At 52.4% G+C, this 112,086-nt stretch carries 125 protein-coding genes, 4 pseudogenes and 3 riboswitches (2 of these 132 running past the window's edge); of the genes and pseudogenes, 58 read left to right on the top strand and 71 right to left on the bottom strand.

Annotated features, from left to right (window positions below):
- From FMM72_RS08605 to FMM72_RS08580, 6 genes are all read left to right on the top strand, one after another.
- Positions 1–582, top strand: the 3' portion of a protein-coding gene (locus FMM72_RS08605; RefSeq protein ID WP_160209289.1) for a M23 family metallopeptidase. Its footprint begins 369 nt before the window's first position; 582 of the gene's 951 nt are visible here — the last part of the coding sequence; its start codon lies off the left edge, out of view; it ends in the stop codon at positions 580–582.
- Positions 583–971: 389 nt separating this feature from the next.
- Entirely contained in the window at positions 972–3,590 is a 2,619-nt protein-coding gene (locus tag FMM72_RS08600) for a valine--tRNA ligase (protein WP_162221191.1), read from the top strand.
- Positions 3,591–3,741: 151 nt separating this feature from the next.
- Positions 3,742–5,016: a glutamate ligase domain-containing protein gene (locus FMM72_RS08595; protein ID WP_160209287.1), complete on the top strand. Its 1,275-nt coding sequence runs from the start codon at positions 3,742–3,744 to the stop codon at positions 5,014–5,016.
- Between the two features lie 160 nt (positions 5,017–5,176).
- Entirely contained in the window at positions 5,177–5,557 is a 381-nt protein-coding gene (locus FMM72_RS08590; RefSeq protein WP_243157760.1) for an STAS domain-containing protein, read from the top strand.
- Positions 5,544–5,981: an anti-sigma F factor gene (spoIIAB, locus tag FMM72_RS08585; RefSeq protein ID WP_160209285.1), complete on the top strand. Its 438-nt coding sequence runs from the start codon at positions 5,544–5,546 to the stop codon at positions 5,979–5,981. The genes FMM72_RS08590 and spoIIAB overlap by 14 nt, the downstream gene beginning before the upstream one ends.
- The gene (locus tag FMM72_RS08580) at positions 5,978–6,655 is read left to right on the top strand and encodes a sigma-70 family RNA polymerase sigma factor (RefSeq protein WP_160209284.1); all 678 of its coding nucleotides are present in this window, start codon (positions 5,978–5,980) and stop codon (positions 6,653–6,655) included. The genes spoIIAB and FMM72_RS08580 overlap by 4 nt, the downstream gene beginning before the upstream one ends.
- 481 nt (positions 6,656–7,136) lie before the next feature.
- Here the strand turns inward: FMM72_RS08580 and FMM72_RS08575 are convergent, their stop codons facing one another.
- The 3 genes from FMM72_RS08575 to FMM72_RS08565 all read right to left on the bottom strand — a co-directional run bounded on the left by FMM72_RS08575 (position 7,137) and on the right by FMM72_RS08565 (position 9,515).
- A complete protein-coding gene (locus FMM72_RS08575) occupies positions 7,137–8,147 on the bottom strand; it encodes a carboxypeptidase-like regulatory domain-containing protein (protein WP_162221190.1) in 1,011 nt (336 codons plus the stop codon).
- A 72-nt stretch (positions 8,148–8,219) separates the two neighbouring features.
- The gene (locus FMM72_RS08570) at positions 8,220–9,215 is read right to left on the bottom strand and encodes a trypsin-like serine peptidase (RefSeq protein ID WP_162221189.1); all 996 of its coding nucleotides are present in this window, start codon (positions 9,213–9,215) and stop codon (positions 8,220–8,222) included.
- A gap of 108 nt (positions 9,216–9,323) precedes the next feature.
- On the bottom strand, positions 9,324–9,515 hold the full coding sequence (locus FMM72_RS08565) for a hypothetical protein (protein WP_162221188.1): 192 nt from the start codon (positions 9,513–9,515) through the stop codon (positions 9,324–9,326).
- A gap of 641 nt (positions 9,516–10,156) precedes the next feature.
- Here FMM72_RS08565 and FMM72_RS08560 point away from each other — a divergent pair.
- The 8 genes from FMM72_RS08560 to FMM72_RS08525 all read left to right on the top strand — a co-directional run bounded on the left by FMM72_RS08560 (position 10,157) and on the right by FMM72_RS08525 (position 16,266).
- Positions 10,157–10,489: a hypothetical protein gene (locus tag FMM72_RS08560; protein WP_162221187.1), complete on the top strand. Its 333-nt coding sequence runs from the start codon at positions 10,157–10,159 to the stop codon at positions 10,487–10,489.
- A 28-nt stretch (positions 10,490–10,517) separates the two neighbouring features.
- Complete coding sequence (locus FMM72_RS08555; RefSeq protein WP_160209282.1) at positions 10,518–11,000, top strand: RNA polymerase sigma factor; 483 nt, start codon at positions 10,518–10,520, stop codon at positions 10,998–11,000.
- Between the two features lie 148 nt (positions 11,001–11,148).
- Entirely contained in the window at positions 11,149–11,772 is a 624-nt protein-coding gene (locus tag FMM72_RS08550) for an anti-sigma-I factor RsgI family protein (RefSeq protein WP_160209281.1), read from the top strand.
- Positions 11,773–11,782: 10 nt separating this feature from the next.
- A riboswitch (cobalamin riboswitch) is annotated at positions 11,783–11,965 on the top strand.
- A gap of 128 nt (positions 11,966–12,093) precedes the next feature.
- The gene (locus tag FMM72_RS08545) at positions 12,094–12,840 is read left to right on the top strand and encodes an energy-coupling factor ABC transporter permease (protein WP_160209280.1); all 747 of its coding nucleotides are present in this window, start codon (positions 12,094–12,096) and stop codon (positions 12,838–12,840) included.
- A gap of 1 nt (position 12,841) precedes the next feature.
- Positions 12,842–13,168, top strand: coding sequence for an energy-coupling factor ABC transporter substrate-binding protein (locus FMM72_RS08540; protein ID WP_160209279.1), 327 nt, complete (start codon positions 12,842–12,844; stop codon positions 13,166–13,168).
- A 2-nt stretch (positions 13,169–13,170) separates the two neighbouring features.
- Complete coding sequence (cbiQ, locus tag FMM72_RS08535; RefSeq protein ID WP_207710330.1) at positions 13,171–13,938, top strand: cobalt ECF transporter T component CbiQ; 768 nt, start codon at positions 13,171–13,173, stop codon at positions 13,936–13,938.
- A 134-nt stretch (positions 13,939–14,072) separates the two neighbouring features.
- The gene (locus FMM72_RS08530) at positions 14,073–14,918 is read left to right on the top strand and encodes an energy-coupling factor ABC transporter ATP-binding protein (protein ID WP_160209278.1); all 846 of its coding nucleotides are present in this window, start codon (positions 14,073–14,075) and stop codon (positions 14,916–14,918) included.
- 271 nt (positions 14,919–15,189) lie between these two features.
- Entirely contained in the window at positions 15,190–16,266 is a 1,077-nt protein-coding gene (locus FMM72_RS08525) for an MATE family efflux transporter (protein ID WP_162221186.1), read from the top strand.
- Here FMM72_RS08525 and FMM72_RS17600 read toward each other — a convergent pair.
- From FMM72_RS17600 to FMM72_RS08450, 15 genes and pseudogenes are all read right to left on the bottom strand, one after another.
- Positions 16,263–16,550, bottom strand: coding sequence for a prealbumin-like fold domain-containing protein (locus FMM72_RS17600; protein WP_431603337.1), 288 nt, complete (start codon positions 16,548–16,550; stop codon positions 16,263–16,265). The genes FMM72_RS08525 and FMM72_RS17600 overlap by 4 nt on opposite strands.
- A gap of 329 nt (positions 16,551–16,879) precedes the next feature.
- Entirely contained in the window at positions 16,880–17,041 is a 162-nt protein-coding gene (locus tag FMM72_RS08515; RefSeq protein WP_162221185.1) for a hypothetical protein, read from the bottom strand.
- Entirely contained in the window at positions 17,004–18,206 is a 1,203-nt protein-coding gene (dltD, locus tag FMM72_RS08510; protein ID WP_162221184.1) for a D-alanyl-lipoteichoic acid biosynthesis protein DltD, read from the bottom strand. Before dltD ends, FMM72_RS08515 begins: the two co-directional genes overlap by 38 nt.
- Before the next feature lie 5 nt (positions 18,207–18,211).
- Positions 18,212–18,445 carry a D-alanine--poly(phosphoribitol) ligase subunit 2 gene (gene dltC, locus FMM72_RS08505; RefSeq protein ID WP_162221183.1) on the bottom strand — a complete coding sequence of 78 codons (234 nt, stop codon included), beginning with the start codon at positions 18,443–18,445 and terminating at the stop codon, positions 18,212–18,214.
- 15 nt (positions 18,446–18,460) lie between these two features.
- Positions 18,461–19,588, bottom strand: coding sequence for a D-alanyl-lipoteichoic acid biosynthesis protein DltB (gene dltB / locus FMM72_RS08500; protein WP_162221182.1), 1,128 nt, complete (start codon positions 19,586–19,588; stop codon positions 18,461–18,463).
- Entirely contained in the window at positions 19,585–21,093 is a 1,509-nt protein-coding gene (locus FMM72_RS08495; RefSeq protein WP_162221181.1) for an amino acid adenylation domain-containing protein, read from the bottom strand. The genes dltB and FMM72_RS08495 overlap by 4 nt, the downstream gene beginning before the upstream one ends.
- Positions 21,094–21,109: 16 nt before the next feature.
- On the bottom strand, positions 21,110–21,613 hold the full coding sequence (locus FMM72_RS08490; protein ID WP_162221180.1) for a hypothetical protein: 504 nt from the start codon (positions 21,611–21,613) through the stop codon (positions 21,110–21,112).
- Between the two features lie 11 nt (positions 21,614–21,624).
- On the bottom strand, positions 21,625–22,761 hold the full coding sequence (locus FMM72_RS08485) for a serine hydrolase (protein ID WP_162221179.1): 1,137 nt from the start codon (positions 22,759–22,761) through the stop codon (positions 21,625–21,627).
- Between the two features lie 19 nt (positions 22,762–22,780).
- A complete protein-coding gene (locus FMM72_RS08480) occupies positions 22,781–23,653 on the bottom strand; it encodes a transglutaminase domain-containing protein (protein WP_257431089.1) in 873 nt (290 codons plus the stop codon).
- A 68-nt stretch (positions 23,654–23,721) separates the two neighbouring features.
- Positions 23,722–24,726, bottom strand: a complete 1,005-nt coding sequence (locus FMM72_RS08475; protein ID WP_162221177.1) for a DUF362 domain-containing protein — start codon at positions 24,724–24,726, stop codon at positions 23,722–23,724.
- Positions 24,727–24,743: 17 nt separating this feature from the next.
- Positions 24,744–25,562 carry a flavodoxin gene (locus tag FMM72_RS08470; protein WP_162221176.1) on the bottom strand — a complete coding sequence of 273 codons (819 nt, stop codon included), beginning with the start codon at positions 25,560–25,562 and terminating at the stop codon, positions 24,744–24,746.
- Between the two features lie 28 nt (positions 25,563–25,590).
- Positions 25,591–26,142, bottom strand: a complete 552-nt coding sequence (locus FMM72_RS08465) for a flavodoxin family protein (protein WP_162221175.1) — start codon at positions 26,140–26,142, stop codon at positions 25,591–25,593.
- A 70-nt stretch (positions 26,143–26,212) separates the two neighbouring features.
- Positions 26,213–26,572 (bottom strand): annotated as a pseudogene (locus FMM72_RS08460) (sugar O-acetyltransferase); the annotation flags it as partial.
- A gap of 180 nt (positions 26,573–26,752) precedes the next feature.
- The gene (locus FMM72_RS08455; protein WP_162221174.1) at positions 26,753–26,923 is read right to left on the bottom strand and encodes a hypothetical protein; all 171 of its coding nucleotides are present in this window, start codon (positions 26,921–26,923) and stop codon (positions 26,753–26,755) included.
- A 73-nt stretch (positions 26,924–26,996) separates the two neighbouring features.
- The gene (locus FMM72_RS08450) at positions 26,997–27,335 is read right to left on the bottom strand and encodes a hypothetical protein (RefSeq protein WP_162221173.1); all 339 of its coding nucleotides are present in this window, start codon (positions 27,333–27,335) and stop codon (positions 26,997–26,999) included.
- Positions 27,336–28,385: 1,050 nt separating this feature from the next.
- On the opposite strand from FMM72_RS08450, the gene FMM72_RS08445 reads away from it, so the two are divergent.
- From FMM72_RS08445 to FMM72_RS08435, 3 genes are read left to right on the top strand one after another with little or no spacing between them, the layout of a single operon-like run.
- Complete coding sequence (locus tag FMM72_RS08445) at positions 28,386–28,907, top strand: flavodoxin family protein (protein ID WP_162221172.1); 522 nt, start codon at positions 28,386–28,388, stop codon at positions 28,905–28,907.
- Complete coding sequence (locus FMM72_RS08440; RefSeq protein WP_347561270.1) at positions 28,904–30,016, top strand: aldo/keto reductase; 1,113 nt, start codon at positions 28,904–28,906, stop codon at positions 30,014–30,016. The genes FMM72_RS08445 and FMM72_RS08440 overlap by 4 nt, the downstream gene beginning before the upstream one ends.
- A 21-nt stretch (positions 30,017–30,037) precedes the next feature.
- The gene (locus FMM72_RS08435; RefSeq protein WP_162221170.1) at positions 30,038–31,165 is read left to right on the top strand and encodes an aldo/keto reductase; all 1,128 of its coding nucleotides are present in this window, start codon (positions 30,038–30,040) and stop codon (positions 31,163–31,165) included.
- A 56-nt stretch (positions 31,166–31,221) separates the two neighbouring features.
- Here the strand turns inward: FMM72_RS08435 and FMM72_RS08430 are convergent, their stop codons facing one another.
- A complete protein-coding gene (locus FMM72_RS08430) occupies positions 31,222–32,103 on the bottom strand; it encodes a LysR family transcriptional regulator (protein ID WP_162221169.1) in 882 nt (293 codons plus the stop codon).
- A gap of 144 nt (positions 32,104–32,247) precedes the next feature.
- On the opposite strand from FMM72_RS08430, the gene FMM72_RS08425 reads away from it, so the two are divergent.
- From FMM72_RS08425 to FMM72_RS08355, 15 genes are all read left to right on the top strand, one after another.
- The gene (locus FMM72_RS08425) at positions 32,248–33,444 is read left to right on the top strand and encodes a carcinine hydrolase/isopenicillin-N N-acyltransferase family protein (protein ID WP_243157758.1); all 1,197 of its coding nucleotides are present in this window, start codon (positions 32,248–32,250) and stop codon (positions 33,442–33,444) included.
- Between the two features lie 13 nt (positions 33,445–33,457).
- Positions 33,458–34,825, top strand: a complete 1,368-nt coding sequence (locus FMM72_RS08420; protein ID WP_162221167.1) for a phenylacetate--CoA ligase family protein — start codon at positions 33,458–33,460, stop codon at positions 34,823–34,825.
- Complete coding sequence (locus FMM72_RS08415; protein ID WP_162221166.1) at positions 34,822–35,571, top strand: ABC transporter ATP-binding protein; 750 nt, start codon at positions 34,822–34,824, stop codon at positions 35,569–35,571. Before FMM72_RS08420 ends, FMM72_RS08415 begins: the two co-directional genes overlap by 4 nt.
- Positions 35,572–35,582: 11 nt before the next feature.
- Complete coding sequence (locus tag FMM72_RS08410) at positions 35,583–37,925, top strand: ABC transporter permease (protein ID WP_162221165.1); 2,343 nt, start codon at positions 35,583–35,585, stop codon at positions 37,923–37,925.
- 115 nt (positions 37,926–38,040) lie between these two features.
- A complete protein-coding gene (locus FMM72_RS08405; protein WP_243157757.1) occupies positions 38,041–38,733 on the top strand; it encodes a cyclophilin-like fold protein in 693 nt (230 codons plus the stop codon).
- Positions 38,734–38,760: 27 nt separating this feature from the next.
- Complete coding sequence (locus tag FMM72_RS08400) at positions 38,761–39,438, top strand: amino acid ABC transporter permease (protein WP_162221164.1); 678 nt, start codon at positions 38,761–38,763, stop codon at positions 39,436–39,438.
- A 4-nt stretch (positions 39,439–39,442) separates the two neighbouring features.
- Positions 39,443–40,195 (top strand): amino acid ABC transporter ATP-binding protein, encoded by a 753-nt coding sequence (locus FMM72_RS08395; RefSeq protein WP_162221163.1) that lies wholly within the window; start codon positions 39,443–39,445, stop codon positions 40,193–40,195.
- Positions 40,196–40,221: 26 nt separating this feature from the next.
- Positions 40,222–41,076, top strand: coding sequence for a transporter substrate-binding domain-containing protein (locus tag FMM72_RS08390; protein WP_162221162.1), 855 nt, complete (start codon positions 40,222–40,224; stop codon positions 41,074–41,076).
- A gap of 28 nt (positions 41,077–41,104) precedes the next feature.
- The gene (locus FMM72_RS08385; RefSeq protein ID WP_162221161.1) at positions 41,105–41,344 is read left to right on the top strand and encodes a hypothetical protein; all 240 of its coding nucleotides are present in this window, start codon (positions 41,105–41,107) and stop codon (positions 41,342–41,344) included.
- A 15-nt stretch (positions 41,345–41,359) separates the two neighbouring features.
- On the top strand, positions 41,360–41,971 hold the full coding sequence (locus FMM72_RS08380; RefSeq protein ID WP_162221160.1) for a LysE family translocator: 612 nt from the start codon (positions 41,360–41,362) through the stop codon (positions 41,969–41,971).
- A gap of 13 nt (positions 41,972–41,984) precedes the next feature.
- Positions 41,985–43,163 carry a MalY/PatB family protein gene (locus FMM72_RS08375; protein ID WP_162221159.1) on the top strand — a complete coding sequence of 393 codons (1,179 nt, stop codon included), beginning with the start codon at positions 41,985–41,987 and terminating at the stop codon, positions 43,161–43,163.
- An 11-nt stretch (positions 43,164–43,174) separates the two neighbouring features.
- Positions 43,175–44,260 (top strand): cyclophilin-like fold protein, encoded by a 1,086-nt coding sequence (locus FMM72_RS17170; protein WP_162221158.1) that lies wholly within the window; start codon positions 43,175–43,177, stop codon positions 44,258–44,260.
- A 27-nt stretch (positions 44,261–44,287) separates the two neighbouring features.
- Positions 44,288–45,415 carry a DUF362 domain-containing protein gene (locus FMM72_RS08365; protein WP_162221157.1) on the top strand — a complete coding sequence of 376 codons (1,128 nt, stop codon included), beginning with the start codon at positions 44,288–44,290 and terminating at the stop codon, positions 45,413–45,415.
- Positions 45,408–46,310 carry a permease gene (locus tag FMM72_RS08360; protein WP_162221156.1) on the top strand — a complete coding sequence of 301 codons (903 nt, stop codon included), beginning with the start codon at positions 45,408–45,410 and terminating at the stop codon, positions 46,308–46,310. Before FMM72_RS08365 ends, FMM72_RS08360 begins: the two co-directional genes overlap by 8 nt.
- Positions 46,311–46,361: 51 nt before the next feature.
- The gene (locus tag FMM72_RS08355) at positions 46,362–46,742 is read left to right on the top strand and encodes a helix-turn-helix domain-containing protein (protein ID WP_162221155.1); all 381 of its coding nucleotides are present in this window, start codon (positions 46,362–46,364) and stop codon (positions 46,740–46,742) included.
- A 110-nt stretch (positions 46,743–46,852) separates the two neighbouring features.
- On the opposite strand, the gene FMM72_RS08350 is transcribed toward FMM72_RS08355, so the two are convergent.
- From FMM72_RS08350 to FMM72_RS08305, 10 genes and pseudogenes are all read right to left on the bottom strand, one after another.
- Positions 46,853–47,368, bottom strand: a complete 516-nt coding sequence (locus FMM72_RS08350) for a transcriptional regulator (RefSeq protein ID WP_162221154.1) — start codon at positions 47,366–47,368, stop codon at positions 46,853–46,855.
- A gap of 11 nt (positions 47,369–47,379) precedes the next feature.
- Positions 47,380–47,538: pseudogene (locus FMM72_RS08345) on the bottom strand (cytidylate kinase family protein); the annotation flags it as partial.
- Positions 47,539–47,630: 92 nt separating this feature from the next.
- Complete coding sequence (locus FMM72_RS08340) at positions 47,631–48,998, bottom strand: MATE family efflux transporter (RefSeq protein ID WP_162221153.1); 1,368 nt, start codon at positions 48,996–48,998, stop codon at positions 47,631–47,633.
- Between the two features lie 85 nt (positions 48,999–49,083).
- Positions 49,084–49,476, bottom strand: coding sequence for a MarR family winged helix-turn-helix transcriptional regulator (locus FMM72_RS08335; protein WP_257431090.1), 393 nt, complete (start codon positions 49,474–49,476; stop codon positions 49,084–49,086).
- On the bottom strand, positions 49,473–50,168 hold the full coding sequence (locus FMM72_RS08330; protein ID WP_243157756.1) for a site-specific integrase: 696 nt from the start codon (positions 50,166–50,168) through the stop codon (positions 49,473–49,475). The genes FMM72_RS08335 and FMM72_RS08330 overlap by 4 nt, the downstream gene beginning before the upstream one ends.
- 106 nt (positions 50,169–50,274) lie before the next feature.
- Entirely contained in the window at positions 50,275–50,589 is a 315-nt protein-coding gene (locus FMM72_RS08325; RefSeq protein ID WP_162221150.1) for a type II toxin-antitoxin system RelE/ParE family toxin, read from the bottom strand.
- Positions 50,576–50,842, bottom strand: a complete 267-nt coding sequence (locus FMM72_RS08320) for a type II toxin-antitoxin system Phd/YefM family antitoxin (RefSeq protein ID WP_162221149.1) — start codon at positions 50,840–50,842, stop codon at positions 50,576–50,578. Before FMM72_RS08320 ends, FMM72_RS08325 begins: the two co-directional genes overlap by 14 nt.
- Positions 50,843–50,937: 95 nt before the next feature.
- Positions 50,938–51,357, bottom strand: a complete 420-nt coding sequence (locus FMM72_RS08315) for a hypothetical protein (protein WP_162221148.1) — start codon at positions 51,355–51,357, stop codon at positions 50,938–50,940.
- Positions 51,358–52,210: 853 nt separating this feature from the next.
- A complete protein-coding gene (locus tag FMM72_RS08310; protein WP_162221147.1) occupies positions 52,211–52,414 on the bottom strand; it encodes a hypothetical protein in 204 nt (67 codons plus the stop codon).
- A gap of 294 nt (positions 52,415–52,708) precedes the next feature.
- Entirely contained in the window at positions 52,709–53,368 is a 660-nt protein-coding gene (locus tag FMM72_RS08305; protein WP_162221146.1) for a sigma factor-like helix-turn-helix DNA-binding protein, read from the bottom strand.
- Positions 53,369–53,870: 502 nt separating this feature from the next.
- Here FMM72_RS08305 and FMM72_RS08300 point away from each other — a divergent pair.
- Positions 53,871–54,185 carry a helix-turn-helix transcriptional regulator gene (locus FMM72_RS08300; protein WP_257431092.1) on the top strand — a complete coding sequence of 105 codons (315 nt, stop codon included), beginning with the start codon at positions 53,871–53,873 and terminating at the stop codon, positions 54,183–54,185.
- Between the two features lie 373 nt (positions 54,186–54,558).
- On the opposite strand, the gene FMM72_RS08295 is transcribed toward FMM72_RS08300, so the two are convergent.
- The 12 genes from FMM72_RS08295 to FMM72_RS08240 all read right to left on the bottom strand — a co-directional run bounded on the left by FMM72_RS08295 (position 54,559) and on the right by FMM72_RS08240 (position 64,285).
- Positions 54,559–55,629: a DUF262 domain-containing protein gene (locus FMM72_RS08295; RefSeq protein WP_162221144.1), complete on the bottom strand. Its 1,071-nt coding sequence runs from the start codon at positions 55,627–55,629 to the stop codon at positions 54,559–54,561.
- Complete coding sequence (locus tag FMM72_RS08290; protein ID WP_162221143.1) at positions 55,629–56,705, bottom strand: hypothetical protein; 1,077 nt, start codon at positions 56,703–56,705, stop codon at positions 55,629–55,631. The genes FMM72_RS08295 and FMM72_RS08290 overlap by 1 nt, the downstream gene beginning before the upstream one ends.
- A 31-nt stretch (positions 56,706–56,736) precedes the next feature.
- A complete protein-coding gene (locus FMM72_RS08285; protein WP_162221142.1) occupies positions 56,737–57,153 on the bottom strand; it encodes a very short patch repair endonuclease in 417 nt (138 codons plus the stop codon).
- On the bottom strand, positions 57,153–58,991 hold the full coding sequence (locus tag FMM72_RS08280; protein ID WP_162221141.1) for an NgoMIV family type II restriction endonuclease: 1,839 nt from the start codon (positions 58,989–58,991) through the stop codon (positions 57,153–57,155). Before FMM72_RS08280 ends, FMM72_RS08285 begins: the two co-directional genes overlap by 1 nt.
- A 143-nt stretch (positions 58,992–59,134) precedes the next feature.
- On the bottom strand, positions 59,135–59,419 hold the full coding sequence (locus FMM72_RS08275; RefSeq protein WP_162221140.1) for a DUF6809 family protein: 285 nt from the start codon (positions 59,417–59,419) through the stop codon (positions 59,135–59,137).
- On the bottom strand, positions 59,420–59,719 hold the full coding sequence (locus tag FMM72_RS08270; protein WP_162221139.1) for a DUF6809 family protein: 300 nt from the start codon (positions 59,717–59,719) through the stop codon (positions 59,420–59,422).
- 409 nt (positions 59,720–60,128) lie between these two features.
- On the bottom strand, positions 60,129–60,332 hold the full coding sequence (locus tag FMM72_RS08265; RefSeq protein WP_162221138.1) for a hypothetical protein: 204 nt from the start codon (positions 60,330–60,332) through the stop codon (positions 60,129–60,131).
- 5 nt (positions 60,333–60,337) lie between these two features.
- The gene (locus FMM72_RS08260; RefSeq protein WP_180322903.1) at positions 60,338–61,234 is read right to left on the bottom strand and encodes a plasmid recombination protein; all 897 of its coding nucleotides are present in this window, start codon (positions 61,232–61,234) and stop codon (positions 60,338–60,340) included.
- A gap of 292 nt (positions 61,235–61,526) precedes the next feature.
- Positions 61,527–62,681 (bottom strand): helicase RepA family protein, encoded by a 1,155-nt coding sequence (locus FMM72_RS08255; RefSeq protein ID WP_162221137.1) that lies wholly within the window; start codon positions 62,679–62,681, stop codon positions 61,527–61,529.
- Complete coding sequence (locus tag FMM72_RS08250) at positions 62,678–63,004, bottom strand: plasmid mobilization protein (protein WP_162221136.1); 327 nt, start codon at positions 63,002–63,004, stop codon at positions 62,678–62,680. The genes FMM72_RS08255 and FMM72_RS08250 overlap by 4 nt, the downstream gene beginning before the upstream one ends.
- 2 nt (positions 63,005–63,006) lie before the next feature.
- Complete coding sequence (locus FMM72_RS08245) at positions 63,007–64,083, bottom strand: site-specific integrase (protein WP_162221135.1); 1,077 nt, start codon at positions 64,081–64,083, stop codon at positions 63,007–63,009.
- A gap of 1 nt (position 64,084) precedes the next feature.
- Positions 64,085–64,285, bottom strand: coding sequence for a helix-turn-helix domain-containing protein (locus FMM72_RS08240; protein WP_040196204.1), 201 nt, complete (start codon positions 64,283–64,285; stop codon positions 64,085–64,087).
- Positions 64,286–64,641: 356 nt separating this feature from the next.
- On the opposite strand from FMM72_RS08240, the gene FMM72_RS08235 reads away from it, so the two are divergent.
- On the top strand, positions 64,642–65,157 hold the full coding sequence (locus FMM72_RS08235) for a helix-turn-helix domain-containing protein (RefSeq protein WP_162221134.1): 516 nt from the start codon (positions 64,642–64,644) through the stop codon (positions 65,155–65,157).
- A gap of 385 nt (positions 65,158–65,542) precedes the next feature.
- Here the strand turns inward: FMM72_RS08235 and FMM72_RS08230 are convergent, their stop codons facing one another.
- From FMM72_RS08230 to FMM72_RS08175, 12 genes and pseudogenes are all read right to left on the bottom strand, one after another.
- Complete coding sequence (locus FMM72_RS08230) at positions 65,543–66,715, bottom strand: site-specific DNA-methyltransferase (RefSeq protein ID WP_162221133.1); 1,173 nt, start codon at positions 66,713–66,715, stop codon at positions 65,543–65,545.
- Between the two features lie 5 nt (positions 66,716–66,720).
- Entirely contained in the window at positions 66,721–68,079 is a 1,359-nt protein-coding gene (locus tag FMM72_RS08225; RefSeq protein ID WP_162221132.1) for a DNA adenine methylase, read from the bottom strand.
- Between the two features lie 2 nt (positions 68,080–68,081).
- Positions 68,082–69,257 carry a phospholipase D family protein gene (locus FMM72_RS08220; RefSeq protein ID WP_162221131.1) on the bottom strand — a complete coding sequence of 392 codons (1,176 nt, stop codon included), beginning with the start codon at positions 69,255–69,257 and terminating at the stop codon, positions 68,082–68,084.
- A gap of 30 nt (positions 69,258–69,287) precedes the next feature.
- Positions 69,288–69,473 carry a DNA-binding protein gene (locus tag FMM72_RS08215; RefSeq protein WP_162221130.1) on the bottom strand — a complete coding sequence of 62 codons (186 nt, stop codon included), beginning with the start codon at positions 69,471–69,473 and terminating at the stop codon, positions 69,288–69,290.
- Between the two features lie 126 nt (positions 69,474–69,599).
- Positions 69,600–69,866: a TnpV protein gene (locus tag FMM72_RS08210; protein ID WP_347561266.1), complete on the bottom strand. Its 267-nt coding sequence runs from the start codon at positions 69,864–69,866 to the stop codon at positions 69,600–69,602.
- Between the two features lie 191 nt (positions 69,867–70,057).
- Positions 70,058–70,348, bottom strand: a complete 291-nt coding sequence (locus tag FMM72_RS08205; RefSeq protein ID WP_162221128.1) for a hypothetical protein — start codon at positions 70,346–70,348, stop codon at positions 70,058–70,060.
- Between the two features lie 145 nt (positions 70,349–70,493).
- Complete coding sequence (locus tag FMM72_RS08200) at positions 70,494–70,751, bottom strand: hypothetical protein (RefSeq protein WP_162221127.1); 258 nt, start codon at positions 70,749–70,751, stop codon at positions 70,494–70,496.
- Between the two features lie 31 nt (positions 70,752–70,782).
- Positions 70,783–71,340 (bottom strand): annotated as a pseudogene (locus tag FMM72_RS08195) (plasmid recombination protein); the annotation flags it as partial.
- A 294-nt stretch (positions 71,341–71,634) separates the two neighbouring features.
- Positions 71,635–72,656: pseudogene (locus FMM72_RS08190) on the bottom strand (helicase RepA family protein).
- Positions 72,657–72,792: 136 nt separating this feature from the next.
- Positions 72,793–73,113 carry a plasmid mobilization protein gene (locus FMM72_RS08185; protein WP_162221125.1) on the bottom strand — a complete coding sequence of 107 codons (321 nt, stop codon included), beginning with the start codon at positions 73,111–73,113 and terminating at the stop codon, positions 72,793–72,795.
- Positions 73,114–73,115: 2 nt separating this feature from the next.
- Entirely contained in the window at positions 73,116–74,189 is a 1,074-nt protein-coding gene (locus tag FMM72_RS08180) for a site-specific integrase (protein ID WP_162221124.1), read from the bottom strand.
- Positions 74,189–74,386 (bottom strand): DNA-binding protein, encoded by a 198-nt coding sequence (locus tag FMM72_RS08175; RefSeq protein WP_162221123.1) that lies wholly within the window; start codon positions 74,384–74,386, stop codon positions 74,189–74,191. Before FMM72_RS08175 ends, FMM72_RS08180 begins: the two co-directional genes overlap by 1 nt.
- Before the next feature lie 187 nt (positions 74,387–74,573).
- Here FMM72_RS08175 and FMM72_RS08170 point away from each other — a divergent pair, with 187 nt between their 5' ends.
- The gene (locus FMM72_RS08170) at positions 74,574–75,101 is read left to right on the top strand and encodes a helix-turn-helix domain-containing protein (protein ID WP_162221122.1); all 528 of its coding nucleotides are present in this window, start codon (positions 74,574–74,576) and stop codon (positions 75,099–75,101) included.
- A 141-nt stretch (positions 75,102–75,242) separates the two neighbouring features.
- On the opposite strand, the gene guaA is transcribed toward FMM72_RS08170, so the two are convergent.
- Complete coding sequence (gene guaA / locus FMM72_RS08165; protein ID WP_162221121.1) at positions 75,243–76,775, bottom strand: glutamine-hydrolyzing GMP synthase; 1,533 nt, start codon at positions 76,773–76,775, stop codon at positions 75,243–75,245.
- 372 nt (positions 76,776–77,147) lie between these two features.
- Between guaA and FMM72_RS08160 the strand changes: the two genes are divergently transcribed.
- The 4 genes from FMM72_RS08160 to FMM72_RS08145 all read left to right on the top strand — a co-directional run bounded on the left by FMM72_RS08160 (position 77,148) and on the right by FMM72_RS08145 (position 78,874).
- Positions 77,148–77,549: a hypothetical protein gene (locus FMM72_RS08160; RefSeq protein ID WP_162221120.1), complete on the top strand. Its 402-nt coding sequence runs from the start codon at positions 77,148–77,150 to the stop codon at positions 77,547–77,549.
- Positions 77,550–77,618: 69 nt separating this feature from the next.
- Positions 77,619–77,822, top strand: coding sequence for a DUF378 domain-containing protein (locus tag FMM72_RS08155; RefSeq protein WP_160208116.1), 204 nt, complete (start codon positions 77,619–77,621; stop codon positions 77,820–77,822).
- A gap of 213 nt (positions 77,823–78,035) precedes the next feature.
- On the top strand, positions 78,036–78,653 hold the full coding sequence (locus tag FMM72_RS08150; protein ID WP_160208117.1) for an AAA family ATPase: 618 nt from the start codon (positions 78,036–78,038) through the stop codon (positions 78,651–78,653).
- A gap of 5 nt (positions 78,654–78,658) precedes the next feature.
- Positions 78,659–78,874: a DUF3006 domain-containing protein gene (locus FMM72_RS08145; protein WP_160208118.1), complete on the top strand. Its 216-nt coding sequence runs from the start codon at positions 78,659–78,661 to the stop codon at positions 78,872–78,874.
- A gap of 68 nt (positions 78,875–78,942) precedes the next feature.
- Here FMM72_RS08145 and FMM72_RS08140 read toward each other — a convergent pair whose 3' ends face one another.
- From FMM72_RS08140 to thiW, 11 genes are all read right to left on the bottom strand, one after another.
- Entirely contained in the window at positions 78,943–82,113 is a 3,171-nt protein-coding gene (locus FMM72_RS08140) for a hypothetical protein (protein ID WP_162221119.1), read from the bottom strand.
- Positions 82,110–84,227, bottom strand: a complete 2,118-nt coding sequence (locus FMM72_RS08135) for an efflux RND transporter permease subunit (RefSeq protein WP_207710329.1) — start codon at positions 84,225–84,227, stop codon at positions 82,110–82,112. Before FMM72_RS08135 ends, FMM72_RS08140 begins: the two co-directional genes overlap by 4 nt.
- 273 nt (positions 84,228–84,500) lie before the next feature.
- The gene (gene dhaS, locus FMM72_RS08130; RefSeq protein ID WP_162221118.1) at positions 84,501–85,055 is read right to left on the bottom strand and encodes a dihydroxyacetone kinase transcriptional activator DhaS; all 555 of its coding nucleotides are present in this window, start codon (positions 85,053–85,055) and stop codon (positions 84,501–84,503) included.
- A gap of 130 nt (positions 85,056–85,185) precedes the next feature.
- Entirely contained in the window at positions 85,186–85,347 is a 162-nt protein-coding gene (locus FMM72_RS08125; RefSeq protein WP_160208129.1) for a hypothetical protein, read from the bottom strand.
- A 23-nt stretch (positions 85,348–85,370) separates the two neighbouring features.
- A complete protein-coding gene (locus FMM72_RS08120) occupies positions 85,371–86,537 on the bottom strand; it encodes a cation diffusion facilitator family transporter (RefSeq protein ID WP_160208130.1) in 1,167 nt (388 codons plus the stop codon).
- Between the two features lie 293 nt (positions 86,538–86,830).
- Positions 86,831–87,397 carry a 6-pyruvoyl trahydropterin synthase family protein gene (locus FMM72_RS08115; RefSeq protein WP_160208131.1) on the bottom strand — a complete coding sequence of 189 codons (567 nt, stop codon included), beginning with the start codon at positions 87,395–87,397 and terminating at the stop codon, positions 86,831–86,833.
- Between the two features lie 253 nt (positions 87,398–87,650).
- Positions 87,651–88,460, bottom strand: coding sequence for a bifunctional hydroxymethylpyrimidine kinase/phosphomethylpyrimidine kinase (gene thiD, locus FMM72_RS08110; protein ID WP_162221117.1), 810 nt, complete (start codon positions 88,458–88,460; stop codon positions 87,651–87,653).
- The gene (locus FMM72_RS08105) at positions 88,457–89,104 is read right to left on the bottom strand and encodes an HAD family hydrolase (RefSeq protein WP_162221116.1); all 648 of its coding nucleotides are present in this window, start codon (positions 89,102–89,104) and stop codon (positions 88,457–88,459) included. Before FMM72_RS08105 ends, thiD begins: the two co-directional genes overlap by 4 nt.
- Positions 89,101–89,742 (bottom strand): thiamine phosphate synthase, encoded by a 642-nt coding sequence (thiE, locus tag FMM72_RS08100; protein ID WP_160208134.1) that lies wholly within the window; start codon positions 89,740–89,742, stop codon positions 89,101–89,103. Before thiE ends, FMM72_RS08105 begins: the two co-directional genes overlap by 4 nt.
- Positions 89,729–90,553 (bottom strand): hydroxyethylthiazole kinase, encoded by an 825-nt coding sequence (gene thiM / locus FMM72_RS08095; protein ID WP_162221115.1) that lies wholly within the window; start codon positions 90,551–90,553, stop codon positions 89,729–89,731. The genes thiE and thiM overlap by 14 nt, the downstream gene beginning before the upstream one ends.
- A 19-nt stretch (positions 90,554–90,572) precedes the next feature.
- A complete protein-coding gene (gene thiW, locus FMM72_RS08090) occupies positions 90,573–91,082 on the bottom strand; it encodes an energy coupling factor transporter S component ThiW (protein WP_180322902.1) in 510 nt (169 codons plus the stop codon).
- A 79-nt stretch (positions 91,083–91,161) separates the two neighbouring features.
- Positions 91,162–91,267, bottom strand: a riboswitch (TPP riboswitch).
- A gap of 253 nt (positions 91,268–91,520) precedes the next feature.
- Between thiW and FMM72_RS08085 the strand changes: the two genes are divergently transcribed.
- Positions 91,521–93,029 carry a 4Fe-4S dicluster domain-containing protein gene (locus tag FMM72_RS08085; RefSeq protein WP_162221114.1) on the top strand — a complete coding sequence of 503 codons (1,509 nt, stop codon included), beginning with the start codon at positions 91,521–91,523 and terminating at the stop codon, positions 93,027–93,029.
- A gap of 91 nt (positions 93,030–93,120) precedes the next feature.
- Here FMM72_RS08085 and FMM72_RS08080 read toward each other — a convergent pair whose 3' ends face one another.
- The 3 genes from FMM72_RS08080 to FMM72_RS08070 all read right to left on the bottom strand — a co-directional run bounded on the left by FMM72_RS08080 (position 93,121) and on the right by FMM72_RS08070 (position 94,693).
- Complete coding sequence (locus FMM72_RS08080) at positions 93,121–93,708, bottom strand: class I SAM-dependent methyltransferase (protein WP_162221113.1); 588 nt, start codon at positions 93,706–93,708, stop codon at positions 93,121–93,123.
- A gap of 24 nt (positions 93,709–93,732) precedes the next feature.
- On the bottom strand, positions 93,733–94,239 hold the full coding sequence (locus FMM72_RS08075; protein WP_162221309.1) for an ECF transporter S component: 507 nt from the start codon (positions 94,237–94,239) through the stop codon (positions 93,733–93,735).
- Positions 94,240–94,444: 205 nt separating this feature from the next.
- Complete coding sequence (locus FMM72_RS08070; RefSeq protein WP_162221112.1) at positions 94,445–94,693, bottom strand: hypothetical protein; 249 nt, start codon at positions 94,691–94,693, stop codon at positions 94,445–94,447.
- A gap of 89 nt (positions 94,694–94,782) precedes the next feature.
- On the opposite strand from FMM72_RS08070, the gene FMM72_RS08065 reads away from it, so the two are divergent.
- From FMM72_RS08065 to FMM72_RS08045, 5 genes are all read left to right on the top strand, one after another.
- Positions 94,783–94,995, top strand: coding sequence for a helix-turn-helix domain-containing protein (locus FMM72_RS08065; protein WP_160208139.1), 213 nt, complete (start codon positions 94,783–94,785; stop codon positions 94,993–94,995).
- A 153-nt stretch (positions 94,996–95,148) separates the two neighbouring features.
- Positions 95,149–95,460: a YbjQ family protein gene (locus tag FMM72_RS08060; protein ID WP_160208140.1), complete on the top strand. Its 312-nt coding sequence runs from the start codon at positions 95,149–95,151 to the stop codon at positions 95,458–95,460.
- Between the two features lie 29 nt (positions 95,461–95,489).
- Entirely contained in the window at positions 95,490–96,002 is a 513-nt protein-coding gene (locus tag FMM72_RS08055; protein WP_160208141.1) for a ferritin, read from the top strand.
- A gap of 237 nt (positions 96,003–96,239) precedes the next feature.
- Complete coding sequence (locus tag FMM72_RS08050) at positions 96,240–96,926, top strand: DUF554 domain-containing protein (RefSeq protein ID WP_160208142.1); 687 nt, start codon at positions 96,240–96,242, stop codon at positions 96,924–96,926.
- Between the two features lie 19 nt (positions 96,927–96,945).
- Positions 96,946–97,155 carry a hypothetical protein gene (locus FMM72_RS08045; protein ID WP_162221111.1) on the top strand — a complete coding sequence of 70 codons (210 nt, stop codon included), beginning with the start codon at positions 96,946–96,948 and terminating at the stop codon, positions 97,153–97,155.
- A 102-nt stretch (positions 97,156–97,257) separates the two neighbouring features.
- Here the strand turns inward: FMM72_RS08045 and FMM72_RS08040 are convergent, their stop codons facing one another.
- Entirely contained in the window at positions 97,258–98,037 is a 780-nt protein-coding gene (locus FMM72_RS08040; protein WP_160208144.1) for a DeoR/GlpR family DNA-binding transcription regulator, read from the bottom strand.
- A gap of 277 nt (positions 98,038–98,314) precedes the next feature.
- Here FMM72_RS08040 and FMM72_RS08035 point away from each other — a divergent pair, with 277 nt between their 5' ends.
- From FMM72_RS08035 to FMM72_RS08000, 8 genes are all read left to right on the top strand, one after another.
- Positions 98,315–98,635 carry a DUF6616 family protein gene (locus FMM72_RS08035; protein WP_160208145.1) on the top strand — a complete coding sequence of 107 codons (321 nt, stop codon included), beginning with the start codon at positions 98,315–98,317 and terminating at the stop codon, positions 98,633–98,635.
- Positions 98,636–98,659: 24 nt separating this feature from the next.
- A complete protein-coding gene (locus FMM72_RS08030) occupies positions 98,660–99,160 on the top strand; it encodes an ureidoglycolate lyase (protein WP_160208146.1) in 501 nt (166 codons plus the stop codon).
- A 31-nt stretch (positions 99,161–99,191) separates the two neighbouring features.
- Complete coding sequence (locus tag FMM72_RS08025; RefSeq protein ID WP_162221110.1) at positions 99,192–100,685, top strand: sugar ABC transporter ATP-binding protein; 1,494 nt, start codon at positions 99,192–99,194, stop codon at positions 100,683–100,685.
- 40 nt (positions 100,686–100,725) lie between these two features.
- Complete coding sequence (locus FMM72_RS08020) at positions 100,726–101,694, top strand: ABC transporter permease (RefSeq protein WP_160208148.1); 969 nt, start codon at positions 100,726–100,728, stop codon at positions 101,692–101,694.
- A 40-nt stretch (positions 101,695–101,734) separates the two neighbouring features.
- Positions 101,735–102,751 (top strand): ABC transporter substrate-binding protein, encoded by a 1,017-nt coding sequence (locus FMM72_RS08015; protein ID WP_160208149.1) that lies wholly within the window; start codon positions 101,735–101,737, stop codon positions 102,749–102,751.
- Positions 102,752–102,826: 75 nt separating this feature from the next.
- Positions 102,827–103,750 (top strand): carbohydrate kinase family protein, encoded by a 924-nt coding sequence (locus FMM72_RS08010; RefSeq protein ID WP_162221109.1) that lies wholly within the window; start codon positions 102,827–102,829, stop codon positions 103,748–103,750.
- Positions 103,751–103,845: 95 nt separating this feature from the next.
- A complete protein-coding gene (locus FMM72_RS08005) occupies positions 103,846–104,829 on the top strand; it encodes a translation initiation factor eIF-2B (protein ID WP_162221108.1) in 984 nt (327 codons plus the stop codon).
- Positions 104,829–105,626 (top strand): BtpA/SgcQ family protein, encoded by a 798-nt coding sequence (locus FMM72_RS08000; protein ID WP_162221107.1) that lies wholly within the window; start codon positions 104,829–104,831, stop codon positions 105,624–105,626. The genes FMM72_RS08005 and FMM72_RS08000 overlap by 1 nt, the downstream gene beginning before the upstream one ends.
- 40 nt (positions 105,627–105,666) lie before the next feature.
- On the opposite strand, the gene FMM72_RS07995 is transcribed toward FMM72_RS08000, so the two are convergent.
- Positions 105,667–106,380, bottom strand: coding sequence for an ATP-binding protein (locus FMM72_RS07995; RefSeq protein WP_162221106.1), 714 nt, complete (start codon positions 106,378–106,380; stop codon positions 105,667–105,669).
- A 108-nt stretch (positions 106,381–106,488) separates the two neighbouring features.
- On the opposite strand from FMM72_RS07995, the gene FMM72_RS07990 reads away from it, so the two are divergent.
- From FMM72_RS07990 to FMM72_RS07980, 3 genes are all read left to right on the top strand, one after another.
- On the top strand, positions 106,489–107,196 hold the full coding sequence (locus FMM72_RS07990; RefSeq protein WP_162221105.1) for a Crp/Fnr family transcriptional regulator: 708 nt from the start codon (positions 106,489–106,491) through the stop codon (positions 107,194–107,196).
- Between the two features lie 30 nt (positions 107,197–107,226).
- Positions 107,227–108,006 (top strand): formate/nitrite transporter family protein, encoded by a 780-nt coding sequence (locus FMM72_RS07985; RefSeq protein WP_162221104.1) that lies wholly within the window; start codon positions 107,227–107,229, stop codon positions 108,004–108,006.
- 114 nt (positions 108,007–108,120) lie between these two features.
- A riboswitch (THF riboswitch) is annotated at positions 108,121–108,218 on the top strand.
- Between the two features lie 67 nt (positions 108,219–108,285).
- Positions 108,286–108,900, top strand: a complete 615-nt coding sequence (locus tag FMM72_RS07980; protein ID WP_207709057.1) for a folate family ECF transporter S component — start codon at positions 108,286–108,288, stop codon at positions 108,898–108,900.
- A gap of 176 nt (positions 108,901–109,076) precedes the next feature.
- On the opposite strand, the gene FMM72_RS07975 is transcribed toward FMM72_RS07980, so the two are convergent.
- Positions 109,077–110,027, bottom strand: a complete 951-nt coding sequence (locus tag FMM72_RS07975; RefSeq protein WP_160208156.1) for an NAD(P)-dependent oxidoreductase — start codon at positions 110,025–110,027, stop codon at positions 109,077–109,079.
- Between the two features lie 247 nt (positions 110,028–110,274).
- Here FMM72_RS07975 and FMM72_RS07970 point away from each other — a divergent pair, with 247 nt between their 5' ends.
- Both FMM72_RS07970 and groL read left to right on the top strand, forming a co-directional pair.
- A complete protein-coding gene (locus FMM72_RS07970) occupies positions 110,275–110,559 on the top strand; it encodes a co-chaperone GroES (protein WP_024730112.1) in 285 nt (94 codons plus the stop codon).
- Between the two features lie 38 nt (positions 110,560–110,597).
- Positions 110,598–112,086 carry the 5' portion of a chaperonin GroEL gene (gene groL, locus FMM72_RS07965; protein ID WP_160208157.1) on the top strand. Its footprint extends 140 nt past the window's final position, so only the first 1,489 of its 1,629 coding nucleotides appear in the window; it begins with the start codon at positions 110,598–110,600; the stop codon falls past the right edge of the window.

Genomic DNA, 112,086 nt, shown 5'->3' with positions numbered 1-112,086 from the left:
ATAGACCTGCCGGGTATTTACCGGGGCTATGAGGAGCCGGTGCGCAGCGGTACGCCCGGAGAACAGAAGATAGAAGCTCAGGTGATTTTTGAAGGCGACCGTGCCGTCAAGGTGGTTTCAATTAAAGCGGAACAGACGGCGCAGCCCGTAAATGCGGTCGTGAAGCGTGGGACGAAGATCCTCTACAGCGAGACTGCCGATGGAAGCGCCTGGAAAACATCATTTGTACGTCCGCTCAAGGGCGGATGGCTGTCGGCGGATTTTTATGATTACCCGCATCACAATGGTATCGATTTGGCCGCGCCGTATGGTACGCCTGTTTATGCGGCGGCCGAGGGCGTTGTCGAACAGGCGGGCTGGTACGGCGAGTATGGCATTTGTGTGATCCTGCGTCACGCGGACGGTTCACGCACGCTGTATGGACACAACAGCTCGGTATCCGTATCGGTTGGCCAGACTGTGAAGCAGGGCGAAAAGATCGCAAATGTCGGTTCCACCGGCAATTCCACCGGCAACCACCTGCACTTCGAGATTCGTGTAGACGGCCGCATGATCGACCCGCTGGTCTACATTGATCAATAGGACGCCCGCTTTTTTGAAAAAAGCTTGGCAAAAAACTTCATACCTTTTTTGAAAAAAGGTATGCCAAAAAACTTCATACCTTTTTTGAAAAAAAGGTATGCCAAAAAACTTTAGTCGGCTGCGCCGCAAACAGCGGGGCAGGTGCTGCGCTTTTACAGGCTGCGCCGCGAACAGTGGGACAGGCGCTGCGTTTATGCAGTTTGCGCTGGTTGGTCTGAAAGCTGAATATAAAAAGCAAGCCTGCGCTGGGCGCAGGCTTGCTTTTTATATTTAGGTTGCCGTATTTTTTTATGCCGGCCGGCGCTGGCGGTTGTATTTCCGGGAAAAATCCACTATAATATAAAATTATGAAGCAAGACTGTGTATAAACGGACACTGGAGGAACAGATATGCCGAAACAGTTGGACAAGGTCTACGACCCCAAGCAGGTCGAGGACAAAACGTACCGGTTCTGGCAGGATGGCGGATATTTTCACGCCGAGCCGAATCCGGACAAAAAGCCGTATACAATTGTGATTCCGCCGCCGAATATCACTGGGCGGCTGCATATGGGGCATGCCCTTGACGAGACGTTTCAGGATATCCTGATCCGTTGGCGCAGGATGCAGGGCTATGAGGCGCTCTGGCTGCCAGGGACCGACCATGCGTCGATTGCGACGGAGGCCAAGATTGTTGAAGCGATGCGTCAGGAGGGCGTGACAAAGGAGCAGCTCGGCCGCGAAGGTTTTTTGGAGCGTGCCTGGGCTTGGAAAAAGGAATATGGCGGCCATATCCTTGACCAGCTTAAAAAGCTTGGCTCCTCCTGTGATTGGCAGCGTGAGCGGTTTACGCTTGACGAGGGATGCAGCCGCGCCGTGCGCGAGGTGTTTGTGCGTTTCTTTGAGCAGGGCTTGATCTATCGCGGCGAGCGTATTGTCAATTGGTGCCCGCACTGCCTCTCCACAATCTCGGATATCGAGGTGGAGTATGAGGAGAAGGACGGCTTTTTCTGGCACATCAATTATCCGATCATCGGTACAGACGATGTGCTTGAAATTGCGACGACGCGGCCGGAAACACTGCTTGGCGATACAGCCGTCGCGGTGCACCCGGACGACGAACGATATAGGCATCTGATTGGAAAGATGGTGCTGCTGCCGATTGTCAACAAACAAATTCCCATTGTCGCCGACGAATATGTCGAGATGGACTTTGGAACAGGCGTTGTGAAGATTACGCCCGCGCACGACCCGAATGACTTTGAGGTTGGTATGCGCCACAACCTGCCTGTCGTGAACGTTATGAACGACGACGCGACCATCAATGAAAACGGCGGGAAATATCAGGGCCTGACACGGGAGGAATGCCGCCGGCAGATTGTAAAGGATTTGGAGGAGGGCGGCTTCCTCAAATCCGTGGAGCCGTATAAGCACAATGTCGGGTCCTGTTACCGCTGCGGCAGCATCATTGAACCGCGCGTTTCAAAGCAGTGGTTTGTCAAGATGGAGCCGCTGGCAAAACCAGCGATCGAAGCTGTGCGCAGCGGGCAGACGCGCTTTATTCCGGAGCGGTTTGATAAGATTTACTTTAACTGGATGGAAAACATCAAGGACTGGTGCATTTCGCGCCAGCTTTGGTGGGGCCACCGCATCCCCGCATGGTATTGCCCCGACTGCGGCGAAATGGTCGTAAGCCGCGAAACGCCTCAGGCCTGCCCAAAGTGCGGCTCGCATCAGCTGGAGCAGGACCCCGACACGCTCGACACATGGTTCTCGTCCGCGCTGTGGCCGTTCTCCACACTCGGATGGCCGGATAATACGCCGGAACTGCGTTATTTCTATCCGACGGATACGCTTGTCACCGGATATGACATCATCTTTTTCTGGGTGGCGCGCATGATCTTTTCGGGCCTGGCGCATATGGACGAGGTGCCGTTTAAAACGGTGCTGATCCATGGGCTTGTGCGCGATGCGCAGGGCCGCAAGATGTCAAAAAGCCTGGGCAACGGGATCGACCCGCTGGAGATCATCGATCGCTACGGCGCGGACGCGCTGCGCTTTACGCTGGCGACGGGCAATTCGCCGGGCAATGATATGCGTTTTTCGGATGAAAAGGTAAATGCGTCGCGCAACTTTGCAAATAAGATCTGGAACGCATCGCGCTTTATCCTGATGAATCTGTCGGACGATGTGAAACCGGGGCTGCCGGAGACGCTCAATATCGAGGATAAGTGGGTTCTTTCGAAATACGGAACGCTTGTGCGCGAGGTTACGGACAACCTTGAAAAATTCGAACTTGGCCTGGCCGTGCAGAAGCTGTACGATTTTATTTGGGATATTCTGTGCGACTGGTATATCGAGCTGTGCAAATCGCGTTTGCAGACAGGCGGTGAAACATCCGAAGCGGCGCAGCGCGTGCTGGTGTATGTCATGACCGGTACGCTCAAGCTGCTGCATCCCTTTATGCCGTTTATTACCGAGGAAATCTGGCAGGCGCTGCCGCACGATGGGCAAAGCATCATGGTCGCGCCGTGGCCGCAGGCCGGCGCTGCGCTCGACTTCTCCGCCGACGAGTCCGATTTTGAGATGATTATGCAGGTTATCCGCGCCATCCGCGCCCGTCGCGGAGAGATGAACGTACCACCGTCGAAAAAGACGCGTCTGTTTATCATGACGGCGCATAAGGCTGTATTTGAACAGGGGCGCCCATTTTTTGCGCGCCTTGCGTTCGCATCCGATGTGGAGCTTGGCGACAGCTTTGATGCAGACGGTTCCGTTCAGGTTGTGACCGATGCCGCGCGCGTTTTTATCCCGATGGACGAGCTTGTAGACCGGGAGAAAGAGCTTGCGCGCCTTGGACGTGAGAAGGCCGCCTGTGAAAAGGATATCGCGGCGCTGTCGTCCAAGCTGGACAACCCCGGCTTTATCGCCAAGGCGCCGGCGCAGGTGGTTGACGGCGAACGTGCCAAGCTTGCAAAAGCGCGTGAGCGGCTTGCGAAGGTCGAGGAGAGCATCGCCGCATTTTTGTAAAATGGAGGGCTGCGGCCGGTGAAGCCCTGCGAAAAGTAGAGGCGGCCCTGCTGGCAGCCGCAATCTGAGCCGGGACGAAGTTTCGTCCCGGCTTTCTGGTCTTGGGCGTGTGTGGAAAGCGCCTTTTGCAGTCTTACAGGGGGTATGATTTGTGACTTATCAGGAAGCTGTTTCCTATATCCACGCGCGCAAGCGTTTTAACGGCCCGCCGACGTTGGACCGGATGCGCCGGCTGATGGTGCTTCTGGGCGATCCGCAGGAGCGCCTGCGCATTGTGCATATCGCAGGGACAAACGGCAAAGGTTCCACCGCGGTGATGACAGCGGCCATCCTGCGTGCGGCGGGCCTGCGCACAGGGCTGACCGTGTCGCCGTTTATTACCGATTTCTGTGAGCGCATCCAGATTGATGGCGTACCGATCGCACGCGAGGCGCTCGCGCGCGAGATGACGCGCATTGCGCCGCTCGCCGAACAGGTGGGAGGCATGACAGAGTTTGAGCTGATCACTGCGGCGGCCTATTCCTATTTTGCAGACAGCGGATGCAGCGCAGTCGTAGCGGAAGTCGGACTCGGCGGCCGATTCGACGCCACCAATGTGATCAGCCGCCCGCTTGTCTCTGTGATTACGCGCATCGGACTGGATCACACGGCTGTGCTCGGCGGTACGCTTGGCGAGATTGCCTTTGAAAAATGCGGCATTATCAAACCGGGCATCCCGGTCGTGACCTGCGGCGAACAGGACCTGGATGCGCTGGCCGTGATTATGGAGCAGTGTGCAAAGCAGGGATGCGTGCTCTCCTTTGGCAATCCGGGTGCAGTCAGCGATGCAAAGATGACGCTGGACGGTACGGACTTTGCATATCAGGGAATGCGCCTGCATCTGCCGCTCCTGGGGCGGCACCAGATTACAAACGCTGTTACGGCGATTACAGCGGCTGAACAGGCGCTCCCTTCGCTCATCGGACATCTGCCGGACGAGCGGATGATCGCGGATGCGCTTGCCGGGGTGCGTATGCCGGCACGCTTTGAAATCGTGCGGCGCGACCCGCTCGTGATCATCGACGGCGCGCACAACCCGCAGGCCGCAGGTGCGCTCGCGGAAGCGTTGACGCTGCTTGGAGACCGGCCTGTGACCGGCGTAGTCGGCGTGTTGGCCGATAAGGACAGCGCCGGCTTGCTCGGGGCGCTCGCGCCGCGTTTGGCGCGCGTGCTGTGCGTGACTCCGGAAAGCCCGCGCGCTCTCGGCGCGCACGAGCTGGCGGTACGCGCTGACGCAGTGGGGCTGCGCGCTTCGGCAGCGCATGGCATTGACGAGGCGCTAAATCTTGCGCAGGCAGTCGCGTCGGCGCAGGCAGGCGCAGTCGTCGTCTGTGGGTCGCTGCTGTTCGCTTCTCAGGTACGCGCCAGGTTTGTGGATGTTGGATGAAATATGTTTGCACGTCATGCTTCGACATCCTTTTTGCCCCAAAAGCTCTATCCTATGGATAGGGCTTTTTTGCCGGTGTGCGGGCCGTGGCTGGCGGTGCGCGCAGCCTGGGCTTTTGCCGAACCACGCGCGCCATGCCCGGCGCGCGATGAAAGGACGTATGAAAACGATGTCTGTTCAAATCGATCTGACGGACGAGCTGGTGACGGCGCATATCATTGGTGATATTGACCACCACAACGCGCGGGAAATGCGCGAGACGATTGACGGCGCAGTGCTCAAAGCGCAGGCGCGCGCGCTGGAGCTTGATTTTCGCGATGTAACGTTTATGGATTCTTCCGGGATAGGGCTTGTTATGGGGCGCTATAAGCTGATGCAGGAGGTAGGCGGTTCGCTGCGGGTCGTCAACATTGCGGGGCATCTGAAAAAGGTGATGATGCTCGCCGGGCTGGATCGGCTGTCGGTGATGGACAAGCCCGAACGGCGTGTGACGGCCGGACATATAGAAAAGACCGGAGGGGACGAAAATGAAAGCATGTAACTCCATGAAGCTCCAGTTTGAAGGCAGGTCTGTCAACGAGGCCTTTTCCCGCACAGCGGTTGCGGCGTTTATCGCGCAGCTTGATCCAACGATTGAGGAGCTTTCCGACATCAAGACAGCCGTCAGTGAGGCGGTGACAAACTGCATCGTCCATGCTTACCGGGACACGCTTGGGATCGTATACATAACAGCGAATATTTTTCCGGACAGCCGTGTTTCCATTAAAATTCGTGATAAGGGCTGCGGCATTCCCGATGTGAAAAAGGCGATGGAGCCAATGTATACGACCGCTCCCGAGGAAGAGCGCGCGGGACTTGGCTTTGCGGTGATGCAAAGCCTCATGGACCGTGTCAAAGTGACATCAAAGGAGGGAAAGGGGACGACGGTGATTCTGGAAAGAGACATTCGCAGCAAGGAGGCATGAACCCCGTGATCGAATGTGTCGATACCAGACGTGAACAGACGATATCTGAAAATATTGGGCTTGTACATTCCTGTGCGCACCGTTTTAAAGGGCGCGGGATCGAATATGATGATTTGTTCCAGGCAGGCTGTATGGGGCTTTGCAAGGCGGTCGACGCGTTTGATCCACAGCGTGGTGTCAAGTTGTCGACCTATGCCGTGCCGGTGATTCTTGGTGAGATGCGGCGGCTGTTCCGCGATGGCGGCGCAGTCAAGGTGTCCCGTACACTCAAGGAGCTGTCGCTGCGGATTGGACGCATGCGCGAACAGCTCGCGCTTGCGCTTGGACGCGAGCCGAGCGTCAGCGAGCTGGCGCAGGCGATGGAACTGCCGGAGGAACAGGTTGTCGAGGCGCTTTGCGCCGCCGCGCCGCCGCTGTCCCTCACAGAGAGCGACGAGGATGGTGGCGGACAGATTGATTTGCCGGCTGATTCACCAGAGGATCAGCTTGCCGATGTGATCTCTCTGAATCAGGTGGTTGAAAAACTGGAAGATAAGGATCGCGCCCTGATCGAGCTGCGTTATTATTCCGGGATGACGCAGGTACAGACGGCGGCGCGCCTTGGAATGACCCAGGTGCAGGTGTCGCGCCGGGAAAAGAAGATTCTCAGTATTCTGAGGCAGCAATTGATTTAGAGATTAAAGGCCGGGGTGGTTGGAATGAATACAGATGTCTGTTACAGATAAGATGCCCCATACCTGAAAATTAGGAGAACAAAGTCCAGGACGGGTGCGTTATACGCGCCCGTCCCGGACTTTGTTTCATCTGAAGCAGTTTATGTGAAGCAGCAGGATACCTGAAAAACAGGCAGCGGCCGATGTACGTAGGAGTCCGGCCGAATTGGAGGACTTTTCCGCCGGAGAGCTGCTGCCCTCCGGCGGAGGGGTCTATATAAAGCAGCAGGTCGTCATACGCAGGCTGTTTTGCAGGCTGTCGCCACCCTTATACTGCCGCCGCTGAGTGTTGCTCACATTTGTATACTATGCGCCGCGGCAAAAGTGGCGACTGGTACGGCTTGACCCATGCGGCGCGGTTTTGACGGCTTTTTGCGCGGACAATAAAGAAGCGCGCCCTTCCAACCAAAAGGCGCGCCATAAAGCCTGCGAAAAAATTTTTTCAATCGATTGTATAACCGGATAGAACGAATGTGTATTCATAAGAATGGTCAAAATCGGGAACTTCATAATAAAATTCTCCGATTTTCGTCCCTAAATCAGGGATTTCATATCCGAATTTACCCATTTTAAACTTTTCCATGGATGAAATATCAACAGGTTCTACCCCTTTATATACTTCGCATGTGGATTTAAGTGGAATGGTATTGGTATTCCACACATCTGCGTTCCACCGGATAAGGGTGCCGTTTTGATCTGTAAATCCCCAGTAGTTATAAGCAGGGCCTCCAATAGAGGGGATGGATCCGTCTTCCAGAATAACAGGCTCGTCGGTGACAAACAGCCACAGATCAGGGATCGGATTACCCGCTTCGTCCTTCACAACCAGATTTACATGCGTCGGACGCTCCTCCTCGGGAGGGCTTTCAATCCTGCTTTTTAAGTACAGGTTGAAAACTCCCATGTCATCTCCCGGCAGAAGGATATCAAACTCTTCAGCAATCGCTTGCCCATAATCTGACCGCAGGGTGACGCGCGCCTGATAGGCCCCGCTTTCGAACAGCCCCGGGAGCATAAATATTCCATCGGATTTTGTTTTGGAAAAATTACTCTGAAATACGCTTTCCAGCCCATGGTCCGTATATTGCGACAGGCTGACGTTTGCGTTGATGAGCGGCCGGCCCTTTGGGTCGCGGATTTGAAATGTAATGGGATATTTTTCCTTTTTGCCATTGGAAACGGCCGAAGACGCCGCCGCTATGGCAGAGCCGCCGGAGGAAACGGGTATGGACAACTCCCCCGTAGAAGAATAAAATTTTGCAGCGGAGGATTGCTCTGCTGTGGAAGATACAGATGATGAATGAATAGCAACGGAACCGGACGGATCGCTGGACAGCATTATTTGTCCAGTGGATGACATACCTGCGGGTATATTGCCGCCATAGGCTCCGGAAAATCCACAGCCGTACAATATGGCGGCGGCAGATAATATACAAATCAACCTGCCTTTCATAAGTTCACCACCATGGGCTGGAGCGAAATAAAGTTCTTCCGCTCCAACTTGGATTTTTTATTATATAAAGCATTATTTTGCAAAGCTGATAACAGTTGGAGTTATTTTTGTACCGCTGTTGCTTGTATATTCACCGCTGGAATTTTGAATCTCATATGCATGAATTCCAACGACGGAAGTACCGTTATAAATGGGTGCGCCGCTCTGCCCCGGACCGCCATAAATTTTGTATGTTAATTGCTTTGAGTTGCTTCCGCTCTTTACTGAAACAGAGCCGCTGTCTTTAGTCTGATAGCGATTGTTCCCGGATATATATTCATATCCGCAAAGCGTATAAGTCTTTGAAGAAGACAGGGAAGAATTTAAAGAAAACGTGCCGTGCTTTCCTGGCTTTTCGACCGTTATAATACAATAATCGTCTCCGGCGGGAAAACTGCCGTTTTTCCCCCATGAAGCAGGAACACGATAGGTCATGGAACCTGAACCTGTGCTCACGCAAGTAGAAGCAGCCCCATTTCTGCCTGTAATAACTTTCAATTTGGAAATGGATGCTCCTCCGCCGATAGGTTCCAAATTATGGGCGCAAGTCAATATTTTATTGCTGGCAATCCATACGCCTGTCCCGGTATATTCAAAATTGCTGTTACTGTAGGTTAATCCCAAATACACGATCCCATCATAGGGGGATATGGTAGTATCTTTGACTCGTGTTTTTGTACCAGTAAAATCATAGGCGGGGGTTGGCATATCGGCCTGCAAATCAGCCAGATATTCCATAGGATGCTTTCCTTCTGCGCCAGCCAAGCGGACAATTTGTTCCCAAGGTGATTCTTCATCGGAAAGCGGCTGTATCTGAGGTTCAGGTACATCGATAGAAAATTCGCTCACTTCGCCAGTATCAATGTTTACTTCACGAACATCCATTGAATAAGAATCGGAAAAGGCGCTTTCATCCTCATCATCAGTTCCTAAAACGTCATTGTCGGCAGAATGATCAGCATAAACAGGCATCACAATTAAAGAAATGATTGCCACGAGTGCCATCAATTTGAATAAAAACCCTTTCATTATAATAACCTCATTTTTTACATTATTATACTGAAAAGGATACATTTTGTAAATGAGCTGATTAAACGAATTTTTAACAACTATTTTGTAGATTCCAGATATATCCTGTCAGGGCAGGGCGATACGAAATTTCAAAGGATTGTCCAGCGGCAAAAATCCGCCGTCAAGCCGCGCATACAGTCTGTGGCAGACGGGACACGGACAGACAGGCAGCCGCGTCTGTCCGCAAACACCGGCGACCATGGCGGTACGTCCATCCTGGATGGGCATACCGCCGCAGGCACATGCTTTTAGCAGCATACGCCTTGTGACAATATGCGGCGCATAACCGCTCTCACGATCAAACCAATTGTCAAAGGAACTGATTGCAGCCGCCCCCAAATCATTTTATGATTATTATACCATGTCCGCGAAGCGGCGTGGTATAATTGGCCATCGGGGCGGCAGCGGGCCGCGCCCGCGTATCGCCCTGGCCATAAGGTGTATAATAACCGCGCTGCGGTTATTATACCATGTCCGCGAAGCGGCATGGTATAATTGCCCATCAAAAGGCGGTTGCCGCGTAAGCGGCGAGCCGTTGGGCATAAGCCGGTATAATAACCACGCTGCGGTTATTATACCATGTCCGCGAAGCGGCATGGTATAATTGGCCATCGGGGCGGCAGCGGGCCGCGCCCGCGTATCGCCCTGGCCATAAGGTGTATAATAACCGCTTTGCGGTTATTATAGCACATCAAACAATGGCTGCATAGCGGACATAAAAGTATGAGCTTGCGCCGGCGTTCGAAATGAGGGAATTTATGCGTTGTATCTTGAGTTTGAAAAACGGTGTGCTACTATAGAGAAAATACCAAATAAAAATTTTTCCATTCAATGCAAGGATTTACCTGGCTGCGTCGTATAATAAGTGAATTCCAATTTTGATCAGGAGGTATTTAACCATGAAGAGATTATTGGCTTGCGTGGTGGTGTGCTTTTCCATGCTTGGGTTGACAGTACCAGCCTTTGCGGCTGAAAATACTCCATCTGTTCGGCGCAGCTGCTATTGGCAGACCTGCTATACAAAGTCAAGTGCCGCAAACGCCTGTGTGAACGGCTGCTTTGTTGACGAAGACGGGGACGGCGTCTGCGATTTCGTTGGGGAAGGTTTGGGATGCGGCAGTTTTATAGATGAAGACGGGGACGGCGTCTGTGATTTCGCCGGGGAAGGCTTGGGATGCGGCGGCAGAGCAGCTGTTAGAGGCGGCTGTAGGTGGAGAGGCAGATTCAACTGACAGCGGTCGACAAACAACAGGGGGCCATATGCGCACAGAGCAGGAGACAAGTCGTGCAATAGAATTATATTCAGACATGATTCGCAGGATTTGCCTCCTGCATTTGAAAAATCATGCGGATACTGAGGACGTATTTCAGGAGGTTTTTCTGAAATACGTCCTTTGTGGCGTTGTATTTGAAAGTGTGGAGCATGAAAAAGCATGGCTGATCAGAGTGACAGTGAACGCTTGTAAAGACTTTTTAAAAAGCCTGTTCCATCGCAGGACGGTGCCGCTGGAGGTATTGTCCGAGGAAGCCGCAAGCGTTTCGCCAGAACAATATGAGACGCTGGAAGCGGTGCTGGCATTGCCGGAAAAATATAAGGATGTAATTTATCTGTATTACTATGAAGGGTACAATGTCCGTGAGGTCGCAAGCATTCTAAAGAAAAAAGAGAACACCGTGTACACCCTTCTATCAAGGGGAAGGGAATTGCTCAGGCAGGAGCTTGGAGGTGACGTGGTTGGATAAGCGGATTGGTCAGGCGTTTGCACAAATTCATGCGACAGATCAAATGAGACGGTCCGCTGCCGCTTGCTTTTCACAGTGCAATCAAAAGAAAAAATACCGTTCCAAAGCGGTCAGGCGTCTGACTATTGTATGCGGGCTGTTTCTTTGCTTGGGAATTGGAAACTGGTATGTGTTTACCGCGCCGGTTTCCTATATCAGTGTGGATATCAATCCATCTATCGAGTTGACGTTGAACCAGCTCGACCGCGTAACCGCGGCGGAGGGGAAAAATGCAGATGGGCGCATGCTTTTGATGGACCTTGATTTGACTGGGAAAAATTATTTGGAGGCAGTGGAGCGGTTGGTGGAAAGCGACAGGCTGCAAGCCTACTTGGCTCATGACGCTGCGTTGATGGTTACGGTTGCTTCTCCACGTGCAGATGAACTGCTTTTAGGGTTGGAAAACAGCGTCGTGGCAACACAGTATGGGGGAACATGCAGGAGAACAAACTTGGAGGACGTTTCGGCCGCTCATGCATGTGGGCTTTCTTTAGGAAAATATGAGATGTATTTACGCTTGGCCCAATATGACCAATCAATTACGCCGGAAGCTTGCCATAATATGACCATGCGCCAGATGCGCGACTTGCTTTCGCAGTATGAATCGATCGAGGCCTGTCCTTCGGATATGAAAAATAAAGGGCGTTGTCATAATAAAGGCCACGATCAATATGGGGGATGCAGAAACATGGAAGATAGTAAATTCTGTATTGACAAACCTTTTCCACATTGATATACTTATTCCAGAATTCAATATGCAGGGTGCCTGCTTAACGCAGGAGAATAGGAAAGATGAGTGAAAATCTCACACGGTCACGCCGCTGTAAGGGAAGAATTGCATTTGCTCGCGCCACTGGTAAAACCGGGAAGGCGAAATGCAGTGATGAAGCCCAAGTCAGAAGACCTGCCTTGTATATGTGATTGGCACAGGTTACGAACGATGGCCGTGTGTGGAAGCAGGTTGGCTTACGATAGTCATCCTGTTTTGTTGGCCTGTCAGTGATCTGACAGGCTTTTTACATTATCTGAGAAATGGGAAGGGAGACAAAAAAAGATGAGTCAAAAACAAAGGAAGCTGATTGTATGGGCAAGCGCCTTTGCGCTTGTATTTGGTATCACCCCCGCAGTCAATGCCATGCATATTATGGAGGGGTATTTGCCAGCTGGGTATTGTATTTCATGGGGCGTTTTATGTATCCCATTTCTGATTGCAGGATTTTTGTCCATTCAAAAAACACTGCATGAGCATAGAAATCTTATGACGCTTCTGGCAATGTCGGGCGCTTTCATCTTTGTAATTTCCTCTCTGAAAATCCCATCTGTGACGGGCAGCTGCTCCCATATGACGGGGACAGGTCTTGGCGCGATCCTGTTTGGACCTGTTGCTGTTTCCATTTTGGGGCTGATTGTGTTGCTGTTTCAGGCGATTCTATTGGCGCACGGCGGCTTAACCACAATCGGAGCAAATACATTTTCCATGGCAATTGCCGGCCCGTTTGTTTCTTTTGGAATTTATATGCTTTGCAAAAAATTAAATGTAAACAAAAAGGCCGGAATCTTTCTCGCGGCTACCTTGGGAGATTTATTTACATATTGTGTGACAGCAGGTCAGATGGCTTTGGCCCATCACGCGGACACGACGGCGGGCGCCGCTTTTGGCAAGTTTTTGCTTGTATTCGCGCCGACACAGGTTCCGCTGGCAATTATTGAGGGGATTATCACCGTGCTCATTGTTGTCGGACTTGAAACCTATGCAAAGCCGGAGCTTTGTGCAATTGGATATTTACAGGAGGCGAAATAATATGAAAAAGAAAGTAATCGCAGGAATTCTTGTGATTTTCCTCATGGCGCTGGTTCCGTTGTTTGTATTAAAGGACGCCGAATTTGGCGGCTCTGATGATGCCGGAAGTGTCGTAGTAGAGGAAGTGAACTCCTCTTATGAGCCGTGGGCGACGCCGGTTTTGGAGGCGCTGATCGGCGGGGAGCTTCCGGGAGAGGTCGAAAGCTTATTCTTCTGTATCCAGACGGGGATTGGCGTGGGGATTATCGCTTTTGTAATGGGCCGGTTTGTGGAACGGAAAAAATGGACAAAAAGAGAGCAATCATTCTCTGGTGAAAGGATATTGTGATCATGATCATGGATGAGCTTTGTTATCATTCAAAGCTTAGATATGAAAATGCTGGTGAAAAATTTGCTTTTGCGGTTATTACGCTTTGCATTTGTGTAGCAAGCCGTTCCATTGCAGTGGCATGTATTGTGTTGGCAAGCACAGGGATTCTTACCGTTTTTAAGGGTGGAGTCCCTGTCTCGCGTTATATGAGGTTGCTCACCGTCCCACTGGTATTTCTATTTTTTAGTACGGCTGCGATTATGTTCCATATCAAACAGACACCATTGGATTTGTTTGCATTTCCTGTGGGCAATTGGTATATCACAACCAGCCGGGCTTCGTTTGTATATGCGCTGCAATTGATATTGACAGCTCTTGCGGCCGTTTCATGCCTCTATTTTTTGTCGTTGACAACGCCAATTCCGGATGTTTTGGAGGTGATGCGCAAACTGCATTGCCCGAAACTGATCATCGAATTAATGCTGTTGATTTATCGGTTTATTTTTATTTTGTTAAATACTGCTTCCGCGATTTCGATCTCGCAAAGCTGCCGGTTGGGAAATAAGGATTATAGGACATCAATCAAATCCTTTGGCATGCTGGGTTCTGTTTTAATGATGCGCGCAATGCTCCGTTCCAATCAATTGTATATTGCAATGGAAACCAGATGCTATGATGGAACGATCCGGGTTTTATCCGAAAGTCAACCTCCCAAAAGGCATGTGGTCGCCGCTATCGTCGCATATGATGCAGCTCTGTTGGCATTCACTGTGTGGAGCATCTTTTAGCGTTGGAAATCCAACGCATTCATATTTCATGTTGGCTTTTATGTTTGGATATCTGCCATGACGATGAAATTCTGTGCGCCCACCAGGAGCGCTTTTCTGTTTGTACCGCACAATGCGGTAGGATAGGTGATTTTATGAATACAGACGTTATTTTAAAAGCTGAGAATCTGGATTTTTCATATGACGAGGGAAGGTCTTATGCTTTAAACGGCCTTTCCTTAGAATTGAAACGCGGTCGCAAAATTATTTTTATGGGAGCGAATGGGAGCGGAAAATCTACTTTTTTTCTCTGCTGTGCGGGGGTCTGCAAACCGCAAAAGGGAAAATTGTATTTTAATGGAAAAGAAATTGTCTATGATAAAAAGAGCCTGCTGGAATTAAGGAGCAAGGTCGGAATCGTATTTCAAGATCCTGACAATCAGCTTTTTTCCGCCAGCGTTTACCAGGAAATTTCTTTTGGGATTTTAAATTTGGGGGTATCGGAGGAGCAGGCTAAAAAAGAGGTAGAAACAGTTATCGCAGACTTGGAAATTACACCGTTCCGGCACAAGCCGACACACGCTTTAAGCGGCGGACAGAAAAAACAGGTGTCGATTGCTGATATTCTGGTGATGCATCCAGAAGTCATTTTTTTGGATGAACCTACTGCGGCGCTGGACCCTAAACATACCAATATGGTCAACCAAATTGCAGATAAAATGATAGATAATGGAATAACTGTTGTGATGTCAACACATGATGTCAATTATGCCTATGAGTGGGCGGATGAAATTGTACTTTTTCATGAAGGAAGTGTGCTTTTTCAGGGGATACCCACAGATGTTTTTAGAAATCATTCAGCTTTAAATAAAACAAATCTGAATGTGCCAATCGTCATGGAGCTTTTTGAACGCCTATGCAAAAAGGGTATCCTAGATATATCGCTGCCATATCCAAGGAGTTTGGAAACATTGGAGCGATATATTGAGAATATCCAGTGAGTTTACTAGGGTGATTTGTTGTAAAGGTTATTCTATTTCACACAGCTTGTATGCCCCTTTCCCAATCTTTTTGACGAATCCAGCACTTTCACTTTGATTCAAAATCCTTTGAAGCTGTCTTGCGCTGCAATGTAGGTGAAAAGCCGCTTGCTCTATTCCTTTTTTTCATCAAATATTCTTTCCATGGAATCCTCCGAACAAGACATATGTCTTGTTTTTTGAATTGATTATACGATATAGTTAAAGAAGATTCAAGGGAGGAAAGGTAAATATGCCGTCTGTTTTTGAAGAAAAGAACAGCTCCAAAGCAATTATGCGGGTTGGATTGCCCGCTATGCTGGGACAACTTACCACACTGGTCTATAATCTTGCCGACACATTTTTTGTCTCTTTGACCAAGGAACCGGCCATGATTGCCGCCGTAACACTGTGCGCCCCTATATTGCTTATCATCATGTCGATTGCCTGTGTTTTTGGGATGGGCGGCAGCAGCGTGATTGCCAGATTATTGGGTGAGGAAAAGAAAGAGGAATCCGGCACGATCATGAATTTTTGTGTATATGCCATGGCCATTGCGGGCATTGCTGTTCTGGCCTTGGGACTGACATTTTTGCAGCTATTGGCAAAAATCTCTGGCGCAGACGCAGATAATATTGCCCATACCTGCGATTATCTGAAATGGATTTTCCTCGGCGCTCCATTTATCATGATGGCAAATGGATTTGTTCATTTGTTCCGTTCGGTGGGCATGATTAAGGAAGGCACGATAGGACTGGTACTTGGGAACGCAATCAATATGGTGCTGGATTATGTTTTCATTGCAATCTTTCAATGGGGAACAGCGGGCGCCGCGCTTGCCACATCATTAGGATTTGTGTGTGCGGCGATTTACTACATTTTCTGCATGATTTGTGAAGATCGCAAGGGCAATCAGTTGGTGCCATGGACACCTAAACGTTTTTCGCCGAATGGGGTTATGATTCGCAGTGTAGTCAGTATCGGCATCCCAGGCGCTCTCATTACGGTGCTATTGAGTGTATCCAACATTGTACTAAACAACTATATTGGCATTTATGGGTCTGACGCAGTGGCCTCCTATGGGATTGCATATAAACTTGATATGATTCCCATTTTGCTGTCAGTGGGATTATCCCAACTGGAGTCCGCAGTTGCAGCACCCCTGCAATCCTTGCAATTGCCGCCGCGAGTGCGTCAGAGAAAGATCTGCTGGATTGGGTCAAAGAAAGAATATAACGGAATGCAAGTGGGCCTCCATACCGGAGGCCCACTTTTGCATCTTCAGGATGTTACCAGCTGGTTTTCGGCAAGTCGCCCTTGGGCTTGTTAAAGGTCACGGCGGTCCAGCCATCGGTGTCGTAGACCCACTCGTCGCCATACATTTTCCATGGCGACAAACTGGGAGGATACCTCCCCGATTTCAAATCCAGGAGGCGCCTCCAGTTCCCCAATCACCAGTGTGCCGGCGGCGGGTAGCGGGTCTATGGTGATGGTTCCGTCTGCCTTGGTTGTTTCCTCCCACACCTGGGCGCTAACGCCTGGGTCAGCATAGCGGATTCGGAACTTAGCACCAGCCAGCGCATGACTGTAATCCCCTTTATCATATTTGTAGATGGTGAGGGAACAGGGGACTGGGTAATTGACAAAGGATAGGAACTCTTTCCATTGGTGAATAAAAAGAGCTACCAGCAGTTCATCTTCAAGGCCCTTGATTGGCCATCCGCAATGGAGGCGGATTTTACAAGGTCTTGTGTGAACTACTGGTAGCTGGGTTGCTGGTTACATTCAGCAGAATCGAAGGGCGTCATTTCATATCAATCTGTCTTTTTTATAGGGCGGGAAAATTCATTAAAACCACTATTGGTTCCAATGGCATATTTCAAAAATAAAAGAGTAATTTAGGCTTTGCTTCGCATTCAGAAATAGTACAAGCTTCCTCTATCTTAAAACGCACTGTACACAAAGGTGATCTCCCCCTCGGGGCTGCAGAGCCAAAACGCCAGCAGCCCCAGAGCCGCCAGCAGGTACCAGCCGTACCGGGCGGCGGCATGGGCAAAAATCCATTCCTTAACTGTCGTAATAATAGTCGATAAGCGCCTGATCAACCGCAAGCCACCCCTTCCATCCCAGGTGCATGGTGTCGCACATAAAATATTCCTCGTATTCGTGTCCGGTGAGGTCCAGCGTCCGGACGCCGTATTCCGCCGCAATCTCCCGGACATTTTCGTAATACTCCGCCCGGCGGCCGGCGTCAAAGCCGGTGTAGTCGCTCCATTTCCCGTGCAGCGGCACATGGATAAACAGCGGCTCAATCCCCTTTTCCCGGCAGATAGCAAAGAGGATCCGCAGATCGTCATATTCTTTAGATACTGAATAGCTGAGGGCGTTCTCCCTGTCCTTCTGCCGTTCCAGCCGGGAGCCAATGTAGGTGGTATAATAGTCGTCCAGCATCCAAAAGTCGTTGTTGCCGCTCATGGCTTTGCCCTCTGCGATGGCAGATTCTTCCTCGGCGGCCCAGTCGATGGCAGGCAACTCTGTAGGAGCGGGAAAGTCCTCTCCTATCGCCAGAATACCCCGCACTGAAACCTTGTCCTTTAGGTCGTACAGCCAGCGGCTGAACCCATAGTAGGGGGCAAGAGCTGCATTTCTCATTCCTGAAAAGAGAGTTGGGTCTGTGGTGTGCTTTGCCAGCGCTTCGACTGCCGGATCCACCGGGGCGGCGTCCGGCAGGGCCTTGTACTCCTCCACCAGCTCCGCCACCCGCCGGGAAAGGTAGGTTTTCACCTCGTCTGAGAGGGACTCATCTGCCAGCAGTTCCAGATATTGTTGAGTCGAAAAGTTGGCCATAAACAGGTCGGGGGCGATGCCGTCCTCCACATAGGACTGGGGCGAGGTGATGAGCACCACCTTTTTGTCCCCAAGGGCGTCCCCGGAGGCGGCAATCTGCATGGCATGGATCAACGACTGACAGGAGCCACGGCCGATGAGGTCCACCTGGAAGCCCGCCCGTTTTCCGGCGAAAAAGTTGGCGGGGTGGGTGGGGATCTCCGTCGTCCGCAGTTCGCTGGAGCCGAAGATCAGCAGGGTGTCCTCCTGGGCGGCGGACTGCTCCATAAGATAAGTCCCGGTGATCTTTTCAGTATGGTTGACATTTCCTACGCTGTCCCGCCAGGGTGGTATGGCGCTGATGGCAGCGGCCCCTACGCCCCAAAAGAGGATGGAAATCGCCAGTACCATCGCCACTGCGGGGAAGAAAACCTTCTTTGCCATCTGCCTCATCCCTGCTTCTCCCGAATCAAAGCGGCGATGGCTGCCGGGGTGGCGATACGCTCCCGCGGGAGGGACGCTATATCCAACGAGACGCTGAAGTTTTCCTCCAGCGCCAGCACCAGCTGGATGGCCCCAAAGGAATCCAGCAGGCCTTCCTCGAAAAGCTCCAGCTCCGGCTTGATCTCCTCCGGCTCCACGCCGCAGAGTTCGGCGAGGATCTCCGCAATTTTCTGTTCCATCAGTTCACGCTCCAATCAAAATAATCTGCCCGAAAAGATCAGCAGCCCAAAGGCAAACAGGTGGAAGGTCACCAGGACGCAGACGATCTGCCCCATGCCCTGTTTCTTCCACCGCTTGAAGGGTTTCCAATGCAGATCCAACGCTTCATTTAGGCACATGAGGGCGCTGTGGTAGGCTCCATACGCCAGGTAGCGGGGCGCGAGGCCGTGCCATACCCCCATGGTCATCATAGTAAGAAGATACCCCAGGTAGGAGGCGGTACGCTGGTTGCGAAACCGCTTTTTCTTGAGAGAATCCATCACAAACCGGGTGTAAACATAGTCCCGCAGCCAGGTGGAAAGGGAGATGTGCCATCTGGCCCAGAAATCCTTCATGTCCACACTGAGGAAGGGCTGGTTGAAGTTTTCCGGCACCTGGATACCGAGGATGTACCCCGTCCCGACAGCCATACTGGAGGAACCAGCGAAGTTGAAAAAGAGAAACAGGGTGTAGCCGTACATATAAGAGAGGGTGGGCAGAAAACCTCTATCCGGCAGCGGGGCCAGCCAATATTGCCAGATGAGCTCCCCCAGAACGATGGCGGAAAAGGCCCCGCCCACCAGCTTCCAGACGCCCCGCCGCAGCAGTTCTATGTATTCTTCCGGGGTGATTTCCCACTCCAGGTCAGAGAGGAACCGGCGGCAGCGGTCGATGGGGCCGCTGCTTATCGAGGGGAAGAACAGAAGAAAATAGCTCCACTGGAAGAGGGAGAGGTTTTTCACCGTCCCGTCGTGGAGGTTCAGCAACACCTCCACCGCCCGGAAGGTCATGTAGCTGACCCCCAGTAGCCGGAAAAGGGCAAACGCTGACCAGACCTCCCCCACCTTCACCAAGGCCAGAGGAAGCAGGGCCAGCGGCACCACCAGCCAAAGGGGAATTTTTTCCCACCATCGGCGGTAGAGGAGAAATATCACACCCTCCCACAGATAGAAAGCGATGAGGGCGGGGAGTTGTCCCCCTTCCCCAAAGACCAAGACGAGCATGAGAACGGAGAACACAAAGCTGTAGCCTCTTAGGGATTTTCCCCAAAGTCCCAGCACCACAGCGGGAAGGAGCAGCAGCGCCAGCAGATAGAAAAACAGCAGGCCGGAATAGGGGGTCATGGCGTTCCCTCCAATCGGGCGGCCAGGGCCTTGCGGTCAATTTTTCCGTTGACATTGAGGGGGAAGGCGTCCACCGCCATCAGCTTGCGGGGAATCATGTAGGCGGGCAAAAATTCTGCCGCCTGCCGCTTGAGGGCGATGGCCCGTTTCAAGGGGGCAAGCCCATCCGGCTCCGCCAGCAGCAGGAAAGCCGCCAGATACTGGGCTTTGCCGTCGGCATCCCGTATCGGTACCACCGCCGCCCGCTGCACATTGGGCAGCTTTTGCAGGTTCGCCTCTATGTCCTCCAGCTCAATGCGGTAGCCGTGCAGCTTCAGTTGGTTGTCCGCCCGGCCGCAGTAGTAAAATGATCCCTCTTTTTGATAGCACAGATCGCCGGTGCGGTAGCCCCGCAGGCCAGTCTTTTGGTCGGTGAAGAAGGATTTCTCGGTGAGGTCGGGCCGGCCAAAGTAGCCTGGGCCCACTGTGGGGCCCAGGATCAGCAGTTCGCCGGTCTGGCCGTCCACCGTGACCTCGTTTCCGTCCTGCTCCAGCCGCAGGGTCACGCCGTCGATGGCTTTGCCGATGGGAATGGGGCGGCTGTCCCGGCGCATTTCCTCTGTAATTTCGGCGGTGGTAACTAAAACGGTTGCCTCGGTGGGGCCGTAGGTGTTGAGGATTTTCGCCGTCGGGAACCGCTGGGACAGGGTATCGCAGAGGGTATGGGTCAGCACCTCCCCGCAAAAGAGAAACTGCCGAAGCTGTGGAAGAAGTCCTGCCCCAAAACGCTCCGACTGGACGCACAGCTCCGCAAAGGAGGGGGTAGACACCCAAAGGGTCAGCTTGGATTTTTCCAGGGCGGCGAAGCACTCCTGCAAATTGGCAACCATAGCGTGGTCTACGGTAAAAAGGGTCATCCCCTGGCTGATGCCAGCGTAGACCGCACAGCCGGAAACATCGAAGGAGTAGGACACCTGATGGAGCACAACACTGCCTTCCGGGTAAAATGGCAGCAGCCCCCGGCAGAAGGCATCCAGGTTCCTGGCGGTGATGGGCACCCCTTTGGGGCGGCCGGTGCTGCCGGAGGTAAAAAGGATATAGGCGGGGGCGTTTCCCGGTATATAGTTTTCAGAAGAAATTTCCTCTGGTGTGGAAAAGATGGCTTCCAGGTCTGCCAAAGCCAGCACCTTTGCCCCGCAGTCCAGTTTTCTACCAGTGAAGTCCACCACTGCTTTTGGGTTCACATCCGCCATGATCTGGGCGGCCCGGTCATCCGGTACCACGCTGTCGATGGGGACATAGGCCCGCCCGGCCTTCAGCGCGCCGAAAATGCAGGGCAGAAGGCCGGTTTCCTTGTCCCCGCAGAGCACCACCGGGGAGCGGTCATCCCCGAAGGTATCCAGCAGCCAGGCGGCAAAGGCGTCGGAACGGGCGTCCAATTCCCGGTAGGAAAGCTTATCCTCCCGGCACACCAAAGCAATCCGGTCGCTTTTGGCGTAGTGTTTCAGTCGTTCCAGTACAATCATAGATGCCATCCCTCCCTTACACCGGGTCTACGGTGAGAAAAACGGCGGTGACGGTGTCCCCTTCCAGCTCAAAGCAGAGGGAGGGGGAGCCGATCTCCTCTGAGGCCCGGTAAATGAGGATGTATTCATCCTGCTCTGTCGGGTCGCCATAGGCAGCCAACACATCCGCCTTTGTTGCGCCGGGGGAAATTCCTTTGGAGGTGGAGGTCTCCGGGCTTTCCGAATAGATCTCCGCCAACAAGTCCCCCTCTGTCAGAGGGTTGGTGTAGAAGGTGGCGGCTTCGTAGGTGTAGGTTTTGTCCAGCCCGTCGTAATCGCAGGATCTTCCCTCGGCGTATTGGTAGCCATCCCCCAGAACTTCCATCACCGTTTCGATGTTATCCCGGGTGTGATATTCCTTTCCGGCGACGGTGAGGGCCAGGTCGCTTTCGGAAAATCCGGCGGCTACCGTTCCCCTGCAGCCCGAAAAGGCCAGCAGCATCGCAATAGAACAAAAGAGCAGCAAGAAACTTTTCCGCATAAGAACTCCTTTCAGGCCCCGCAGGCGGGCAGGATATAATCGGTGAAGTAGGCGCGGGAGGCGTAGCTGTTCTGGGGGCCTTCGCTGGCGATGGCTGTCACCAGATTCAGCTCGGGGACAACAAGAATATACTGCCCCCAGGCTCCAAATGCGTAATAGCAGTCATATCCGCCAAACTGCCGCACCCACCATTGATAGCCATATTGGCCGGTGCTGTCCCCAGGTCCGGCATTCTGTACCGAGGTGGATTCCGTCACCCAATCGGCGGGAATCAGCTGCTCCCCATTCCAAACGCCGCCCTCTAAAAAGAGCTGGCCGAACCTTGCGGCGTCCCGCGCGGTCATGACGATGCCGTTGCCACCATCGGCCACTCCTTGGGGGTCGGTCCCCCAGACGACGCTCTCCATCCCCAGCGGATCAAAGAGCTTTTCTTTGGCATAGTCCATGAGAGGCCGGCCAGTGGCGTTTTCCAGCGCCGCCGCCAGCAGATGGGTATTTCCAGTGCTGTAATTGAATACCGCCCCCGGCTCATAGACCAGATTCCGGCCGAGGATATAGTCCACCCAGTTTTCGGCTGAACGGAATTCATTCCAGTTGCTGTAACTGCCGCCCCATTCATACCACTCCAGGCCGGAGGTCTGGGTGAGCAGATGGCGCAGAGTAAGGGCGTGCTTGCGGATGTCCTCCTGTTCCAGCACCTGGGGCAGATATTTGGAGAGAGGATCGTCGAGGCTGTCGATATAGCCTTCCTCCATAGCGATACCAAACAATGCGCTGGTAACTGATTTGGAGGCGGAATGAAAAGCATATCTGCTGGTTTCATCATAGCCAGCCTGGTAATACTCGTCGATAATCACGCCGTCCTTTGCCGTCACCACCGCATAGACCGGTGCGTTGATGAGTGCTGTGTGCATCTGCTCCAACACCGCAGGATCTACGCCGTGGTTTTCCGGGGCGTCAAGCTGCCAGCTGTTGTCGATCTCCGGCGCTGGCTCCGGTTCCGATTCAGGAATGGGCTCCGGTTCGCTGGGCGTTATAGCCGATGATGGCTGCGGTTGTGGTATCGTTGAAGCGGTTTCCTCCTCCGTCGAAGAACAGGCGGCCAGCAAAAGGCTTCCCACCAGCAGCAGAACAAACAACTTTTTCACGGAAATCCTCCTTTATAGATCATCCTTCATCCGCCGGGCCATAGCCCTCCAGACCAAAGACCGGCGGAATGGTATTCAGCGTCATCTCCGGCAGTGGGCCGTTTTCAGCCTCCCAGGCGGCCAGCTCCCCATCCGCCTCCCTTTGTAGGGCGTCCAGATCTGGCGCAGAAGTTTCCTCAATGGTCAGCCGTTCCGGTGTAGGATAGTCCTGGGGCGCAGCGGGAAATAAGAAATTTTCCGCCAGTTCCCGGTTTTTTTCCTCGGTCAGCAGGCGGGCATCAATGAGGTTTTGTCCCCACCGATGGGAACCGGAGAGGGTGGCATCACCCCGGAGAAAGTATTTGTACCGTACCGAGCCACGGCGGGAGATGTTGTCCTCCAGCTGGCAGTCCAGGTGATACCAGGTCCCGTCGATTTGCACCATCGTCCAGGCGTGGTCTACTAGGTTGCCCTCCGCCGAAAAGGTGAGGCCGGGGACATATTCGGCCGAAAGCCCCATTCCGCGCAAAAGCAAAGTGAGGGCGGCGGCGTAGTCCTCGCACATCCCCACCCCGAAGCGCAGGGGACTTATCGCCCGCTGTTCCACAAAGGGGATTGGCTCTTCACCGCCGCCGTGTATCCGCCACAGCTCCGCGCCAATGGGTTCCCCCATGGACACATGGGTGATCATGTAGTCGAAGGCGGCTTTGGTTTTCTCATACTCGCTCATGGCGGGGGTAGTGATCTCCTCCACAATATCGGAAACCAATTTTTCCAGATAGGGGGGGAGGGTATCCGATGGATGCTCCTTTTCAGCAACTGCCAAACTTTCATCTGTAAAAATCTCATTTTTAGAAGCAGCTTCAGATGAAATCGTTGGCGGTGACATAGAGACGGTATTTTCCTGATTCACCGGCAAATGGGCACATCCGGCCAGAAGAAATGCTGTAAAAAGAAAACAAAATAAGCCTTTCCTCATGTTCATGATCTGGCTGCTGGTTCATCGCCAGTAAAGGGGACCACATCCTTGACAGCCTCCTGCAAGGAAATCACCGTATCCTCATGATCGATGTCGATAAGCTGGTAGCGGTCGTTCCCCATACCAAGTTCCTTCATATAGGTCATCTGCCGCAGGCCGTGACGGCTTTCCATCCGCTCAACCAGTGCCTTGCGGTCGTTTTCTTTCAGCGCATAAACCAGATCCACCGACGCCTGATCGACCGCAAGAATATCATGGGAAGCCAAAATGCCAATGTTTGGCGTCACAACGGGTATCGCGGCGGTCCCCTCGCAATCACAGGAAACCGACATATTCCGCAGCACATTGACAAAGGTAATATGCTCCCCGAAATAGTCCACCACCGCCTTGGCCGATTCGGTCATGCGCTCCATAAATTCTTCCTTTTGAATGTCCCACATATCTTCTGAGCCGGGGGTGGTATGAATCATGGCCTTCCCGATCCTCCCATCTGCACAGCCGATGCCGATGTTTTTGCCTGACCCGCCAAAGCCGCCTACCTGATGGCCCTTAAAATGGGTCAGTACCAGCAAGGAATCATAGTTCTGGATATTTTTCCCCATGGACATTTCGGTGAACCATTTTCCCCCTTTTACAGGAAGAAAAACCGTTCCGTCCTCGTCGATAATATCCACCGGGCAGAAGGTCCAGCCGTTTACCTCCAATGTTTTCCGGTGCTGCTCGGTGGTGTAACGGTCCCCCGCATAGTAAGTGTTTGTTTCGAGGATAGCGGCCCCTGGGAGAGTGGTATCGACCAGCTCCTTTACCCAAGGCCGGGGGATAATGTTGGGGCCGTGCTGCTCTCCAGTGTGCAGCTTGATCCCTACCTTCCCAGAGAGTCTTCCTCCAACACGGTCATAGATTTTCCGCAAACTCTCAGCGGACAGATCTCTGGTAAAATAGACCACCGATTCCGCCCCAGAACGCTCCTGATAGGGGATGTAGGTTGCGCGGTTTTTCTCTGCCATTTCAAAAACCTCCTGTTTTATCGGTTGGGCAGCATGGTATCCAGCCAGGCCGTAATTTCTTCTTTCGATGTGCTGCCGGCAAACCGTGTTCCGTCCCTCCAGTTTGTTGTATCAGAACACAGCTTGTACAAATTGCTGGCGCTGGAGCCCACCCCGCTGCTGTGGGAGGTGCAGAAGGGGATAATCGTTTTCCCCGAAAAATCATAGCTTTCCAAAAAGGTGCTGATGATCCGGGGAGCCTGCCCATGCCAGATGGGGTACCCCAGCAGAATGGTGTCGTACTGCTCCATATTTTCTACACCGCCAGAAATACCGGGGCGTGCGGATGGGTCGTCCTGCTCCTGGTCGGCTCTGCCACCGGTGTAATAGGCCAGGTCAGCATCGGTGTAGGGCTCCGCCGCGATGATTTCATACAGTCCGGCATCCAAAATTTCCGCGGCATACTCCGCCAGAAGTTCTGTCGTTCCGGTTGCCGAAAAATAAACGACTAAAATTTTCTGATCCACCTTTTCTTCTTCCTGTTCTTCGGGCTCTGCTGTGGAAGTTTCCGTGCCGCCAATAGCTTCCGATCCCTCGGAAGGAGTCTGGGGCACTTCGGGGATGGCGCTGGACGATGGTTCCTCTGTGCCGGGGGAGGGCTCGGCGCTGTTTGATGAAACTGCCACCTGGCTTTGGGAAGAACTCTCTGAAACCGCACTCTGGCTTTGCGATAGGGAAACGCTTTCCGGGGCAGAGCTTTGCGGCAGGGAGGAGCTTCCCGAAGATGTGGAAGTTCCACAGGCCGCCAGGATGACAGCCATTACAACTGACAACAGAAAAACGATGATCCTCTTCATTTTGCTCCCTGCCCTTCCGCCATACAATTTAAGAGATAGGCCATATTTTCCCAAGGTTTGTCATGGTTTCCATCCCTTCGCCATCCTCTGCGACTTCCCCCGGCATCCGGCCATAGGCCATCGCCCAGTAGGATGAGCCGACCACAAACATCTCTTGCAGGAGGAAAAAGTGGTTCATGGCGTCGATGGCGTTGAGGGCGCCGCCCCGGCGGGCCGCTGCCACCGCCGCTCCGGCCTTATGCCGGAACATCCCCCGGTTCATATCCGATACCACCGCCGCCCGCTCCAGAAACGCCTGCATATTGGCGGAGATGTTGGCGGAATAGACCGGCGAACCGAGAATAATTCCATCTGCGGCCTTCATCTTCTCAAAAACTTCCCGGAAGATGTCCTTTTGATGGACGCAGTTCCCCTTGCCGCCGCAGGCCCAGCAAGCCTTACAGGGCTGGATGACCTCGCCGGAAAGCTGGATCAGCTCGGTTTCGATGCCCGCTTTCTCCAGTTCTTCAAACGCCTTTTTTATCATGATGGCGGTATTGCTGTCTTTTCTAGCGCTGCCGTTGATCCCTAAAACCTTCATTTTCTTGTTCTCCCTTCTCTTAATACCAGTCGTGCTTTTCGCCGCGATCCAGTGCGTTGATGCGGTTCATTTCCGGATGTAGGTCGTGGTTGATGGTAGCCAGCACCACATTAGGCCCGATCAGCGTCCCGTCCCCGATCTCAATTCCTCCCTGATCCTGGAAGTGGCAGCCGGAATTGATCAAGACATCCTTGCCGATTCGGATGTTTTTCCCAAAGTCGGTATAGAAGAGCGGGAACAGCCGGAAGGAATCATCCACAGGCCGGCCTGTCAGCCGCCCCATGATTTCCCGAAGCTCTTCCGGGGTGTGATATTGGCAGTTCAGCTCCATTCCGATACGAATTGTTTCCTGAAACAGCTCATTTGCGTATGCGTCCCGTTCTGGGTCTTCCTTTGCGCCTTCCCGAAATCCGCTAATCACTTCTTCTATTGTTATGGATCATTTCTTCCTTTCTTCTTAGCAGTCGCTCTGCTGCCTATAAGGCTTTTTTGCTCTTTTATCATAAACGAAACGGATTAAAGTATCAAATACATATATAATATAGATATTGATACCTAAAAGGTATCAGTACGGACACTTGATGAATCGGCTTTACAGGCATATCTTCCCTTAATAAGAACCTTTCAGCAGAAACGGCATTACCGTCAACAGCAAATAAGAACCCAGCCGGAACCACTTGATACAGCCAGGAATCTCCTGGCGCATCTTTTTGGACAGCGCCCCGGTAATCACTGTCAACAGCAGCACAGGGCTGGCCATGCTCGCCAGGCTGAACGCCACACCCGTGGCCCCGGCCAGGTAAAGGAATAGCCAATCATCAGCAGAAGCGGCGCGCAGGGAGTGAAACCATAGGTCAGTCCAGCGCACAGCATGGGCAGGACGCCTGCTTTGCCCTCTTGCTTTCCACAGTCGTGGCAGTCACAGCAGGAATTATGCTCTTTTTTAGCTCCAGCAGCCAGCGTACCGTCAGAACGGCGCCGATGCCGCTCATGGCAAACTGCGCGGTCAGCCGGAGATTGAAGCTGCCAATGTACCCATCCTGGCTGATAAACTGCCTGCTTACCACTGCGGCCGTCATACACAGAAAAGTAGCGCTGATGAGTTTCCCCACAAAAAAACTGAGAAAGGATAATACGCCTTTTTTCACCCCATTGGAGTAGGATACCACAACGGATGCGAAGCTGTTCCACATCCTGCTGATTGTAGTCGGTTTCCAGCCGGAATACCGGAACAGCCATCCCGATAAAACCTCTTTGCAAGTTCAAAGACGGTACTGTAAAAAGGCAATAGAAAGCACTGAGCAGATTCAGCATATTGCGGAGGTTCTGGACAAACCGGAATTGCTCGACAAGTATGCGACGGAAAATCTATTCAGCGGGTTCTATGGCCACTTTGGATTTGATCCAACACCGTTTATAGCAACAACAGAATCCCCTATTTGCAAGAACTGCGTCCGATTCCAGAAAGGAGTCTGTAGCGCTTATTGGTCCTTTATTGAAGAAACTGAACCGGCCTGCGACCTTTTTGAAGAAAGGCCGTACAAATGATGTATCGGGAGGAATCAGCCATGATGATAAGTGAAATTCAAAGCCCTTTTCACTGAAAGAAAATGATTGCCTATGCAAACGATGGCTGTACCTCTGTCACAAAGCAGATGATGTTACAACAGATTTTCGGCTATCTTTAATACGGCGTGAATATCCCCTTAAAGGTGCAGGGCTGGATCAACGGAAAGCTGATACATGTATATGTCCAAAACAGCCATGCTGAGAGTATTCGCCATGCAGGGAAAGTTTCCAAAACTATTTGGGGGTATCTGAGCCAGCTCTTTGAGGTTGCTCGCCAGGAGCAAGGCGCGCCTGGTGAGGAGGACAGGGCTGCTTCATAATTTCCTATCGAAAGCGCAAAGTTGATGACTTAAGGAAGATATGGTGTCCGCCTTATATTGACAAAGCAAGAGGTAAAAACTCAATCTGAAAACTAAAAAGTGGCTGGGAAGCTATCCCGGCCACTTTTCAGTCTTCTTTACCTTGGGCGGAACAAGAGACCGCGCCACACTCCTACCTGAAATACAGGTCTATTGTAGCACAGGGATGAGGGAGTGTGCACTTGCACTTTTCAAGGAAGTCCGGGAGTATATATTGATTATGCTTTCCGGTTATATCAATCCATTGAGGATAGGTATTTGACCTACCACACTACCAGGTGATAAAATTAAGAAAACACATCAAGAGGGTTTCCTATGAAAATATTGGTACTGAGTGGCAGCCCCCGCCCAAGCGGCAATACCGCAGCTATGGTGGCTGCTTTTTCCGATGGAGCCAGAGAAGCAGGCCACGATGTGACCGTAGTGGAGGTCTGCAAAAAGAAGATCGCCGGCTGTCTGGCCTGCGAATACTGCCACACAAAGGGTGAAGGCCGGTGCATCCAGCAGGACGATATGCAGGAGATTTATCCAGTTTTGAAAGAAGCGAAGATGATTGTGCTGGCTTCTCCCGTCTACTACCACAGCTTTACAGGACAGCTGCAGTGCGCCATCAACCGTATCTATGCACTGGATAAGCCCAAAAATCTGAAAAAAGCGGCACTGATCCTCAGCTCCGGCAGCAACCATGTCTACTGCGGCGCTTTTTATGAGTACCAGAGTTCCTTCCTGAACTATCTCCACTTAGAGGACATGGGGATATTCACCGCCTATGGCAAGGAAAACAAATCGGAGGAGCTTCTTTCCCAGCTGCGGGAAGCCGGGCGAAAGCTGAAATGATCGGGGGAAATAAGATGGAATACAGAACCTTGCCTCATGGAGGGGAAAAAATCAGCACGATAGGCTTAGGGGCAGGTAGCTTGCCGGAAGATGTGGAGCAGTCTACAAAAATTTTAGATACTGCCATCCAAAGCGGCATCAATTTCTTTGACATGGCGCCGTCCATTCAGGCGCCCTTCTATGCCTATGCCCAGGCTTTTGCCGGGCGCAGGGACAAGATACTCACGCAGATGCACTTCGGCGCGGTGTATGCGGGCGGGAAATACGGCTGGACCAGAGAACTGGAGGAAATCAAAGAGCAGTTCGCCTGGAATTTGCGGACAGTAGGCACCGACTATACCGATTTTGGCTTTATCCACTGTACTGATGACCAGGAGGATCTGGATAAGGTATTAGCTCCCGGCGGGCTGTGGGATTATATGAAGTTTCTGAAGGCGGAGGGGAAAGTCCGGCACCTGGGCTTTTCCTCCCATGATCCCGGCATCGCCCGACAGCTCCTGGATACCGGGCTTATCAACCTGTTTATGTTCAGTATCAATCCGGCCTATGATTACCAGAAGGGTGAATATGGCAAAGGAGAAGTAGCGGAGCGCGCCCGGCTTTACTGGGACTGTGAAAAAGAAGGGGTGGGCATCTCGGTGATGAAGCCCTTTGCAGGCGGACAGCTGCTGGATGAAAAAACCTCTTTATTTAAGCGCACCCTGATCCATACCCAGTGTATCCAGTATGCCCTGGACCGTCCCGCTGTGATGACGGTTCTGCCGGGTGTCCGCAGCTTGGAGGATCTGCATACGGTTTTGCGCTATGTGGCCGCCACCCGGGAAGAACGGGATTACTCCATCATTGGGGAATTTACCCTGGCTACTGCGGAAGGGGTCTGTGTCTACTGCAACCACTGCCAGCCCTGTTCTATGGGGCTGAATGTGGGCCTTATCAATAAATATTACGATTTAGCACTGGCCGGAGACGAGATGGCAAAGGGACACTATGACAAGCTGCCCCTCCATGCCGGTGATTGCGTAAAATGCGGACACTGTGAAAGCCGTTGTCCCTTCCATGTAAAACAGGAAAGCCGTATGGTTGAGATCGCAGAGTATTTTTCAAAATAAATATTGTCAGGAGGGTTTTCCATGAACGCCAAAAAGCTGGGCTTCGGCCTGATGCGCCTGCCCACAAACGACCCCGCCAACGCTGGGGACATCGACATAGAACAGGTCAAAAAGATGGTAGACCTGTTTCTATCAAAGGGCTTTACCTACTTTGATACCGCCTGGATGTACTGCGGCTTTAACAGCGAAGCCACAGCCAAAACGGTCTTGGTGGATCGTTACCCCAGGGACAGCTTTACTCTGGCTACCAAGCTGCACAACGGCTTTTTCAATTCCCTGGAGGACCGGGACAAGATACTCCGGGAGCAGCTAGAAAAGACCGGTGCGGGCTATTTCGATTACTATATGCTCCACGGCATTGAGGAGGGCAGCTACCCCAAATATGAGCAGTTCGACTGCTTCCACTGGCTCAAGGAGAAGAAGGAGCAGGGGCTGATGAAAACCATCGGCATCTCCTTTCATGCCGGCCCGGAGATGCTGGATGAGATCCTGACAAAGTATCCCTTTATCGAGTTTGTCCAGCTTCAAATCAACTACCTGGATTGGGAAAGCCAGTGGATCCAGTCCCGACGCTGCTATGAAACTGCGGTGAAGCACGGCAAGCCGGTCATTGTTATGGAGCCGGTGAAGGGCGGCACCCTGGCCAGGGTGCCTACAGAGGTGGAGATGCTGTTCCGGGAGCATACCCAGGACGCTTCCCCCGCCTCCTGGGCCATCCGGTTCGCCGCCAGCCTGCCGGGGGTGATGATGGTGCTTTCCGGCATGAGCAGTCTCAACCAGATGGAGGATAATCTCCGCTTTATGGAGAACTTCCAGCCGCTGACCGAGGAGGAAAAAGCCCTGACAGTAAAGGCGGCGGAGCTGATCAATGCCCAGATCGCCGTTCCCTGCACCGGCTGCTCCTACTGCACCGAGGGCTGCCCCCAGAAAATCGCCATCCCCCAGTATTTCTCCCTCTACAACGAGGATATGCGGGAACATCTGGAGGAAAAGGGTTGGACGGTGAATTTCACCAACTACGAGAATTTGACGAAAAAATTCGGCAAGGCCGGGGACTGTATTGGCTGTGGCCAGTGTGAGGAGATGTGTCCCCAGCATCTGCCCATTATCGAACATCTGAAAGCGGTGTCCCAACATTTTGGCGGGTAACATCCGCCGGTGCAAAAGGCCCAGGGCTTCCCATCATCGGGGAACCTGGGCCTTTGCTATGCCCCGCACAACTCCCCCATCTTCTCCAAAAACTTCTGGGCGGGCTTAGAGAGCAACTGGTACTTCTTCCAAATCATACTGGCCGTTACCTCAAAGGCGGGGCGCAGGGGACGAAAACAGAGGTTTGTCCCCTCGGTGTTGATGAGCCTGTCGAAGCAGACGGCGTACCCCAGCCCCTCCGCCACCAGGAGGGAGCCGTTATACAGCAGGGTGTAGGTGGCCACTACATTGAGTTTGGAAGGGTCCTCCGAAAGATTCCGAAGGATCTGCCAGCCCTCCTGGCGCTCCTGGGCCGAAACGATGAGGGGCTTGTCCCGAAGGTTCTCCAGGGTGATAAATGCACGCTCAGCCAGCTCCGAGTCCCGGCGCATCAGCACACCGAAGATGTCGGGAAAGGGCAGCTGGATAGACTCATACTTGGCATGATCCACCGAGCTGTACACCAGCCCGAAATCAATGAGGCCCCGGTCCAGCTGCTCCAGAACAAAGACGGCGTTGCCGCTGGAGATATGGTAGCAGATGCCCGGATAGCGCTCCTGCAACTCATAGGCCGCCCGGCCCAAAAGGCGGTTCACATCCGATTCCCCCGCCCCGATGTAGACATCCCCGGAGACAGCTTCATCGGAAAGGGTGATCTCGTCCTCGGTCTTTTTCATCAGCTGGACGATCTCCTCCGCCCGCTTGCGGAGGATCATCCCCTCCTCGGTGAGGGCGATGCCCTTGTTGCTTCGGGTAAAAAGCTGCTTGCCCAGCTCGTCCTCCAGGTCCTTTAACTGCCGGGAGAGGGTGGGCTGGGAGAGATGCAGATACTCCGCCGCCCTGGAAAGACTCTGCTCCCTGGCCACCGCCAGAAAGTATTGCAATACGCGAAATTCCATAAGGAACCACCTCCAATATTGTCAGTATAGCACAAGTTGCTATGCCTGTCGAACATAAACAAGTATTTAAGATAAGAATTTGTTATTTGATTTTTCTCATGCTATCATAAAAACACAACCAATCTTATGGGAGGATCAAGCCCCATGAAAAAAGGACTTTCCTTGTTCAGCCTGTTTTTGACCTGCTCCTTGCTTCTGACAGGCTGCGGTGGCGGACAGGCCGCACCCCAGTCTCCGGCTTCAGCCAATAGCGGCTCTGGTGGACAGAGTGCATCTCAGACTTCCCCTCCGTCCAACAATTCTTCTGACAGCCAAACGGCCCCCATCCCGGAAAGCGAGGCTTTGGTGCCCCAGCCGGAGGCTCCTCCGGCAGACGCCATTTCCATCACCACAAAAATCACGGAGCTGGAGCCCGGCCTTTCCGCCGTCCGGTATGACGGGGATTGCGGCTTTGACGGCTTCTTGGAACAGGGCGGCGCATCCTCCGACCGGGAGGTGGTGCAGTACCTGGCAGAAAACCTCATTTGGGAGCTGGGGCTGGACTTTTTGGGGAATATCTTTGGGTGCAGCACCATCGCAGTGGGCAGCCCTGACGGCGGCGTCCTCTTTGGTCGCAACTTTGATTGGAACGCTTGCGAGGCAATGGTGGTGGAGTCCCACCCGGAAAACGGCTACGCATCCCTTTCCACTGTCAATATGGACTTCATCACCATGGGGGCAGGGGGGATGATGGATACCGCTCTCAAGCTGGACCAGGTGCGGACATTGGCAGCCCTCTACGCCCCCTTGGATGGGATGAACGAAAAAGGGTTGGCGGTATCGGTAAACATGATTCAGGACAACGCCACCATCAATCAGAACACCGGTAAGCCCGGTATCACCACCACAACCGCCGTCCGGCTGCTGCTGGACAAGGCCGCCACCGTAGAGGAGGCGTTAGAACTGCTCCGGCAGTACGATTTCCACGCCTCTATGGGGTTGATGGTACATCTGGCCCTGGCGGACAACACCGGCCGTAGTGTAGTGGTGGAATACATCGGGAACGAGATGAGCGTCATCGAAACCTCTGCAGTGACCAACTTCTACCTCACCCCCGGGGAGAAATACGGCATCGGTACCAGCCAGTCCCACACCCGGTACGAGATATTGACCGGGCTGTTGGAGGAAAAGGACACTTTTACTTCGGAGGACATCCGGGACGCCCTCTCCAGCGTCAGCAAGGGGAATTTCGGGGAGTTTGAGTCCACCGAATGGAGCATCGTCTTTGACCTCACCGCCAAAACCGCCCAGTACTACCACCGGGAAAATTACGAAAACAGCTGGCTTTTTGCCCTGTTGTAAGGAGGACGACAACATGAACATTCCCCGCACCCTTTGGAACCTTTTGGGGCTAAAGCGAAATGAAAGACTTTCTCCCGCCAAGCTCCAATCGATACAACAGAAGAAGCTGCGGCGGCTCCTCCGTTACGCCTGGGAGCATTCCCCCTACTACCGGGAGGCCTTTGAAAAAGCGGGGATCACGGCGGAAACGTTGGATACTGCCCCCCTCTCCGCCTTTCCCACCATGGACAAAGCCGCCCTGCTGGAACACTTTGACCGCCTGGTCACTGTCCCGGACCTCCGGCAAGCGGAGCTGCGCCGCTTTGACGCCCATAACACCACCGACCGGCGGCCCTTTTTGGGGAAATACCACCTGGTCCATTCCTCCGGCAGCACTGGGGAACCGGGATACTTTGTCTACGATGAGGCCGCCTGGGGGACGATGCTGCTGGGCATCCTCCGGGGGGCTTTGTGGGGAATGACCATGCCCCAGATCCTGCGGCTGCTGGCGGAGCGCCCCCGCATCCTCTACATCGCCGCCACCGATGGACGCTACGGCGGGGCCATGGTAGTGGGAGACGGTGTGGACGGGGTAGGCGCCAGCCAAAGGTATCTGGACATCAAGACCCCCCTTTCCCAATGGGTACAAGAGGTGAAGGAATACCGCCCCAATTTCATCATCGGCTACCCCTCCGCCATCAAGATTTTGGCCGAGCTGGCCCAACGGGGAGAGGTCTCCCTTTCGGTGCTGCGGGTGGTCTCCTGCGGGGAGCCCTTGGGGGCTAGCCTGCGAAAATTCCTGGAGGACGCCCTCTATGCCCAGGTCATCAACTTCTACGGGGCCAGTGAATCCTTGGCCCTGGGGGTGGAAGGGGACCCGGCAGAGGGGATACTTCTCTTTGACGACCTGAACATCATCGAGCAGGGGCCGGACGGCCTTTATCTCACCTGTCTGTATAACTTCGTCCAGCCACTTATCCGGTATAAACTGACCGACCATATCTCTACTGAGGAGCCATCGGGCCGGTATCCCTTCTCCCGCGCCGTGGGTCTTTTGGGGCGCAACGAGGATGTCCTCTGGTTCGAGGACGGGGAGGGGCGCCGGGAATTTTTGCACCCCCTGGCCATTGAGGGCTTCTGTATCCCCGGGCTGCTGGACTACCAGTTCTGCCAGACCGGGCCGGCTGCCTTCCAGATGATGGCGGAAACTGCTCCGGGAGCAAACCGGGAAGCCATTCTTCACGAGATGCACCGGCAGATGGGGAGCATCCTGCTGGAAAAGGGTCTTTCTTATCTCACCTTTTCCATCCGCTTTGTGGAGGAAATACGCCCCGACCCGGCCACCGGCAAAAAACGGCTGATCCTCACGCTGCCCCAGGGGGAAAGGAGGAATGTGGGATGAAGGAAACCATTTTAGAGGGGCGCGGCCTCTGCAAAGCCTTCCCCAGCGGCGGGGAGCTGTTCCACGACCTGGAGGTGTCGGTTTACGGCGGAGATTTCACCGTCATCATGGGGCCTTCCGGGGCGGGCAAGTCTACCCTCCTTTATGCCCTCAGCGGGATGGACTCTGTTTCTGGCGGGACGGTCCGCTACAAGGGCCATCCTGTCACCGGGCTTTCGGAGGACAGGATGGCAAAGCTGCGGGCGGAGGAATTGGGCTTTGTCTTTCAGCAGACCCATCTGGTGAGCAATCTCACCCTCTTGGAAAATGTAGCGGTGGCGGGATATCTTGCGGGTAAGGAACCGCCTAAAACCGTCCGGGCCAGGGCGGAGCATCTTCTCTGGCAGATGGGAGTGGAGGGGGCCAAGGACCGGCTTCCCGCCAATGTTTCGGGTGGAGAGGCTCAGCGGGCGGCCATCGCCAGGGCGATGATCGGCGGCCCCGGCCTTCTCTTTGCCGATGAGCCCACCGGGGCGCTGAACCGCCAGAGCAGCCGGGAGATGCTGGATCTTCTCACTGATCTGAACCGACAGGGCCAGACCATCCTTATGGTGACCCACGACCTGGGGGCGGCGGTGCGGGGGAGCCGCATCCTCTACCTGGAGGATGGGAAGATACTGGACGAATTGATCCTTCCGCCCTACGAAAAGCCGGACAAAGAACGGGAAGAGCATGCCAACGCCTGGCTCTCCTCACTGAAATGGTAGGGGGGAAACAGATGGAATTTTGGACACTGCTGCGGATGAGCCTCCGGCGGCATCGGGGCGGGCTCATGGGGATATTTCTGCTGATTTTTCTTGTTTCCCTGTCCCTCTCTACGGTGCTGACGGTATGGCACAATTCCGGCAGCTACCTGGAACTGGAGCTGGACCGGGCCGGGTACGGGGGTGTTACCGCCTGGGTGGCAAACGCCCCGGACAGTCTTTTTGAAGAAATCGCCGCCCTGGATGTGGTGAAACGGGTGGAGGAACAGAAAATTATCCACACCAACTATCAGTTGAACGAACAGGAGTCGGATAGCGAGGGGCAGCTGATTTTGTACCGCCCCGAGGAAAACCGCTATCGATTTTTCACCGCTGACCTGTCCGGCTATGCTCCACCCCCGGAGGAAATACAGCCGGGGACAGTCTTTGTATCCCCCTCCCTGGTTTCCATGTTTGGGGCGAAGATTGGGGACGAAATCACCTTCCCCATCGCCCAGTCGGGGAAAAACCTGACCCTCACCATCGCCGGGTGGTACGAGGACCCCTTTATGGGCAGTTCGATGATCGGCATGAAGGGATTTCTCATCAGCGAAAGGGACCGGCAGGCGGCCCTGAATATTCTGGCAAACGCCGGGATAGACACCCTGGCGAGAGACGGGGCCATGCTCCACCTCTTTGCCGCGGAAGAAGGACTTACCGCCGCCGACTTCAGCGCGGCGGTCAACGGAGCCACCAGCCTTCCCCGGTACGCCGAATTCGCCCACAGCCGGGAGGCCATCCTTGGCTTTATGCTGGTGCTGCAAAATGCCTTTGGCGGCTTTCTTTTAGCCTTTGCGGCGGTTCTCCTTTTGGCGGCAATGGCGGTGCTGAGCCACCAGATCGGCAGCAGTATCCGCCAGGACTTTGTTGACCTTGGCATCCTGAAAACCCTGGGGCTCACCGGTGAGGGATTGCGGAATATTCAGCTGGCCCAGTATGCTGCGGCCATCCTGCCGGGGATGCTGCTGGGGCTTCTGCTGGCCCCTGCTGCCAGCGGTCTTATGGGGAAGATGACCCTGACTACCACCGGCTTTCGGATACCGGTGGAGCTTCCTTTCTCCCTTTGCCTCATGGTCTGTGCTGTGATACTGGGTCTGCTGGCCGCTTTCCTCCTGTGGAAGCTGGCAAAGCTGCGCCGGGTGACCCCCTTGGGGGTCATTCGGGGGGAGGGGGACAAAAGGGTGGTTTCCATTAAGGGACTTCCCGGCGTTTCCGGGAACTGGCTGGACGGGAGCCTGGCCCTGCGGCAGCTGTTCACCGGGTGGGGGCAGTATCTGGGGGCCCTGACGGTGGCGGCGCTGCTGGTGTTCTTCGCATCCCTCATTGGGCGGATGGACAGCTGGCTGGGGCCAGACGGCAAGGGGATGATGGATGCCTTCAACCCCGCTGACCACGACATTGGGGTGCAGTCCTTTGGGAGCTTAACACGGGAGGACTTTGAAGCCACCATCCGGCAGTATTCGGAAATCACCGACACCTATGTCCTGGCCATGCCCGGCGTCACGGTGAATGGCGTGGACCACACCGCCAATGTGATAGACCAGCCGGAGCGGTTCCACCTGCTGGAAGGCCGCCCCTGTACGGGAGAAAACGAAATTGTCATCACGGAATTTGTAGCCGCAGACTTTGGTATCACTATCGGGGATACCCTGACGGCGGGGAGCGACCGGGGCCGGGAGGACTTCACCGTCACCGGTATCTATTCCTGTGCCAACGACATGGGAGCCACCATCGGCATGAGCCGGGAGGGATACCTGCGTATCGGTTCCGACCATCCCAATCTCTGGTGCTGGCATTACTTCCTGGCTGATCCCAGCCAGAAAGGGGCCATCACCCGGGCACTGGAAGCCGCCTACGGCGGGGATGTCCATATTCACGAGAACACCTGGCCGGGGCTGTTGGGTATCATCAGCGCCATGAATGCCCTCACCACTTTTCTTTACGGAATGGCCGCTGTCTTTATCCTCATTGTCACCGCCCTGACCGGAGAAAAACTGCTGGCGGCAGAACGGCGGGACATGGCCATCTACCGGTCCATGGGCTTTTCGGCGAGACGGCTGCGGCTGGCCTTTGCCCTGCGTTTTGGAATGACCGCCGCTGTGGGGGCCGCCGTTGGGACCATTCTGGCGGCGCTTTTCACCGACCCGCTGGTTTCCGCCGCCATGGGCCTGGCGAGCATCAGCAGCTTTTCCTCCCATCTGGGGCTGGGGGCGGCGCTGCTGCCCGGCGGCGTGATGGTCCTGCTGTTCTTCGCCTTTGGCTGGCTCACCGCCGGGAAGATAAAACAGGTCAAAATGACCATGCTGGCGGCAGATTAAATATATGCTTATTGGTTATAGATATTTGTTTAACATAAGTATTTGCTATTAAACAAAAGTGGCTTTATAATGGGAGCCAGAGAGAACCAACTCCCCCAAGAAAGGACGAACCACCATGAAAAGAAGATTCTTCAGCGCTGTTTCTATTTTGATGATTCTGACACTGACCATTTTCCTCCTCCCCGGATGCAGCCAGGGGGAAAGCACCCCGGCCCCAAGCAGCTCCGGCAGTCTGACGGTGAACAGCGGGGCAGAAAGCAGCAGCACCGTCCCAGAGAGCAGCACCGCCTCGGAAAGCAGCACCCCTTCCTCTGCCCTGGAGGAGAGCGAAGCCCAAACGCCCGAAAGCGGCGATAACTCCGGGGAAGAAGCCGTGGCGCCGGAGGCAAGCGGGGAGGCCGGGACCTTGTCGGTAGCCTTTGGCAACCGGAACGCCCCCTTCACCCTGCATCTCTACGACAACCCCACCGCCGCCGCCATCGCCCGCCATGTGGGCACCGCCAGCTGGCAGCTGCCCATCTACCACTATGACGACTACGACAACTGGGAAGTGATGCAGTATTACGACATTCCCAGCCGCTACGAGATTCCCGACAACTCGGAAACCATCACCGGTGAGGCCGCCGGGACGGTCTACTATTCGGAACCAAACCGCATCGTCCTGTTCTTCCACGAGGCCCAGGTCACAGAGGAATACACCCCGGTGGGGTACTTTGACTACACCGAGGAGTTTGTCAAGGCGGTGGAGGAAAACCCGGTGCTGGAGGGCTGGGGCAACAAGCTGGTATTTATCAGCAAGAGCGAATAACCACAAAACAGAGAGGAGTGGAACACCATGATCAGCGGACGGCTTTGGGGGATCCTCACCGATTCTTTTGGGAAAATGCTGGTGCCGGGGCTTATCGTCACCATTCCCCTCACCCTTGTTTCCTTTGCTTTGGGTCTTGCCCTGGCCCTGGTCACCGCCCTGGTCCAGTTTGCCAGGATACCGGTACTGCGGCAACTGGCCCGGTTCTATATCTGGGTCATTCGGGGCATCCCCATGATCGTCCAGCTGTTTGTGGTATTTTTCGGCCTGCCCAATCTGGGCATTGTTATCGACCCCTTTCCGGCTGCGGTCGTTGTTTTTTCGGTGAGCCAGGGGGCCTACTGCGCCGAGATCATCCGGGCGGCACTGGAATCGGTGCCGGCCGGCCAGATGGAGGCCGGATACTGTGCCGGGCTTACCTGGCTGCAAACGGTGCGGCGGATCATCCTTCCCCAGGCGCTGCGTACCGCCTTCCCCTCCCTGGGCAATTCCTTTATTTCCCTGATGAAGGATACTTCCCTGGCGGCGAGCATCACCCTTACCGAAATGTTTATGATCACCCAGCGCATCGTGGCCCGGACCTACGAAGCACTGGCACTGTATGTGGAGGTTGGGCTCATCTATCTGCTGTTCACCACCGTTCTTACCTGGCTCCAGCGGCTGGGGGAAGAAAAACTGAGCAGCTATGAAAGAAAGGCGGGTTGAATCAATGTTAGAGGTTAGGAACATCCAAAAATCCTTTGGGGAACTGGAGGTGCTTCGCGGGGTGGATCTCAACATCCGCCAAGGGGATGTTGTGGCGATCCTGGGCCCCAGCGGTTCCGGCAAGACCACCCTGCTGCGGTGTCTCAACTTCCTGGAACCGGCAAACGGCGGGGAACTGGTTTTTGACAAAGAGGCTTTTCCCCTTGGGAAGCTATCCAAAAAGGAGATCCTTCGGCTGAGGAAAAAGACCGCCTTTGTCTTCCAGAACTACAACCTCTTCCGCAACAAGACAGCCCTTCAGAATATCACCGAGGGACTTATCATCGGACGAAGGATCCCAAAGGCCCAAGCGGAGGAGATCGGCCGCCTGGCATTAGAAAAGGTGGGGCTTGCCGGTCGGGAGGACTATTATCCCAGCCAGCTTTCTGGCGGACAACAACAGCGGGTGGCCATCGCCCGAGCCATCGCCACCCAGCCGGAGATTATTTATTTCGATGAACCCACCTCCGCCCTGGATCCGGAGTTGACCGGAGAGGTGCTGTCGGTGATGCGTCAGCTGGCAGAGGAAGGAATGACCATGCTGGTAGTGACCCATGAGATGAACTTTGCCCGTACTGTATCCAATCGAGTTGTATTTATGGAAGACGGTGTTGTTGTGGAAGCGGGGAACGCCAGGGACTTTTTTGAGCATCCCAAGGAACAGCGCGCCCGGAAATTTTTACAGATGGTAGACCAAACGGTACACCCAATCAGTTGAATATCAGAAATAAGGAGTGCTTGACCATGAAAAAAATAATCGCTTTGTTTGTGGCGGTTCTGATAACTGCTGCCTTTGCCGGATGCAGCGGGAACATCTCCCAGCCTTCCGAAAGCCCATCCCATGCTTCCGTATCTTCTCAAAACGAGCCAGAGACCGCCTCCGGCGACCTGCTGGAACAGATCCGGCAGCGGGGGGAATTGGTGGTTGCCATGGAGGGAACCTGGTCCCCTTGGACCTACCATGACGAAACAGAAGCCCTGGTAGGCTATGATGTAGAGGTCTCCCGGAAGATCGCCGAAAAGCTGGGGGTCTCTGTTACCTTTGCCGAGGGCCGTTGGGACGGTCTGCTGGCCGGGCTGGATGCCGGACGGTACGACCTATTGGTAAACGGGGTGGATATTACCAAAGAGCGCCAGGAAAAATACGATTTTTCCACCCCCTACGCCTACAATCACACGGTCATCATCGTCACCGGGGATAACGAGGACATTCAATCCATAGAGAATCTTGCAGGAAAACGCACCGCCAACACCATATCCGGTATTTACGCCCAGATGGCAGAAGACTATCAGGCTGAGGTGGTGGGAGTAGAAACCTTGAATCAGAGCTTTGAACTGCTTCTTGCCGGGCGGGTAGACGCCACCCTCAATGATGAGGTGACCTATCTGGATTACCTGAAGGCCCACCCGGATGCCAACATCAAGATCGCGGCCCGCACCGAGGACACCTCCAGAGTAGCCATCCCCATGCGAAAAGGGGAGGAAACGGCGTCCCTGCGAGAGGCCATCGACCAGGCGCTGGAGGAACTGCGGGATTCCGGGGAGCTTGCCACCCTGTCGGAAAAATACTTCGGCAGCGATATTTCCAAAGCGGGATAAGCTGTCTGTGGCGTGAGGAGGGACCATTGTGGAGGGTTATCGTACACAGGAAGATATTGTACAGAATTTGCGGGATGCTGGCTGTGATGAGGACATCATCTCCAAATTTCTGGAGTGCGTGGAGAAGGGGAAAAAGCCGGAGAGCCTGCGGCTCCTGAAGCGCCAACGCAGTGAACTGTTGGACGCAGTCCACAAGGAGCAGCGGAAGATCGACTGTCTGGATTACCTGGTCTATATGATGCAAAGGCAGCAGCCTCATAAAGGATAGAAAGGAGAGCCGTAGATGACGGCCTATTTATGGAAAGGGGTCCTCATCGGCCTGCTGTTCGGGCTTCCCGCAGGGGCAGTGGGAGCGCTGACGGTACAGCGGACCCTCCGCTACGGGCCGAAAGCGGGGCTTCTCACCGGCCTTGGCTCCTCGGCGGCGGATTGCTTTTATGCTTCTTTGGGAGCCTTGGGATTGACCTTTATCTCTGATTTTTTATTACAGTATAAGGCCGCCATCTACCTTGTGGGCGGCGGCCTTATCCTTTTCTTAGGGATTGGCCTGCTTTGCCGGAAAGAGGATACTCCCGGCCAGGAAGGAAAGGATGTTGGCCGGTGGAGATCTTTCTTCTCCTCCTTCGCTATCGGTATCACTAACCCCGCCGCCATCTTGACCTTTCTTTTTGCCTTTTCCTGGTTTGGGCTATCCGGCGGGCTGGCTTTTGGAGAAGGGGCTCTGCTGGTTTTTGGAGTGTTCCTTGGGACCTATCTTTGGTGGGGCGCTCTTACCGTTGCCGCCAGCTTTGCAAAAAAGAAAACCAACACCATAGAGCCAGCCCAAATGAACCGCCTTTTTGGGGTTATCCTCTGCCTGTTGGGGGCAGTTGTTTGGCTTCGGCTGATACTTTGAAAGGAGCGTTCTCATGACCTATGATTTTGACACCATCATCGACCGCCGGGACAGCCGCTCCCTCAAGTGGGAGGTGGAAGAAAACGCCCTACCCATGTGGGTAGCGGATATGGACTTCGCCGCCGCCCCGGAAATCCGGGCGGCGCTGCAAAAACGATTGGACCACGGCATTTTCGGCTACTCCATCATACCGGAGGATTGGTATGACGCCTATACCGGCTGGTGGCGGTCCCGCCACAGCTTTGCCATGGAACGGGACTGGCTGATCTTCTGCACAGGGGTCGTGCCTGCGATCTCCAGTATGGTGCGAAAACTCACCACTCCGGCAGAGAAGGTGGTTATCCAAACACCGGTCTATAGCATCTTCTTCAACTCCATCCTCAACAACGGTCGCCAGGTTCTGGAAAGTCCCCTCCGGTACCAAAACGGCGGCTACGAGATGGACTTTGATGACTTGGAAGAAAAGCTCTCCGATCCCCAGGCCTCGCTGATGATTCTCTGCAACCCCCACAACCCGGTGGGGAAGATATGGGACAGTGATACCCTATCTCGTGTTGGAGAACTGTGCCGAAAGCATCATGTAACGGTGATTTCCGATGAAATCCATTGCGACATCACCGAGCCAGGCTGTAATTATATTCCCTTTGCTTCGGTTTCTGCACCCTGCCGGGAGAACAGTGTCACCTGTATCGCACCCACCAAGGCTTTCAATCTGGCGGGCCTGCAAACGGCGGCGGTGGTGGTTCCTGATCCTGTCCTGCGCCACAAGGTCTGGCGGGGGCTGAACACCGATGAGGTAGCGGAGCCGAATGCTTTTGCGGTAGAAGCCACCATCGCAGCTTTCACCCAAGGAGCCGGTTGGCTGGACGCTCTGCGGGAGTACATTGTCGGGAACAGACGGCTGGCAGCAGACTTCCTTCGGGAAAAGCTACCGCTCATTCATCTGGTTCCGGCCCAGGCCACCTACCTCCTCTGGCTGGACTGCGGGAAATATACGGCTGACTCCGGAAAACTGGCAGGTTTCCTGCGAGAAAGGACGGGACTGTATCTCTCCGAAGGGGCACAGTATGGAAAAAGCGGCCAGCAGTTTTTGCGGATGAATATTGCCTGTCCCCGCTCTGTTCTGAACGATGGACTCCAGCGGTTGGAAAAAGGGCTTTCTCAGTATTGGGAGGGCATACACCTCAAATAAAAGGAGTGTTGATGATGAGCAAAGGTTTTTTCGTGACCGGAACAAAACGGAGGGGTTCGATCTTCCTTGCGGGCTGCATTCTGTCCCTTGCACTACTGTTTGCTGGATGTTCCGAAACATCAGAAAATATGTTGTCATCCAGTACGCCGCCGGTGCCGTCTAACGAGGCTTCATCCTCCTCTGTCATCAAGGCGTCGGCCATATCTTCGCCGGCCGCATCGAAATCAACATCGTTAGCTGCGGACTCTGAACCCAAGTCGCCTGATCCATTGCAGAAGGAATTGGAAACACCACTGAAAATTGTGCTGACAGCAGAGGACAGGCAGGAGATTCTATTCCAGCTTAATGGAAGCCCTGCCGCACAGGGCTTATACGATCAGCTTCCGCTCTCGGTTCAAATTGAGAATTACGGCTCCAACGAAAAGATTTTTTATCCGCCTGACAAGTTGGACACCATTGATACCCCCATAGCAGAAGGCCCTCCAGGAACTTTGAATTACTACGCACCATGGGGGAATATTGCGATTTTTTACAGTGATTTAAGCGATGGCGGCAGCGACTTGTACGAGTTGGGTGAAGCAATTTCCGGTGTGGAGCATATTGCCGGACTGAACGGCGAAATCCAGATTGAGAAAGTAATGGATGATGAACCCCTGGAACCAGATAATAGCCAAAGCAAGCCCCAGCAAAGTTCTCCCTCAGGAAATGTACCTTCACGGGAACCCTCCCAGGAAACACAGGAGAGAGATGAAATGAAACTGAAAGTGCAGGTTGGCGGGCAGACCTTTACCGCAACGCTAACAGAGAACGCCGCTGTCGATGCCTTTGTAGAGATGATGCAGGAAGCCCCGGTGGTGATCCAAATGGAAGATTATTCTGGTTTTGAAAAGGTGGGTCCATTGGGAACCAGCCTGCCCACCAACAACAGTCAGACCACAACGCAGGCAGGGGACATCGTGCTCTACACCGGCAATCAAATCGTCATGTTCTATGGCTCCAACTCCTGGAGCTATACCCGGCTAGCGCGTATTGACGACCGCACCGGCTGGGAGGAAGCTTTGGGGAGTGGAGATGTGACCGTCCGCCTTTCCCTGTGACAAAATATCAAAGGAGGTTTCCTGTTTATGAAAAAGCGACTGCTCTCCTTCCTGCTGACCGCTCTGCTGACCGCTGGCTCCCTGGCTGGATGCGCCGCTCCCGCAGAAAGTGTTCCGCCGTCCACATCCACTCAAGTCAGTTCCCAGCCAGAGGCGGTTTCCAGCATTCCTTCCGGGGCCTCGGAGGAGTTCTCCCAGGAGCCATCCAGTTCAGTATTTACTCCCGGTTCTTCCAGTGAGGCGGTGAGTCAAGATACACCATCTTCTGCACCGGAGGAGGATACACAGAACACCGGAGGCCCCATCGTGTATATGACCTCGGAAATCACCCCGGAATCGCTGGTTGCGATCTATGAGGCGCTGGGCGCCTCCCCCAGCGGGAATATCGCCGTCAAGCTCTCCACCGGGGAGCTGGGGAGTAACTACCTGCGTACCGACCTGATTGGAGATCTTGTTCGTTCCTTTGACAGCCCCACTATTGTGGAGTGTAACACCGCCTACGGCGGCTCACGGGCTAATACCGCCATGCACTACCAGGTGGCGGAGGACCACGGCTATACCGCCATCGCAAAGGTGGACATTATGGACGAAAACGGCTCGATGACTCTGCCAGTGGCCGGTGGCGACAATCTGAAGGAAAACTATGTAGGAGCAAACTTTGCAAATTATGACTACTATGTTGTCCTCTCCCACTTCAAGGGTCATACCATGGCAGGCTTTGGCGGGGCCATCAAGAATATCTCCATCGGTATCGCCTCCAGCCAGGGGAAGGGCCACATCCACTCCGGCGGTACCGGCGGCAGTATGTGGGGCGGTGACCAGGACGCTTTTCTGGAATCTATGGCCGAGGCCGGAAAGTCGGTGGTGGACTATCTGGACGGAAACATCCTCTATATCAATGTGATGAACCGTCTTTCGGTGGACTGCGACTGTGACGGCAATCCTTCCGAGCCGGATATGCACGACATCGGCATTCTGGCCTCCTATGACCCAGTGGCGCTGGACCAGGCTTGTGTAGACCTGGTTTACAGTGCGCCGGATGGGCAGTCACTTATTCAGCGTATGGAGTCCCGCAACGGCATTCACACCTTGGAGCAGGCGGAAAAGATCGGCCTGGGGAGCCGCAGCTACCAGCTGGTGAATATTGATGGCTGAAGCCATCCGCCGAGAGGCGGTGTATCTGTGGTACTACTTTGACCTCCAGTTTCGGCAGATCTTCTGGTACTGGGTGCTGGGGATGGTGTTGGGCTCCGCCATTTCGGTCTTTGTCAAGGATGCGATCCACAACAGCCTCTGCTCTCTTGGGGGGCGGAGGCTGGGGATCTTTGGCATCGTATTGGCAAGCGCTTTGGGAATCGCCTCGCCGCTGTGTATGTATGGCACTATCCCCATCGCAGCTTCCTTTTCCCGCAGCGGCATCAAGGACGACTGGCTGGCCGCCTTTATGATGAGCTCCATCCTTCTCAACCCCCAGCTGGTGATTTACAGCGCTGCCTTGGGGACAACCGCCCTTACGGTACGCATCATTTCCTGTTTTCTTTGCGGTGTTATCGCTGGGATGCTGGTGCGGATATTCTATCGAGAAAAGTCTTTCTTCAATTTCGCTGGCTTTGATGAACCGAAAAGCCGGGATACCGACCCAAACCTTCTCTTGCGATTTCTCAAAAACCTGGGGCGGAATATCAAAGCCACTGGGCTTTACTTTCTGTTCGGTATCGCCCTTTCTGCCCTGTTCCAGCGGTATGTTCCCCAAGAGCTAATGACCTCCCTCTTTGGGGGCAACGAGGCATTTGGGGTACTGATGGCGGCAACTATCGGCGTCCCCCTTTATGCCTGCGGCGGGGGTACCATCCCTCTACTGCAAGCCTGGCTGCTGGATGGGGTGTCCATGGGCAGTGCGGTGGCCTTTATGATGACAGGTCCTGCCACCAAGATCACCAACCTGGGGGCGGTGAAGATTGTGTTGGGGATGAAGCGGTTCCTCCTATATTTGGGGTTTGTTATGGCTTTTTCGTTGCTGTGCGGGCTGATAGTGAATGGAGTGGTATAATCAGCCTAAAAGCCGAATGAAAACGGAACAGAGGGATACACTGACACCTCTATGTATCGGGAGCAATATTTATTTTCTGACAATATTTATATTTTAATGGGTGAAAACATCCGTACGATCCACCAACGCATGGGAATCAAACAGACTGCGCTTGCCATTCAAATAGATGTTGGACAAAAGCAGTTATCCCTGATCGAAAATGGAAAAGCGCGGCCCCGGTTATCGGCCTATCTTCGTATTGCCAATGCTCTCCAGGTATCCATCAATCAGCTTTTTGCGGAATCCAATGTAACAGAGCGGGAGCAAACAGCATATCGGAATGAGAAAACGACAGGTGAAGCAAGGCAGATGCTGCTGCAATTATTGGATATGATTGATGAAATGGGCTTTAAGAAACTAGTATTTATGTGGGTTTCAAGCAAATTTGTTTAGGTGCTGGCAACATTTTTTACATCACGCACTAAATGATTACATCAAAGGCATAAGAAAACCTTGCTGATTTTCAGATATGGAAACTGAATATCGGCAAGGTCTTTTTATGCTTATTTCTGCTTTTTCTTTTTAGCTGTTTTCTTTTCTTCTTTCTCGATTTTCTGAAACTCTTCCATGAGCATATCACTGACCGCCTGCGAGGGGACTTTTGCCCAATGCTTTGAAGTGACCAGTTCCGGGTACTTGTACCGCCACTGGTCATATTCCTCTTTTGTAATCTCGCCATGTTCCAGTTTGGCGGCTTGCTCCTGCCATGCGTGGAACATATCGAACATGGACGTATAAGTGGAATAGTCGGACTTGTCAAGGCGCAGGCAGATTTCCCCGTCAATCTCCCCAATTTTCAGCCCGTACATATCTTCCAACGCAAAGAGCGTGTGCATAAGCCCGGTATAGGTATCAATATCCGGCACGGTGAGGGCGTGGGTGCTTATATTAAAGATACCCGCCATTTCTTTTACAAGGTCGTGCTTTGGTGTTCTCGCTTCGGTTTCATACTGTGCCATGCGGACATCAGAGGTCTTTCCGAGAAAGCCGAGGATTTCGCCTAACTGTTTCTGTGTCATGCCCTTTCGGTTTCTGACATATGAGCCACATAGTTTTCATCAAAACCATTTTCCTTTGAAATCAAAGCGATAATTTCCTTATCATAGCAGGGAATACCTAAAGTGTCTGACAGTCGTTTTCCTAATTCCCGTCCACCGCTGCCAAATTCTCTGCTGATTGTAATAATCATTTTGTTGTTATCCATTTTCTTTTCCTCCATTTTGTTTGAATATAATATTTACAAGGACATAATGATTGTTAAATGCAGATAAAAGGAAATCATCATGCTTCCGCTGTTAGTTCATTTTTCTGTATGCTTAGTTTTTTGTAAGTGTTGATATACAAACCGGCGGCAAGTGCCAGTGAAAGTATATCGGCTACCGGCTGTGCCCTAATTAACCCGTTAAGCCCTAAAGCAGCTTTCAAAATGAACAATGCGGGAATGAAAATAATTCCCTGTCTGCTCAAATTGATAATTAGTGAAGCCGTGGCTGCACCCATAGCCTGTAAAGCATTGGTAAGGACATAGAACACGCCAAACAGGAAACTTGTTGTAAGTAAAATTCTTGCAAAGGAAACGGCATAATCAAAAGCGGTAACATCTGTTAAAAATGCGCTGACAATCTGGTTTGCAAACAGGTAGCAGACCGCAGTTAATACAACACCTAAAATCAAGGAAAAAATCATAGAGAACTTAAACACGTCATTAAAACGTTTCCATAATTTTGCACCTACAAGATAGCCAAGCAAAGGCTGTACGCCCTGTCCTAATCCCATACATACCATTCCTGCAATAATGACAACTTTCATGACAACGCCCATTCCTGCAATCGCCATATCACCATATTCAGCCATTTGGCTGTTGATGATGATTTGTGAAACGCTCATTAACAAAGAGCCTAATGCGGCGGGGATACCAATTACAAGTACATTGCTGCAAACTTTGTCTTTTAATGTAAAGTCTTTGATATTGATACTAAGTATTGACTTTCCACGTAGAAAATAGAAAATATAGTAACCTGCGCCGAAAAGATTTCCTATTACCGTAGCGATTGCCGCACCTGCAATATTCCAGCCAAAGCCTAAAATCATAACTGGGTCAAGAATAAAATTCAGAAGATTTCCAAGAAGCTGTCCCATCATAGCTTTCCCGGCTTCTCCCTCGGCACGGATTATATTTGCATAACAGTTTGAAACCAATACGAAAGGACCGCTGCACGCTACGATACTTAAATAAGTTTTTGATAAGTCCCATGTATCAGAACTTGCTCCAATCAGTGACAGGATAGGGTTCATAAAAATCAGAAACAGGGCAGCCATTACAACGCCGACAACAATACAGCTCCACATACAGAAAGAGCAGACTTTTTTTGCGTATTCCTTTTTTCCCTCTCCCAAAGCACGGGATATGACTGATGTGCCGCCGATACCAAAAGCCGTGCCTACCGCCATAAACATTAAAAATACGGGCGTTGCAAGCGAAACAGCCGCAACCTGTAAAGCGTCATGCGTCTGCCCAATAAAGAATGTGTCAGCTAAATTGTAGACCAATACCATTAACATAGCTGCTATTGCAGGCAAGGCGTTTTTGAATACTGCCTGTGAAACAGGGGCTTTGCTGAATACTTCCATTGATTTTTGATTATCCATTATTATTCCTCCTAACATAATTGCTTACGATTGATAGTTAGCGATTGATAAGAGCATTTTTTGGTCTGCTTTATATAAGCAGACTTTATAACTCTTTGATTATTAAATTTACTTTTTTTAATAAGGACAAAAGTGTTTCTGCTTCTCCTGCTGAAAGATTTTCCAAAAGTTTTCGTTCCGTATCTTCCATTTCCTGCCTTGCTTCGTTGCAGAATTTTTCTCCAAGAGAAGTGATTTCAACATACTTTATCCTTTTATCGTCCCTGTCCCTGGAAACAGAAACAAGTTTTTTCTGTTCCAAACGGGAAATCAGCCCGACTGTTGTGGATTGCGCCAGTGACAGACGCTTTTCCAATTCCTTAAAAGTGGTTTTTCTTGCAGGCATATTTAATATTTCAATTAAAGCGGACATTTGGGAAAAGGTAAGGTCTTTTTCTTTTAGACGGTTATTTGCTTTTTTCTCAAATGCGTTGTTTATTTGACGTATACTTCTCCCTGTTTATTTGGATACAGGTGGGAATAGGTCTGCAAAGTAGTTTTTATGTCTTCATGACCCAGCCGTTCACTCGGTTTGTAATCTACAAGCTTTTCGGCATAAGATTTTACAAGGTCGCAGAGAAAGGGCGGCAAAGCGACTTTCCGTTTGCTTTTTGGTGTTTTCGGTTCAAGGATCAAATCCTCGTTGTCGAGCCGTGCATAGTTTTTGCTAATTGACACTGTGCTCTCATCAAAGTCGAAGTCATTTAAGGTCAGCGCAAGCATTTCTCCAGAACGCATCCCTGACCAGAAGAGCAGGTTAAAAATCGTAGTGGAAACGATCTTGTCACTGACAGCCTCAATGAACCGCTTGAACTCATCCACCGTCCAAAACAACATACAGTCTGCATTCTTCTTTCCTATAGAACCACAGATTCGGGCCGGATTCTCTGGAAGCCTGTAATATTTACAAGCAAAATTAAAGATTGCAGACACCTGATTATGTACAGTCTTCAGGTAGGTTTCACTGTAGTCGGCGGGATTCGAGATCAGTGTCGTTTGCCATTGCCGAATTGTAGTTGCAGTGTCCATCTCCACACAGGCGGGGGGTTCTTCCTGTGCGGCGAGTCCCGTATTGATGCCGCTATCCAGCGACTGCTCCAATCCATCTGATGTTCTGTTTTCCTCGGACAAATCTCTCCCCTCCTTTCCATCTGCTGGGAAAAGGAAAGAGCAGCCCAAAAGGACTGCTCTTTTCCATAAATTTTGTTGTTCGGTTGTTTTAACCCGGTTTCCCTTATCAAAGATTTTCGGGAAACAGTTTTTTGATATAATCGGTGCTTCTGTGAACAATATGACTGACATAAACGGTATCGCCATCGATGTGGTAAAAGCAGAGGTAATGGCCCACTACCAGCATCCGGTAGCCGTCCAGCCGTTTGCCTGGCAGCTTTGCGCCCATTTCCGGGAAGTCTTCCAGTTTATCAATCGCGTCCAAAATGCGGTCGGTGATCTTTCTGGCGGATTGCGGCCCCACATTCAGAAGATGATAGGCAGCAATATCCCTCAGCTGTAAGCGTGCCTCTGTCAGCAGATGAACCTTATGCTTGCTCATATAGCTCCTCTAGTTCAGCCCTTACCTGACCAGTGGTATAGGTGGGCGAACCCGCCAACCGATTCCTTTCGGCAGTGAGCAGCTGTTCCAGCAGCTTCAATTCGGCCTCTCGTTTCTCGTAGTCCTCAATGGAAAGAAAAATCATTTCTCCTTCGCCGTTTCGGGTGATATAAATAGGCTCACCGCTCTCTTTGGACAACTTTACCAGGCTGTCATAATCATTTCGCAGAGCGGTAGAAGATTTAATCAGCATCTATCCCGCCTCCTCTAAAGTTATTCTGCTATTATTATACACGAATTTAGTTAGAACAGCAATACCATTTTCACCCATTTGGGCTGCCTTTCCTGTCACCGCCGTCTCTTGCGGTCATGTGCCGCATAGGGTCCAGCACCTAAGACGGCCAGGCAAAGCAAGCCAGCTACCATTCTGATCCATCTCATTTTTTCAAGCGCCTCAATCCGGCTGCCATTTCTGCGAAACACCTCCAGATTAGCGGGGTTATTTTTAGAAAAACGCCTGATTTGATTGGCTGGCGGCATTCCGGCAGCGATGGGCGGTGCTTCTGCGCTGTGCTGCACCTGCTGAACGGTTTCCTCATGGATACTGCGTTCTCCCAAAGGTTCTTGTCGGGGAATCTCTTTCATAACGGCTGGAGGTGTGACAGTACCGCCGCCTTTCGCCGGCTGAGGCTGGAGCAGGTCCAGCCATATTGCTGCCGCCCACAGTGGTGACAACGCCGGTATTTTCTGCATCGCCACTTGGTACAAAGGCGGTTGTTATTCCGTTGCCTGTAGCGGAAATTTTACTGCTGCTGTCAGGAGTATAGGAAGATCCCGACATGGTACCAACCTTGTTTGCAGCAGAAAAAATGGTGGTATCCACCTTTGTTGATACATGGTAAACGCCCCCGGATGGGTCGCGGACCGGTACGGTGTGGCTACTGAAGGATTCTGCCCCCGGCACACTGCTATGTACGGCTTTGAAGGACTGAGTTTCACCCATCTTGCCAGTCGCTAGGTCTATTTTTGAAATGGCTCCCTGGATTATACCGTTGTCCACGCTGGAGAACTGCATCATGTGTGCCTCTCCCGTGTCGGGTCTGCAGTAAACGGTACCGGTGGAGCCATCCGCCCATTTGTGGCCCCACCGATATTCCCCGATCCGTTCCTGCACCATTTCGGTCAGGGTGGGGGCGGATTCCAACAGGGACAGCCCCTGCTCTTCACGGATACGGTTGATCTCTGCAAAATGGACGGCAGCAACCTCCTCCAGGGTATATTTCTTCTGTTTCCTCTTCGGGCTGAGGATCCTCTGCGGGGGTTGAAACCGCCGGCAGCTTGTCCGATGGAGAACTGCGCGGCATTTCCTGTGACTTCTGCCCGCTGTCCGGCGTAGTCCCCACTGTAACGGTGGATCGGGGCGAAGGCACAAACAGGACATACCCCTCCGGGATAACGCCCCATTCGTTTTCATCCTCGGCGGCATAGGCCATCGCTGTGCAGGACAGGCATAATTGTTTTGAGCGATCTTTTCATCATCTCCGTCCCATGCGCTGGTAGAGGAAAAATGTGCGACGCCTTTGGTCATAGCCTCCATCTGGAATGAATCCCCTCCTTAAAATTAACGGAATATCCTGTCGAGTATGGTGCGAATGATTCGCTTGCCCGGATGCTCCAGCCTTATGTCCGGCAGTTCGATCTCACGATAGAGATCAGCAGACAGATTTGTTTGGATGCCCTGGCTGATCTCCCCGGCCATCTGCGGTTCGGTGAGATACCGCTGGAGATCGTCCACATTGATAAGTGCCGGAAAGTCTTGGACCATTTCAAGATCCACCGCTGCTTCCACAGGGAAAAGGGCCTGTGCAGTACCGGACAGGTATTCATGGCGTCTGCTCCCATGTCGCTTGCCCGTTTTATCAGGCAGCAACGGGAAAACAGCACGGATACTGGATATGAGCGACAAAGAGGCCACTGTTTGTCAAGGTAGGGGAAAGGAAGTCAATGTCCTTTCAATGACCAGCCCGGAGAAAGCGCATTTTTGAAGTCTCCGAAGAAAAAATAGACAGGGGGCCACTGCACGAGGCAGCAGCCCCCCATTTAAAAATTTTCTGGAAAACTACAGGAGTGTGTTCAGCTTTTTCAGAGCAGACAGAATGCTGTACCTGACCGCTTGCACACTCACCCCCTCCTCATCGGCGATTTCCTGGTAGGTTTGACCTAAAATAAAGCGTTTCACGACCCATCGGCGCTGTAGCTCGTTCAGCTGTTCCAGCATCTGCAAAAGGGCTGTTTCAAACTCATAGGAAGGTTCTGGTTCTTTAATGAGCTCTAAGCGAGTTTCCTTTCTGCGGCTACGCTTGAAGTGCTTGTTCTGATAAGCGTGATCCACAAGATAGATACCTACTGTTTCCTGCAGAATATTCTGGATTGTCTGAAAAATATGCAGAAGCACCTGGGCCTGTGGAGAATAATCTGACGCGAAACCTACTTCCAGGCAGGTACAGTAATCGGAGAAGGCCACGAGAAAATAGTCCCGATTCTTGGGATTGTATGGAACGGCATAGTGTTGGTCATTGAACAGGTAGATGCAACTGTACAGCTTGTCCGCCTTCTCATCCAACTGTTGTGCGATGTTCCAATAGGCCATGAAAGCCCTTCCGTGTAGAGCCGATAGCTGCTCAACAATAGCGGTATGAATAGAAGATTTGCCATCAAGGCCATTCCAGTTTACAGAAATGGAATACTGGATATTTTGATAGGTGTAATTTAGCAACACCTTAAGCTCCTCCCGTCTTCAAGTCATTTTGAGTTGGAAATAACTTGAAACGGGAGGGGAACGGCAACGAGGAAAAGAAAAAGGCGTTTCAATGTGATTTCGTATCACATTGAAACGCCGATAGAACCAATATATAACTACCAGCAGTTCATATTCGAGGCCGCTGGATTTAGTGCTATGATTGCGGCAAATTTGAACAAGGTACCAATGAACTGCTGGTAACTGGGCTGCTGGCTACAGCAGACGCCATCGTATGAGGCGTCGACCTCTAAAGTATTGCATAAAAAATCCTCCGTTTAGGCTTAACGGAGGATTTTAGGGTATCTAAAAAAAGGCCTCCGCTACCATCTTTTTATATGGCAACGGAAGAAATGCTCTTTCAGTTCAAAAATATGACTACCTTTGGAACATTCCACCTTTTTATATCCCATCCTACAATATGAGGTGGAGGTGAACTGATAGTGTCTAAAAAACATAACCAAGTAGTTATCAACTTGGAAATATTCTGAGAAATTTGCGAGAAGAGCGGGGCCTGACCCGAGAATGGGTGGCAGAACATGCGGATATAGGCTTGCGGCATTTGGCGGCCATTGAACTCGGAGAGAAAAATCCAAGCATCGATACCCTGTACCGCCTGCTGCGTGTTTTGGGTGCCTCCGCAGATCGGATATTTTATCCGGAGCGTTTTATCAAGGATGCCAGTCTGGAACATATCACATATCTGGCCGCTACCTGTACGCCCCAGCAACGCAAACTGCTCACACGGTTGATTGAGGCGGTAATCTCTGATGGCGAGCAAGGAAGAAGCCGCCAATAAGGAAATATGCGTTGAATTTTCCTTACTCTACTCTAAATTTTAGAGGAAAGATGCGCCACCGACAACCGAGCAACTGGTAAATTTTATGGTCCCACTGAAATATTTTGAGGAAATATGTGTCGCCTATCAGCCAATATAGGGCAAACCGCCCATATCGCTGATAGGTTTTTTAGTTGCCGTCTAATTTCTTTCTCCCTTGCTGTGAATATGATCACTCGCCATCATTCCCACTCGCCAAATGAAAGTCAATTATAAGCAATTTTGCTTAGAGAATTTGATTTCATTTGATAGGATATGATACCAGTTATCCTTATCCCAAGGGGTCTTGGGACTTTTGCTATCAAAAATCTATCAGGCCAATGCAATCAATGCTTCATTTTCCAACGCCACAATAATCCAAAATTGCCTTCATTCTATTATTTCGTTGGATTGCAGAACGAGTACGGCTGGAAGAAGCATCTTTATATTCTTTAAGTTTTCCTTCATATTTAGTGCTTTTTGAAAAATACTCGGTATAGAAATCTTCCATTGGTTTTTTCACTTCAAGAACATCAATTGCATATTTCACGCAATACCATGCAACAGAAAAGAGCGTATATAGATGCGTAGTCCAAAATAGTCGTTTGTATTTATCATAATCTAGATCTAGCTGTTTGATAAATTCAACGACATCAAGAAAATTTTGCTCACCTTTTTTCAAGGCGTCATCTTCATTTTTATACTGCTCATATTTTTCGTCCAATACTGCAGGGCTTGAATCCAAAATACGTCCATCTAATACGAGGAATAAAAGTTCAGATATAAACTCTTCGTCTTCCATGCGTTCAATTTTTAGCCGTTCCATTTTATCTTTCAAATAGTCGTTACAAGCTAATTTGTGAATCGTAGGCATTATTTGAGTATTAGAATATTTCGCATTTCTTAACTCCTGAGGATTTAATGGCTCACCATTTCTATTCAAACGATCAAACACAGACGAAACCAATTCAACATTTTCTTCGTATAGATATTCTATTTGTAGTGTATAAGTCCAAAACTGTTTAATATATTCGCTTGCAGATTCTTTTTTTATTTCCTCAAAGGTTTTTCCGGATATTATTTCTGCTGCACTTCTATTTTCTTCGCCCAAAAAACTATCCTCTGCAAAATACGAAGTAAGTGAAATGCGCCCTTCAATAAAACCTATGATAGCTTGTAGCCGCTGTTTACCATCCACTATATCATATTGAGTTCTACCGCTGTCATCTACGATTGGTCTCATAAAAATAGCTGGAATAGGATAGTTTTTTAAAATTGAATCGATTAGAAATGCTTTTTTGTCCTCTGCCCATACATCGCTTTTCCGTTGATAGCTTGCTTGGAAATTATATTTATTGAGCTTATAATTGTCATAAAATTCAGAAATCGTTAATTTTGTAGAATTTCTCTCAAAAAACTTAGCCATTATAGAATACCTCCAATCTCTGTAGATGAACTTTGCTGTACATATTTTTCAAAAATGCTAATTAACACTGCATTCAAATCTCTTGGGGGTGTCGGATTTATAAATGTAAAATTTGAATCTTGGTTCAAACTAATCAGAAGCTCATCTATCTCGCGACGGTCTACATGCCAATATGATATACCACACAGAACGATTTCATCCTTATCGGTAATTTCAGACGCAGCACGTTTGGCTTCATTACGCAAATGGTGCGACCAAGGCGCCGTTGTTTCTAATCGTGATGAATCGCCAGCAGGAGGTATGATTGCACCTTTTTCATAGTGTACAAGATCATCGTATTTTAGCTCAAGTTGCTCAATGGGTACACCTTCAAAATCCAAGTGATAGCTAATGGCATAAGTAGTAATTCGCTCCCCTTTGGGCACAAAACTTATGGAACCATGCGGCTTTATTATTTCTATTTTGCTATTCGTTTGTGTATCAAAGCCGCTAACACAAAAAGGAATTTCAAGCGTCTTTAAAATACGCTCAAGCCATATATCATAATTATATGTAACGAATGTGATTTTATCATATTTGTGTGCCTCTATGTTATTAAAGAATTTCACCCATCCCCATGATGTACCACTACCACTACTTAAAAAATCCGCTAATTTTTTATCCGAAATTATTGTGTTATAACAAGAGAAGAGATGACGCAAGTACACTATTAACTCAGAGTATGCCTTTAAATAGAGTCGTTCCTTATTTGAATCTGTTAATTCTAATCTCTTAGCCTTTTGCTCTGGTTCATTAACAAAATCAAAAAACATATTTGCACAAGTAATAATTTCTTCAATTAGTGCTGTACTTTCCTCAGGTAAACTGTTTGAACGAGCACCTAATGTCCATAACGAGGGACAGTTCCTAAAGGAAAGAAATCCTGGTTTGTCATCCCAGGGGGTGCTAATTTTGTCTCCAAACCTAAAAAGATTGCGAACATCAATATTGTCCTTCACTGTACTATCAAAAATAGAAAAGTAGTTCAGAAAATCTATTGTAAAACCATTTCCTAAAATAATAAAGGCTTTTTTCATGCAACTTTCCCCATATTTATTGTAGTAAAGCTTATGTGTCTAATACATCTGTGAGCTCTTCAATGACTTGACTGAGATTATTTTTGATTTGGCATTCCCACAAAACGATCACTTTCCAGCCAGTTTGTTCAAGTGCAGAGATATGCTCTTGATCCCGTTGCTTTGTACGTTCTATCTTTGGAACCCAGTATGCCTTATGCGACTGGCTGGTGTGAGCATACCTACTCCTGCAATCATGACCATGCCAATAGCATCCGTGGATAAAGATAGCAACTTTCTTTTTTGTGAATACAATATCCGGTTTTCCGGGCAAGGTCTTGTAATTTACACGGTAGCGGTATCCCATCGAAAACAATTTGCGCCGCACCAAAAGTTCAATGCCAGTATCCTTGCTTTTGATGTGTGACATGATCTCGCTCCTACGGGTAGAAGAAATAGAATCAGCCATCACACAGACAAATCCAGTGGCAAATCAGAAATATCCTTTAATCGCTTGCCATCTATCAAGTTTTCCAAGCTCTCAACAATATCATCTCTTCCATGTTCTGCCCCAAACTGCCTTACTGCGTCTAGCAGTTCATACAATGCACAGTGATATAGGCAATCAATATCTCCTGTTCCTAAAGCTAGAGATGCCAACCTTGACGGTAAAGGTTCATTTGTCACAACCACGATATGGGGAAGGTTTCCCTTTCTGTTTCTGATTAGGTTAAGAGCTTCCGTTCTGCTGTTTTGTGCTCGGTCACTTCTCATCGTCCATTTTGCTGATACAGAAGCGTGAAGTATCGGTTTACCACCATTCTTCTTCCTTAATGCCGCCATCTTACAAATTTCATCGTTTATACATTGCCCCTCTGCATTGATTTCCTCATCTTCATATAAACCTCGATAAACAACAATATCGGGAGCAACAACATAGTCATTACCCAAAACGGTCATCAATTTTTTATTTGTATTGACTAGCTCCATTAGATATTCCAAATGTTCATACTGTGCAAAACTAGATGCCTTTGTGGAACTCTGATTACCCAAACTCAACACAGTCCAAGAACCAGGGCGAAGATGCTGTAGGTTAGGAAATGTATCTCTGATAAACTGGGCAATCAAATCCTCAAACTTAACACCTGCACTTGTTCCCATTTTCTTTGCACCTGTTGCTTGAGGTACTCCGGCTAAAACGGCCATTTTTTGTGCTATTAAAGTAGAAACATTAAATTTACCCTCTTTTGCTTTCGCCCTATCACCCACATCAGCATTTGAAGGTACACCTATACTATCTACTCCCCACATACCGCTGGTTATAAGGCTTTGATGAAACTTCTTTCTAGCTTCCAAAATTAAAATATCGTCCATTTCAAGACACCTCCTAATTTCTTTTCCAACAGCAAGAGCAACAGGTGGGGGAAATGCGTTGCCAATCATTCGGCAGGCGATTGTTTTCCGTTCTCCAAATGTCCATATATCAGGGAAACCTTGAATACGAGCCATCATTCTACTCGTAAGTTTAGGCATACCCTCAAAATCTGGGGCAGGTGCTTCATTGGCAATTCCTAACCCATCAACGCCCAACTCTGCCCAAGCCTTACGCGCACGGGTAGGCCCAAGATCAGGCCCACCGTGTTTTTTTGAACCACCAACCAAGGTAGGAGCGATATTGTTGGCATTGTCCGCCCATTTCTTTGCGCCATTCCAACCGTTGGAAGCCATTAAATCGAAAAGAACTTTACCAACTGTTGGAGAACTATCCGGTCTTTCTTCGGGATAAGAAAAAACTCCCCGCTGGTCTTTACGAATCCCAATAATTACAACTCTCGGACGAAGCTGCGGAACACCAAAATCAGAAGAGTTTAACAACTTAATTTGAGTGATATAGCCGAGTTGCCTGATTGATGAGAGAATATGCTCTCGATACTCGTCAAAATCGGGGTCTAAAAATCCACGGACATTTTCTAGCATTACAGCGCGGGGTTTTATTTCATTAACAAGCCTAATTGCCTCTGGGAATAAATCCCTATCATCTTCTCTCCCCAACTGTTTTCCTGCTTTAGAAAATGGGGGACACGGTACACCCCCTGCTAATAAATCAACTCCTGAAAAGGGCCGCCCATCAAAATCGCGGACATCTGCGCAGATAACATTCCACTCTGGACGGTTTGTTTTCAATATTTTACAATAATCGGGTTCATATTCTACTAAAGCTACATGAACAAAACCAGCCATAGCTAATCCTAAAGCCTGACCGCCTGCTCCTGCACATATTTCAACACAAGTTAATGGCCTCTGCATAATTCGTCCTCTCGAATTTATTAGATTTTATTATACAATATACGCGCTAGTTTTACAATCGGGTTTCACTTATAAAGCATTATATTATCCCGGCAACAGCTTACACACCACTGCCGGGACGAATCACTTTGCTGTATTTTTTGTTACTTCAACAGCTCCTCTTTGCCCTGAATCAGTTCCGCCATAAGCTGCGCGCCGAGATGGAACGCATACCGGAACCGGTCAAAGTGTATCATGCCCTCAATTTTGGTGTCGGCGTCGAAATAGGCTTCCATCAGTTGCTTTTGCTCGTCCGTCATACTTTCGTTAAGCATTTCAAGATTTTCGTTCTTGATACGCGCCGTTCTTACAAAAGGCGAATCCTGTCCGCTCGGAATCCCGTGCCAGTCGCCCGGCTGGTCGTAAAATAGCTCCAAGATGTTCTTCATCTATTCAACCTCCCCGCCGGTAACAATTTCGTCGCTCGTGCGAAAAACTTCCATTGTCATCAGAACCCCCAAGCGATACCCATAGATGAATTTATCCGTCCTGCTTAAATAAGCGGCTTCATCTTGCGCCTTTGTGTAATCGGCCAGCAACCTTTTTTCCGATTCATTCAGCGCGGCACACAAGGCGCTTTCTGTATCGGCAACTTTTTTCGTCGCAAGGTCAAAAGCGGTATTTCGTCTGTAATACCGGGAATTGGGGTGGAGATTATCGTTGGCGAGTTCTTCCAAGATATTAATCATTCGGTTATCCGTCCTTTCTGCATTGATTTCACACAACACCTTGCAAGAACGCGCCGCACAGTGTATAATATTTATGCGGTTTGCCCTTGTGGTAGCTGCGTGGGGGAAGTGGCGGGTTACTTTGACGAGGGACGCGCCGCTTCCTTTCATTTTTCTTTGATGTCAGGCTCCAACTTACGAATACCATCACGAACGCCCTCAGCCCTCGATTTTCCCTTTTCCTCACAATAATCTGTTAAGATTTGGAAAGTTTCATCGTCAATTCGGGCTTTGATTTCGTGGCGCTTTGGGTTATCAGTTGGACGCCCCATCTTCTTTTTTGGTGGCAGCCAAAACACCTCCTAACTTATGTGCCCCAAATGTATTATAGAGTATTGGGGAACAAAAGTCAACAAGGCATCAAAATAAATTATCGACTGCTCACTGTATCTCTTACGCTTCGCTTCTGTTCTGGCGCACGGAGTAGCCCGTGTTGTCGGAGAACCGTTCGATACTGTTCGTTCTGCTTGCGCAAAGTGGCATTTTCCTGCTGTACCGCCGCCATGTTGATTTGTTCTTTGACGGATTTGTAGGAATCAAGTTCCTTTTTCAGCACCTGTAATGCTTTCTTCAACTCACTTATCGTCTTGTTGGCAGCGTCAAGCAGTTTTTGGAGCCTGTGCTCCTTTTTTCTTGCGCCACATACTTTTTTGCGGCCAGTGTCAGCGCATCGAAATCTTCACGCTCCACCATCACTTTAGAGGACAAGGGCACCCGCTGGAAAGAAATATTTTCCACCGCCTGTATGTCCATCTGCTTCTGTTGCAGTTTACCGATAGAGGTATCCAGCGCCTTGATTTCTTCTTGCCGTTCCTGCTTTTTGAAATCCAAAACGGACAGATGTTCCTTGTGTGTCCCGAGATGTTCCCACTCGATACCATGACGCTCCATGACCTGTGCCAACGTCTGTTTTTCCGCGTTAATCCACTGATTAAATTCCGTGTCGCCCCGGCTGCTGCCCTCAAAGCCTTGGGCCGCCAGTGCCTTTTTCATGGAAACCCGTGTATCCAATCCGCGCTTGCTGCCGCTGGTAAAGGGGACAAAGTCGATATGTAAATGTGGCGTCGCTTCGTCCATATACAGGTGGGCCGAGAACACGCGGAGATGGGGATTGCGTTCCTGAAAACTGCGCATAAATTCGTCCAGCACCGCCTTGGTCTGCTCTCCCTCTGGCGTTCCGACAGCGGTATTCTTGACGCTGCCTATCTGGAAAATGACTTCATGGAATAGCGTCTCCTGTTTGCCGGTACGGATATGCTCGTAATAATCAGCTATTTTCCGGTCGCTTCGTTTCTGTTTGGCGTTATAGCGTTCCAGCGCCGCGCCAAACAGTTCCGTATAGACAGCGCGTAAATCCTCATGCAAGTAAGTGATGTTGTCGGCTGTTCGGCTGCGGTCGATATTCTCCGCGATAAAATCGCGGTTGTTGTGTTTCAGCGAACCTTTCCCGACCATACCGCTGATTGTCCTACGCAAACATTATCACGCTCCTTTTTCGCCGCTGGTGCGGCGGCCTTTGTTACTTTCTGCGAAAGTAAACGCAAAAGCACTTTTGACAGCTACGCCATCAAAAGCGCCCTTGCGCTCTCCGAGGGGGAATAGGGGCGTTGCCCCTGTTGCCTGCGGGCAACCACCCCAACAGGGCCGCCCTTTGAAAAGGGCACCCTGTACCCCGCCTAAACTTTTGCCCGTGACAGCCGTGACGACCGTGACGATGTTTCCAACACCGCACCCGTTCCCCACAAGGCCGTCACAGCCGTCACGGTCGTCACGCTTGGGGCATAAGCGTGAGCTTGATGCTCCTGCCGGCGTGGGTTCGGACGCTGGCATACTGGATATGATAATCATTTAATAGCTTGCCCGCCCGAATATTCAGCCGCATGGCGAGTGCGTTAGGCTTCATGTCAGCCCGCAGCGCCGCCGTTAAGTCCGTGGCTGTCCCACTCCATTCCGGCCTGTCCGCCGTCACCAGCGCGGCCACAGCCTCCAACACCGGGTCGGGCGGTTCTTTCCACAGCTCATTTTCTGCCCGCTCCAACTGCCACACCAGCCGCACCACGTCCCTTGTGAGATAAAGCCGCTGTTCTTGTTGGTCGCGGCCCGAAATATCCAGTACGGCGGCATTGTCCGTCCGTCTTTCCTTTTGAAGCAGAAACGCGCCGTCCGCAGCGCCGAGCAGGCCGTTGGTGCCGGAAATCATGTCAAACTTATCGTCCGTCTGTTGTTTCCGGATATGATGTACCAGCAGGAGGCAGACGCCGTTGCGGTCTGCGATCTGTTTGAGCCTGCCAACGATTTCATAATCGTTGGCATAACTGAACTTGTCGCCGCCAGCCTCCCGGATTTTTTGCAGGGTATCAATAATGATGAGCTTTGTGTTGGTATGCTCCCGGACGAACTTTTCTAGCTGTTCGTCAAGGCCAGCGCCGAGCTGCTTCGCACAGATGGCAAAATGCAGGTTCTCCGTGCTGTCCGTTCCAAACATACGGTATAACCGTTCCTGCAAGCGCCTGTAATCGTCCTCCAACGCCAGATAGAGGACGGTTCCTTTATGGACGTTGTATCCCCACGGGGGAAGCCCGATGCTGACATGATAGGCAAGCTGCGCCATGAGGAACGACTTGCCCACCTTGGGCGCACCTACAAAGAGATAGGTTCCTGCATGGAGCAGGCCGTCGATGATTGGCGGCCTGCTCTGATAGATATTTTCGTACAGCTCGTTCATGGAAACCGTGTGCAGATATGCCGGGTCATTGTACCGCTGCATCTGCCCCAAAATTTCGTCAATATTTTCATCTGGGGGATTGTTTTCTTGAAACGCCTCTGATATACTTGATTCAATAGTTTTGGAAATCGGCTGTCCTCCGTCTGCGCCAACAGATGGAACAAGGGCAGTCGTTTTTGCTTGTTCGGTAATCGTCATTCGCAATCCTCCCTCATGCCCTGCATTGTGACGGCAATCAGTTCAATGGTTTCTAAAAGTTCATCGCTGACCGGCTCACCGGTTCCGATGCGCCGCAGTTCGTCTAGCACGGCGGCGAGCTGGTCGCGCAGGGCCTTGTAAACCCTTGGGTTGCCCTGCACCACCACATCACGGCACAGCAGACGCCGCGTAATGTAGTCCTGTTTGGTGAGGCCAGAGAGCCGGACGGCAACCTCAATTTGTTCATCTTCCTCCGGCGACACCCGAAAGGCGACAGTTTTGTTGCGCCAACGATTTTTGTTATCCCTGTTTTTGAGCGACATAGTTAAGCCCCTTTCCGTTCTGTATTCAGTTTGTCGGCCATCTCCGTTTGCCGTGTGGGAAACAGATGAGCGTATCGGTAAGTAATGTCGATGCTCTCATGGCCTACCCGGTCAGCAATCGCCAGCGCCGTGAAGCCCATGCCAATTAACAATGAGATGTGCGAATGTCTGAGGTCATGGATTCTGATTTTCTTGACGCCAGTTGCCTTACAGCCCCGTTCCATCTCGTGTTTCAGATAGTGCTTACTGATGGGGAAGATACGTTCATCTGTCCCGGCGCTGTAAAACATCTTCAAATAGTCCTGCATTTCCTCACAGAGAAATTCAGGCATTTTAATCACGCGGTTGCTCTTTTTGGTCTTGGGCGTGGTAATCACGTCCTGCCCTTTCAGGCGCTGATACGATTTGTTGATGGAAACCGTTTCTGCCTGAAAATCAAAGTCCGCGGCGGTCAGGGCAAGCAGCTCCCCCTCACGGATACCGCACCAGTAGAGCATTTCAAACGCATAATAGGACAAGGGCTTATCCATCATGGCGTCTGCAAATTTCAGATATTCGTCCTTCGTCCAGAACAACATCTCCCGCCGTTCCTCCACGCCCATGTTTCCGGCCTTTGCCGCTGGATTGATTTGCAGGCCATAGTAACGGATCGCGTGGTTGAAAATGGCGCTCAACTGGTTATGTATGGTTTTCAGATAGGTCGGGGAGTAGGGTTTGCCGCTGTCGTCGGAGAGTTCCCGCATCTCGTTTTGCCAGTCCATAATGTCCTTGGCGGAGATTTCCGACAACTTCCGGCTTTTGAAGTAGGGCAGGATTTTCTTCTGAATGATGCTCTCTTTCGTCAGCCACGTGTTCAGTTTCAATTTGGGCTTCATGTCCCGTTCGTAGAGCTGGACGAAGTTTTCAAACGTCATATTGATGTCAGCTTGCTTCTGCATCAGAAATTCCCGTTCCCACGCCAGCGCGTCCCGCTTGGTGGGGAAACCGCGCTTCAATTTCTGCTGCCGTTCTCCTTTCCAGTCGGTATAACGAAACTGGACGTACCATGTGCCGTTGTCCTTGTTTTTGAAAGCCGCCATGTTAGCAACTCCTTTCGCTCTGGCCCCGTGTGCCGTAGAATTTTTCATAGAAGAATTTCCGGTCAATCCGGCCTGAAATGGTGATACAGCCCGTTTTCTTCAATTCCTCATTCATGGAGCGAATCAGCTTGTAGGCATAGGCCACGGAAACGCCCAGCTCCTCCGCCACTTCTTCCACGCGCATAAACATTTTTCCAGCCATTTGTGTTATCTCCTCCATTTTTGTTAGATTACCCACTTTGGGCTTGATTGGAGTTTGCCGCTTCCCCCGAATGTCGTTCCTGCCCCAATTCCTGCGGCGTTCTCGCTGCCTTGGTACGCTCCGCATTTCGGCATCTTGGCGCTACTTCCCCGGCAGGGTATCCCATTCGGACGGTCATTCAATTTTCAAGGTTATCTAAGCATATTTGCTTAATGCCATTATACTAAATATTAAAGTTTAAGTCAAGGAGTTTGCAAAAGAATTTCTTAACTTTTTTGTTTAGTTTTCTCTTGACTATACTTAAACAGATATGCTATACTATATTCGACAGAAAATGTTGATAGGGAGTGGCGATAATGGCGATTGGCGAACGGATTCACTTTTTTAGGAACCTGCGGGGCATGACGCAGAAATATCTTGGTATGGCGGTTGGCTTCCCGGAGAAAACCGCCGACGTGCGCATGGCGCAGTACGAATCCGGCACCCGGACGCCAAAGGCCGACCTTACCGCCGCCCTTGCTCAAACGCTGGACGTGTCGCCGCAGGCTCTTGACATTCCCGACATTGACAGCAACGTCGGCCTGATGCACACGCTGTTTGCGCTGGAAGATTTGCGCGGGCTGAAAATAGGGGAGATAGACGGGGAACTCTGTATCCGGCTGGATAAGGCCAAAGGTCGAACCTATGAGGAAATGTATAAGATGCTTGATGCTTGGCGGCAGCAGGCCGCGAAGCTGGAAGCGGGGGAGATAACCAAAGAGGAATACGACCAGTGGCGGTACAGGTATCCCGAATTTGACACCACACAGCGGCGGGCAAGGGTGGTTTCACAAGGATTGAGCGATATGCTCATGGAAGATTTTAAGAAGTAACCAAAACCCAAAAAACAACAAAAAGGTCTTGCCAACTGCGAAAGTCGGCAAGACCTTTTTTTCGGATAAGGATATTTACCTGTAAATCACTTGTCACATGGGAGTGAAAAAAGTAAGCGGTAAAATGGCGGCTGCTATCAATCTGCTATCAAACGGCGGGTTTCGCCTCCACAAAGTGCCTGTTTATGCGGCTTTGCGGGCTGCGTTTCTTATTCCCACTCGCTCCTGTCAGATGTGTTCTAAACAGTTTTGCTTATGGGATTTGGCTCTGATTATCTGCATTGTTTCGATTATCCAGATGCCTTGGGCTATCTGATTTTTTGTTGCCATTGTGTTGCCACAGTTTGCTTTTCACATGGAAAAAGCGATTGTCTGCTTTGTTTGATTATTTTGCTTGCGGAAGTAAGGAGAGATTAATTGTTCTTTTGTTACTATTATCGTAATACTCATAATAAGAGAATGATCCACCACCCTGCCATTTTATATCCTTTGATATTCCGCTCTGTTCACCAGCTATTACACGTTCAAGCCTGCTTAATGCGTAATGGATGCTTTCTGTGCTAACATCAATTCCAATGTAAGCACGATTCATTTTATGAGCAACCGCAGCGGTAGTCCCGGACCCCAAAAATGCATCGAGGACCAAATCCCCTTCATTGGAGGCTATTTCAAAGATTCGACGTATCAGGCTCTCTGGCTTTGGCGTATCAAAAACAGTCATCGAAGGAAACAGCGCCAATAATTGCTTTTTCGCATTATTTGTCGTGCCGACAGATGATGACAGCCAAAGTGTTTCCGGTGTGAGACCGAGTTTGGCATCACATAAGAACTTCTTTTTTCGTGGAGTGCTGTTCTGATCAGACCCAAACCAAATATTGTGGGCTTCGATTTCTTTTTTCATCCTATTCTCATTATAAATCCAACACCGACCCATTGGTGGATTGAATACCTTACCTCCTGGGGCAGTAATAGAATAGAACTGACTGCTTACAGCATGACCTGCTTGTACATTCAAGGATACTGACTGCCAAGGACCTCTTGGGTCATTATCAGGATTCTTATACCTTGCAAGGACGGCATCATCAACACAAAGAAGATTGCGTGCCCTCTTAAACTCAATGGGGTCTTTAGCATAGACGAGGATATATTCATGATTATTTGAAAATGCACGCCGGTTCTCTCTGGTTGTTCTTTGCTGCCAAATGATAGTCGTAACAAAACTGTTTCTTCCCATAATCTCATCACAAAGAACTTTGAGATAATGGACTTCGTTATCATCAATTGAAATCCATAGGCTGCCATCTTTTGCTAACAAACGGAAAAGACGACTAATAATTGCTCTCATGTTATCAAGCCATTGTTCATGACTGAATACATCAGAGTAATGTGTATACTCTTCTCCGTTATTGTATGGAGGGTCTATATAGATGCATTTCACTTTATCGGTGAACTCATCCATTAAACAGTCGCAGACAGCACAGTTATCACCCTTGATTATCATATTATCAAAGCCGTTCCCATGACCACTTATACGAAACAACCCTTGAACCGGTTCCATCTTTTTCACCTCTTTATGCGTTGACATACAATTAGTAATTCGGCTTCTTGTTCTGCTTCATAATTCTTTTCGACTGCATTCAACTTACTATGCATAAAATGCCCGGGTGAAACAATCGTAACATCTTCATAGTGATACCTGGCTTTGTTTAGCAATTGCTCTATTGTTTGCAGCCGGGGAGTTGCTAAACTGCTTTCGGAAAAGGGAGAGTAAGAAAGGACAAATGGGACTTTTAGCTCTGCAACTCCTGCAAATAAATCATTAAACGCCTTTTCGGCTTTTGAACGAATACAGAATGGAGATTGATGTCTTCCCTCCCGGTATATCGCTCTGCTCAACTGAGTGCTGCCAACAAACGTAGGCGTTATTGTGGGCACATCCCTTAAACATATGGTTTCCAGCACATGGTAGTATCTGCTGTAGTGATATCGAGTATACGGCGGATCAGCATACACTACTGAAACATCACTTTGCTGTAATTGCTTTAATGCATCATGGAAATCAAGACATAACGCCTCGTGCGAAGAAAACGGGGACGGGTCCAGTGCAGAATAGGCATCTATCCATTCCTCAAGAGAAGCCCAAAATGACACTGCTCGATCATCAAGGATTTTTTTTAGTAGCTTCCGTTTTGGTCTTCCTTCTTTGTCCAGCACCTTTAATGGCTGAGCAAATTGCTTCCCGACAGTGTTAACTATTTCGCTGGTCGCACTTAGTAATGCTGCCAACAATGAATTGCGCATAGAATCATTGACCTCTTTGCTATGGATATAATCCAGTGCAGCATCAATACATATTGCTTGCTCAATAGAAAAATAGAGCCCTCCGAAATATCGAGTGACCATCGTATCAACCGAATCGCTAAGGCCCATCTTACTGAGCGATTGTAGTGAGTCTTGGATTGCACAGAAAAGTTCTTGGCTCTTAGGCAGGAATCCTTTTTCCGAGATAATAACGGAGCCATTTGCAATTAGATTATATAGAGATTCTACAGCGCCTTGTTTAGCACTTGCGGTAGCGGTACTTTCATAGGATAAAAGTGGTTCAAATGCAGTTACAAGAGCAGTATACTTCTCTGATGCTTTGACATTTGCAATAAATTCAGAGCCGCTGAACGGAAAGCTAACTGGATTAAGAACAACAGAACAAAGCACACGAGAATACTCTTGAATATCAACCGCAGTTACTGGCCGAGTATGAGCAAAGTATCGAGAGACTGTACCAGAACCGGAGAACAAATCGCATATCCGTCCATTCCCCGGACTAACAGAGTCTACTGCGCCTCCAATTGTATCTAAAATTCGAAGCTTACTACCCAAATAGTGAATGGGGCGCAATTCATGGGTATTAGTATTGTGTTCCATCCTTAATCCACCTGACTGAGATATCGTAGAATGGGTAGAGAAGGAACAAGACGCTGTAATTCTTCAGCATCTGTTTGGTATCGCACCAGCCGATCATGACGTTGCCGCTCGCCATCTAGTTTTGCTTGAAGCACAGAGTGTTCTGCATTTGCCGGGAATATCAATGAATAGAGAAATGTCCTTGATGACAGCTTAACAAAAACACCTAACACACGTCCATTGTCAGGATAAGCGGTACCTCGTTCAACGGATAGCTCAATACGATAATTATGACTTGCTACTGAAACTGGCGGCCTGTGCCGGATTTCGCCCATACTGCCGTCATATTTAACATCACGAAGAATCAGAGCCATTTGTCCAGTAACTCCCGGGGTTGATTCGAAATAGGTTCGGAATGTATTGGCATCAAAGTTAGCCTGATTCCAACGTCTTTCTCCGCGAGGAATCTCGCAAATCAAAACTGCAGAAGTAGCGTCGTATTCCCATGACCCCAGTTCATCGTCAACATAGATTGCTGTCTCAGGAGTTTCTCCACCCTCAGGCGTGACCGCTGGAGCGGGGTATTCTTCTGTTGGAGCTGTTGTTGTCTGCGGCCGTACAACCAATCGTGTATGTCGAGGATGAACAGCCCTCATACGATGAGTATTTTCCTCCGCTCTCTGCACAACTGCTTCATCATCTAAAGGAAGAAGGAACGTATCGACACTTTCAAGCCAAGAATTCCAGTATTCCACAATGGACCTAAGTTCATCGGGAGTAACTGTTTTTGCTTCAAACGCTTCCCGGTTCCTTTGCATTCCTTTCTGAGTAAGATTACCAGATCCTGTTATGACATAACCGTGGTCGCCGCAATCAAACCAGCAAAATTTCGGATGAAAGGTTGATCCTGTTGTATTGTGAAGAAACGCCTTGACCTCTAGGTTGGGATGAATTGTCATATAATGATTGAGTGCCGCCAAAGAGCGTGTGTTCGTAATCTCATCCATTCCAATAATTAGAAGAAAACGTCCACGCTCCAGAAAATTAGAGAAAAACGGGTCACCAATCAACAAATTTATTCCATCAGCAGATACAAAAGCATAAGCACCTGCCCCCGAAAGAGCGGATGGGCAACATTCTAGTATGGCATCGAGCAGCAACTTAGAATCTGCATACAACGGATCTTGAATATAAAACATAGTAATACCTCTATTCTATGCAGCAATAGACTAAACTTTATCGTTATTCTTTGGAAGTTTATCTTTTGTTGGCTTTTTTGCGTTCTCTGGAATAACCCATATTCTGCTCAACCGTACTGCACCATCAATTCGGTTGTTCTTGCATAATATTTGCACTTGACGTGGCGTGACACCCCATTTGATAGCCGTTTCTTGTACTGTAATAAATCCGTTCATTACATGGCCTCCAGATGGTTCATATTACCCAAAACAATTATATTCGTTTAAGCGAAATTAGTCAATACTCAACTTGAAAAAAGATTCCCAGCCGCAAAGATTTTTCTGCGGTCGGGACTCTCAATTTTACACAAATATCAATTTCGTATTCATAACCTCTCTTGCTCTATTGGAAATATTGTTCATTTGACACGCCCACTCTAATTGATTCTTGGCTTTGAACGTCTCGGACTCCCCATTTTGTGTCATCTGTTCCACCAGCTGAAGATACATCGCCTGCGCCTGCCGGTCGATGTCGGCAAGGTAGCTATTCAGTTTGCCGGATGTTATCAAAGAGAGGTACAAACCCTTTTTGTACTCTCGAATATAGCGCATATGTCGCTGCCCACACACATCTTTGTCTTGTAGATTTTTTCACTCATTAACCCCTATGGCCCTGGCAGCTGAAATACATCGTCAAATTTGAGTTCAATTAATGCTGAAATTTATTGCCGATTATGAAAAGGAACACGGAAAATCAATATGGACGATATAAATGATGATAAAATAGAGGATAGCGGCGTTGACACCGCTATCCTCTAAAGTTATCGCCCTGTCTGTATTCCCTGCTTCTTCGCCCACGCGCTGGCCTTGCTCCGCCGTTCCTCACTGTATGGAGCGGTCAGCCGGAAACTCAACCGTCCTTTCTCAATCTCGAAAGTCAGCCCGCCCTGCCCATCATCATCGGTCTGCCTACACAGGTCGGGGTACTGCTGGGCGTATGCTCCCAACCGTTTCTTCAAGTCAGTGTTATGGGTCTGCACCTCGATAATGCTGCTCTGCTCATCAAAAAAGATACCTGTTGTCTTTTGCCGCTTGGTAAGTCCTGTTCGCATAAAACCTCCTGATTTTTGAAATATTTCTCCACCTCTTGAGCGGGAAAATTGCCCTGATTTTTTGATAGGAAGCGTTCCAATGAAGCCAGCGTTCATTTGAAACACTCCCATCAGATTTTTTCAAAATTTCCCGGCTCTTGACTAATTACCGTTCCACAACACTTTCCCGCTGCCGCTGCATCTTGGGTGGTTGGGCTTGTTCAGCATGGAGAACATTGGAAATAAACGACATCACCCGTTCAGGCGCTTTCCTGATAGCAACGAGGAAGTCCTTCGCCTGTTCCTTCAATTCCTCATACCGCTGTTTCCATATCTGCGCATCACGCCGGGCGGATTTCAGATCGCGCTGCAAATCTTTGATGGTAGTATCCGCAGCTACTCCCTTTTTGGCAAGCTGTTTCAAATCCTTAGCCTCTTGCTGGGAAAACTCTACCTTGGGTAATCGTTTCCTTGACAGTGCCAACCAGGGACTTGTCCTTGCACCGCTTGGACCATAGGATTTGCTTCTCCACCACGGGAATGTAGACAACGTGGAGATGGTAGTGGTACACATCCCTCCCCAGCGCCTCCGACATAGCCCGATTGCGTTCATCGGCGTGCATGACGGCGGACAAAATAAACTGTTCACCGCCCACGATTTCTATTGCGCTTCTGTAAGCATCGGTGTAAAATTGTCTTGCAAAGTCATAGCCGCCGTGATTATCGAAGTAAGCTGAGTTCACATCAAAGATTAGTTCGCCATATAGGTAGGCATCCTCTTTTAGCCCTCTGGTGGAGATCACCTTGTCCGCCTCCATCTGAGCGAACATCTCAGCATAACTGCCTGACGGTTTCTTAAAGTGGATATTCAGCGCAGTCCTTTCCGGCACAATATCTGGATTGGTATAGGCGGCTTTTTCTCTCTCGTTATGCCGCTGTGTATTGCCAATTTGTGTTCTCGTCAGATTTGCATTTCTGACGCTGGTACGGTCAATCCCGTCGTTTCTTGCCATTGTACTCCTTTCCAGAATTTGCAGTTTGGATACCCTTTGGGGGACGGGGGACACTTCCTGCGGGAAGTGTAATAACCCACTATGACACTTTCATCCCTGCGGGCTGCAAAGTGTCGTGGGCTCTCCGAGGGGGTATGGGGGCTTTGCCCCCGGCAACTGCGGTTGCCTCCCCCAGCAGGGCCGCCCTTTGAAAAGGGCACCCTGCACCCCGCCTAAACTTTGCCTGTGACGGTCGTGACGATGGTGACGGTCTTTTGACCGCCGCCCTAATCATCGTCACGACCGTCACCACCGTCACGCCTGGGGTGGCATCAGCGCCAACGTGATCTTCCTCCCGGCGTGACTGCGGCTGTTTTCGTACCGAATGCCATACTCATTCAACAGCCGCCCAGCGTTCACATTCAGGCGCATGGTGAGCGTATTGGGCTTCAAATCCACGTCCAGCGCAGTCACCAACTCTGTGGCGGTGCCGCTCCAGGTGGGCTTGTCCGTTGTTACAAGAGCGGCTATGGCCTCCAACACCGGGTCGGGCGGTTCTACCCACAGCTCCGTTTCCGTCCGCTCCAGTTCCCACACAAGCCGCTCTCTGTCCTTGGTGAGATATAACCGTTGCTCCTGCTGGTCCCGGCCAGCCACATCCAGAATGGCGCTGCCGTCTGTCCGCTTTTCCTTTTGAAGAAGAAAGGCCCCGTCCGCCGCTCCCAGCAGACCGTTGGTGCCGGAGATCATATCAAACTTATCATCGGCCTGTTGCTTTCGGGTGTGATGTACCAGCAGAAGGCAGATGCCACAATCATCGGCAAGACGTTTCAGCTTGCCCACTACCTCATAATCGTTGGCATAGCTGTACTTGTCCCCGCCAGCCTCCCGGACTTTTTGGAGGGTATCAATGATAATCAGCTTCGTGTCCGAATGTTCCCGGACGAATTTCTTTAGCTGTTCCTCCAGACCAACGCCAAGCTGTTTGGCGTAAATCGCAAAGCGGAGATTGTCGGTGCCGTCCATGCCGAACATTCGATACAGCCGCCCTGCAAGCGGCGGTGGTCATCCTCCAGGGCCAGATAAAGAACGGTTCCTTTATGTACTGTGCAGCCCCACAGGGGAAGGCCGGTGCTGACATGGTAGGCAAGCTGTGCCATAAGGAACGACTTGCCTACCTTGGGCGCTCCTGCAAAGAGGTAAGTGCCGGAGTAGAGCAGGCCGTCAATGACCGGCGGACGGCTCTGGTAGACGGTTTCGTACAGCTCGCTCATGGATACAGTATGCAGGTATGCCGGGTCGCTCATCCGCTGCATCAGCCGCAGTTTTTCTTCCAAAGTTTGCTCAAGGGGATTGTTTTCAGTCAAATCTTCTGCTATACTCAGGCCAGTGGTTTTCTGAACCGGCTGTTCCCCGCCTGCGCCAACAGGCGGAATCGGAACAGCCGCTTTCGTTTTCAGTTCATCCAATCTCTCAGTCCTCCTTCATGCCATCCATAATGGCAGCGATCATGTTGATGGTATCCAGCAATTCGCCACTGACGTTGTTCCCGTCCTCAAGGTGCCGCAGCTCATCCAGAACGGCGGCGAGCTGATCGCGAAGGGCCTTGTAGACCCTGGGATTCCCCTGCACCACCACATCCCGGTTCAGCAGCCGCCGGATGATGTAGTCCTGTTTGGTGAGGCCGGTGAGCCGGACGGCGGTTTCGATTTGTGCATCCTCTTCCGGCGATACCCGGAATGCCACAGTCTTGTTCCGCCAGCGGTTGTGGCTGTCCAAATTCTTTGCTGACATAATCAAACACCCCTTTCCATGTTCAATTTATCCGCCATTTCCGCCTGTTTGGACGGGAACAAGTGCGCATAGTTGTAAGTAATGTCAATGCTCTCGTGGCCTACCCGGTCTGCGATTGCCGTTGCAGAGAAACCCATATCAATCAGAAGCGAAACTGCGCTGTGGCGAATGTCGTGAATCCTGATGCGCTTCACCCCGGCCTCTTTCGCGCCTCTGTCCATCTCCCGATGCAGATAGCTTTTGGTGACAGTGAACATCCTATCGTTTTCACCGACATCATAGAGCATTTTGAGATAATCCTGAATTTCGTCTGCCAGGAATTGGGGCATTGTAATGACTCGGTTGCTTTTCTCGGTTTTCGGCGTGGTAATCAGGTCTTGACCGTTCAACCGCTGATAGGACTTATTGATAGAAACGGTGCATTTCTCGAAATCGAAGTCTGCCGGAGTGAGGGCCAGCAGTTCCCCCTCCCGGATACCGCACCAGTAAAGCATTTCAAAAGCGTAGTAGGAGAGGGGCTTGTCCATCATGGCCTCGGCAAATTTCAGATATTCAGCTTTCGTCCAAAACAGCATCTCCCGGTTTTTCTTCTTACCCATGCTCCCGGCCTTTTTGCAGGGATTTTCCCGGAGATTGTAGTAACGGACGGCGTGATTGAAGATGGCGCTCAACTGATTATGAACAGTTTTCAGATAGACGGGGGAGTACGGCTTGCCTTTCTTGTCCTTGAAGTTCAGCATCTTGTTTTGCCAGGTGATAATCTGCTGAGCGGTGATATTGCACATCTTCAGCTTGCCGAAGTAGGGCAGCAGCTTGGAGCGAATGATATGCTCTTTGGTGGCCCAGGTGTTTTCTTTGAGGCGGGTCCGCATATCTGCCGTGTACTGCTCCACGAAGCTGGCAAAGGTCATATCCAGATTGGAAGTGGCCTTGTTCTGCTGCTCCCGTTCCCACGCCTGGGCATCCCGCTTGGTCTTGAATCCCCGCTTCTGTGTCTGCTTCCGTTCCCCATTCCAGTCGGTGTAGCGGTAGATCACCCGCCAGGTACCGGTCTTTTCTTCTTTGTAGACCGCCATTATGTATCTTTCCTTTCCGCCCCGCCGTAGCAGAGCTTTTCCATGAAGTACCGCCGGTTGACCCGGCCTGAGATCGTCAGGTATCCCTTTTCTCTCAGTTCGGCATTGAGTTTCTGGACGATTTTGTAGGCATAGGACTTGGAAATCCCCAGTTCTTTTGCGACATCGTCCACCCGCATGAAGCTGTTTTCGTTCAAATAGTGTACCTCCTGTTTTAGATTTATTAAGCGGAATTGTTTAGTTCTCTTGCATTATACTAAACAACTCTGTTAATGTCAAGCGATTTCCAGAAAATATTAAGCAAAATTATTTAGGTTTCTCTTGACTATCTTAAACATATCTGCTATATTGATTGCAACGACAGTCGAAATGGAGTTGGCAGCTATGGCAATCGGTGAGAGAATCCACTTTTTTCGCATAATGCGGGGCATGACACAGAAATATCTCGGTATGCTGCTAGGCTTCCCGGAGAAATCCGCTGATGTCCGGCTGGCACAGTACGAAACTGGGGCCAGAACACCAAAGGCTGATCTGACTGCTTCATTGGCTAATGTGTTGGGTGTGTCCCCACTGGCGTTGTCTGTGCCGGATATTGATTCTTACCTTGGTCTGATGCACACCCTGTTCACGCTGGAGGACAGGTACGGCCTCACCATTGATGAGCTGGACGGGGAGGTCTGCCTGCGGGTCAACGTGCGCCACAGCAAAGACGCTGCCCGCCTGCATGAAATGCTCTGCTCCTGGCGGCAGGCCGCTGCGATGCTCAAAGCTGGGGAGATCAGCCGGGAGGCCTACGACCGCTGGCGCTACCGTTATCCGGAGTTCTCCAACACACCGGGCCGGGTCAAGCCAATCTCCCAGGGCTTGAGTGATATGCTGGTGGATGCCCTCAAAGAGCAAACCGAAGAATAAAAACAAAAAGAGCTAACTGGCCCAATCAAAACCAGTTAGCTCTTTCCCTATGAATAATGAAAAATGTTGCCAAATCGTTGCCACAGAGGGGTCTAAGCCTTGAAAAACCCAGTCATATCAAGGCTTTTCCGTCCTCTGAAATCACTCCCACTCAATGGTTGCGGGTGGTTTGCTGGTGATATCATAAACGATGCGGTTGATACCACGCACTTCATTCACGATACGCCGGCTGATAAGATCAAGCGTCTCATATGGGATGCGCGCCCAATCAGCCGTCATAAAATCGGTGGTTGTAACGCCGCGCAGGGCAAGCGTATAATCATATGTGCGTTCGTCCCCCATAACGCCAACAGAGCGCATAGAGGTCAACACTGCAAAGTACTGGTGGATATCATGCTCCAAGCCGGCATTTGCGATTTCAGTGCGGAAAATTGCATCCGCGTCCTGAAGGATAGAAACTTTTTCAGGTGTGATCTCGCCGATGATACGGATCGCAAGGCCGGGGCCAGGGAAGGGCTGGCGATCAACGAGGTAACCAGGCAGGCCCAATTCACGTCCAAGTGCGCGCGTCTCATCCTTGAACAGCAGGCGCAGCGGCTCTATAATCTCTTTGAAATCAACGTGGTCAGGAAGCCCCCCCACATTGTGATGACTTTTAATAACAGCTGCATCGCCTGCGCCTGATTCAATCACATCGGGATAGATCGTTCCCTGTGCAAGATAATCGACATGCCCGATCTTTTTTGCTTCTTCCTCAAAAACGCGGATAAATTCCTCGCCGATTATTTTGCGTTTACGTTCGGGATCATTGATACCAGCTAATTTACTGAGGAATCGTTCGCCGGCATTGACACGTACAAAATGAATATCGCGGTTTGCGAAAGCCGCTTCGACCTCGTCCCCTTCATTTTTGCGCATCAGGCCGTGATCGACGAAAATACAGGTAAGCTGCTTGCCGACAGCACGGGAAAGCAGCGCGGCTGCCACAGAGCTGTCAACGCCGCCCGAAAGTGCGAGCAATACCTTGCCGCTGCCGATTTTATGGCGAAGCGCATCAATAGCTGTCCGTGCATAATCACCCATGGTCCAATCGCCAATAGCGCCGCACACTTCATAAAGAAAGTTGCGCAGCATTGCAATTCCATTTTCTGTATGAAGCACCTCGGGATGCATCTGAAGGCCGTATAATTTATGTACTGGGTCCTGCATGGCAGCGGTCGGACAACAGTCGGTGTGCGCTGTAGCAGCAAATCCGGCAGGCAGGGCGTCGATATAATCGGTATGGCTCATCCAGGAAATTCCCTGCTTGGGAAGCCCTTTGAACAGAGCGCATTCAGTATCATAGTGCGTGATTGTTTTACCATATTCACGAGTATCAGGGCTGGTTACATGGCCGCCAAGCGTGTAAGCCATCAATTGGATGCCATAACAAATACCGAGCACCGGGATACCCTGTTCAAAGATTGCACGGTCAATACGTGGGGAATTGTCGGCGTAAACGCTGTTGGGACCTCCTGTAAAGATAATGCCGATTGGCTTTTTTGCGAGAATTTTCTCCAAAGGCGTGCGATAGGGGAGCACCTCGCAATAAACGGAACATTCGCGTACACGGCGCGCGATCAGTTGATTATACTGCCCGCCAAAGTCAAGTACGACAATGGTCTGGTGGTCCATGCTTCATCCATCCTTTTTCTTTGATTCTTCTGTTGATATGTTTATTTTGCCATAAACAGCGAAAAAAAACAAGCGGATACATCCGGCTAGGGCTTGTTTGAAAATAGAGGAATTGCCGGATTTTTCGCAGACAGCAGGAGAACGCAAGGCAAAAAACGCAGGAATCCTTTCGGATTCCGAGGCTTTTTAACACGGCGTCCGCCGCTGTTTGCAGAAAAAGGCGGGGATTTTGATTTTTCAAACAGCCCCTAATATCCCTTCTGTAAAAAATCCCAGCTCAAAAAAGCTTAAAATTCATGATAGCCGACATATCCAGTAAATCAGCCGGCAACAATAGAATCAAAGCTATGATCATCAAAAGGAGATGCTGTTATGAAACGGCTGGCGGCGATCTTAACCGCATTCGGTACGGCGCTGCTTTGCGGCGTGCGTGTCGGCGCAGCGGAAGGGCAGAGGATTGTGACATTGCCCGCGGGTGGACCATACCGGTTGAGCGCGCAGGCTTTGGAGAAACAGATCGGTCCGTTTGACGCTTTAACATTTACTTTTACACCACAGAACGGACGAGCGGTCCTCTTTTATGAGGGAGCGCCGCTCGCGCCGTATCGAACGTTGACGCGTGAACAGGTGGAGGAAGTCATGGTGTTTGCATGTGAACCAGCTGTTGCCGGTGCAGCGCCATTTTCGCTTGTGCCGCATCAGAATCGGCCGCAGTTGCGTGTACGCTGTATAAATCCGACATTTTCCGGACAAACTATCAATGAAAAATCCTAAGGGCTGTTGAAACCCGATAACTTGTCTGCTTTCAAACAAGCCCTAATCAAAAGAAGGAGGGTTTTTAAAATGATTGACAAGATTGCTTTAATCCTGACCATCATTGGCGGCTTGAACTGGGGTCTGGTTGGAATTTTCCAGTTGGATGCCGTGGCCTGGGTGTTTGGCGGTTCGGGAAGCATTTTCAGCCGCGTTGTTTATACGCTTGTCGCTCTTGGCGCAATTTGGTGCGTTTCGCTTCTGTTCCGCCCGGAACCACGGGAAGCGGTCTGATATGGGATTTGTAACGCGGGAGGCATTTGCCTCCCGCGTTTCGGTTTTCTACCGATGCAATCCTTGTGAGGATGGCTTTGTGAGACTGTACAAAAGGGCTGAAAGGGTGTATAATAACCTCAAGAAGCCCCACGGCGTAGAGCTTGTTTGAAAAGGAGAATGGCTGGTTATCAGACAGCTTTTAACTGGGGTAAATGGAAAGGGGCGGTCAGCGTGGCAAAAAGAACGATCATTACAATCGGCAGGGAATTTGGAAGCGGGGGCCGCGAAATTGGGCAGGCGCTGGCGAGTGCGCTTGGTATTGCGTATTATGACCGGGAGTTGCTTGTTGCTGCTGCGAAGGACAGTGGTATGAGTGTGGAATTATTTGAAAACAACGATGAAAAACCGGTCAACAGTTTGCTTTATTCCTTATCGGTCAATCCATACGCAGTGGGGAATATAGCGGGCGCCAATATGCTTCCACTGAATCAAAAACTGTTTTTGGCGCAGTTTGAAACAATCCAGCGCATTGCACGCGAGCATGACTGTGTGATTGTCGGACGCTGTGCCGACTATGCACTGCGCAGCGAACCGGATTGCCTGAACGTATTTATTCATGCGCCGCTGCAATACCGGATCGCACGCGTCAAGCAGCGCCATAATCTGGATTCAGCCGCCGCGAAGGATCTGATTGTCAAAACAGACAAAAAACGCGCCGCATATTATAATTCTTATTCCGATAAGCGGTGGGGCGACCTTGGAGGTTATCATTTGACATTGGACAGCAGTGTGATCAGTACAGACGGTGCGGTTGAGCTGATTAAAAGCTTTACGTCAATGAGGAAGTGAGTCAAATGCAATATATCATCGACCGCTTTGAGGGGAACTTTGCAATCCTTGAAGCCGAAAATGGGGAATACACCGGGATGGAACGTGCGCGTTTGCCGCGCGAAGCGGAGGAGGGCGATGTGGTCGTTCATGAGCTTGGCGCTTTTCGAATCGATCATGAGGAGACAGAACGCCGCCGTGCACGCACCCGTCAAAAGATGAAGGCTCTTTGGGACGAGTAATAAAAAACACCGGAAGCTTCATGCTTCCGGTGTTTTTTAGAACCTGTATTCACAGCCGGCGCATGATGTCAGGATTGGAATAAACCCTTGAACCAGGCGACAAAGCCCGCCTGCTCCTGCACAGGCGCTAAAGCGGGTTCATCGTCGTCAGGCAGCGTAATCTCATCCGTTTTCATGACAAATTTTACATCGGTATCCATGCTGTCCGGTGCGGCTGTAAAAATGCGGTATGCGTCTGAAAGCTCTGTATAACGATCTTTACGTTCCAGTAGTTCGTCAAGATCGTTAAGCTTTTCGACGGCGCTTCCCGCCGCATCCTTGGCCTCGAGACGGTCAAGCGTTGCAATCATGCTGCGCGAAAGGGCTACTTTTTCTTCCTGAAGCATGTTGCGCATCGTTTCCATGATGTCGCGGTGCTCTTCCAGGTCGCCCTTCATACGCAGCAAGGTGTCGACCGTTTCCGGAGAGGCGTGCAGGCTCTTGTTCATTTCCACCCGATCAAGATCACGCCGCAGCGATTGTACAATCGGGCGCAGATCGGAGAGGTCCTCACGCAGATCGTCAATGTTTTCGACTTCGTCAAGCAGATTCATATCATCAAGTTGTCTGAGAAGCAGGATCAGTGTGCGCAGGTTTTCTTCGTTGTCCTGAAGGTCCTTCATCAGCTTTTCCAGATATTCCTTCAGCTCAGGCTGTTGAACCGCCGTCAACAGGTCAGAAAGATATTTTTCGCAGATCTGCGCCTGTGAAAACAGGGACGCAAGACTATCCGGACCGATTTGGCCAAGCAGTGCCTGAATGGCCTGCATGCTTTCGACCTGGCTGGCAGCCTGCGGGTCGAACTGCTTTGCCAAGGCGAGCAGTTCGGCTGGATCGGCGTTGTTCACATATGCATCAATCGCGCCTTCAATCAGGTAATAACCGGCGTTTGTATCAGTTGTAATTTCCTTGTAGAGATCGGCGCGGTCGGCAGCAAGCGGCTTGGAGGAAACCGATGGTGCGGAGGACGCGCCGTCATCCGGCGCGGAGGATGTGTCGCCATCCGGCGCGGAGGATGTGTCGCCATCCGGCGCGGAGGATGTGTCGTCATCCGGTGCGGAGGATGTTTCGTCATCCGGCGCGGAGGATGTGTCGTCATCCGGCGCGGAGGACGTATCGCCATCCAGTGCGGAGGATGTGTCGTCATCCGGCGCGGAGGATGTGTCGTCATCCGGCGCGGAGGACGTATCGCCATCCAGTGCAGAGGACGCACCGTCATCCGGTGCGGAGGACGCGCCGCCGTCTGCATCATTTTCTGTGAATGCGGCCAGTGTTTGTGTCATATTGACAACCGTGTTTTCGGTGGTCGCTTCAAAGACAGTCGGAGCATTTTTGTCGGGTGCAGAGGAAGTGTCCTCATCGGGCGCAGAGGAAGCGTTCTCATCGGGCGCAGAGGAAGCGTTCTCATCGGGTGCAGAGGAAGTGTCCTCATCGGGCGCAGAGGAAGCGTCCTCATCGGGCGCAGAGGAAGCGTTCTCGTCGGGTGCAGAGGAAGTATTTTCGTCGGGCGCAGAGGAAGCGTCCTCATCGGGCGCAGAGGAAGTGTCCTCGCCGGGAACAGGGGGGATGTCTGCAACGCCGTCATCGTGACGAATGGCGCGCGTCCTGGATGGATCAACAATCAGCCCGGCATAGCTGGCGGCTACAAGCTCCGCCTGCAAACGCGGATTCAGCTTTGACCTTTCCAGCGCTATCTGAAGCATACCGGCCGCCGTCTGATCCTGGACATTGATGCAGTTCATCAGCGCGTCGCGCACGCCCTGCCGCAAGGCCGCCTGGGCGCTCGCGGTCAACAGCTCCGGATGCCGGATCAGCCCGCCGAGCGCGGTCAGTCCAGCCTCCTTGATGGCAGCGTCGCGATTGATTGCGCCGTATACCTGCATCAAAAGATCAAGCAGCTTTTCTGTGTCCGGGTTGGCCGCGCCCATAAGCTGTTTAAGCGCCGCGCGCAGCTCATCGTTTTTTTGCAGCTCGGCGTAATCGTCGGCAAGCTCCTGCAAGCGGTTTGGGCTTAAATCGTCGACCAGATCAATCAGGTCGGCAAGCTCATCATCGTCCAGCAGGGAATCGAACGCGCCGTCCTTGATATCATGACGGATGCGGTCGTAAAGGCGGATATTTTCATCCGTGACGTATTTGGGCAGAATGTCAAGCAGATCCTTATTGAGATCATAAAAGTCGAATACATCATTTGTAATCACACGCGCCGCCTCGGTGCGATTTGGATCGGTCAGAAGCGAACGGATGTCGCGATCCGGATCGACGGTATTCAGGTCGTTCTGCATATCCTGTAAATCCGTGAGGTCCTGGCGCATGTCGTCGAATTCGTCGCTCTTTGTCAGATCATCAAGATCGGGAAGCTTCGGTGTGACGGCAACCATAACCGATCCCATTTCAAAATTCTGCACATCGGCTGTAATGGTGAATTCCTCCGGGAAATCCAGATCATTGATCTCCTGTACACTATATGTCCCAAGGGCCAGGCTGTCGTTAAGCCCCGGTACGCACACAAAGGCGACGATCTGATTGTTTCCGTCTGAAATAACGCTTCCTTCACTGACCTTGACATTTTGGAAGGTGTCGTCCGGCAGCGACATGCCTGCCGCAACCAGCATTGGCGTATACATGTCGGTATCCTTGCCAGCGATGGTCACGCGCTGTTTTTGCGTATTGCGAAACCGAATTGTCATGGACAATTGTCCTGATTTGCCGGGCAGCTCCTGCGGATCGATGGATTTGCCATCCAGCGTATATGTAATCCGAATATCAACAGGAGGCGCTTTGTCTGTTGTACCTGTATAATACAGGTCGCTGCCCTCCATTTTCCAGGTCAGGCTATCGCCCTGCCGGCGGGGTTGTTGCAGTCCCTTGATATTTTCAATGCCCGTCAGGTCGGACAGGTCGTTTAATACGGCGTCCGGCGTATCGCTGTGAATCCAGTCTGTGACCATCGTTTCATAGGGCTTGCCGGTCGGGTCAAGGTTGATAAAAACAGTTTCACTTTTTTTAACGCCGGTGGCGTCCGGTCCAGTGAAGGGCCCGGAGACAGCCTGCGGTTCTATTTGAGCGGCTTCGGACGAAGCCGTAAATGCGGCGGTGCTCTGCGTGTCATTGGATCCTGCGCAGCCAGAGAGCACAGATGCGCAGGTTACAGCCGTGGCCAGCACCAGGCTGACGGCTTTAATCCCCCGCTGATTCATATGGATTCCTCCTGTTTTTGCTTGGATTTGCCCGCTGCTCCTGTTTTTGGCCAACCATGCGAGGTCCTGGCGAAGAACCGTTCGCAGACCAGAAGAATGGACGGCAGAATGAAAATACTGATCAGGGCGCTGATAATCGCGCCGCGCGCGAGCATGGAGCAAAGGCTTTTGATGATTTCGATTTTTGAAATGAGGCTGACGCCGATATTGGCGCAGAAGAAAACGGATGCGCTTGTAATGATCGATTTATCGGAGGCAGTTGCGGCAATCTTGATAGCCGATACACGGTCAAGCCCATTTTCCAGTTCTTCCCTGAAACGCGTCGTCATGAGGATCGCATAATCGACCGTCGCGCCAAGCTGGATGCAGCCGATAACGATCGGGGAAATAAATGGGATGACCGTTCCGGTGAGCGCCGGGATTCCTTGGTTTATGAAAATAGCCAGCTCGATAGCTGCGACAAGCACAATTGGGATGGTGATGGATTTAAAGCAGATTGCCACGATGATCAGAATCGCAGCGATGGAAAGCAGGTTTGTCACTTGGATATCGACCGTTGTGATATCGCTTAAATCCTTTGTCATAACGCCTTCGCCAGTGATCAGCCCTGTCGGATCATATCGCTTGACGATTTCGGTCAGCGCGTCGATCTGGGCGTTTTCCTCCGGACGCGCCGCCTTGTAGCGGGAGTTGACCATGATCATCTGCATCCCGTCCTTTTTAGAGATATCGCGTACCTTTTGCGGGATGAAGGAGTCGGGTATTCCAGGGCCGACGAATTCGTTATAGGCAAGCACCGAGGCAATACCGTCCGTCTTGCGGATCTCATCTTCCATCTGTCTCATCTGATAAGCCGGTATACTGTCGTCGACGATGATAAAGTGTGTGGTCGCCATATCAAATTCATCGCGCATCTTGTTGGTCGCTACAGTTGAGGCGAGATCGGCCGGTAGCGATTGATCGATGTTGTAATAAATTTCCGTTTTGCTTTGCAGAAAATAAGCCGGCAGGAACAGGATCAGGAACAGGGCGGCAAAAATTTTGCGGTGGTCTATAATCCAGTCGTTCAAGCGCGCAAAACTGGGAACAAGCGTTTTATGCTGCCAGCGTCCGATCAGATGATCGAACTGAAGCACAAGCGACGGAAGCACAACAAGCACAACAAAAATACCGATCACGATCCCCTTGGCCATGACAATTCCCAGATCCGGCCCAAGCCCCAAGCGCATTGCGCAAAGCGCAAGAAAGCCTGCAATCGTTGTCATCGATGAACCGGAAAGCGAAACGAATGCACTCTCGATGGCGCTGGCCATCGCGTCGCGCCGGTCGGCAAACTTTGGCTTTTCCTCGTTGTAGCGGTCGACGAGGAAGATCGAATAATCCATCGATACGCCGAGCTGCAAAATAGCTGAAATGGCTTTTGTTATGTAGGAGATCTCACCTAAAAACAGGTTGCTGCCAAAATTATAGGCGACGGCGAACCCGATGCCGATGATGAACACAAATGGCAAAACGGTCGATTCCATTGTGAACAGCATCGCCGCGATCGAAAATACGACAGCCAGAACGGTGTAAAACGGCATCTCCTGTTCGACCAGATCCTTGGTGTCCTTGAGAAAGATGGATACGCCCGCCAGAAAACACCGCTTATCGCAGAGCGCGCGGATATCGTCGATGGCCTTGAGCGTTTCGTTTGACGCGCCGGGATGATCGAACTGGACAATCATCATTGTGGCGTCCGGCGTGTTTTTGCTGTAAAACACATCCTTGATCGTGTCCGGCAGGATATCTTTCGGAACACTGATGTCGGCGATGTTGGAAATCCAAAGCGCGCTGCTTACATTTGGTATTTCGTCAATGGCGTTGCGCAGGCTTTCAACATCACGCGCTGGCATCCCCTCAATCACGAGCATCGCAGTCGCCGCGCTGTGAAATGTATCCTCCAGCACGGCCTGCCCGCGCGTTGAGTCAAGATCATCCGGCAGATAAGACAGGATGTCATAGTTGACCCGCGTGCTGATTGCTCCGTACAGGCTGGGAAGGAGCATCAGCAGGGCAAAAAATAAAACCGTTTTCGGCGCGCGCGTCAACAGGCGCGCAAACCGCTTGATCAATGAAAATCCCCCTCTTTCCGACGGCGCCCTGCGCCGTCCTGAAGAACCGGCCTTTGGCTGGTTCTTTCCTTTCTGATAGATGATTATAGCGTGTGCGGTTCAAAAAGTCTTTAGACAGTTTTTACATCTGTCAAAAAATACGACAGGGAGACAATTTTGAATAAATCAGGCGCATGTTTGGACTGCCAGGTTCGCCGGACAGAGCAGCGATGCGATGAAAAAAGCCTCATGCCATCCGCATGACGGATTGGCATAAGGCTATACTTGGGGCGTTTACCGGCGGCCCATCTCATATTGCAGGCTGCCTTCAACAAGTATACGGGCACGGTCGATATAATCCTCGGGTTTTTCGCGCATCCCATGGCGCGCCCACTTCATGATCAGCCCAACGAAGGCGCACGCATAAAAATCCGCGATGAATTCCATTTCAGCCTCATCGACAATGCGCTCGCCGACCAGTTCGTCGGCCATGGTCCGAATTAATTGATGCGCAATATCGGACAAATAATCCTGAAATGAGTTCTGCCCGGAGTATTCCAGGGCGTTGATATAAAATCTGCTGTTCTGCTGCATATAGCCGCAAAGGGCGCACAAACCCTCGACCCAGTATTCACGATCGGAAAACTGCTCCAGATAGGGCGCTGCCTCAGTCGCATAAATCCAGTTGACCAGGTCGAATTTGTCATTGAAATGGTAGTAAAACGTCTGCCTGTTTAAACCACAATATTTTGTGATATCGCCGACGGAAATCTTGGCAAGCGGGGTATGTTCCATCAACTCCTTGAGGGACGCGGCCAAGGCCCGTTTTGTAATCATAGAATCAGCCATGAATCCTCCTGTCAGGGGGTATTTATGGGGATGGTTTACAGTTATTATTTTAATACAAATCCCCCCAATTTGCAATGACGGAAGATGGAAAAACCCGTCGGAACACCATGTTCCGGCGGGCCCGATGGGACTACGACTGACGGCTGCCGCTTTTTGGTTTGCCGTCATGCGCGTCACGGATGGCGGCAAACGCTTCGTCAAGTTCATTGTCGCTGCGGATCTCAGAAATCCCCTCATCAATCAGACGTAGCAGCGGGTCCTCATAACGGATTGGTTCGCTGTTTTGGCTCATTGCTTCACTTCCTTTCGGACAGCCTACAAAAATCCTTTGTCGACGCGCACAACCGCAAAGAAATTGCCGTCGAATGTGCGAACGCCCTCGCGCACACGGTCCGCAATCTGCCGGTCTGCAATCGGGCAGCCGTATGGGATAAGCAGATCAAAAACCAGATTGGTATGCGTTGTCCCTTTAACAACCCGAAAATCATGTATTGTCGCCTCGGGTGTGATCTGCGCGGCCAGGTCGGCGACGCGGTCGCGCAATGCGCGTGTTTCATCGTCTTCCGGGGCGAGCGGATCCATGTGAATGGTCACATCGCAGCCAAATTTGTGGCGCAGTTCAAGTTCAATGACATCGACGGCGTCGTGCATGGCGAGGATATCGGATGTGCATGGCATTTCGGCGTGCAGAGAAATGATGCACCGTCCCGGCCCGTAATCATGAACGATCAGGTCATGGATACCGCTGACCTCCTGATGAGCGAGAACCGTTTGTTCTATATCTTGGACAAAATCAGCGTCGGGGGGCGAGCCGAGCAGGGGCGAAAGGCTGTCGCGCGCCGTTGCGTACCCGGTGTAGAGGATAAAGCAAGCGACCGCCATGCCGCTCCAGCCGTCAATATTGATGTGAAATACCGCGCTGACAACAATACCGATCGCGACCGTCGCGGTCGCGACTGCGTCCGTCAAACTGTCCATTGACGTGGCGCGCATTGCCGAGGAATCAATCCGGCGGGCAAGGGCGCGGTTAAAATAACACATCCACAACTTGACGGCGATTGAGGCCAACAGAATGATAAACGATACCGTGCTGAAAGCGACCATTTCGGGATGCAGGATCTTCAGAAAGGAATTTTTGGCCAGCTCTAGCCCAACCAAGAGGATGGCCACCGACACAGCCAGGCCGGAGAGATATTCAATCCTGCCATGCCCGAACGGATGCTCACGATCGGCAGGCGCGCCGGCCATATGAAATCCCACAAGCGTGACAACAGATGAACCGGCGTCGGAAAGATTGTTGAAGGCGTCCGCTGTGATTGCGATGGAGGCGGTCAGCAAACCGGCTGTAAACTTCGCGGCAAACAGGCAGAGATTCAGAAAAATACCGATGCCGCCGGCAACTGTGCCGTAACGGGCGCGCACAGCCGGGTCGTTGATATTGTCACAGTTCTTGATCAACCGGCGCACCAGAAAGTCGATCATCCGTTTCCCTCCAGTCAGAATGGATTGTTGTTATAGATCACGGAATAATCTATAAAAAATCGGCCATCCGGGCTGTTTCCAGCTCGGGGCCTCTTGAATCGGAACATGGCCGCCCGCTCCGCGGGCAGTTGCGCAACTGTTTTTATTATAGCCAAAAAATGGCCGCGCGTCAATTTGGCAGGGAAGGAAAAGCGCGGAGATACAGCCCGCTATTTTGTGCAAAAGACAGGACGCCGCTCCCACGGGAGCGGCGTCCTGTTCATTCAGCGGCCATAAAAACGGCAGCATTTTATTTACTTCTTTTTGTATCCACATTTTGGGCATACGCCGTTTTCATTCAGCGCGATACCACACAGTGGGCAGCGGTCGATTTTATTTGACGGCTCAAATTCCTCTGAGGCAGCGTTTACACCGCTGGTAAAGGTGATCTTGGCGATATTGAGCTTGTCCTTCAGCAGGCTGTAAACAATTTTGATCATACCTTCAACGGTCATGGTTTCCTTTGTCACAACCAACCGGCATTCAGGATATGCGGTCGCAAGCTCCGTTTTGAAAGCCGGTCCCATCATCTTGTTATTTGGCGCGCCGTCGCGAATACCCTGCGCCTTATAAACGTCAAGAATTGCAGGCAGGAGAGGGTCGTCCTCGCGCAGCACCAGTGCGTGATCAAAATTTTTCAGAACTTCCCAAGCGGTTTTCTGAATTTCGTTGCAGGGGAAAACCATATTGACGCCGGGTTCAACGGAATCCTCAACCTCGATGGTCAGAATGCCTGTGTGCCCATGCAAATACTGGGCCTCGCCCTTGAAGCCATAAAATCTGTGTGCGTACTGTAAGTCCAATGTTGTGATACTTCTCACTGTAGCCCTCCTGATTATGTAATTTACGGGAATCTTCCCGGGATAAACAAATTATAAAATGATATTGATACTCTATATTGATAATGATTATATCGCAAATAAGACCTATTGTCAATAACGAAAAGATTTTTTGTTAATTAGTACCAAATATACAGTCGGTTTTACTGTAAAAAAGCGAAAGGAAACGCATATGCGTTTCCTTTCGCTTTCAATGGTTTCTTTATCTTGTCAGTACAGGCAGGCTCGCATTTCGTTAAACGGGCGTATTTGACAAGCCATGTTCGTACAGCTCCCAAAAATGATGTGTCGGGCCGCAGCCTTTGCCAAGCGGGAGCGCATGTGCGATCGCGGTTGTGACATAGTGCTTGGCGCGCGCGACAGCCTCGGGCATATCGTATCCAAGCGCAAGATTTGAGGCGATGGCCGACGAATAGGTGCAGCCGGTACCGTGCGTGTTTTTTGTGTCGATGCGCGCCGTAGAAAAGCGGTGGAACTGCATACCGTCATAAAGCACGTCGAGCGCGTCGTCGGCGGCATGGCCGCCCTTGATGAGCACATATTTACAACCCATATCACGAATGGTTTTGGCGGCGCGTTCCATATCGGCAGTTGAATGGATTTCGATCCCGGAGATCTTTTCCGCCTCCGGGATGTTCGGCGTCAGCAGATCCGCCAAAGGGATGATCGTTTCAATCAGCGCATCGATTGAGCCTGGGTCCATCAGTGGGCAGCCGTTTTTCGCATACATGACAGGATCGATGACAACATTGGACGGGCTGTATTCGCGCAGCTTTTCTGCGACGGCTGCCATACAGCACGGCTGTGACAGCATACCGACCTTGACCGCGTCCGTACCAATATCCTCATAGACAGCGTCGATCTGCTTTTTGATCATATCCGGGGTGACATCCATGATATCGATGACGCGCGCCGTATTTTCCGCCACAACCGAGACAATTGCGCTCATACCGAACACGCCATGCGCTGAAAACGTCTTGATATCCGCCTGTATTCCCGCGCCGCCGCTGCAATCGCTCCCGGCGATGGTCAAAACCCGTTTCATAAGCTGTTTACCTCGCATTCCTTGTAGTTATGTACGTATTGTTCCGCGAGCGTAGCAATGCGCGCTTCGTCGCCGGCGGAGGAGTCATCCGCGATGGCGACGATGCGGAATCCAGCGCGGCGCGCCGTTTCAATCGCATAAAGCGCATCCTCAAAGACGACCGTTTCGCTGCGGGGCGTTCCAAGCACGGCGCACGCCTGTTCAAAGATATCAGGGCGGTCCTTTCCAACGCCAACCTCTGAACAGGTGAAAATGCGTTCGAAATAGGGCAGAAGCCCCAGGCGTCCGAGCGCCGCCTCTGCCAGCGGCCGGTCGGTTGCCGTTGCGACGCACATGCGCACATCCGCCTGCCTGAGGCGCTCAAGAAATGCGGCGATGTCGCGTTTAAGCGGGATGGTGCGCTGATATGCGTCGGCAGCCATACCGTTGATAATCTCAATGATTTCGGCGGTTGTCTCGGAAATGCCGTATGCGTCCCGCAAATAGTCAGCCGTCTGTTCCATTGACAGGGATTTGAGCGTTTCGCCCAGATCGTCACGCGCCGCAATACCGCGCGCGGACAAAAAAGCCCGCCCGCAGTCCTCCCACAGCGGCATAGAGTCAATCAGCGTACCGTCCATATCAAAAATCGCGCCTTTGATCAACCGAAAATCAGCTCCTTTGAAGTTGTATACAGCCGTTCAGCGGCGGCGTAAACGTCCTGCTGCGCAAATAGCGCCGAAACAACCGCTACGCCGTCGATGCCGCTGCCCTTCAATTGTAACATATTTTCCGCATTGACGCCGCCGATAGCGACAATTGGAATGGAGACAGCCGTGCGGATGTCGCATAACGTCTGGAATGTGACAATTCCAGCGTCGAGCTTGGTCGAGGTGGAAAAGACCGCGCCCACACCGGCATAATCCGCGCCGGCCTGCTCGGCGGCGCGCGCCTCGTCCACCGTGTGCACAGAGACGCCGATGATTTTATCCGGTCCAAGGACACGCCGCGCCTCGCTGACGGTGGCGTCGTCCTGACCTACATGTACGCCGTCCGCGTTGCAGGCGCGCGCGACTTCAACGTCGTCGTTGATGACAAACGGCACATGATAGCGGTCTGTGACCGCCTTAACACGCCGCGCCTCGTCAAGAAATGCGGCAAACTCCATGTCTTTCTCGCGAAGCTGCACAAACGTCGCGCCGCCGCGCACCGCGTCCTCAACCAGAGCGGGCAGCGTGCGCCCATGCAGCCAGGCGCGGTCGGTTACCGCATAAAGCAGCATGGAACGGCTATCGACTTTCAATGCGCATCCCCCTGTTCAAAGTTTCCGCGTCAAGACGGCTCATCGCGTCGATGAGCGCCATGCGCAGCGTGCCCGTGCCGCCGCCGGCAGCCTGGGCGCGTGTGCGCGCCAGCTCGCCGCAAAGCCCCATCGCGGCGACGGCCGCGGCGGCAGCGTCGAGAGGATGGCTGGGGTTGGCAGCGCACCAGGCCGCTGTGACGGCCGTCAGCATACAGCCGGTTCCGGTGATTTTGCCCATCTCTGGGCAGCCGTTTCGGATGATGTAGCAGGTTTCTGCATCCCCGACAAGATCGATCACGCCAGTCATGGCGATAACCGTACCGGTTTGCCTGGAGAACGTTTTGATAAACGACACAGCATCGTCAAGCGTCTGCTCAGTCGCGGTGTCGGCCGCGTCAGCGTCAACGCCGCGCGTCGTACCAACCCCGCGCGCCAGCGTGCGGATCTCCGAGCTGTTGCCGCGTATGACGCAAAAGCGCACATCGCGCAGCAGCGATTGGGCCGTGCCGGTGCGCAGCGCTGAAGCCCCCGCGCCTACAGGGTCGAACACGACGGGGTGGCCAAGCGCGTTGGCGCGCAGGCCGGCGCGGCGCATCGATTCAACGGTGCGGCTGTTGAGCGTGCCGATATTGAGAACGAGCGCATCGCAGATCGAGGTGATTTCCTCAACCTCGTTTTCGTCGTCCGCCATGATCGGCGAGCCGCCGCAGGCCAACAGGATGTTGGCGCAGTCGTTTGCGGTTACGTAATTTGTTATGCAGTGGACAAGCGGCGTTTTTGCCGCAACATTTTGAAGGATTTTTTCAAACATACTGCATTTCCTTCCAATTTTATTTGCGGTCGAGCGCAAGCTCCATCTGGCCAAGCACACGTGTTTTTTGCAGGGCGCCGATCACCAGGACCGAGAAGGTCGCGCCGACAACGGTGCTTAAGAAAAATGCGGGCACATACGTAAACAGCGCCGCCTCCTTGCCCATCACAAGCGTGGCGATCGGATAGCAGGCCATACCGCCGAGCACGCCGGTGCCGATGATTTCGCCAAGATAAGCCGGCGGCAGCTTTTTGGTCGCTTTGTAGCAAAGTCCGCAGCACAGCGCGCCGATCATGCTGCCGGGGAAGGCGAGCAGACTGCCTGTGCCGAGCAGGACGCGCAGAAGCGAGGTGCAGAACGCCATCGCGCACGCATAGAGCGGTCCGAGCAAAACGCCGGCGATCACATTGACCATGTGTTGGATTGGAAAGCAGCGCGACGCGCCCACCGGAATGGAGAAGGTGGAACACGCAACCCCTACAGCGACGAGGACGCCGGCGACAGCCAATTTTTTGACGTTTGTTTGCATAATGATCAGCCTCTTTCTTTGATGGAACGGGCTGCCGCGCGGAAACAAAAAACAGCGGGACGCGCGTAAGCATGTCCCGCTGAATTCAGCAAAGTCTCCCTACGTTGGCATTACCCAAATCAGGTATACGGGTCGAAACGCACAGTTCCCTCTCAGCCTGTCTGCAAGCTCCCCACGATTCAATTATATATTTATCATAGCATGGCCCAGCCGTGTTGTCAATATTTGCCCGGCCGTCCGATTGGATGACGTCCAATCGCCTGTGAATACAGGTTCTTACCTGTATCCAAAAGAAGGAGTTAAAAGAAAAGGCTTCCATTGTGCGTATTTTTTGTTAAACTTAGCGCAGACTGTTGACAAGAACACGATTATGTTAAATAATAATTGCTAAATAAGATGAAAGAATATGATCACGACAGAAATAGAAGGAGTTGTAAAATGAGGGGAATTTATACATCTGTGACGGACATCAGGCGAAAGGTTTTTACAGAGGTTGCGCGCCTGGCCTATGAGGGCGGCGACTATTCGCGCATCGAGGGCCTGCCGTACAAGATCGTTCATGGGGAGACAGCGCAGCACCGCGATTCCATTTTCTTGGAGCGCGCGATTGTCGGGGAACGCCTGCGTCTTGCCATCGGCCTGCCATTGCGCCCGATGGACGAGCATGCGCCCGTTTCCATGGGAATCAACCAGAGCGCCGTCGCGGAAAAATATTATGATCCGCCGCTTGTCAATATCATTAAATTTGCCTGCAACGCCTGCCCGGAAAAGCAGTACCATGTGACGGACTGCTGCCAGGGCTGTCTGGCGCATCCCTGCAAGGAGGTCTGTCCGCGCGACGCCGTTTCCATCGTGCATGGGAAATCCGTGATCGATCAGGAAAAATGCATCAAGTGCGGCCGTTGCGCCGACATTTGTCCATACGGGGCAATTTTGAAGATGGAGCGTCCGTGCGCCGGCGCGTGCGGTATGGACGCCATTTCGAGCGACGAGTACGGCCGCGCCGTGATTGATTACGACAAGTGCGTTTCATGCGGCATGTGTATTGTCAATTGCCCGTTCGGCGCGATTTCGGACAAGGGGCAGATCTTCCAGGTGATCCAGTCGATCAAAAAGGGCGACCGTGTGATTGCGATTGTCGCCCCGGCGTTTGTCGGCCAGTTTGGCCCGGCGATGACGCCTGAAAAGTTCACCGCCGCCATGAAGCAGCTCGGCTTTGACAGCGTGGTCGAGGTGGCGATCGGCGCCGATCTGTGCACCATTGAGGAGGCCAAGGATTTTATGCGCGCCGTCCCGGAGGAACAGCCGTTTATGGCGACCTCCTGCTGCCCATCGTGGTCGGTGATGGCAAAAAAGCTGTTCCCGACGCTCGCGCCGTATATTTCGATGGCGCTGACGCCGATGGTTTTGACGGCGCGTTTGCAAAAGAAGGAGCATAAAGGCTGCAAGATCGTTTTTGTCGGCCCGTGCTCAGCTAAAAAGCTGGAGGCCAGCCGCCGTACCATCCGCAGCGACGTCGACTTTGTGCTGACGTTTGAGGAATTGATGGGTATGTTTGTTGCCAAGGGCGTCAAGTTCGGCGACATCAAGGAGGAAAAGCCGCTGATTGAAGCAACCGCGGCGGGCCGCGGCTTCGCGGTCGGCGGCGGCGTCGCCCAGGCCGTGGCGGACGCAATCAAGCGGCTTGACCCAAAGCGCGAGGTTAAGATCGCGTCGGCGCAGGGCCTGCGTGAATGCCGTAAGCTGCTTACGCTCGCGAAAGCCGGCAAATACGACGGGTTCCTGTTGGAAGGGATGGCGTGCCCCGGCGGCTGCGTAGCTGGCGCAGGTACGCTCCAGCCAGTGGCCAAATCATCTGCCGCCGTTACAAAGTATAAGGCGCAGGCGCCTGAAAAGAACGCGCTCGATTCCAAATATGAAATCACGCTCAGTCTGCTTAATGACTAGGACTTGTTTGAAAAAGAGGGAATTTTGATTTTTCAAACAGCCCCTAATGCGGTCAAAAAAAGAGCCGCCGGCAACAGCCGGCGGCTCTTTTTTACTTGTCAGCCGTGCCGGAAATAAAGTACAGATCCGGCGTGTCGGCGACCATATCGATTTGGAACAGGGGTTCCCACGCGGCCGCCTCCTCACGGGCGGGACGCAGCGGCGTCGAAATGGGGGAGGCGCTGCCGCCGTGCCGGCCGTTGATGGTCTGGCGGCTTTCGCTGTGCGCGATCAGAAAACGGCCGCCCGGCGCAAGCATCGCGCGCACCTTCTGCGCAAGGCGATGCTTATCGGGGAAATGCGGGTAGGCGCTGTAGATGATCGCCGTGTCAAAGCCGGTTTCCTCCACGTCGAACAGGTCGGACGCGAGCATTTGCAGGCGCGGGTCATGGTACTTTTGCCGCGCCTGCGCGATCATATTTGGCGACAGGTCCACGCCGGTCACAGATGCGGGATTGCGTGAAAGCAGCTCCTCAAAGAGCACGCCCGTGCCGCAGGCGATATCCAGTACGCGCGCGCCGGGCGTAACGCGCGCCAGAGTGACGATGGCGGCGAGCTTGTGCCGGTCGTGCGAACAGACAGCGTCCCATTGGGACGCGCGTTCGTCGAAATAGCCGCGTACCTGTTCGATTTCAAACATAGAGTGCGCCTCCTTTTCTGCTGGTTAACGCGCGGCAGCGGTGCGGCCCGCCAGGCCGGCCCTTTGCAGGGCGAGCACAAGCAGGGGGATGACGATCAATTGAAGCAGGATGCCGGGCAGCGCCGTCACAAACGCGCCGGAGAGGAACGCGGAAAAGCCGTAGGGCTTGTCGGCCATGCCCATAAACACCGCGTTGGCGATGCCGGAGACGACGCGGCCGCCGAGCATCGCGCCGATCAGGGAAATGTAGACGCTGCGGCGCAGGCTGTGGTATAAAAGCCCGGAGAGCAGCCCATAGGCGCACAGCTCAAACATCATTGCAGGCGCGATGGGGAAGATCGGCGGCATCCCCGTCAGCAGCGAGGAAAGCAGCGGGACGACCGCGCCGACGGCGGCGCCATACGCCCCGCCGCAGAGCATCCCACACAGCAGAACGGGAATATGCATCGGCAGAAAGACGGTGCCGGCGCCGATCATGTGGAACATCGAGGGCAGCAGCAGCCCCAGCGCAAGGCAGAGCGCGGAGGTCATAAGCTTTTGCGTAGCGGTTTTGTTCAAGACGATTCCTCCCAAATATCCAAAGATGTCCGCGCAAAAGAAAAAAGAGCGCGGGAATTGTGGGCTGCTTCTGCGGCCCTGCCTTCCTGGCTCTTTCATGACGTTGATTGGGCGCCGCCTTCATGACGGTGAACGATACCAGTATAACCCCGCCGGCCGCGCTTGTCAATCCTTTCCGTCAGCCGAAGTCGTGGCGGCCGCCGCAGCCAATGTGCATCTGATCAAACACCTGGACGATTTCCTCGATCTTTTGGAAACACTCCGCGTCGTCCAGGCGGTCGTCCGCGAGGATTGCGCGGATTTTTCGCAGGGCCTTGTAGCATTCCATTCCGACAATCTCCCGGGCGCTGATTTTCAGGCGCGGGAACAGCACGCGCACCTGCTGCCTTTGCAGGACGTTGACCAGGATTTCCCTGTATAATTCCATACGATCACCTCAAGGATATTATAACGGTAATACCGTTAAAAAGCAATACGCCGAACGGTGCTATGCTTAAATATCCATAGGGTGATGGTATGCATGATAGAATTCGTGGCTTGCGGGAGGATCGCGATTTGTCCCAAAAACAGATGGCGGAAATCCTGCATGTCGCACAAACGACATACTCCGACTATGAGTTAGGGAAAATCAACATCCCAATTGAAATACTGAAAAAGCTGGCGATTTTCTATAATACAAGCATTGACTATCTTCTGAATTTGAGTGACGATCCAGCAGCTCACAGATAAAGAAGCCATGCCGCACGGCATGGCTTCTTCATTCATCTGCTGCGCAGCGTGAGAAGGGTGTATTTACAGCTTGTAATCGGGCGGCCCGTGGACTATAATAAGGGCGTGGATACAAAACAAATCCGCAATTTTGGCGACAAAGGAGACGATAATATGTTGCTTGTTACCACGGAAACCGTGTCCGGCCGTGAGCTGGAGACGCTCGGCCTTGTTAAGGGCAGTACCATCCAGTCCAAAAACATCGGCAGGGATATTACCCAGAGCTTTAAAACGCTCGTCGGCGGCGAGCTGAAATCATACACCGATATGATGAACGAAGCGCGCTGCGTCGCCACGCAGCGCATGATTGACGAGGCGCAGGCGCTCGGCGCGGACGCTGTTGTCGCCGTGCGGTATTCGTCCGCCTCGGTGATGCAGGGCGCGGCTGAGGTGATGGCTTATGGGACAGCGGTAAAGTTCAAATAAGACAAAAAAGGCGAAAGGGGCATCATGCAATGTTGGACGAAAAAGTAGCGAAGCTGTTAAACACGCAAATCAACAAGGAGTTTTATTCGGCATATCTCTACCTGTCCTTCTCAAACTACTTCGCACAGCAGGGGCTTGACGGCTTTGCCAACTGGTACGGCGTACAGGCGCAGGAGGAACGCGATCATGCGCTGCTGTTTATGAAGTATATGCAGAACAATGACGCTGAGGTGACGCTGGAGGCGGTCGAACAGCCAACTGGCAAGTTCGCGGGTCATGCCGCGGTCCTGAACGCCGGCCTGGAACACGAACGCTATGTGACCGGGCTGATCAACAACATTTATGATGCCGCGCACACAATCAAGGATTACCGCACCGTGCAGTTCCTCGATTGGTTTGTCAAGGAGCAGGGCGAGGAGGAGAAAAACGCCGGCGACCTGGTCCGCAAGATGGAGCTGTACGGCGCCGACCCCAAGGCGCTGTACATGCTGGACAATGAATTGGCGGCGCGCGTATACGCGGCTCCGACACTGACGCTGTGACACGCTGGCGCAAACAGTGAAAAATGGAAGCGGGCGGCCCGGCAAACGCCGGGCCGCCCGCCTGTGGCGTACAGCCTGTTTTTCACGCGTCTCACTCAGCTTCTCGAGCGCGGATGGCGTTCGTCAGCACGCCATCCGCAAAAGCGTCGCCGGACGCCGTGCCATTTCATCATAAATTGCTCCCGGTGAAAACACAAGGGGTATTTGTACGAAAAACAGACAGAGGGGGATCCGGACATGATCGGCACCATAGCAAACGCGGGCGCCATTTTAATTGGATGCGCCGTTGGCAGCACGCTCAAAAAGGGGATTGGCGAACGGTACAAAGCCGTTATGATGGACGCGATGGGGCTGGCGGCCACAGCGCTTGGGATCAACGCCATCGTGCAGGCGATGCCCGCCAGCAGATACCGCGTCCTTTTTATTGTCAGCCTTGCGCTTGGAGGGCTGATCGGGACGAAGTTTTCGCTCGATACGGCCTTTGCGCGGGCCGTTTCTAAAATTTCCGGCGGTTCCAATCTGGCGCAGGGCTTGTCAACGGCTATTTTGCTGTACTGCGCGGGCACGCTTTCAATCCTTGGGCCGATGGAAAGCGCGCTGCACGGCGACAATACATACCTGTTTACAAATACGATCCTCGACGGGATTTCATCGGTTGTGCTTTCCTCCACGTTTGGATTTGGAATCGCTCTGGCGGCTGCCGTCCTCTTTTTATGGCAGGGCGGCATCTATCTGCTGGCCAACGTGATCGCGCCGTATCTTACACCAGATCTGTTGACGGAATTGTCGCTTGTTGGTGGCGTGCTGATTCTCAGTTCAGGGCTTGGGATACTGGAGATCAAACGCATTAAAACGCTCAATCTGCTGCCCGCCCTGCTGGTCCCGCCGGTTGCGGTAGGGGTACTGTCGCTGTTCGGGATTTGATACGGCCGGGGCTTTTTCGATGCCTCCGATTGACTTGGGACGGGCGGGCCGGTATACTGAAACCAGAAAAGGGGTGGCCGGCGTCTCAAATGAAAGCGTTTGCCGCCCCGATATGCTGCTCGCGCTCGCCACTGATACGGATGTGCGCATCCCAGGGGCGCTGGCGCTGCCGCTTGACGATTACGAGCAGGCGGCATGGCTGATTTTTTCCTGTGCCAGGCTGCTGTAAGCGGCGGTATGTACGATGCGAACGGCGCATATATTCGTTAATAGTTATTGACATTGAATAAGGGAACGGGACTTCATGCGAAGTCCCGTTCCCTTTTCCTTTTCAGCCCTGCGGCGCCTGTGCGATGATCGTCCGCACACCGATCGATTCGCAATACCGTACAAAATCCGCGGGAATATTTGAATCGGTGACCAGCACATCGACCTCGGAAAGATTGCCGATCGCAAGAAAATCCGGTTCCCCAATCTTGCTGCTGTCAGCCAGAACAACGACCTGGCTGGCGTGATCGATCGCGGCGCGCTTGATTGAAAGCTCGCTCATGCTGGAAGTGGAAAGGACGCCCGTTCTGGAGATGCGCGGCAGCCCAATAAAAACCGTGTTGAAATACATCGTTTTCAGCATTTGTTCAGCAAATGTGCCGGTACAGGAGCCGGTCGTTTTTTTCAGCTCCCCGCCAAGACAGACGACGCGCAGGCTGGTGCGCGCATTCAGCTCTATGGCTGTGGAGAGGGTATCGGTCACGGCAAGAAATTTTTGCGTATTCGAAATCAGACGCGCCAGGCAATAGACCGTGGTGCTTGAATCAAAGAACACCCGGTCGCCGTCGCTGATAAATTGCAGCGCCTCGCGTGCGATGGCTTCCTTTTCCCGCAGGTTGCGCGTGATGCGTATTTCGTAAGGCCGTTCGGTCAGCATGGTGTCAGGCGCAGCCACAGCGCCGCCGTGGCTGCGCACGGCAAGATTGCGGGCAACCAGATCGTTGAGATCACGGCGTATGGTCATTTCCGTCACATTGAAGATGCGGCAGAGGTTGCCGACCTCCACCTTTCCGTTTGTTTGCAGCATGGTTTCGATTTCCTTTAAACGTTCGTCTTTTAGCATTCGAACATCTCCATCCGCGATAGGTTGTGCGGTGTGATTGATTTTCCAAACATCCGCTTTTGAAGATAAGGATAACAAATCAAGATACTTTTGTAAATGCTTGCAGGAAGGAATTGAGCAAATTGAATAATATTTGTGTCGGAAAATCTATAATCGTGCTAAAGTTTGCAAAATCGGGTTGACAAATCAATGTGAAGTAATTATTATTTGATCTAAAGTGATCGATTAATAAAACAAAATAAAACATTATTAAACAATTTCAAGGAGGAAAAAGCGAATGAATCAGCAGCCGCTTGGATTTGTAGCTTTCTGGAAGGCAACCGACAGCTGGTTTTGTGCGGATGATCAAACAAAACAAACGTTTATGGAAAAGCTCCGTTCAGTGATGGACGAGGCGCGTGCCAAGGGGGTGCAGACCTTCGGCAATTTTGATTGCAGCTGGTCGTGCGAATGGCGGTATTTCACATTCTGGCTCTGCCCGAACATTGAGCTCCTTGAAGAAACCATGCGCAAGCTGACGGAAATTGGCGATATCAACCTGTTTAATGCGCAGCATCATTATGTAGGCCGGCGCACGGCCGAAGAATTTGTGCAGTGACGCCGCGGCAAGGAGGAATGGAGTATGGTACAAATCAAACCTGAAGAACTGACAATGGAAAGCTTCGCCCCATACGGCCGCGTGCTGGAGGTTCCGGATCACGCCTGCACAAAGCAGGGCGCGGGATGGGTCTGCTGGTCTCCCGTCGACTTTATGCTGCCCGATGCGCCGGTGGGCGTTGGAATTGTCAGGTGCGGGCAGGCCCCCAAGATCACAGCGTTGGAACGCCATGTCAGCCGCGAGGAGCTGCTCTGGACCACAACGCGCGACGTTGTGATGGCTGTGGACCTGCCGGTACGCCTGGGCGACGCGCTGGCCCGCCCGAATATAGAAACAACGCGCGTATTCCGGATTCAGGCGGGACAGGCGGTCATCATCGCGCGCGGCGCCTGGCATTCGCCGGCTTTTGCGGTGCAGGGGGAAGCGGAATATTTCTTCCTGGTGGAACAAAAAGCGGATCTGGTCGATCAGGACGCGCAGCCCTGGATAGGCTTCGCGGGCGGCGAGACATTGGAAATCGGATAGGGACAGTCCCTAAAAGCAGAGGGGTGTTCGGATGGAATATAAAATTGAAATGCGCGGCGTCTCCAAGTCGTTTCCAGGCGTCAAGGCGCTTGATAACGTGTCGCTGAAGCTTCTGCCGGGCGAAGTAATGATTCTGCTCGGGGAGAACGGCGCCGGCAAATCGACGTTGATGAAGGTGCTTGCGGGCGTGTACAACGCGGATTCCGGAGAGATTTATTATAAGGGAAAGAAAGTGGATATCCGCAGCACAAAGGACGCCGAGGCATGTGGGATCTATATGATCTATCAGGAGTTAAACCTTGTGCCCGATATTTCGGTCGCAGAAAATATCTTTCTGGGGCGCGAACCGCGTAAAAAGGGCGGGCTTATGGATTATAAGACGCTTTACAGCAAAACGCGGGAAATTTTGGCGGAGATGAATCTGCACATCGATCCGCGCACGCCGGTCAAGGACCTGAGCATGGCGCAGAGCCAGATGGTGGAAATTTCACGTGCGCTGATGGCCAAAGCGGACGTTGTTATTATGGATGAACCGACGACCGCGATTACAAATCAGGAGACAGAGGAGCTGTTCCGCCAGATTCGCAAGCTGACAGCCGCAGGCGTATCGATCCTGTATATTTCCCATCGCTTGCAGGAAGTCATGGAAATTGGGGACCGCGTCTTTGTAATGCGGGACGGCGCCTATGTGGATACTGTGCCTGCGAAAACAACCGCACGCGACGACCTGATCAAAATGATGGTCGGGCGGGAGATCGGCGACCTGTTTCCGAAACAGTACAGCGAGCCGGGTGAGGAGCTTCTGCGCGCCGAGCATATCAGCCGGCCGGGCGTGCTGCGCGACTGTTCGTTTTCCGTGCGGCGCGGGGAGGTGCTCGGATTCTCCGGCCTGATGGGTGCGGGACGCACCGAGCTGATGCGCGCCATCTTCGGCGCCGACCCAGGCGTGACGGGCGACCTCTATATAAAAGGGACGAAAACGAGGATTTCATCTCCAAAGGCGGCCGTGCGTCACGGGCTGGCTTTTGTGACGGAGGACCGCAAGCATACGGGCATCATCGCGGGCATGGCGGTGGATCAGAATATTACGCTTTCTTCCCTTCAAAATTATGCGCCGGGCGGTTTTTTGCGCCATCGTCTGGAGGAGGAGACGGCCGGGTCATATGTGAAGGAGCTTAAGATCAAAACGCCGACGGTCAACACAGACATCGCTTCTTTGAGCGGCGGAAACCAGCAGAAAGCATTGCTTGCCCGCTGGCTGTGCACCGAAGCGGACGTGATCATTATGGACGAGCCGACGCGCGGGATCGACGTCGGCGCCAAACGCGAGATTTACATGCTGATCAACCGGCTTACCCAGATGGGCAAAGCGGTCATCATGGTGTCGTCGGATCTGCCGGAGGTGCTCGGTATGAGCGATCGAATTATGGTCATGTCGGGCGGCGCGATCACCGGCGAACTGGATGCACGGAAGGCCGGCCAGGTCGCCGTGATGCGGCTTGCGACAAAGGATGTTCAGGTGTAGCCGATAAAGGCGCGCACCTTGTGGGAGGGATTGTTTCAATATGCTCAAAAAATACGGACCTCTGTTTATCTTAGCGGGGTTGATTGTGATCATGGCGATTGCAAGCCCGTACTTTCTGACAGCTGATAATCTGGAGACGGTCGCCAAACAGACCGCAGTTATCGGCGTCCTGACAATCGGTGAGCTGCTGGTTATCATCACAGGCGGCATCGATTTGACGGTCGGCGCGGTGCTCGCGTTTTCTATGGTTATTTCCGCGCTGATGCTGAAAGCGGGCGCGCCGCTGGCGGTTTGTATCCTGGCGGCGCTGGCAATCGGCGCCGCGGTCGGCTATCTGAACGGCTTTATTGTCACAAAGATGAAGCTGCCGCCGTTTATCGCCACGCTCGGTATGACAGGCGTGCTGCGCGGCGCGGCGCTCATCATCACGGATGGACTGCCTGTATCCTCGCTGCCGGAGTCGATCAACTGGTTCGGAAACGGTACGGTGCTGTTTATTTCCGTGCCGATTCTGATTCTGGCAGTGCTGGCAATCATCTTTCAGATCGTGCTTTCAAAGACGATCTTCGGCCGTCAGATCTACGCGCTCGGCAGCAACACCGAGGCGACGCGCCTGGCCGGCATCAATGTCGGCTCGCGCACGCGCTGTATCTATCTGCTTTCCGGTATGCTGGCCGCTGTTGCCGGTATTCTGCTGATGGGCCGCCTGTCGGCGGCGCAGCCGACAGCGGCCACTGGCTATGAATCGAACGCGATCGCCGCGTCGGTAATCGGCGGCGCGAGTATGCTCGGCGGCGTCGGCACGGTATGGGGCGCGATTGTCGGCGCGTTTATCATGAGCATTCTGACAAACGGCTTCACGCTTTTACATGTCAATACATTTTTCCAGCAGAGCGCGATCGGATTTATCCTGATCATGGCCGTCTACCTCGATATTTTACAGCGCAGCAGCGGCTCGCCGCTCAAACGCCTGCGCCTTTTCCCAGGAAAAGAAAAGGCCACCAAATAAGTGCATTCATAATCAGAAAATAGAATCAGGAGGAAATCAAATGAAACGGATACTCAGCACAATTTTATCAGTCGCCATGGCGGCCTCCCTTGTGGCCTGCGGCTCATCGCAGAGCCAGCCCGCGCCCTCTGCGGCTGCTCCGTCGCCGTCCGCGGCGGCGGGAAACACGGCCGATACATCGGATGATAAGCTGACATTCGGTCTGGTCGTCATGTCGACGAACAGCGACTATTGGCTGACGCTCAAGGACGGCGCGCAGGAGGCGGTCGATGCAATCGGCGGGGAGCTGGTTTTTACCGGGCCTGCCGACAACAACGATATCCAGGGACAGGTTTCGCTGATGGAAAATCTGATCAACAGCAAAGTAGATGCGATCCTGCTGACTCCGCTGGACAGCGACGCGCTGGCCGCGCCGGTTGAAAAGGCGATGGATGCCGGTATCCCGGTGGTTGTGATCGACTCGGCCGTCAATACAGATAAATACACTTCGTTTATTGCGACGGACAATATCGCGGGTGGCAAGATGGCGATGGAACGTCTGATCGAATCGATCGGCGGCTCCGGAGAAGTGGTCGTGGTAAACGCGCTGGCGGGCATCCCCTCCAACGACGCGCGCGGACAGGGCGCTGAGGAATACGCCGCGACAGTCGACGGCGTCACGGTGCTGCCGCAGCAGCACTGTCTCGACCAGGCGGAGGCGATGACAGCGACGGAAAACGTCATCATCGGCAACCCGAATCTTAAGGGAATCTTTGCGACGTTTAACCGTGGCGCACTTGGAGCGGCACAGGCGATTGTCAGCAAGGGCAAGGCCGGGGAGATCAAGATGGTCGCGTTTGACGCAGATGCCGACGAGATCAAGCTGCTTGAGGATGGAACCATCGACGCGCTTGTCGTCCAGCAGCCGTATGAGATGGGGAAAATCGGGATCGAATACGCTGTCAAAGCGCTTGATGGCGAGGAGGTTCCCAAGACCGTCGCGCCGGAGGTTGTGATCGCGACCAAGGACAACATGAACGACGAGGCGATTCACAAGGTTTTGTATCCAAAGGGATAAACAGCCAAACGGCGGTCCGGGGCGCGCGGCGTCAGATCGCACGCCCCGGACGGGCTTGTTGAAAGGAGGGGCTATATGCTGGAGATTATCGGCGTGGGGGAATCCGATGTTGACATCTATTTACAGGTGGACCATCCGCCGCGCCGCGGGGAAAAGGTCCGGGCGCGCGAAATCGGGAAACTGCCCGGCGGCATGATCGGCAATTTCTGTGCAGGCGTCGCAAAGCACGGCGTCAGATGTGGGATTGTTTCCGTGGTGGGCGACGATGAGAATGGAAAAATAACCCTGGCGGACTATCAGGGACGCGGAATCGATACGGCAGGGCTGACCGTTGAGACAGGGAAGGCGACGTTTTACTGCGTGGTGCATATCGATGGAACCGGCGAAAAATGCCTGACCGCTGTGCAGACGCCGCTGATGAGCCCACGGCTGGAACAGGTGCCGGCCGATTATATCCGCCAGGCGAAATATGTACACGTCAATTCCATGGATTATACGCTCGCTTTGCATGTCGCAAAAACGATTGCAGGCAGCGGGGCGGGCCTGTCGCTTGATTACGAGGCGCATGCCGAGCGCCCGGGATTTGACGCCTGGAAACCGGTTTTAGAACAGACCTCCGTCCTGTTTGTCAACGAGGACGGACTGGAAAGCCTTTTACCGGGCCTGACGATGGATCAAGCCGCCGAACGCATTCTGCCTCTTGGCGTGCAGTATATGGTTGTCACCTGTGCGGAGAAGGGCGGCGCTGTCTTTACAAAGGATCAAAGCATTCAATATAGCGCGTACCGGGCGGCGCATGTGGCGGATACGACCGGCGCGGGCGATTGCTTCAACGCGGCGTTTCTCTCTGAAATCGTGCGCGGCAGCGATCCTAAGGCAGCGGCGCGTTATGCGGCCGCTGCGTCCACAATCTCCATTGGGGCGGTCGGTGCGCGCACAGGGCTGCCGACACGGGAGCAGGTGCTCGCCTTTTTGGCGACAGGCCCGGAACAGATATAACCGCGTCCGGGCTTCCGCCTGCTCCGAAGGTCCGAAAGTAAAGACATGCGGGGAAATTTGCGAACCGGAGCGATCAACAAAGAGGGGGGCTTCATTTGACGGAAGCGGAGATCCGGTCGATTCTGCCGGAACCTGAGCGGTCCAATTTTGACGACATTGTTTTACAGCGTGTGCTCGGCGCGAGCCGGCATATCGCCATGATCGGCGCGATGCTGTGTGCGATTGCGGCGGATTACGCCGCCAAGAACGGCGATACAAAAGCGATGCTGCGCGATTTAACCGCGCTGGCAGACTACTTTAAGGCGACGCGCGGCCAGGCCAGCAGCGCGATTGGAAATGCGATTGATCTGATGACGCGGGGCTTTGGCACGCTTGACAGCCTGCCCGCCCCCGAAGCGGCCGAAGCGGTGGCGCGCGCGGTTTCATCCTATGGCAGGCAGGCGCGTCAAAGCATTGAAACGCTGACAGACTATGCCGTTTCCCTTGCCGCTGGCATGCGGCGTATTCTGGTATTTGACTATTCCAGTACGGTTGCCCGTTTTCTCGAAAAATTCGGCGCGGCCTGCCCCGGCGCTACAGTTGTGATCCCCGAAAGCCGGGTAATTAACGGCGGCTATGCTTTTGTGCCGGGCGCGCTTGCCGCGGGACTGCGTGTGCATTTTATTCCGGACGCCGCTATCCTGTATGAGCTGAAAACATGCGACGCCGCTTATTTCGGAGCGGAAACCTTTTATCCGGATGGTACGGCCTTCAATACGACAGGTTCCGATATTGTCGGCTTGGCGTGCCGGGAATACGGGGTGCCGCTCTATGTGCTGACGCCTCTGATGAAGCTGGACATGCGCCCGCTGCGTGGGTTTGTGCGCAGGCTGGTAAACAACAATACGCGGGAAAAAATGAAAACGGCCGGTTTTTCAGAGCAGGAATTGGAGCAGGTTGATTTCGACTGTCCGGAGCTTCTGCCGGTCGGTGCGGATATGATCCGCGCGTTTATCACAGAACAGGGCGTGATTCCCGCGCGGTCAATGTTTGAACGATCTGTGAAATACGCTGAATTTTTAGCCGGAGGAAACGACTGATGCTGAAAGGAAAAACAGGCCCGCTGGCTTTATGCATGATCCAGCCGGAGCCTTTGCCGGGCAGTTACCGCAACGTGGGCATGAAGATCGATGAAATCATTGATCTGGCGCTACGTGAAGCCGAGATGGTAGCTGAAAACGGTTTTGATGGATTTATTCTGCAAAATATGAACGACATGCCTGTCAAACAGACGGCTCCACCGGAAGCGGTGGCCGGAATGACCGCCATCGCGGCGCGTCTGCGCGCCGCTTTTCCGGAGCTTATTATGGGCGTTCTTGTAAACTGGGACGGCGTGGCCGCATTGTCGGTGGCCGAGGCGGCCGGCGCGGATTTTGTGCGCGTCGAACACCTGTTTACCGGTGTGGAGGTGACAAGCGCAGGTCTGCTGGAAGGGCAGTGCTGTGAGATCGCGCAGCTGCGCAAGCGCCTGGGCAGCACAATTCCGGTGTATGCCGACGTTTACGAGGTGCACGGCGTCCCGCTCGGCGCCAAACCCATTGAGGACGCCGCATGGGAATCGGTGCATGAGGCGTTTGCAGACGGCCTTTTTATAAGCGGCCGGACGGCTGCGGAAAGCATTGAGCTAGTCCGCCGCGCGCGCACACGTGTGCCGGAAATCCCGATTTTTCTCGGCGGCGGCGCGACCGGCGACAATATCTGCGAGCTGATGCAGCATTTTGACGGCGTCAGCGTGGCGACCTGGGTTAAAAACGGCGATATGAAAAACCCGATCGACCCGGCGCGTGCGAAACGCTTTATGGATGAAATCAGACGCGCGCGCGAGCTGCGCGTCTAAACGAAAAGGCGCCCCCGCACTGCGGGGGCGCCTTTCATGCTTATTCCGGAAGAATGCGTCCGTCGGTGGAGATCACCCTGACCTGCCAGGGGATCGTCTTGCCGCACTGGGAAAGCGCGCGCTTGACGGCGTTTTCAATCCCGCCGCAGCAAGGGACTTCCATGCGCGCGACCGTGACGCTTTTGACATCGTTTTCACGCAGGATATCGGTGAGCTTTTCAGCATAATCGCTTTCATCGAGCTTGGGACAGCCGATCAGCGCAACGCGCCCGCGGATAAACTCCTGGTGGAACGCGCCGTAGGCATAGGCTGTGCAGTCGGCGGCGACGAGCAGGCGCGCACCATCAAAATAAGGCGCGTTGACGGGGACCAGCTTGATCTGTACAGGCCATTGCGCCAACTCGCTCTGCACATCAGGGGACTGCGCGGCCGGCGCGGGCGCATGTCCGGCGCGCGCGATACGCTTCGACTGGCTGCCGGGACAGCCGCACGGGAGCGGCTCGCCGGCCTGTTGCTTTTTGGCTTTGGCAGCCATGACCGCCGCATGGTCGTAAGCCGGGGCCTCGCGATCCTCAAAGGAGATCGCGTTTGTGGGACATGCAGGCAGGCAATCGCCAAGCCCGTCACAATAATCCTCGCGCAGCAGCTTTGCCTTTCCATCCACCATACCGATGGCGCCTTCGTGGCAGGCTTCGGCGCACAGACCGCAGCCGTTGCATTTTTCTTCGTCAATACGGATAATTTTACGTTTCATAGGAACGCCTCCAAAATCAAAGTCGGATGTGACTTGTTTTTCTGTTCTGATCGTACTATACTAAACTAAAATGGATTTGTATGTTGTTTTTCCAACAACGGAGGCTGTATGGAAAAATATTTTGACATTTTAAAAAATGTTTCGCTGTTTCATGGGATCGATCCGGCCGATTACCCGCGGATGCTGGCTTGTCTCAAAGCGTCACCCAAGCGTTTTTTAGCCGGCGAGTCCATCCTGCTGGCGGGCGATCCGGCCGACCGTGTCGGCATTCTGCTTGAGGGCCGGGCGCAGGTCGTGCGCGAGGAGCTTTCCGGCAGCCGTACGATCCTGACGGCGCTCGAGCCGGCGGACCTGTTTGCGGAGGTGTTTGTGTGCGCTTCTGGCGGTAAAAAGACCTTGCCGGTCTCGGTCTTTTCCGTGACGGACAGCGCCGTGTTGCTGCTCGATTACCGGCGGATCATCTCATCCGGGCCGGAAGGCTGTGCGTTTCATGACCGGCTTGTCGAAAACATGCTGGCGGTGATGGCTGATAAAAATCTGATGCTCAACCGCAGGATCGGCCACCTTTCCCGGCGCTTGACACGTGAAAAGCTTCTGTCCTACCTGTCGGAACAGGCGGCACTTTGCGGCGGCTCAGAATTTGATATCCCGTTTGACCGTCAGGAGCTGGCCGACTATTTGTGTGTGGAACGCAGCGCCATGTCGGCGATTTTATCAAAGCTGCGCGCGCAGGGCGTTTTGGAATACAATCGCCGCCACTTTCGACTGCTCGCTTTGCCAAAAGAACATGCAGGGGAATCGTTTTTCCCGGACTGAGCGGGAATACAATCAAAAGGAGGGGGTCTTTTGTTTGAGGAAGAATTTGCGGCCGCCGCCGCGGCCGCTGGAACAAAAGCCGCGTTTTTAAAGCGGAATCCGGTCGGGTATTTTCTGGCGTCAATGCTGGTCGGCGCGTTTATAGGCTTCGGCGTTCTCCTGGCGTTTACAATCGGTGGACTGCTGGAGGGCGCGGCGTATACAAAGGTATTGATGGGGGCGTCTTTCGGCATCGCGCTCAGCCTGGTGGTAATGGCGGGCGGCGAATTGTTCACCGGAAACAATTTCGTGATGACAGCCGGGGCTGTTTCCGGGACTGTCGGGTGGGGCGGCGCAATCAGGCTGTGGCTTGTCTGCTGGCTTGGCAACCTGGCGGGGGCGGTTCTGCTGGCGCTGCTATTTTATGGCACAGGGCTGACAGACGGCGCGGCAGGGGCGTTTATGGCGTCCGGGGCTGCGGGAAAGATGGCGCTGCCGCCTGTGCAGCTCTTTTTACGCGGCGCGCTGTGTAACGTGCTTGTCTGTCTGGCGGTCTGGTGCGGCTTTCGCTGCAAAAGCGAAAGCGGAAAGCTCATCATGATCTGGTGGTGTCTGTTCGCGTTTATCACCTGCGGATTTGAACACAGCATCGCCAATATGACGCTTTTGACCATTGCGCTGCTGGAGCCGGCTGGCGCAGCTGTAAGCGCGGGCGGATGGCTGTATAATCTGCTGGTTGTGACAGCGGGGAACATGGCCGGCGGCATCCTCCTTGCGGCGGCTCCGTACGCGGTGATTGCCGGTTGCCGGGGTAAAGTGAACGGCTCTTAGGCGCACGGACCCTGGAATATTCCGGTACAGCTGTCGGACGGGCCGGCGCAGCCTTTATATTCAAAAAGCACTTGCAATTTTTTAAGGACATGGTATGATAGAAACATACTCGTAAGCAGAGTAGGAACCGGCGCGTTAAGTGCCGTCTGAACGGGGAGTTGTCAGGCGGACGAAAAGAGTTTCTTGCGGTGCCGGTTTCGCATCCCGCTGCTGCATCCAAAGAGCATATCCTCTTTTCATGTGGCATTGATGTTGCATGAAAGGAGGTTTGTTGTTTTGATGGAAAAAATTTCAAATTATTTGCGCGGCGTCTGGTCCGATATTGCATCGGTGCCGCGCCTGACCTGTGAATCCGCGCAGGAGATGCGCGATGTGCGTTCACTGGCCGGTTCCTCGATGTTGACGGCGCTGAGCGTCGTGCTCAATCAGTTTACGATCTTTTTTACCCAGGTTCTGCGCCTGAGCGTAACGTTTTTACCGGTTGCGATGTGCGCGATGCTGTATGGCCCGCTGCTGACCGGCGTTATGGGCGCGGCGGTCGATATTCTCAAGTACTTTACCCGCAACGACGGCAGCGCGTTTTTCCTGGGATTTACCGTCAGCGAATTTATGCGCGGATTTCTTTACGGCATTTTTTTCTATCGCCGCCGGGTGACGCTGCCGCGTGTGGCGGCGGCGCATTTGTCTGTGGTCGTCATCGTGACGCTTGTGCTCAATCCTTTGTGGCTTTCAATGATGTTTGGCGATGCGTTTATCGCGCTTGTGTCCATGCGCCTTGTCAAAAATATCGTCATGTTTCCGATCGAGGTTGGGCTGTTGTATTTCCTGCTGAAAAAGACCGCCGAAATTTACTCCCGCGTCCGGTCTTCAAGCGGATATGTAAAAAAAATCTAATGATAAAAAAGAAGAAGCCCGCGCGGGCTTCTTCTTTTTTATAGATTGCGGAGCGCAATCTATAAAAAATTGGCCATCCGCGCCGTCCCCGGCGCGGGGCCGTTTGATTAAAATGCGCCTGCCCGCAGAGCGGGCAGCTGCGAAAAAAATAGCTACAGATGTTAAAAGGTTCAGCGTCAGACGATTACATTCTGCGGATTCCCTTCAAGATACCGCAGCAGATTGTCGGCAGCGACACGCAGAAGGCGCGCGCGCGTTTCACGCGGCATCCAACTGATATGCGGCGTGCAGATGACGCGCGGATGACGGGCAAGCGGGCTGCCGGGCGCGGGCGGCTCGTCGCAAAGCACATCAAGCCCCGCCATATAGAGCTTTCCGCAGTCAAGCGCATCGGCGACATCCCGCTCGCAAAGCAGGCCGCCGCGGGCGGTGTTGAGCAGCACAGCGCCGTCTTTCATGCATTCGATGGCGGCGCGGCTGATCATACCGCGCGTCTGCGGCGTCAGCGGACAGTGCAGGCTGACGATATCAGATTGCGCATAAAGCGTACCGAGATCAACAAAGCGGATGTGCGCTCCGGCGGAAGGGTCGGGGTGGCGGCGGTAGGCAAGCACCTGCATACCAAATGCTGCTGCGATACGGCCTACAGCTGTGCCGATGTCGCCGCAGCCGACCAGGCCGATCGTTTTTCCGGCGAGCTCAAACATGGGGACAGACGCCAGGGCGCGATCGGTGGGATCGGTCCAGTGTCCGGCGCTGACATAACGGTTGTGTATATGCGTCATTGAGGCGATATTGAGCAGCAGGGAGATTGTATTCTGCGCGACGGCCTCGGTGCTGTAAGCTGGGACGTTGCAGATGGTGACGCCCGCCCGGCGAGCCGCGTCGAGATCGATCATGTTGTAGCCGGTGCCAAAGGTGCCGGCAAAACGCAGCGATGGACACGCCTCGAATACCCGCGCGTCAAGCCGCAGACGGTTCACATAGACGGCCTCGGCCGCTCCGATGCGTTCGATCGATTGTTCGGGCGGCGTGTTGTCGTACCAGTCAATTTCAAACGTATCAGGAAGCGGCAGGCCGCTCAGGCCATATCCCGCAAGAAAACCATCCAATACAACAACCTTCATGAAAAAATCCCCCATATATGGTCAAAATAAAATCATTGGAAAAATCTGCGCAGATTTGATTGTAGCAGACAGCGCGGCGGCTGGCAAGCAGGCCGCCGAATGTTACCAAAATGTTAAATCTAATTTTATTAGAAAAAAGGGGTTGATTTTTAGAAATTTTGTATTAAAATAGTCTTAGCACTCAAATGGAAAGAGTGCTAAGGATTCATCGCTGTTAAATTATTTTATATAATTGGAGGAGTTCATTATGACGATTAAACCATTGGCAGACCGTGTAGTCACGAAAATGGTGGAAGCGGAAGAGACAACCAAGAGCGGCATCATTCTGGCTGGCTCGGCAAAGGAGAAGCCCGAGGTTGCCGAGGTCCTGGCTGTGGGACCGGGCGGCATGGTTGACGGTAAGGAGGTCACAATGACCGTCAAGGTTGGCGACAAGGTGCTCATGAGCAAATATTCCGGCACGCAGGTGAAGGTCGACGGCGAGGAATACACCATCCTGCGCCAGGGCGATATTCTTGCGATCGTTGAATAAATTCCCATATTTTATTTAGAACAGGAGATTGATGGATTATGGCTAAGACTATTTGCTATGGCGAGGAAGCGCGCAAGGCTCTCCAGGCCGGTATTGACAAGCTTTCCGATACAGTTAAGATCACCCTGGGTCCCAAGGGCCGCAATGTTGTGCTCGATAAGAAATTCGGTGCTCCCCTCATCACAAACGACGGCGTGACCATCGCAAAGGAAATCGAGCTGTCCGACGCATATGAGAACATGGGCGCGCAGCTTGTCAAGGAAGTCGCGACCAAGACGAACGATGCGGCCGGTGACGGCACTACAACCGCCACGCTGCTGGCGCAGGCGCTTGTACGCGAGGGCATGAAAAACGTTGCTTCCGGCGCGAATCCGATGGCAGTCAAGAAGGGAATCGCCAAGGCTGTCGCAGCGGCTGTCGAGGGACTCAAAGAGAACTCCAAGAAGGTCAAAGGCAGCAAGGATATCGCGCGCGTCGCGTCCGTTTCCTCCGGCGACGAGTTTATCGGCGAGCTGATTTCCGAGGCGATGGAAAAGGTTTCTGCGGACGGCGTCATCACCATCGAGGAGTCCAAGACCGCTGAGACATATACCGAGGTTGTTGAAGGCATGCAGTTTGACCGCGGCTATATCACGCCGTACATGGTCACTGATACCGAGAAGATGGAAGCGGTTCTTGACGACGCTTACATCCTGATTACCGACAAGAAGATTTCCTCCGTTCAGGAGATTCTGCCGCTGCTTGAGCAGGTGGTTCAGGGCGGCAAGAAATTGCTCATCATTGCTGAGGATGTCGAAGGCGAGGCATTGTCCACGCTGATTGTCAACCGTCTGCGCGGCACATTCACCTGTGTGGCCGTCAAGGCGCCGGGCTTTGGCGACAGGCGTAAAGAGATGCTGCGCGACATCGCTGTTCTCACCGGCGGCGAGGTCATCAGCGAGGAGCTCGGCCTTGAGCTGAAGGAAACCCAGATGTCGCAGCTTGGCCGCGCGCGTCAGGTTAAGATCGAGAAGGAAAACACGATCATTGTCGACGGCGCCGGCGACAGCCAGGCCATTAAGGATCGCGTCAACCAGATTCGTGCCCAGATTGAGACAACCACAAGCGATTACGACAAAGAGAAGCTCCAGGAGCGCCTGGCGAAGCTGGCCGGCGGCGTCGCGGTCATCAAGGTCGGCGCTGCGACTGAGATCGAGATGAAGGAGAAGAAACTGCGCATCGAGGACGCTCTGTCCGCAGCGAAGGCCGCTGTTGAGGAAGGCATCGTCGCCGGCGGCGGCGTGGCGTTGCTCAATGTCATCCCCGAGGTTGACAAGCTGCTCCCATCGCTCGACGGTGATGAAAAGACAGGCGTCAAGATCGTTCGCCGCGCCCTGGAGGAGCCGATCCGTCAGATTGCCGATAATGCCGGCCTGGAAGGCTCTGTCATCATCGACAAGATCAAACGTTCCCGCAAGGTCGGCTACGGCTTTGACTTTGCAAAAGAGATCTATGGCGATATGATCGAAATGGGTATCCTCGATCCAA

Origin of the sequence: Anaerotruncus colihominis, assembly GCF_010206195.1 — a bacterium.
Classification (GTDB): Bacteria; Bacillota; Clostridia; order Oscillospirales; family Ruminococcaceae; genus Anaerotruncus; species Anaerotruncus colihominis_A.
The sequence above is the reverse complement of the archived record's forward strand: the minus strand, read 5'-3'. Positions and strand labels throughout refer to the sequence as shown.

What these genes read in the sequence shown, in the direction of transcription:
- FMM72_RS08475 (WP_162221177.1), bottom strand. Translation starts at nt 24,726, where the DNA reads ATGGCAGAGAAAAACCGCGCAACCTACATCCCCTATCAGGAGCGTTCT.
- dltB (WP_162221182.1), bottom strand. Translation starts at nt 19,588, where the DNA reads ATGACCCCCTATTCCGGCCTGCTGTTTTTCTATCTGCTGGCGCTGCTG.
- FMM72_RS08215 (WP_162221130.1), bottom strand. Translation starts at nt 69,473, where the DNA reads ATGAACGGATTTATTACAGTACAAGAAACGGCTATCAAATGGGGTGTC.
- FMM72_RS08280 (WP_162221141.1), bottom strand. Translation starts at nt 58,991, where the DNA reads ATGCAGAGGCCATTAACTTGTGTTGAAATATGTGCAGGAGCAGGCGGT.
- FMM72_RS08225 (WP_162221132.1), bottom strand. Translation starts at nt 68,079, where the DNA reads ATGGAACACAATACTAATACCCATGAATTGCGCCCCATTCACTATTTG.
- guaA (WP_162221121.1), bottom strand. Translation starts at nt 76,775, where the DNA reads ATGGACCACCAGACCATTGTCGTACTTGACTTTGGCGGGCAGTATAAT.
- FMM72_RS08405 (WP_243157757.1), top strand. Translation starts at nt 38,041, where the DNA reads ATGAAAAGAAGATTCTTCAGCGCTGTTTCTATTTTGATGATTCTGACA.
- FMM72_RS08145 (WP_160208118.1), top strand. Translation starts at nt 78,659, where the DNA reads ATGCAATATATCATCGACCGCTTTGAGGGGAACTTTGCAATCCTTGAA.
- FMM72_RS08325 (WP_162221150.1), bottom strand. Translation starts at nt 50,589, where the DNA reads ATGAGCAAGCATAAGGTTCATCTGCTGACAGAGGCACGCTTACAGCTG.
- FMM72_RS08060 (WP_160208140.1), top strand. Translation starts at nt 95,149, where the DNA reads ATGTTGCTTGTTACCACGGAAACCGTGTCCGGCCGTGAGCTGGAGACG.
- FMM72_RS08285 (WP_162221142.1), bottom strand. Translation starts at nt 57,153, where the DNA reads ATGGCTGATTCTATTTCTTCTACCCGTAGGAGCGAGATCATGTCACAC.
- FMM72_RS08000 (WP_162221107.1), top strand. Translation starts at nt 104,829, where the DNA reads ATGCTGAAAGGAAAAACAGGCCCGCTGGCTTTATGCATGATCCAGCCG.
- FMM72_RS08495 (WP_162221181.1), bottom strand. Translation starts at nt 21,093, where the DNA reads ATGATTGTACTGGAACGACTGAAACACTACGCCAAAAGCGACCGGATT.
- FMM72_RS07970 (WP_024730112.1), top strand. Translation starts at nt 110,275, where the DNA reads ATGACGATTAAACCATTGGCAGACCGTGTAGTCACGAAAATGGTGGAA.
- FMM72_RS08360 (WP_162221156.1), top strand. Translation starts at nt 45,408, where the DNA reads ATGGCTGAAGCCATCCGCCGAGAGGCGGTGTATCTGTGGTACTACTTT.
- FMM72_RS08255 (WP_162221137.1), bottom strand. Translation starts at nt 62,681, where the DNA reads ATGACGATTACCGAACAAGCAAAAACGACTGCCCTTGTTCCATCTGTT.
- FMM72_RS08290 (WP_162221143.1), bottom strand. Translation starts at nt 56,705, where the DNA reads ATGAAAAAAGCCTTTATTATTTTAGGAAATGGTTTTACAATAGATTTT.
- FMM72_RS08575 (WP_162221190.1), bottom strand. Translation starts at nt 8,147, where the DNA reads ATGAAAGGCAGGTTGATTTGTATATTATCTGCCGCCGCCATATTGTAC.
- FMM72_RS08410 (WP_162221165.1), top strand. Translation starts at nt 35,583, where the DNA reads ATGGAATTTTGGACACTGCTGCGGATGAGCCTCCGGCGGCATCGGGGC.
- FMM72_RS08395 (WP_162221163.1), top strand. Translation starts at nt 39,443, where the DNA reads ATGTTAGAGGTTAGGAACATCCAAAAATCCTTTGGGGAACTGGAGGTG.
- FMM72_RS08365 (WP_162221157.1), top strand. Translation starts at nt 44,288, where the DNA reads ATGAAAAAGCGACTGCTCTCCTTCCTGCTGACCGCTCTGCTGACCGCT.
- dltC (WP_162221183.1), bottom strand. Translation starts at nt 18,445, where the DNA reads ATGGAACAGAAAATTGCGGAGATCCTCGCCGAACTCTGCGGCGTGGAG.
- FMM72_RS07975 (WP_160208156.1), bottom strand. Translation starts at nt 110,027, where the DNA reads ATGAAGGTTGTTGTATTGGATGGTTTTCTTGCGGGATATGGCCTGAGC.
- FMM72_RS08025 (WP_162221110.1), top strand. Translation starts at nt 99,192, where the DNA reads ATGGAATATAAAATTGAAATGCGCGGCGTCTCCAAGTCGTTTCCAGGC.
- FMM72_RS08445 (WP_162221172.1), top strand. Translation starts at nt 28,386, where the DNA reads ATGAAAATATTGGTACTGAGTGGCAGCCCCCGCCCAAGCGGCAATACC.
- FMM72_RS08065 (WP_160208139.1), top strand. Translation starts at nt 94,783, where the DNA reads ATGCATGATAGAATTCGTGGCTTGCGGGAGGATCGCGATTTGTCCCAA.
- FMM72_RS08220 (WP_162221131.1), bottom strand. Translation starts at nt 69,257, where the DNA reads ATGTTTTATATTCAAGATCCGTTGTATGCAGATTCTAAGTTGCTGCTC.
- dltD (WP_162221184.1), bottom strand. Translation starts at nt 18,206, where the DNA reads ATGGCAAAGAAGGTTTTCTTCCCCGCAGTGGCGATGGTACTGGCGATT.
- FMM72_RS08540 (WP_160209279.1), top strand. Translation starts at nt 12,842, where the DNA reads ATGAAAAAGAAAGTAATCGCAGGAATTCTTGTGATTTTCCTCATGGCG.
- FMM72_RS08030 (WP_160208146.1), top strand. Translation starts at nt 98,660, where the DNA reads ATGGTACAAATCAAACCTGAAGAACTGACAATGGAAAGCTTCGCCCCA.
- FMM72_RS08205 (WP_162221128.1), bottom strand. Translation starts at nt 70,348, where the DNA reads ATGCGAACAGGACTTACCAAGCGGCAAAAGACAACAGGTATCTTTTTT.
- thiW (WP_180322902.1), bottom strand. Translation starts at nt 91,082, where the DNA reads ATGCAAACAAACGTCAAAAAATTGGCTGTCGCCGGCGTCCTCGTCGCT.
- FMM72_RS08010 (WP_162221109.1), top strand. Translation starts at nt 102,827, where the DNA reads ATGCTGGAGATTATCGGCGTGGGGGAATCCGATGTTGACATCTATTTA.
- FMM72_RS08085 (WP_162221114.1), top strand. Translation starts at nt 91,521, where the DNA reads ATGAGGGGAATTTATACATCTGTGACGGACATCAGGCGAAAGGTTTTT.
- thiD (WP_162221117.1), bottom strand. Translation starts at nt 88,460, where the DNA reads ATGAAACGGGTTTTGACCATCGCCGGGAGCGATTGCAGCGGCGGCGCG.
- FMM72_RS17170 (WP_162221158.1), top strand. Translation starts at nt 43,175, where the DNA reads ATGATGAGCAAAGGTTTTTTCGTGACCGGAACAAAACGGAGGGGTTCG.
- FMM72_RS08170 (WP_162221122.1), top strand. Translation starts at nt 74,574, where the DNA reads ATGGCAATCGGTGAGAGAATCCACTTTTTTCGCATAATGCGGGGCATG.
- FMM72_RS08015 (WP_160208149.1), top strand. Translation starts at nt 101,735, where the DNA reads ATGAAACGGATACTCAGCACAATTTTATCAGTCGCCATGGCGGCCTCC.
- FMM72_RS08240 (WP_040196204.1), bottom strand. Translation starts at nt 64,285, where the DNA reads ATGGCTGGAAAAATGTTTATGCGCGTGGAAGAAGTGGCGGAGGAGCTG.
- spoIIAB (WP_160209285.1), top strand. Translation starts at nt 5,544, where the DNA reads ATGAAAGCATGTAACTCCATGAAGCTCCAGTTTGAAGGCAGGTCTGTC.
- FMM72_RS07980 (WP_207709057.1), top strand. Translation starts at nt 108,286, where the DNA reads ATGGAAAAAATTTCAAATTATTTGCGCGGCGTCTGGTCCGATATTGCA.
- FMM72_RS07990 (WP_162221105.1), top strand. Translation starts at nt 106,489, where the DNA reads ATGGAAAAATATTTTGACATTTTAAAAAATGTTTCGCTGTTTCATGGG.
- FMM72_RS08450 (WP_162221173.1), bottom strand. Translation starts at nt 27,335, where the DNA reads ATGTGGAACAGCTTCGCATCCGTTGTGGTATCCTACTCCAATGGGGTG.
- FMM72_RS08415 (WP_162221166.1), top strand. Translation starts at nt 34,822, where the DNA reads ATGAAGGAAACCATTTTAGAGGGGCGCGGCCTCTGCAAAGCCTTCCCC.
- FMM72_RS08185 (WP_162221125.1), bottom strand. Translation starts at nt 73,113, where the DNA reads ATGTCAGCAAAGAATTTGGACAGCCACAACCGCTGGCGGAACAAGACT.
- FMM72_RS08270 (WP_162221139.1), bottom strand. Translation starts at nt 59,719, where the DNA reads ATGATTAATATCTTGGAAGAACTCGCCAACGATAATCTCCACCCCAAT.
- FMM72_RS08350 (WP_162221154.1), bottom strand. Translation starts at nt 47,368, where the DNA reads ATGACACAGAAACAGTTAGGCGAAATCCTCGGCTTTCTCGGAAAGACC.
- FMM72_RS08380 (WP_162221160.1), top strand. Translation starts at nt 41,360, where the DNA reads ATGACGGCCTATTTATGGAAAGGGGTCCTCATCGGCCTGCTGTTCGGG.
- FMM72_RS08425 (WP_243157758.1), top strand. Translation starts at nt 32,248, where the DNA reads ATGAAAAAAGGACTTTCCTTGTTCAGCCTGTTTTTGACCTGCTCCTTG.
- FMM72_RS08440 (WP_347561270.1), top strand. Translation starts at nt 28,904, where the DNA reads ATGATCGGGGGAAATAAGATGGAATACAGAACCTTGCCTCATGGAGGG.
- FMM72_RS08470 (WP_162221176.1), bottom strand. Translation starts at nt 25,562, where the DNA reads ATGAAGAGGATCATCGTTTTTCTGTTGTCAGTTGTAATGGCTGTCATC.
- FMM72_RS08140 (WP_162221119.1), bottom strand. Translation starts at nt 82,113, where the DNA reads ATGAATCAGCGGGGGATTAAAGCCGTCAGCCTGGTGCTGGCCACGGCT.
- FMM72_RS08155 (WP_160208116.1), top strand. Translation starts at nt 77,619, where the DNA reads ATGATTGACAAGATTGCTTTAATCCTGACCATCATTGGCGGCTTGAAC.
- FMM72_RS08400 (WP_162221164.1), top strand. Translation starts at nt 38,761, where the DNA reads ATGATCAGCGGACGGCTTTGGGGGATCCTCACCGATTCTTTTGGGAAA.
- FMM72_RS08120 (WP_160208130.1), bottom strand. Translation starts at nt 86,537, where the DNA reads ATGATCGACTTTCTGGTGCGCCGGTTGATCAAGAACTGTGACAATATC.
- FMM72_RS08545 (WP_160209280.1), top strand. Translation starts at nt 12,094, where the DNA reads ATGAGTCAAAAACAAAGGAAGCTGATTGTATGGGCAAGCGCCTTTGCG.
- FMM72_RS08580 (WP_160209284.1), top strand. Translation starts at nt 5,978, where the DNA reads ATGAACCCCGTGATCGAATGTGTCGATACCAGACGTGAACAGACGATA.
- FMM72_RS08555 (WP_160209282.1), top strand. Translation starts at nt 10,518, where the DNA reads ATGCGCACAGAGCAGGAGACAAGTCGTGCAATAGAATTATATTCAGAC.
- FMM72_RS08525 (WP_162221186.1), top strand. Translation starts at nt 15,190, where the DNA reads ATGCCGTCTGTTTTTGAAGAAAAGAACAGCTCCAAAGCAATTATGCGG.
- thiM (WP_162221115.1), bottom strand. Translation starts at nt 90,553, where the DNA reads ATGTTTGAAAAAATCCTTCAAAATGTTGCGGCAAAAACGCCGCTTGTC.
- FMM72_RS08420 (WP_162221167.1), top strand. Translation starts at nt 33,458, where the DNA reads ATGAACATTCCCCGCACCCTTTGGAACCTTTTGGGGCTAAAGCGAAAT.
- FMM72_RS08565 (WP_162221188.1), bottom strand. Translation starts at nt 9,515, where the DNA reads ATGCTGCTAAAAGCATGTGCCTGCGGCGGTATGCCCATCCAGGATGGA.
- FMM72_RS08310 (WP_162221147.1), bottom strand. Translation starts at nt 52,414, where the DNA reads ATGGTCCAAGACTTTCCGGCACTTATCAATGTGGACGATCTCCAGCGG.
- FMM72_RS08040 (WP_160208144.1), bottom strand. Translation starts at nt 98,037, where the DNA reads ATGCTAAAAGACGAACGTTTAAAGGAAATCGAAACCATGCTGCAAACA.
- FMM72_RS08320 (WP_162221149.1), bottom strand. Translation starts at nt 50,842, where the DNA reads ATGCTGATTAAATCTTCTACCGCTCTGCGAAATGATTATGACAGCCTG.
- FMM72_RS08435 (WP_162221170.1), top strand. Translation starts at nt 30,038, where the DNA reads ATGAACGCCAAAAAGCTGGGCTTCGGCCTGATGCGCCTGCCCACAAAC.
- FMM72_RS08600 (WP_162221191.1), top strand. Translation starts at nt 972, where the DNA reads ATGCCGAAACAGTTGGACAAGGTCTACGACCCCAAGCAGGTCGAGGAC.
- FMM72_RS08295 (WP_162221144.1), bottom strand. Translation starts at nt 55,629, where the DNA reads ATGGCTAAGTTTTTTGAGAGAAATTCTACAAAATTAACGATTTCTGAA.
- FMM72_RS08570 (WP_162221189.1), bottom strand. Translation starts at nt 9,215, where the DNA reads ATGAAAGGGTTTTTATTCAAATTGATGGCACTCGTGGCAATCATTTCT.
- FMM72_RS08490 (WP_162221180.1), bottom strand. Translation starts at nt 21,613, where the DNA reads ATGCGGAAAAGTTTCTTGCTGCTCTTTTGTTCTATTGCGATGCTGCTG.
- FMM72_RS08230 (WP_162221133.1), bottom strand. Translation starts at nt 66,715, where the DNA reads ATGGAACCGGTTCAAGGGTTGTTTCGTATAAGTGGTCATGGGAACGGC.
- cbiQ (WP_207710330.1), top strand. Translation starts at nt 13,171, where the DNA reads ATGATCATGGATGAGCTTTGTTATCATTCAAAGCTTAGATATGAAAAT.
- FMM72_RS08045 (WP_162221111.1), top strand. Translation starts at nt 96,946, where the DNA reads ATGCCTCCGATTGACTTGGGACGGGCGGGCCGGTATACTGAAACCAGA.
- FMM72_RS08430 (WP_162221169.1), bottom strand. Translation starts at nt 32,103, where the DNA reads ATGGAATTTCGCGTATTGCAATACTTTCTGGCGGTGGCCAGGGAGCAG.
- FMM72_RS08035 (WP_160208145.1), top strand. Translation starts at nt 98,315, where the DNA reads ATGAATCAGCAGCCGCTTGGATTTGTAGCTTTCTGGAAGGCAACCGAC.
- FMM72_RS08560 (WP_162221187.1), top strand. Translation starts at nt 10,157, where the DNA reads ATGAAGAGATTATTGGCTTGCGTGGTGGTGTGCTTTTCCATGCTTGGG.
- FMM72_RS08160 (WP_162221120.1), top strand. Translation starts at nt 77,148, where the DNA reads ATGAAACGGCTGGCGGCGATCTTAACCGCATTCGGTACGGCGCTGCTT.
- FMM72_RS08055 (WP_160208141.1), top strand. Translation starts at nt 95,490, where the DNA reads ATGTTGGACGAAAAAGTAGCGAAGCTGTTAAACACGCAAATCAACAAG.
- FMM72_RS08275 (WP_162221140.1), bottom strand. Translation starts at nt 59,419, where the DNA reads ATGAAGAACATCTTGGAGCTATTTTACGACCAGCCGGGCGACTGGCAC.
- FMM72_RS08125 (WP_160208129.1), bottom strand. Translation starts at nt 85,347, where the DNA reads ATGAGCCAAAACAGCGAACCAATCCGTTATGAGGACCCGCTGCTACGT.
- FMM72_RS08590 (WP_243157760.1), top strand. Translation starts at nt 5,177, where the DNA reads ATGAAAACGATGTCTGTTCAAATCGATCTGACGGACGAGCTGGTGACG.
- FMM72_RS08180 (WP_162221124.1), bottom strand. Translation starts at nt 74,189, where the DNA reads ATGGCGGTCTACAAAGAAGAAAAGACCGGTACCTGGCGGGTGATCTAC.
- FMM72_RS08080 (WP_162221113.1), bottom strand. Translation starts at nt 93,708, where the DNA reads ATGTTTGAAATCGAACAGGTACGCGGCTATTTCGACGAACGCGCGTCC.
- FMM72_RS08530 (WP_160209278.1), top strand. Translation starts at nt 14,073, where the DNA reads ATGAATACAGACGTTATTTTAAAAGCTGAGAATCTGGATTTTTCATAT.
- FMM72_RS08355 (WP_162221155.1), top strand. Translation starts at nt 46,362, where the DNA reads ATGTATCGGGAGCAATATTTATTTTCTGACAATATTTATATTTTAATG.
- FMM72_RS08075 (WP_162221309.1), bottom strand. Translation starts at nt 94,239, where the DNA reads ATGACCTCCGCGCTCTGCCTTGCGCTGGGGCTGCTGCTGCCCTCGATG.
- dhaS (WP_162221118.1), bottom strand. Translation starts at nt 85,055, where the DNA reads ATGGCTGATTCTATGATTACAAAACGGGCCTTGGCCGCGTCCCTCAAG.
- FMM72_RS08050 (WP_160208142.1), top strand. Translation starts at nt 96,240, where the DNA reads ATGATCGGCACCATAGCAAACGCGGGCGCCATTTTAATTGGATGCGCC.
- FMM72_RS08070 (WP_162221112.1), bottom strand. Translation starts at nt 94,693, where the DNA reads ATGGAATTATACAGGGAAATCCTGGTCAACGTCCTGCAAAGGCAGCAG.
- FMM72_RS08375 (WP_162221159.1), top strand. Translation starts at nt 41,985, where the DNA reads ATGACCTATGATTTTGACACCATCATCGACCGCCGGGACAGCCGCTCC.
- FMM72_RS08340 (WP_162221153.1), bottom strand. Translation starts at nt 48,998, where the DNA reads ATGGATAATCAAAAATCAATGGAAGTATTCAGCAAAGCCCCTGTTTCA.
- FMM72_RS08250 (WP_162221136.1), bottom strand. Translation starts at nt 63,004, where the DNA reads ATGTCGCTCAAAAACAGGGATAACAAAAATCGTTGGCGCAACAAAACT.
- FMM72_RS08235 (WP_162221134.1), top strand. Translation starts at nt 64,642, where the DNA reads ATGGCGATTGGCGAACGGATTCACTTTTTTAGGAACCTGCGGGGCATG.
- FMM72_RS08465 (WP_162221175.1), bottom strand. Translation starts at nt 26,142, where the DNA reads ATGAAGGTTTTAGGGATCAACGGCAGCGCTAGAAAAGACAGCAATACC.
- FMM72_RS08020 (WP_160208148.1), top strand. Translation starts at nt 100,726, where the DNA reads ATGCTCAAAAAATACGGACCTCTGTTTATCTTAGCGGGGTTGATTGTG.
- FMM72_RS08245 (WP_162221135.1), bottom strand. Translation starts at nt 64,083, where the DNA reads ATGGCGGCTTTCAAAAACAAGGACAACGGCACATGGTACGTCCAGTTT.
- FMM72_RS08390 (WP_162221162.1), top strand. Translation starts at nt 40,222, where the DNA reads ATGAAAAAAATAATCGCTTTGTTTGTGGCGGTTCTGATAACTGCTGCC.
- FMM72_RS07995 (WP_162221106.1), bottom strand. Translation starts at nt 106,380, where the DNA reads ATGAAACGTAAAATTATCCGTATTGACGAAGAAAAATGCAACGGCTGC.